Genomic DNA, 114,821 nt, shown 5'->3' with positions numbered 1-114,821 from the left:
CTGCTGGCCGTACAGGTGCTCGACCAGGTTGAAGGCCGCCATCGACTCGAACATCGGCACCTCCACCAGCGCGCCCTTGCCGCCGTTGCGCTCGCGCCCGGCCAGCGCCGCCGCGACCGAGAGCGCCGCCACCAGGCCGCTGGTCTTGTCGGCGGCGATGGTGGGGAAATAGCGCATGGTGCCGCTCTGCGCGGCCATCAGCGCGGCATTGCCGGACAGGCCCTGGATGATGTCGTCGTAGGCCGGCCGGCCGCCGTAGGGGCCGTCCTCGGCGAAGCCGAGCAGGCTCACGTAGACCAGGCGCGGATGGCGCGCCATCACCGCGGCGGGGTCCAGCCCCAGCCCGGCCAGCTTCTGCGGGCGCATGCTGTGGACGAACACGTCGGCGCCGGCCAGCAGCCGCTCCAGCGCGGCCTGCGCGGCGGGCTGCTTGAGGTTGAGCGCCACGCTCTTCTTGCTGCGGTTGACGCCGAGGAAGATGGCCGACATGCCATCCTCGGCAGCCGGTCCCGTGCGCCGCGTGGAATCGCCCTCGGGCGGCTCCACCTTGATCACTTCGGCCCCGAGGTCGGCCAGCCACTGGCTGGCGTAGGGGCCCATCACGACCGTGGAAAGGTCGATCACGCGCATGCCTGAGAGAGGCAACATGCTGGGCGGTCTCCTGATTCGTTCTGTTTTTTGTCCCGCCGCGCGGTGCGTCGCACGACAGCGGATGGCACAGGGTAGATCAGGCGAAGCCTTTGCGTCTAATATTAGATTTTTAGTATTCGATATTCAGGAGATATCAGCATGGATCTGCGCCAGCTCCAGCAGTTCGTCGCGCTCGCCGAGACCGGCAATTTCCACCGCGCGGCCGAACGCCTGCACATGGCGCAACCGCCGCTGTCGATCTCGATCCGCAAGCTGGAGGATTCGCTCGGCACGCCGCTGTTCGTGCGCACCTCGCGCGGCGTGCGCCTCACGCAGGCCGGCGAGGCCGCGCTGCACGACGCGCGCCGCGCGCTGTTCCATGCCGGGCAGGCGCGCGCGGCGGCGGTGGCCGCGGCCCACGGCGAGCGCGGCGCGCTGCGCGTGGGCTTCGTCGGCTCGGCCACTTATGCGCTGCTGCCCAGGCTGATCCCCGCCTTCCGCGCGGCCCATCCCGGCATCGAGCTGATCCTGCACGAGTCCACCTCGGCGTCGATCCTGGACCGGCTCGAGCGCCACCAGCTCGATGCCGGGCTGGTGCGCTTCCCGATCCTGAACGCGGGCGGCTATGCGCTGATGCCGCTGGAGACCGACGAATTCGTCGCCGCCGTGCCGGCCGACAGCAGCTTCGCGCAGCACCAGGCCATCGCCCTCAAGGCGCTGGCCGCGGAGCCCTTCATCATGCATCCGAGCGCGGACGTGCCCAACCTGCAGGCCATCGCCATGCTGCTGTGCCAGCAGGCCGGCTTCGTGCCGCGCGTGACGCAGGAAGCGGTGCAGGTGCAGACCATCATCAGCCTGGTGGAAAGCGGGCTGGGCGTGGCCCTGGTGCCCAGCGTGGCGGCACGCTACGTCAACCGGCGCGTGCGTTTCCTGCGCCTGAGCAGCCCGCGCCCGGCGGCGCGCATCGGCATTGCGCTGGCCACGCCGGCCGACAGCGACGACCGCCAGGTGCAGCGGCTGATGGCGGTGGCGCGGGAGACGGCGACGGCTGGCGCGGCAGCGGGCGCGACGGCGGCGGCCTAGGGCTGCCGCGCCACCCGCTCCAGCGCCACGCCCGGCAGCAGGTGCAGCAGGCGCACCAGTTCGCTCTGGCGATGCGTGCCGGTCTTGCGCAGGATGTCGCGGATGTGCACGCGCACGGTATGGGGGGAGACGAATTCGCGCCCGGCGATCTCGTTGAGGGTGTCGCCGGCGGCCAGCCGGATGGCCACCAGGCTTTCCTTGCGCGACAGGCCGAACAGCGAGCTCAGCACCGCGCTGTCGAGCACCGAGCGCGATTCGGAGTTGCCCATCAGCACCATCGCGAACGGCAGTTGCCACGGGCCTTCCACCGGCTGGCGCGAGACCAGCGGCAGGACGATGATGGGCACCGGCTGGCCGCCCGAGGTGATGTGCATCCACGAGCCTGCCGCCGGCCCGGTGCCGTGGGGCTGCATGGCGCGTTCCAGCAGCCTGTGCAGGGTCGCGTGCAGCGCCGGCTCGCGCGCCCGCAGCACGCCGTGGTCCAGCGCGAGGTGGCTGTCGGCCTGCACCAGCGCTTCCGCCCAGACGTTGGCGTAGCGCACGCGCATGTCGGCCTGCAGCACCATCACGCCGAAGTCGAGCGTGTCGAGCCCGGCCAGGCCCAGCGCCGCCAGGCCGCTGAGTTCCATGTTGCGCTGCTGCATGCGCGCCGCGCGGGCCCAGTGCGGCAGCACGCGGGCGAGCCGGTGGCGGCGGTGCGCGGCGCCGTCGGTGACGTCGGTGATGTCGGTGACGTCGAAGGGGATATCGGGGCGGGTGCCGCGGCCGGTGCCGCCCATCAGCACGCACACCTCGCTGGTGTCGAGCAGCCGCACGCCGCGTTCGAGGTCGGCGCCGTGGGCGGGCGCGTAGCACGAGGCGCCTTCCATGGCGCCGCCGGCATGCGTCCCGGCCAGCTCGCGCGCCGGCTGGCTGGCCAGCGCGCGCAGCGCCTCGGGCACGTAGGCGCCCTGCGCCGCGAAGCAGCCGTGCGGTGTGACGCCCAGCCTTGCACGGCCGGCCAGCTTGTCCCAGACGAGGTAATGCGGGCTCTCGGTGCCGGTGTAGCGCGAGAACAGGCCGAGCGCCTGCGGCATCGCGGTGACGTCGAGCGCGGACTCGTAGATCGAATCGATCAGGCGGTGGAAATCGTCATCCGCCGACGGCTGTTCTCCCATGGTGTTCTCCCCGGTGGCTCTCGCCATGTCTGCCAATGCGCTTGCGCTCTTTATTTTTAGCGCGCCGGTACGGCCGCCTTGTCCTGGCCGGCTCCGGTGCGGGCATGCCGCCCGGACGGTTCAGCCCTGCTCGCCGAGGCGAAGGTCGGGCTGCCCGCGTTACCGCGTTGCGGCATTATGCGCATCGGTGCATGACTTCGCAAACGGCGATGTTGTTTCTCGATGCGCGGCCAGATTTTCAGCGCTGAAATGTATCCCCGGGCGAACACCCGGGGGCGTCCGCGCGGCCGATGCGTGCCCCCGGTTCGTACCCGTTTCTGCGTGCCGGGCCGGCTCGCTTCAGCCCTGTCCGGGCGCGCCCGCGGGCAGCGCCGCGGCGCCCGCGGCGCCGGCCTGCGCGGCCTGCTCGCCGGCCGGAGCGCCGCCTTCGACCTGCACCGTCACGCGCTGGGTCGCCATGCTGATGCCGTTCTTGTCGAACTTGCGCTTGAGGCGCACGTTGAACGCGCGCGTGATCTCGGCCTGCATCAGCGGCCGCGTCTTGAACTGGGCCAGCACCACCGAGCCGTTGGGATCGAAGCGGTCCAGGCCGAGCACGTCGAGCCCGGACAGCAGGTTGCGCGAATAGCGGAAATCGCGCGAGATCTCGTTGCCGGTCTCGCGGATCAGCTCCAGCGCGCGGTCGAGGTCGCTGCCGTAGGCCACGCCGATATTGAAGACCGCAAAGGCGTAGCCGCGCGACAGGTTCTTGATGGCCTTGATCTGGCTGTACGGCAGCGTGTGCAGCGCGCCCTTGCCGTCGCGCAGCTTGACGGTGCGGATGGTCATGGCCTCCACCGTGCCGGCGTGGTCGGGCAGCTCCACCGAGTCGCCGATGGCGATGGAGTCTTCGATCACGATGAACAGGCCGGTGATCAGGTCCTGCACCAGGCTCTGCGCGCCGAAGCCGATCGCCAGGCCGACCACGCCGGCGCCCGCCAGCAGCGGCGTCACGTTGACGCCGAGGTTGGCCAGCACCACGATCAGCGTGATCACCAGCAGCGTCACGAACAGGGCATTGCGCACCAGCGGCAGGATGGTCTTGGCGCGCAGGCTCGGCTCCGCCCCGCGGCCATGCGCGGGCGCCAGCGTCTGCGTGATGGCGGTATCGATGATCAGCCACAGCAGCCATGCCAGCAGCACCGTGGCGGTCACGCTGAAGATCGTCTCGCCGATGCGCCGGCCCAGCGGCGACGACTCCGCGATCGCCAGCAGCGAGGTGCCCCAGATGCGGCTGCCCAGCTCGAAGTAGGCGACCCAGATCAGCACCCGCACCACCGCGGTGGCAAAGCGCGCGAAGCGCGCGATGTAGGCAGAGCGCTGGCGGTCGCGCAGGCGCGGCGGGCGCCGCGTGGCCTTGGGCGAGCGCCCGCTCACCAGCGTCAGCAGCAGCGCGGCCACGAACAGCGCCACCGAGGCCACGGTGCGCCGCAGGAAGACGTCGGCGTGGCCGGTCGCCATCACCGTGCCCGCCACCGAGGCCAGCACCACCGCCAGCACCGGCAGGTGCCAGGTGGCGCCCACCACGCGCAGCATGTCCATCATTGCCGGGTGCGCCTGGCGAAAGGCCAGCGGCCGGTTGGCGATGAGCTGCCCCACCTGGCGCCGGAAGCGCAGCGTGAAGCAGCCGATCAGCAGCGCCGCGGCGATATTGGCCAGGGTGGAGACCAGCGACGACAGGTTGGTGCCGAGCGAGGCGATCACGCGCGCGTCGTTGGCCACGTCGCCCAGCGCGGCGAGCGTGCCGGTGGCGAACAGCAGGCCGCGCGAATGCCGCAGCAGCTCGCGCACCGCGTGGGCGCGGTGGGCCGAGCTGAACAGCGCGAAGATGACCTGGCACACCGCGCCCAGCACCGCGCCGGCCACCACCGAATAGGCGATCGCCATGGCCGCCACGCTGGCCGGCGAGCGCTTGAAGACGCTGATGGAAAGCAGCATGGCCAGGCCGAAGGCGAGCGCCCACGGAATCACCCGGCGCAGCATGTACAGGCCCACGTCGATCCACGACGGCACCGCCGGCAACTCGGCGCGCGGAGTGTGCTGCGCGAGCCGGTGGCGCACGCGCTTGCCGGTCTCCCACAGCAGCCATCCGGCCGCGAACCAGGCGATCAGCACGGTGGCGAATTCCCCGAGCGATTTCGACGCGGGCCGGCTGCCGCCCACGGTCAGCGCCATCTGCCATTCCTCGCCGGCGAAGTCGGCGCGCCAGCGCCAGTAGTGCCAGGGGCCCTTGTCCTTGCGCAGCTTGCCGTCGAGATGGTCGACCACCTCGGCCAGCGCGCCCAGCAGGCCCGGCTGCGGGGCCGAGGCGGCGCTGGCCGGCGCCACGCCCTGGCGCAGCGCCTGCAGCTGGTCGACCAGCGCCTTGCGGTCCTTGTCGTTCTGCAGCGTGGTGATGACCTGGTCGAGCGACTGCGCGAGCGGCTCGCTGGCGGCGGGCTGGGAGGCCGGCGCGGCGGCGGGCGCCACGGCCGCCGCCAGCGCGGTCAGCGCCGGGTTTGGCGCACTGGCCGCCGGCAGCGGCCAGGCGCAGGCCAGCGCCAGCCACAATGCGGCCAGAAGCCGCGCTGCCATGGTTGCCGACAATCCGTTCAGTAGCTTCATCGCCAGAGTGTGGAGAGTTGCCGGCCGGGCCGGACGTGCCTGACACTGTAGCGCATTGCGCAAGCGGCACGCCGCCCGCCGTCCGTCACCGCGCCCTGGCGCCTGCGTGGCAACGGGGGCAGTACCGGTTCTGCCTGAAGCGGCTTGCCGGCTTCCCGGCCGGCGGCCCGCGGGCCGGCCTCCTAGGCTTGTTCGACCGGGCCGTGATCGTCGCAGTGATCGCCATGCGGGTGATGAAGGTGCCCGCCCACGAGATAGTCGACGTGGTCGCCGTGCGGCACCGCTTCGTGCCCGCATCCGGGGCCGTGGACGTGCCCGTCCTCGTGGCCCCCGCAATGATGCTGCGGCGTGCACCGGTCCGGGTTCTTCGCGCTGACTTCGAGGCGGTGCTCGTCCACATGGCCGCCATGCGGGTGGTGCAGGTGGCCGTCGTGCAGGTAATCGACGTGGCCGTCGTGCCTGATCGCGGTATGGCCGCAATTGGCTCCGTGCTGGTGGTCGTGGTCGGCGTGGTGCGGCTGGTTGCAGGTACTCATGCGCAGGCTCCTCATCGAAGGAAAGACAGAAGACAGCCGGGAAGACAGCCGCGGCCAAAGCGCAGCGGACTGCAACCATGATAGGTCAGCCTGCCGGCGGCAGGCACGTTGCATGGGCGCATCCGGCACTTCCGGCCAGGCGGCGGCGCGTCTTTCGGCAGAACAAGGCGCCGGCCGATTATTACCGTTCGTTGTGCGCGGCAAAGCCACCGCCTCCGGCAAGTGCGCAAATAAGAATGCGGTGATTAATGCGTGCCGTATCCGGGTGGCGCGAATCGCGTTATTGCGATAGTCATTTTTAAATCGACGGGAAAGCGAGAGTGGCGCAATGATCTCCGGGCGGTGTCGTGCCCGCCGTGCGGGGGCGTCGGGAAAAGCGGCGAAAATGTACGGGATTGGCGCATTTTTGCGGGGTTTTTGCCGGTGATGTGACCGTTTGTGCCATGTCCGTGCGCCACGGTTTTCCGCCTTGCGCCGCCATGAAATCCGCCGTGGCGGTAATGCGTTCGCGTCCTCGATAAGCAGCTTTACATGGTGTGATGATTCCTTACACTTAAGGCCGGCCCCTCCGGATATTCCGCAAATCCGGCTTGCTCTAACCGGGCAGTTACGGCGACGTTCGAAAGCTGGGCCGCGATGGCCGCACATCTGCCGCTTCCGCCTGCCGGTCATGGGTTAGGGATACATCATGAACAAGAATATCGGCGGTGAGCAGGCGGCGCAGCCGGGCCCGCGCGGCCCGTCCAGGCAGCGCCGCGTCATTGCCTGGGCCGCGCTCGGCGTGGCCGTGCTCGCGGCGCTCGCGTGGTTCGTCCATGTGCGGCAGGCATCGCGCGGCGGCCGTCCTCCGCCCCCGCCGGTCGCGGTGGTGGCCGCCACCGCGCAGACCGGGGACATCAACGTCAACATCGACGCCCTCGGCACGGTGACCTCGCTCGCCACGGTCACGGTGATGTCGCAGATCAACGGGCAACTGCTCCATATCGGCTTCCAGGAAGGCAAGATCGTCAAGAAGGGCGACTTTCTCGCGCAGATCGATCCGCGGCCCTTCGAGGTGGCGCTGAAAAAGGACCTCGGGCAGCTCGCGCACGACGTCGCCGCGCTCGACGGCGGCCGCGTCGACCTGGACCGCTTCGCGCGCCTGGTCAAGCAGGACTCCATCGCGCGCCAGCAATACGACGACCAGCTGTCCACGGTCCGCCAGCTCGAAGGCACGGTGCAGGCCGACCAGGGCCAGGTCGACAGCGACCGGCTGAACCTCGCCTATTGCCACATCGTCTCGCCGGTCACGGGACTGGTCGGGATCCGGCAGGTCGACGAGGGCAACTACATCCAGACCACCAATACCAACGGCATCGTCGTGATCACCGAGCTGCAGCCGATCTCGGTCCTCTTCACCATCGCCGAGGACCAGTTGCCGGAGGTCTGGCGGCGCTTCCACCAGGGCACGCCCCTGCCGGTCGAGGCATACGACCGCGACGGCAGCAAGCTGCTGGCCACCGGCACGCTGGCCAGCACCGACAGCCAGATCAACACCAGCACCGGCACCGTGCAGCTGCGGGCCATGTTCGACAATCCCGACCTGGGGCTGTTTCCCAACCAGTTCGTCAACGTCCGGCTGCGCGTGGACGTACTGCACGACGCGCTCAACGTGCCGACCGCGGCCATCCAGCACGGCACGCCGGGGGCCTATGTCTACGTGGTCTCGCCGGCCGATACCGTGGCGGTGCGCCCGGTCAGGCTCGGGCCGGTCGACGGCGAGCGCGTGGCGGTGCTGGCCGGGCTCAAGGCGGGCGACAAGGTGGTGGTGGACGGCGCCGACAAGCTGCGCGACGGCGCGCGGGTGATCCTGCCGGGCAGCCGGCCCGCCGCAGAGCGCGCGCGATGAACCCGTCGCGCATCTTCATCCTGCGCCCGGTCGCGACCTCGCTGCTGATGGCGGCGGTGCTGCTCAGCGGCATCGTCGCCTACCGCTTCCTGCCGCTGTCGGCGCTGCCGGAAGTCGACTATCCCACCATCCAGGTGCAGACTTTCTATCCGGGCGCCAGCCCGGAGGTGATGACGTCCGCGGTGACCGCGCCGCTGGAGCGCCAGTTCGGCGAGATGCCGAGCCTGAACCAGATGTCCTCGGCGAGCTCGGCCGGCGCCTCCGTCATCACGCTGCAGTTCGGCCTGGACCTGAGCCTCGACGTCGCCGAGCAGGAGGTGCAGGCGGCCATCAACGCCGCGGGCAACCTGCTGCCCCCGGACCTGCCGGCCCCGCCGATCTATGCCAAGGTCAACCCCGCCGACGCGCCCGTGCTGACGCTGGGCGTGACGTCGAAATCGATTCCGCTGACGCAGATCGAAGACCTGGCCGACACCCGCCTGGCGCAGAAGATCTCCCAGTTGCCCGGCGTCGGCCTGGTCAGCATCGCCGGCGGCCAGCGCCCGGCGGTGCGCATCCAGGTGAACATGCGCGCGCTGGCCGCCTACGGCCTCAACATCGACGACCTGCGCACCATCGTCGGCAACCAGAACGTCAACACGCCCAAGGGAAACTTCGACGGTCCCGCGCGCGCCTACACCATCAACGCCAACGACCAGCTGACCAGCGCCGCGCAATACGGCGCCATCGTGGTGGCCTACAAGAACGGCGCGCCGGTGCGCCTGTCCGACGTGGCGCAGGTCGTCGCCGGCGCCGAGAACACCAAGCTGGCGGCGTGGACCAACGCCACGCCGGCGATCGTCCTCAATATCCAGCGCCAGCCGGGCGCCAACGTAATCGAGGTGGTCGACCGCATCAAGGCGCTGCTGCCCACGCTGACCAGCGCCATGCCGGCCGACACCGACGTGGCCGTGCTGACCGACCGCACCGCCACGATCCGCGCGTCGGTGCGCGACGTGGAGTTCGAGCTGATGGTGTCGGTGGCGCTGGTGGTGCTGGTGATCTTCCTGTTCCTGCGCAACCTCCCGGCGACGCTGATTCCGAGCCTGTCGGTGCCGCTGTCGCTGGTGGGCACCTTCGGCGTCATGTACCTGGCCGGCTTCAGCCTGAACAACCTGTCGCTGATGGCGCTCACCATCGCGACCGGCTTCGTGGTGGACGACGCCATCGTGATGATCGAGAACATCGCCCGCTACGTCGAGCAGGGCGAGCCGCCCATGCAGGCCGCGCTCAAGGGCGCCGAGCAGATCGGCTTCACCATCATTTCGCTCACCATCTCGCTGGTCGCGGTGCTGATTCCGCTGCTGTTCATGGGCGGCGTGGTGGGGCGGCTGTTCCGCGAGTTCGCCATCACGCTCGCGGTGACGATCCTGATCTCGGCCGTGGTGTCGCTGACGCTGGTGCCGATGATGTGCTCCAGGATGCTGCGGCTGCGCCCGGAGGCCGAAGAGAGCGCGCTGCTGCGCCGCACGCAGCGCTGGTTCGACGCCGCGATCGGCGGCTACGACCGCATGCTGGGCTGGGTGCTCGATCATTCGGTGCTGACGCTGATCGTCGCCTTCGCCGCGTTCCTGCTGGCGGTCTTTCTCTATGTGGCGATTCCCAAGGGCTTCTTCCCGGTGCAGGACACCGGGCTGATCCAGGGCATTTCGGACGCCCCGCAGTCGATCTCGTATGGCGCCATGAGCGAGCGCCAGCAGGCGCTGGCGGCGGCGGTGCTGCGCGACCCGGACGTGCTGAGCCTGTCGTCCTTCATCGGCGTGGACGGCACCAACGTGACCACCAACAGCGGGCGCCTGATGATCAACCTGAAGCCGCGCGACCAGCGTACCGCCAGCGCGACCGAGGTGATCCGGCGCCTGCAGCGCGAAACCGCCGGCGTGCCGGGCATCTCGCTGTCCATGCAGCCCGTGCAGGACCTGACGATCGACGCCGCGGTCAGCCGCGCCCAGTACCAGTTCGTGCTGGAGGACACCAGCGCCGACGAGCTGGCCGCCTGGACGCCGCGCCTGGTGGCGCGGCTCGCGCAGGAGCCGCAGCTGGCCGACGTGACCAGCAACCTGGCCCAGCAAGGCCTTTCCGTCTACCTCACGGTGGACCGCGACACCGCCGCGCGTTTCGGCATCACCCAGGCGACCGTGGACAATGCGCTCTACGACGCCTTCGGCCAGCGCATCGTCTCCACCATCTTCACGCAGTCGAACCAGTACCGGGTGATTCTCGAGGCGAGCCCGGCCATGCAGCAGTCGTTGCAGTCGCTGCCCTCCATCTACCTGCCGGCGGCCAATGGCGGCGAGGTACCGCTGTCGGCGATCGCCACCTACCATGTGCAGGCCGCGCCGCTGATGATCGATCATCTCGGCCAGTTCCCGTCGGCCGCGATCTCGTTCAACCTGGCCCACGGCGCGGCGCTGAGCGGCGCGGTGAAAGCCATCGGCCAGGCGGAGCGCGACATCGGCCTGCCGCCCAGCGTGATGACCAGCTTCCAGGGCGCGGCGCTGGAGTTCCAGAACGTGCTCGGCAGCGAGGTGCTGCTGATCGTGGCGGCGCTGGTCACCGTCTACATCGTGCTGGGCATCCTGTACGAGAGCTTCATCCACCCCGTCACCATCCTGTCCACGCTGCCCTCGGCCGGCATCGGCGCGCTGCTGGCGCTGATGCTCGCCGGCAACGACCTGGACATCGTCGGCATCATCGGCATCATCCTGCTGATCGGCATCGTCAAGAAGAACGGCATCATGATGGTCGACTTCGCGCTCGAGGCCGAGCGCAACGAAGGCAAGCCGGCGCGCGAGGCCATCCACCAGGCCTGCCTGGTGCGCTTCCGCCCGATCATGATGACGACCATGGCCGCGCTGTTCGCCGGCCTGCCGCTGATGCTCGGCACCGGCACCGGCTCCGAGCTGCGCCATCCGCTCGGCCTGTCCATCGTGGGCGGGCTGATCGTCAGCCAGGCGCTCACGCTGTTCACCACGCCGGTGATCTACCTGGCCTTCGACAAGCTGGTGCGGCGCCTGCGCCGGCAGCCAGGCACCCCGGGTGCCGACGGTGCCGACAACGCCGGCGGCCCGGCCGGGAGCGCGCCGTGAGCCCGGCCCTGTTCATCCGGCGGCCGGTGGCGACCACGCTGCTGACCCTGGGCGTGGCGCTGGCGGGCTGCATCGCCTTCTTCCTGCTGCCGGTCTCGCCGCTGCCGCAGGTGGATTTCCCCACCATCCAGGTGCAGGCCATGATGGCCGGCGCCAGCCCGGAAACCATGGCCACCAGCGTGGCCGGGCCGCTGGAGCATCATCTCGGGCAGATCGCCGACGTGAGCGAGATGACCTCCAGCAGCACGGTCGGGCAGACCCGCATCGTGCTGCAGTTCGGCCTGGACCGCAATATCGACGGCGCCGCGCGCGACGTGCAGGCCGCCATCAACGCCGCGCACGCGGACCTGCCCGCCACGCTGCGCACCAATCCGACCTACCGCAAGGTCAACCCGGCCGACGCGCCCATCATGATCCTGGCGCTGACCTCGCAGACCCTGCCGCAGGGGCAGCTCTACGATGCCGCCTCCACCGTGCTGCAGCAGAAGCTGTCCCAGGTGCAGGGCGTCGGCCAGGTCAACGTGGGCGGCAGCTCGCTGCCCGCGGTGCGCGCGGAGATCAATCCGCAGGCGCTGCTCAAGTACGGCATCGGCCTGGAGGACGTGCGCGCGGCGCTGGCCTCGGCCAACGCCAACAGCCCCAAGGGGGCCATCGAGGAAGGCGACCGGCGCTACCAGGTCTATTCCAACGACCAGGCCCGGACCGCGCGCGACTACCTGCCGCTGCTGATCGCCTACCGCAACAACGCGCCGGTACGGCTGTCCGACGTGGCGCAGGTCAACGATTCGGTCGAGGACCTGCGCAACCTCGGACTCTTCAACGGCCGCCATTCGGTGCTGGTGATCATCTACCGGCAGCCGGGCGCCAACATCATCGACACCGTGGACCGCGTCACGGCCATGCTGCCCGCGCTGCGCGCCTCGATCCCGGGCGCGATCGACCTGTCCGTGGCGCTGGACCGCACCCCCACCATCCGCGCCTCGCTCAAGGAAGTGGAGCACACGCTGCTGATCTCCATGGTGCTGGTGATCGCGGTGGTCTTTCTGTTCCTGCGCACCCTGCGAAGCACGCTGATTCCCGGCGTGGCCGTGCCGGTCTCGCTGATCGGCACCTTCGGCGGCATGTACCTGCTCGGCTACAGCCTCGACAACCTGTCGCTGATGGCGCTCACCGTCGCGACCGGCTTCGTCGTCGACGACGCGATCGTGGTGATGGAGAACATCAGCCGCCATGTCGAGGCCGGCATGCCGCGCGTGCAGGCCGCGCTGCGGGGCGCGCGCGAGGTCGGCTTCACCGTGATGTCGATCAGCGTGTCGCTGATCGCGGTATTCCTGCCGATCCTGCTGATGGGCGGCATCGTCGGCCGCCTGTTCCGCGAGTTCGCGGTCACGCTGACGATCGCCATCCTGGTCTCGCTGGCGGTGTCCCTGTCCGCCACGCCGACCATGTGCGCCTACCTGCTGCGCCCGCCCCCGCAGCAGTCCGGCTCGCGCCTGCTGCGGGCCAGCGAGCGCGCCTTCGACGCCCTGCACGGCTTCTACGCGCGCACGCTGCAGTGGTCGCTGCGCCATGCGGGGATCATGATCGGCGTCCTGCTGGCCACCATCTGCCTGAACGTGCTGCTGTATATCGTGGTTCCCAAGAGCTTCTTCCCGCAGCAGGACACCGGGCGGCTGATCGGCATGATCCAGGCCGACCAGAGCATTTCCTTCCAGCTCATGCAGCAAAAGCTGACCACCTTCGTCTCGCTGGTCAGCAGCGACCCCGACGTGGCGGGCGTGGTCGGCTTCACCGGCGGCGGCCAGACCAACTCCGGCTTCATGTTCGTCGCGCTCAAGCCGCTCTCGGTCCGCGCGCTGACGGCCGACCAGGTGATTGCGCGGCTGCGCCGCAAGCTGGCGCAGGTGCCGGGTGCGACGCTGTACCTGCAGGCGGTGCAGGACATCCGCGTGGGCGGCAGGCAGAGCAACGCGCAGTATCAATACACGCTGCAGTCCGACAACCTGCAAGACCTGCGCACCTGGACGCCGAAGCTGCTGGCCGAGCTGCAGCACACGCCCGGACTGGTCGACGTCAATTCGGACCAGCAGGACAAGGGGCTGGAAGTGCGGCTGGCCATCGACCGCGACACCGCTTCGCGCCTGGGCCTGTCGGCCGGCACGATCGACAACACGCTCTACGATGCCTTCGGCCAGCGCGACGTTTCCACCATCTTCAATCCGCTCAACCAGTACCACGTGGTGATGGAAGTCGCGCCGCAGTACTGGCAGGATCCCGAAACCCTCAATGCGCTGCGCATCAGCACCTCGGGCGCGGCGGTCAGCGGCAGCGCGTCGACCAATGCCGTCGCCGGCACGTTCTCCGCCGCCACCGGGGGGGCCGCCGCGGCGGCCAGCGGCACGCCCAGCGCGAGCGCCATCGCCAACGACGCCGCGCGCAACTTCGCGCTGAACGCGCTGGCCAACACCACCATGGGCGCCACCTCGACCGGGGCCGCCGTCAGCACGGCGGCCGAAACCGTGGTGCCGCTCGGCGCCTTCACCCGCTATGTCACCGGCACCACGCCGCTGGCGGTCAATCACCAGGGCCTGTTCGCGGCCAACACGATCTCCTTCAACCTGCCGCCGGGGCGCTCGCTCGGCGACGCCACCGCCGCCATCACGCAGGCCATGCGCCGGATCGGCGCGCCGGCCTCGATCCAGGGCAGCTTCGCCGGCACCGCCCGCGTGTTCCAGGAGTCGCTGGCCAGCGAGCCGGTCCTGATCCTGGCGGCGCTGCTGTCGGTCTACGCGGTGCTCGGCATCCTGTACGAGAGCTACATCCATCCGGTCACCATCCTGTCGACGCTGCCCTCGGCGGGCGTGGGCGCGCTGCTGGCGCTGCTGGTGTGCCGCACCGATTTCACCCTCATCGCCCTGATCGGCGTGGTGCTGCTGATCGGCATCGTCAAGAAAAACGCCATCATGATGATCGACTTCGCGCTGGTGGCGCAGCGCACGGAAAACAAGACGCCGCTGGAGGCGATCACCCAGGCCTGCCTGCTGCGCTTCCGGCCGATCATGATGACCACCATGGTGGCCATGCTCGGCGCGCTGCCGCTGGCGCTGGGCTCCGGCGACGGCGCCGAATTGCGCCGCCCGCTCGGCATCTCCATCTTCGGCGGCCTGCTGGTGAGCCAGATGCTCACCCTCTACACCACGCCGGCGCTCTACCTGGTGCTCGACCGCCTGAGCCGGTCGCGGCGCCGGCGCGCGGCCGGCCCGCCCGCGGAGGTAAGCCAATGAAACCGGCGCGCATGGCAGGCGCGATGGCGCTGCTGGGATCGGCCTTGCTGAGCGCATGCGCCGCGGTCGGCCCCGACTACGTGCGGCCGGCCACGGAGGTGCCCGTCGCATACAAGGAACAGCAGGGATGGAAGCTGATCGCCCCGCAGGACACGCACGACCGCGGCCCGTGGTGGTCGGTCTACCACGACCCGGTGCTGGACGGCCTGGAGCAGCAGGTGGAGGTCTCCAACCAGAACCTGAAAGCGGCCGAAGCCGCCTTCCGCCAGGCGCGCGCGGCGGTCGAGGCGGCGCGCGCGGCGTTTTTCCCGACCGTGTCCGCCAGCGCCGGCGCCACCCGCAGCGGCATGGCCAACGGCACCTCGCCGGGCCAGCAAGGCAACGTGGCGCCCACCGTGCAGAACAGCTACAACCTGGGGCTCGGCGCGAGCTGGGAGCCGGATATCTGGGGCAAGATCCGCCGCACGGTCGAAAGCTCGGCGGCCAACGCCCAGGTCAGCGCGGCCGACCTGGCCAACGCGCGCCTGTCGGCGCAGGCGGCGCTGGCCACCGATTATTTCGAGCTGCGCGTCGAGGACGAGCTCAAGCGCCTGCTCGACGACACCGCCGCCGCCTTCGCGAAAACGCTGGCGATCACGCAGAACCAGTATGAGGCCGGCTTCGCCGCCCAGGCCGACGTCATCACCGCGCAGACCCAGCTGCAGACCACGCAGGCGCAGGCCATCGGCGTGGGCGTGACGCGCGCGCAGCTCGAGCATGCCATCGCCGTGCTCACCGGGAAGCCGCCCGCGGAATTCTCGCTCGCGCCGGCGCCGCTGACGATGGAGGTGCCCGCCATCCCCGCCGGCCTGCCGTCCACGCTGCTCGAGCGCAACCCCGCCATCGCCGCGGCGGAGCGCGCGGTGGCGGCGTCCAACGCGCAGATCGGCGTGGCCCTTTCCGCCTACTATCCCGACATCACCTTGTCGGCCTCGTTCGGCTTTGCCGCCACCGCCCTCGGCAGCTTGCTGCAGGCTTCCAACAGCTTGTGGTCGCTCGGCCCGTCCGTCACGCAGACGCTGTTCGACGGCGGCGCGCGGCGCGCGCAGGTGGACGAGGCCAGGGCCGCCTACGACCAGAGCGTCGCCAACTACCGGCAAGCCGTGCTGAGCGCCTTCCAGCAGGTCGAGGACCAGCTCGCCGCGCTGCGCATTCTCGAGCAGCAGCTCGATGCGCAGAACCAGGCGGTGCGGCTGGCGCAGCGCGCCGTGCAACTGACGATCAACCAATACCAGGCCGGCACCGTGCCCTATACCAGCGTCGTCACCGCCCAGGCCACCGCGCTGGCCGACGAGCAGGCCGCGCTGACCATCCGCGAGAACCGGCTGGTCGCCAGCGTCGCGCTGATCGAGGCGCTGGGCGGCGGGTGGAACGTTGCGCAATTGCCCGAAGTGACTTCGAAGTGACGCCGCGGCGGCGGCGCGCGCATCTGGCCGGCCCGGCGTCAACGCAAGTGCGGCAAGAGCCGTTGAGTGGGGTATTGCGCATCGGCCGGTGCGAACAGTGCTGCCGGTGCTGCCGGTGCGGCTGGCCGGGTCTTCGCTGCCGGTTGCTTCCTCGTTGCTTGCTTGTCGTTCTGGATGTTCCCAATGGCATTGTCACTGCAGGAGCCTGTCATGTCCGTCACCACAGCCAAGAAGTCCGCAGTTGCCGTCTCCGCCCGCGCAGCGCGGCAAGCCCTGCTGATGCGCCTCGGCCTGCCCATGCTGCTGGCCGCCGCCTTCTGCGTTTCCGTGCCGCTGCTGGCGCGCGCGCAGGCGGCGCCGGCCGGGGCGGCCCCCACCGGCATCTGCAAGGACGGCAGCAACTACTTCGGCGCCACCAGGAAGGGCGCCTGCGCCGGCCACGGCGGCGTGAAGGAATGGCACGGCGCGGCCGCCGCCAGCGCGCCGGCCGCCGCGCCCACGCCCGCCGCCGCCATGGCCAGGCCGGCGGCGCCCGGCGCCGCGGCGCCGGCCACCACCGCGTCGGTCGGCACCGCCGGGCAGGTCTGGGTCAACAAGACATCCAAGATCTACCATTGCGCCGGCTCGCGCTGGTACGGCAAGACCAAGGACGGCGCTTACATGAGCGAGGCGCAGGCCACCGCGCAAGGCTTCCACGCCGACCACGGCAAGGCATGCGGCTGAGGCCGCGCGGAGCCATGGCGATGCATCTGATCTGGGTAGTCCTGATCGGCTTCCTGGCCGGCCTGGTGGCACGCATCCTCACGCCCGGACGCGGGCCCGGCGGCTTCATCCTGACCGCCGTGCTCGGCATCCTCGGCTCGGTGGCGGCGACCTTCCTCGGCCAGGCGCTGGGGTGGTACCGGCCCGGCCAGTCGGCGGGCTTCGTCGGCGCCGTGCTCGGCGCCGTCATCCTGCTCGCGCTGTACCACCTGGCAACCCGGCGCGACTGACGCCGGCACGGTCCCGCCATGCGGGCGGCGCGCCTGCCGCCCGCGCTCGCGCATTCGTCGCTTCCGACGATGCGTGCAACGCCGTCATCCCCGAATCTCCATACCACGCCGGCAGGGCCGCATCGCCGCCCGCCGGGCCGATGCTTGCGCGCCGGCGCGCAAGCCTTTCGCAAGACAGCAGACAACGTGGAGACGAGATGGAACTCGATGCATCGGTAACGGCAGTGATCACGGGCGGCGCTTCGGGCCTGGGCGAGGCGACGGCGCGCGCGCTGGCGGCGCAAGGCGTGCGCGTCGCGCTGTTCGACCTGAACGCCGAAAAGGGCGAGGCGCTCGCGCGCGAGCTCGGCGGCGTGTTCTGCCAGGTCAACGTGACCTCGGAGTCCGAGGTGGAAGCCGGCTTCGCCAGGGCACGCGCGGCGCTCGGGCAGGAGCGCATCCTGGTCAACTGCGCTGGCACCGGCAATGCGATCAAGACCGCGTCGCGCTCCCGGGAGGCGCCGGACCAGATCAAGTTCTTCCCGTCCGACGCGTTCGAACGCATCATCCAGATCAACCTGATCGGCTCGTTCCGCTGCCTGGCGCGCTCGGCCGCCGGCATGCTCACGCTGGACGCGCGCGACGGCGACCGCGGCGTCATCATCAACACCGCTTCGGTGGCGGCGCAGGACGGCCAGATGGGGCAGGCCGCGTATTCCGCGTCGAAGGCCGGCGTGGTCGGCATGACGCTGCCCATCGCGCGCGACCTGTCCGGCGAAGGCATCCGCGTCAACACCATCCTGCCCGGCATCTTCAACACGCCGCTGCTGCAAGGCGCGCAGGAACACGTCAAGGCCGCGCTGGCCGCCTCGGTGCCGTTTCCCAAGCGGCTCGGCCAGCCCGCGGAATTCGCCTCGCTGGCGCTGGAGATGTGCCGCAACAGCTATTTCAACGGCGAGTCGGTCCGGCTCGACGGCGCCATCCGCATGGCGCCGCGCTGAGCGGCCCGCGCCGGACGCGACAAGCACGGGAAAAAAGCGCGCGGCAATGACGCGCGCGTGCGGCAAGACCGAGAGAAGGAGACGCTGATGGACTTCAGTTATCTGACCACCCTGCCGCACGCCGTGCGTCATTTCGCGCAGCGGCGGCCAGACGCGGTGGCCTATGCCTTCGAAGGCAGGCTCACCACCTACGCCGAGTTCGAGCGCCACACCGACAGCGTCGCCCAGGCGCTGGTGGCGGCCGGCATCGGGCCGGGCGACCGCATCGGTTATGTGGGCAAGAATTCCGACCACTACTTCGAGCTGCTGCTCGGCGCGGCCAAGGCCGGCGCGGTGATGGCGCCGGCCAGCTGGCGCCTGGCGCCGCCCGAGGTGGGCTACATCGTCGGCCACGCCGACGTGGCGCTGCTGTTCGTCGGGCCGGAATCGGCGCCGATGATGCGCAAGCTGCTGCCCTCGCTGCCGCTGGTGCGCGGCGTGGTCGCCATGGAAGGCGGCGAGCCGGACTGGCCCGCCTACCCCGCCTGGCGCGACGCGCACGCGCCCGTGCCGGTGGCGCACCGGCCCGCCGCGCACGACGTGGTGCTGCAGCTCTACACCTCCGGCACCACCGGCCGCCCCAAGGGCGCCATGCTGACCCACCGCAACCTCACCTACGGCACCGAGGCCAGCGAGCGCGAAAACACCACGTGGTCGCGCTGGAGCGACGACGACGTCTCGCTGGTGGCGATGCCGGTGGCGCATATCGGCGGCTCCGGCTGGGGCCTGCGCAACCTGCTGGCGGGCGCGCGCGGCGTGGTGGCGCGCGAGTTCGATCCCGCCGCGGTGCTCGATTTCTTCGCGCGCGAGCGCATCAGCAAGCTGTTCCTGGTGCCCGCCGCGATGCAGTTCGTGCTGCGCGACCCGCGCGCGCGCAGCGTGGACTACTCGCGCCTCAAGACACTGCTCTACGGCGCGGCGCCGATCCCCGCCGCGCTGCTGCGCGAAGGCATCGAGGTGTTCGGCTGCGGCTTCGCGCAGCAGTACGGCATGACCGAGACCACCGGCACCGTGGTCGCCCTGCCGCCCGAAGACCACACCACCGACGACGTGCCGCGCATGCGCGCCGCCGGCAAGCCGCTGCCCGGCGTGGAAGTGGCGGTGGTGGACTGGGAAGGCCGCCGCCTGCCGCCCGGCGAGGTCGGCGAGCTGACGATCCGTTCGCCGCAGAACATGGCGGGCTACTGGAAGCAGCCCGACGAGACCGCGCGCACCATCGACGCCGAGGGCTGGCTGCGCACCGGCGACGCGGGTTATCTCGACGCCGAGGGCTATGTCTACATCCACGACCGGGTCAAGGACATGATCATCAGCGGCGGCGAGAACGTCTATCCGGCCGAGGTGGAGAGCGCCATCTACGGCCACCCGCAGGTGGCGGACGTGGCCGTGATCGGCGTGCCCGACGAGAAATGGGGCGAGGCGGTCAAGGCCATCGTGGTGCCGCGCGCGGGGCAGGCGCCGGACCGCGACAGCATCGTGGCGTGGGCGCGCGAGCGGCTGGCCGGCTTCAAGGTGCCCAAGAGCATCGAGTTCGCCGACGCGCTGCCGCGCAACCCGTCCGGCAAGCTGCTGCGCCGCAAGCTGCGCGAGCCGTACTGGGAAGGCTACAGCCGCAGGGTCAACTGAGGCGGGCGGCAAAGGGAGTGTGACGCAACGCTCCCATTCCGGCCGCGCGATCAAGATACCGGCGGAACACGTTACGTAACGCGTAACGCCGCCGGCGGGCCTGCCGGCCCGCGGCGCCATCCCCGGCGCCTGGAAAACCCCCCCACCTCCGCCCGCCATGCCTTGCCCGTGGCCGCCGCGCGGCCAACCGGCGCTGCCGCCGGCCGGCCTGCGCGCGGATGCCGGCGCTTGGCACACCGCTTGCAGAAACAGCTTCCGGCAGCGCCGCCGCAAATACCGGTTCAACCGGACCGGCGCGCTGCTTCCAAGGGGAGCCGATGGACGCGGAAAGCACGATGAGCGGCGGGGACCGAGGCGGCATGAGCGCCCTGCTGATGGAAGACAACCCGTTGCTGCGGCTCGGCCTGCTGCGCACGCTGGGCAACGTCGCGGCACTGGGCCAGGTGATCTGCGCCGAGCCGGCGGAACTCGCGCTGCTGCCCCGGCGGCTCGACGACATCGCGCTGGTGGTGCTGGGCGTGCCGCCGGACCCGCAGCGCGCGCGCGACCTGCTGATGACCGCGCGCGCGGCGGTCTCCGCGCAGCGCCTGCTGCTGCTCGGCGACCGCGCGCTGCCGCGGCAGTCGCCGCCGCTGACGCAGGACTGGGGCATGTGCGGCTGGCTGGCGCGCACGGCGACGCCGGCCACGGTGGAGGCGGCCGTCAGCCAGATGCTGGCCGGCGTGCCCGGGCCGGCGGCGCCGGCGCGCCAGCCGGCCGCGATGCCCGCGCTGCGCGAAGGATTGCGAGGCGAGTCGCTGCGCGAGGCACGCATGCTGCAGCTGACGCCGCGGCAGTACGAGGTGCTGGTGTTGTTGTCACGCGGCTATCCGCTCAAGACGGTGGGGCGGCTGCTCGATATCTCGGTGACCACCGTCAAGAGCCACGTGGCGCTGCTGTACCAGCGCCTGCAGGTCAGCAGCAGGAACGAAGCGATCCACGCCGCGCGCCAGCGCGGCGCCCGCTTCCCGGCCAGCCGCTCCCGGACCCGGCCGGTTCACTGAGGAGAGCCGCATGCGCAATCACATCGTCAGGGACGCGGAAATCGCCGCCGCCATCGACGCCACCCTGCTGCGCCGCCGCCAGCAGTTCGACGGCCAGCCCGCCGCCTGGCACGTGCTGTGCGAAGCGGCCCACGTGGCCACGCTCGACGAGCCCGCGCGCCGCGCCTTCGTGGCGCGCGTGGCGGCCAGCCGCGGCGCCGACATCGCCCTGCGCCTGCTGCTCAAGGCCGAATCGATCCGCGCCACCGTGATCGACGCCCTGCAGGCCGGCACCGACGTGGACGGCGGCCAGTCCGCGGCGCCGTTCGCCGAGTGCGCGGGATGCACCGACTGCACCGATCACGCCGATCACGCCGATCACGCCGATCACGCCGAGCGCGAGGCAGCCGCCGCGCCCGCGCATCTGCCGCCGGGCACCATGCTGCACTGAGCGGCGCCGGATCCAAGGCCCGGCACCTGCCATAGGTCCGGCCCGGCCCTTCCTCGCCGGTGCGGTTCTCCACCGGCTCCCCCGCCCGTTCTCGCAGAACACCTGGCCGGCCTCCTGCCGGCTGGCGGCCGCGCCGTCCAGCGTGGGCGGCGCGGCCACCGCGACGCCGGGCGCGCGTGTCCACCGGCACGAAGGAGATGCCGTCCTGGCGGCGCGCTGTCTTGCGGCACCGCACCACCGCGTGTTCGTCGCTTCCGACGATGCCCGCGCGGGAGGCTGTCCCGACAATGGCGCAAGCCTATACAGCATATATAGGGCGATGCAGCCATACCCATACCCAGGAGGGGCAGCCATGCACCCGTATGTCCACGCGCAGCGCACGCCGGACAAGCCGGCCGTCATCATGACCGGCGGCACCGTGCTCACCTACCGCGAGCTCGACGAACGTTCCAACCAGGCAGCGCGGCTGTTCCGCGACCACGGCCTGCGGCCCGGCGACCGGGTCGCTTTCCTGCTGGAGAACCATGCCCGCCTGTTCGAGCTGTGCTGGGGCGCGCAGCGCTGCGGCCTGATCTACGTCTGCATCAGCACCCGCCTGAACGTGGACGACGCGGCCTACATCGTCAACGACAGCGGCGCCAGGATGCTGGTCACCTCGCGCGCGCAGGCCGAGGTGGCGCAAGGCGTGGCGGCGCGCGCGCCGGCGCTCGGCGCGTGCCTGATGATGGACGGCGCCGCGCCCGGCTTCGCCCCCTACGAGACCACGCTGGCGCAGTACCCCGGCTGGCGCATCGAAGACGAATGCGCCGGCACCGACATGCTGTATTCGTCAGGCACCACGGGCCGCCCCAAGGGCGTGTTCACGCCGCCGGCCAGCCAGCCGATCGACGCGCCGGGCACGCTCGCGCTGATGTGCCAGTCGCTCTACCGCTTCGGCCCCGACACGCGCTACCTCTCGCCCGCGCCGCTCTACCACGCCGCGCCGCTGCGCTACAACCTGGCCGTGCAGCAGCTCGGCGGCACCTCGGTGGTGATGGAGCACTTCGACGCCGAGGCCTTCCTCGCGCTGGTGGCGCGGCACCGCATCACCCACACCCAGGTGGTGCCCACCATGTTCTCGCGCCTGCTCAAGCTGCCCGAGGCGGTGCGCCGCGGCCACGACGTGTCCTCGCTGCGCTTTGCCGTGCACGCCGCCGCGCCGTGCCCGGTGGCGGTCAAGGAGCAGATGATCGACTGGTGGGGGCCCATCATCTGGGAGTACTACGCCGGCACCGAAGGCAACGGCTCCACCGCGGTCGGCTCGTCCGACTGGCTCGCCCACAAGGGCACCGTGGGCCGCGCCTCGGTGGGCGAGCTGCGCATCTGCGACGACAGCGGCGCGCTGCTGCCGCCGGGCGAGCCCGGCACCATCTACTTCGCCGGCGGGCGGCAGTTCGTCTATCACAACGATCCGGACAAGACCGCGCAGTCGCGCCACCCGGTGCACGGCGACTGGACCACGCTGGGCGACGTCGGCTACGTGGACCAGGAAGGCTATCTCTACCTGACCGACCGCAAGGCCAACATGATCATCTCGGGCGGCGTCAACATCTACCCGCAGGAAGCCGAGAACCTGCTGATGACCCATCCCAAGGTGATGGACGTGGCGGTGATCGGCGTGCCCAACGAAGACTTCGGCGAGGAGGTCAAGGCGGTGGTGCAGCCGCTCGACATGCGGCTGGCCGGGCCGGCGCTGGCCGAGGAACTGATCGCCTTCTGCCGGGACCATCTCTCGGGCATCAAGTGCCCGCGCTCGGTGGACTTCGCCCACGAGCTGCCGCGCCTGCCCACCGGCAAGCTGCTCAAGCGCCTGCTGCGCGAGCGCTACTGGGCGGGGCGGGAGAACAAGCTGGTGTAGGACGCCGGCAGCATTGCCCGCGTTTACGCCATAATCGGCCGTTCGATCCCCGGCGCATGCGGCGCCGGCAGCCGGCAACCATAAGCCGGCGTGGATCGCGCGGCATCCGCCTGCACGGGTGCCGCCGCCAACGGGATGACACGGCGAATGGCCACAATCGAGGAGACCAGCGCGGGACGGCAAGGCGCGGCCCGTGCCGCCACACTGGTGGCGAAACTGCGCCCGCCCATGCTGACCCCGTTCCAGGTGGAGCGGCGCGTCATCTGCGACGCGGTGTGCGCGGCCGGCTTCGTCAAGCTGGTGCTGGTGCGCGCGCCGGCCGGCTTCGGCAAGACCACCGCCATGCTGCAGTGCCGGGCGCGGCTCGATGCCGGCGGCACGGCTACCGCGTGGCTGACGCTGGACCGCGCCGACAACGACGCCACGCGCTTTCTCGGCTCGCTCGAGGCGGCCTTCGCGCAGGTGCTGCGCCAGCGCGGCGCGCCGCCGGCCGCGGCGCGCTCGCCGGGCGAGCAGGCGCTGGCGCTGATCGACCGCATGGCCGCGCACGACCGGCCTTTCACGCTGTTCCTGGACGACTTCGAGGCGGTGCAGAACGCCGCCGTGGCGGGGCTGGTGTGGCAGGTGGTGGAACACCTGCCACCCGGCGGCCGCCTGGTGGTCGGCACGCGCTGGGTGCCCGAGTCGGGCCTGGCGCGGCTGCGCGCGCGGGGCGAGCTGCTGGAGATCGAGCCCGCGCAGCTGCGCTTCACCGCCGAGGAAACCGACGCCTTCCTGCGCGGCGCGCGCGGCCTGTCGCTGCGGCCGGCGGCGGTGTCCACGCTGCACCGGCGCACCGAGGGCTGGGCCACCGCGCTGTGGCTGGCCTCGGTGGCGCTCGAGCGGCGCGGCCAGCCGGATGCGTTCATCGCCGGCTTCTCGGGCTCCGACGCGGCCATCGCCGACTACCTGGTCGAAGACGTCTACCTGCACCTGCCCGAGGACGTGCGCGCGTTCCTGCTGCGCACCTCCATCCTCGACCAGCTCAGCGGGCCGCTGTGCGACGCGGTCTGCGGCAGCGCCGACAGCGAAGAGATCCTGGCCTGGCTGGAGCGCGCCAACCTGTTCCTGATGCCGCTCGACGGCGAGCGCCATGGCGGCGCGGACGGGCCGGCCCATGCCGGCACGCGCTGGTATCGCTATCACAGCCTGTTCTCGAGCTTCCTGCGCGCGCAGCTCCAGCAGGCCATGCCGGCCGAGGTGCCGGCGCTGCAGATGGCCGCCTCGCGCTGGTACGAGGCGCAGGGCCGGCAGGTGCCCGCCATCGAGCACGCGCTGGCCGCCGGCGCGGTGGCCCACGCGCTGCCGCTGCTGGCGGCCGGCGTGGACGACCTGCTGGCGCAGGGCCGCATGCGCCTGCTCACGCGCTGGCTGGACGCGGTGCCGCCCGCGGAGATGGCGGCCTGGCCCAAGCTGCAGATCGCGCATGTGTGGGCGCTGTCGTTTACGCGCGGCCCGGCCGACGCCATCGCGCTGCTGCAGACCATCCCGCTGGACGGCGCCGAAGGCGACCTGCGCGCCCACGTGCGCGCGCTGCGCCATATGTTGCTCAACATGATGGACCGCTTCGAGGAGGCGCGCGCGGCCAGCCGCGACGACCCGCTGCCGCTGCCGATGGGCTACCCGTTCCCGGATTCCATCCTCGCCACCTCGATGGCGCGCATGGCCGCGGTCACCGGCGACTACCGCGAGGCGCGCCGCCTGCTGGGGCTGGCCCGCCAGGTAGTGCGCCGCTCCGACAGCAATTTCAACAAGATCTTCTCGGAGTCGGTGGAGGGGCTGATCGACCTGCGCCAGGGGCGCCTGCAGCAGGCGCTGGCGCGCTTTCGCATCGCCGCCAGCACCATGCTGCCCAACCGCTACGGCCCCACCAACGGCAACGCCATGGCCTGCATCCTGCTGGCGGACGCGCTCTACGAGACCGACGAGCGCGAGCGCGCCGAGCGCCTGCTCAACGTCTACGTGCCGCTGGCGCGCGACCTGGGGCTGCCGGACCAGATCATCAGCGGCCATACCGTGCTGGCGCGCATCGCCTGCGAGCGCGGCGACGTCGACGGCGCCCACGAATGGCTGGCCGCGCTGGAACACCTGGGCCACCATCGCGGCCTGCCGCGCCTGGTGCAGGGGGCCATGCTCGAGCGCGCGCGCATCGCCTTGCTGCAGGGCAACGGCCACGCGGCAGGGGAGGCGGTCCAGCATGCCGCCGACCCGGCGCTGTGGCGCAGCCGTCCGGGCGCGAGCGCGGTCAGCTCGTTCGCCAACGACGTCGAGGACGTGGCCATGGGCCGGCTGCGCCTGGCCGCCTTCGCCGAGCCCGCCGCCACGCGCGAAGCCATCGCCGCGGAACTGGCCGCGGCCGGCCAGGCGCAGCTGATGCGGCGCGCGCTCAAGCTGCGCATCCTGCTGGCGCTGGCCTGCCAGCGCGCCGGCGAGGCCGCGCAGGCGCGGCAGGCCATGGAAGAGGCGCTGCGCTTCGGCGCGGCCGAAGGTTTCGTGCGCATCTTCGCCGACGAGGGCGCGGAGGCGCGCCGCCTGGCGGCGGAAACCGCGGCGCGCCCCGGCGGCGCGCTGCCCGCGCCCTACGTGGAGCGGCTGCTGCGCGCCTGCGGCGGCGCGCCCGGGCCGGACATCCAGGCCGCCCGGGGCGCCCGGCCGCGCGGCGAGATCCTCGAGCCGCTCACGCCGAAGGAGCAAAAGGTGCTGCAACTGCTGGCCGAAGGTTTCTCCAACGTGGCCATGGCCGAGCGCCTGTTCGTCTCGGAAACCACGGTGCGCACGCACCTGCGCAACATCAGCGCCAAGCTGCGCGCCAGCAACCGCACGCAGGCGGTGGCCATCGCCCGGCAGCTCGGGCTGCTGTAGCGCGCCGGCCGCACCCGGGCAATACCCTACTTCGCGGCGCGCCACGGCCGCCGCTGCCGCCGGTACACTATGCGGCACCCGCCGGCAGCGCCGCTGCGCCGGCGTCCGGCGGGCCAAGGGACCGGCGCGGGATACCGCGCCAGCCGTGCGGCGCCGGGGAGGGCCCGCGTAGCGCCGGCACGCCGGCATGCGGGCAAGCGGCATCCCCGCAAGAAAAACAAAATAGACAAAGGAGCAAAGAATGTCCCCAGACCTCAGCGCGGACGCGCTCGAAGGGCAGGCGCGCGCGCCGTTCCTGTCCAAGGAGCGGATCGTCGCGGCGCCCGGCTTCAACCGCTGGCTGGTGCCCCCCGCGGCGCTGGCGATCCACCTCTGCATCGGCATGGCCTATGGCTTCGCGGTGTTCTGGCTGCCGCTGTCGCGCGCCATCGGCATCGCCGAGCCGCTGCGCTGCGGCGCGGAAATCGGCTTCCTGCAGGAATTGTTCGTCACCGGCTGCGACTGGAAGGTCTCCACGCTGGGCTGGATGTACACGCTGTTCTTCGTGCTGCTGGGCAGCTCGGCGGCGATCTGGGGCGGCTGGCTGGAGCGCGCCGGTCCGCGCAAGGCCGGCGTGGTGAGCGCACTATGCTGGTGCGGCGGCATGCTGATCTCCGCGCTCGGCATCCAGCTGCACCAGTTCTGGCTGATGCTGCTCGGCTCCGGCGTGATCGGCGGCATCGGCCTCGGGCTCGGCTATATCTCGCCGGTCAGCACGCTGATCAAGTGGTTCCCGGACAAGCGCGGCATGGCCACCGGCATGGCCATCATGGGCTTCGGCGGCGGCGCCATGATCGGCTCCCCGCTGGCGGCCGAGCTGATGGCGAAGTTCGCCTCGCCCACCAGCGTGGGCGTGGCGCAGACTTTCACCGTGATGGCGGTGGTCTACTTCGTGTTCATGATGGGCGGCGCGCTGTCCTACCGCGTGCCGCCCACCGGCTGGACGCCGGCGGGCTGGACCGCGCCCGCCAGCCGCGCCGCCAACGCCATGATCACCCCGCACCACGTGCACGTGAAGCGCGTGTGGGGCATCCCGCAGTTCTGGCTGGTGTGGATGGTGCTGTGCATGAACGTGTCGGCCGGCATCGGCGTGATCGGCATGGCCAGCCCGATGCTGCAGGAAGTCTTCGGCGGCAGCCTGATCGGCGTGGCCGGGCGCTTCGGCGAACTCGACAAGAGCCAGCTGGCCGCCATCGCGGTGGTCGCGGCCGGCTTCACCGCGCTGCTGAGCCTGTTCAACATCGGCGGGCGCTTCGTCTGGGCCAGCCTGTCCGACAAGCTCGGCCGCAAGATGACCTACATGGTGTTCTTCGTGCTGGGCGGGCTGCTGTACGCCAGCATTCCCACGCTGGCGGGCAGCGGCCAGAAGCTGCTGTTCGTGGGCGCGGTCTGCGTCATCGTCAGCATGTACGGCGGCGGCTTCGCCACCGTGCCGGCCTACCTGGCCGACCTGTTCGGCACGCAGATGGTCGGCGCCATCCATGGCCGCCTGCTGACCGCCTGGGCCACCGCGGGCATCCTCGGCCCGGTGGTGGTCAACTACATGCGCGACTACCAGCTCGGCCTGGGCCTGCCGCGCGAGCAGGTCTACAACCAGACCATGTACATCCTGGTCGGCATGCTGTTCATCGGCCTGGTGTGCAACCTGCTGGTGCGCCCGGTCGATCCCAAGTACTTCATGACCGAAGCCGAGCTGGCCGAGGAAAAGCGCCTGGCCCATGACCGCGCCGCGGCCGGCAACGTGAGCGCGGCCGCGCAGGGCAACGGCCAGGGCAATGGCGTCGTGGCCTGGCTGGCCTGGGCCGCGGTGTGCGTGCCGCTGGCCTGGGGCGTCTACCGCACCGCGCTGAGCGTGGCGACGTTCTTCCACTGATCCGCCGGCGCGCCGCCTCCGGCAAAGGGGGCGCCGCGCCGCCGCCGGATATCAGATTCCCAGGAACTGCGCGAACTCCGCCAGCGGCGCGCGCGCGGCGCGCAGCCGGTTGGCCGGCGCCGCGGGATCTTCGTAGCCGATGGCCATGCCGGTAAACAGCATGCGCTCGGCGGGCAGCGAGAGAAATGCCGAGACGGTCTGCGGGTACATCGCCCAGCATTCCTGCGCGCAACTGTGCAGGCCGCGCTCGCGCAACAGCAGCATCACGGTCTGCAGGTACATGCCGAGGTCCGACCACTGCGGCGGGCCCATGCGGCGGTCCACGCTGCAGAACAGCGCCAGCGGCGCGCCGAAGAACGTGAAATTGCTGGCGAACTGGGCGATGCGCGCGCGCTTGTTCTCGCGCGGGATGCCGAGGCAGCGGTACAGGTCCTCGCCCACCTGGAAGCGGCGCTCGCGGTAAGGCGAGGCCAGCTCGCGCGGGTAGATGTCGTACTCGGTGCCTTCGCCGCCGGGGCGGCTGGCGATCAGCTCGCGCATGGTGGCCTTGAGCCGCCCGAGCGGCTCGCCGCCCACCACGTGGATGTGCCATGGCTGCAGGTTGCCGCCCGAGGGCGCCCGCGCGGCCTGCTCCAGCACCTCGCGGATGATCCCCGGCGCCACCGGCGTGGCAAGGAAGCCGCGCACCGATTTGCGGGTCTGGACTGCGGTACTGACGTTCACGCTGGACTCCCGTGGAATGTGGACGGCGCGCGCGGCGGCGCGCGCTTCAGACGAAGGGCGGCTCGTTGCCCCAGTCGTAGAAGTCCGGCATGTCGTGCGAGACGCGCTCCGGGAAGTTGGCCGGGCGCTTTTCCAGGAAGGCATCGACGCCTTCCTTGACGTCGGCCGACTGCCCGCGCGACTGGATCGCGCGGCTGTCGAGCTTGTGCGCCTCCATCGGGTGGCTGGCGCCGGCCATGCGCCAGATCAGCTGGCGCGAGATCGCCACCGAGACCGGCGCGGCGTTGTCGGCAATTTCGCGCGCCAGCGCCTGCGCTGCCGGCAGCAGGTCCCCGGGGGCGTGCAGCGAGCGCACCAGGCCGCGCTCGAGCGCTTCCTGCGCGCCGAACACGCGGCCGGTGTAGCACCATTCCAGCGCGGTGGAGATGCCCACCACGCGCGACAGGAACCACGACGAAGCCGCCTCCGGCGTGATGCCGCGGCGCGCGAACACGAAGCCGAACTTGGCGTCGGTCGACGCCAGCCGGATGTCCATCGGCAACTGCATGGTCACGCCCACGCCTACCGCCGCACCGTTGACGGCGGCGATCACCGGCTTGAGGCTGCGGAAGATGCGCAGCGAGACGCGCCCGCCGCCGTCGCGGTGGGCGCTGCCCTTGCCGGTGGCGCCGTAGCGCTTCTCGAAATCGAAGATCGACCCGCCCGAGGCCAGGTCGGCGCCGGCGCAGAAGGCGCGCCCTGAGCCGGTCACGATGACGGCGCGCACGTCGTCGTCGGCGTCGGTGGCGTCGAAGGCGGCGATCAGTTCCTCCATCATCTTCGGGGTGAAGGCGTTGAGCCGGTCCGGGCGGTGCAGGGTGATGATGGCGACGCCTTGTTCGACGGCATACTGCAGGGTCTCGAAGCTGGGAACGGGAGTGCTCATGGCTGGCCTTGGTTGCGTCTGGTTGCGCGAGCGGGTTGCGCGCAAGGGTGGCTGAAAGGGTTGGCTGCTAAGGTAGTGCAGAATCGTGTGCCTGCAATCGTCGCATCCGACGAGGCAGGCCGCGGCCCGGCGCCGTAGACTGGCGCCAGGTCGCCTGGCGGCGCGCCGGCGCGCCACCGTGCCGGACAGCGGCGAGGGCAGGAAACAACGAGAAGGAAGACACAGACATCATGAAGACGCGCATCACCGAATTGCTGGGCACCCGCTACCCGATCGTCCAGGGCGGCATGCAGTGGGTAGGCTACGCCGAAATGGCCGCCGCCGTATCGAACGCCGGCGGCCTCGGCGTGCTGACCGCGCTGACCCAGCCCACGCCCGAGGCGCTGGCCGCCGAGATCCGCCGCTGCCGCGAGCTGACCGACCAGCCGTTCGGCGTCAACCTGACGCTGCTGCCGTCGATCAACCCGCCGCCCTACGCGCGCTACCTGGACGTGGTGATCGAGAGCGGCATCAAGGTGCTGGAGACCGCCGGCAACAACCCGAAGGAGCACATCGCGCGGGCCAAGGCGGCCGGCATCAAGGTGATCCACAAGTGCGTGGCGATCCGCCATGCGCTGTCGGCCGAGCGGCTGGGCGTGGACGCGGTGTCGATCGACGGCTTCGAGTGCGCGGGCCATCCCGGCGAGGACGACGTGCCCGGCATGGTGCTGATCCCGCTGGCGGCACGCCGGCTCGGCATCCCGGTGATCGCCTCGGGCGGCATCGCCGACGGGCGCGGCATGGCTGCGGCGCTGGTGCTGGGCGCCGAAGGCGTGAACATGGGCACGCGCTTCTGCGCCACGCGCGAGGCGCCGATCCACCACAACATCAAGCAGGCGCTGGTGGACGCCAGCGAGCGCGACACCAACCTGATCTTCCGCACGCTGCACAACACCGCGCGCGTGCTCAAGAACGCCATCTCCGACGAAGTGGTGACCATCGAGCGCCAGCCCGGCGGCGCGCGGTTCGAGGACGTCAAGCACCTCGTGGCCGGCGTGCGCGGCAAGGCGGCCCTGAGCGCCGGCGAGACCGACGGCGGCATCATCAGCGCGGGCCAGTGCGTGGGCCTGATCGACGACATCCCGAGCTGCGCCGAGCTGATCGAGCGCATGGTGGCCGAATGCCGCGAGCAGCTCGGCGTGGCGTCGCGCTATTTCGCGGCCTAAAGCGGCGGGAGCGAGCATGGCCGAAGCCAACGAACCCGCCGGCGACGCGGCGGCAGCGGATGCGGTGCCGCCTGGCTTTGTCGCATTGCGCGGCGCCAGCGGCTATCTCGAACACTTCGGCCAGATCTACGTGGACCGCGCGCGCCGCGTGGTCGCCGTGCGCATCGGGCCGCAGCACCTGAACCCGCTCGGCATCCCGCACGGCGGCATGCTGGCCACGCTGGCGGACACCGCCATCGGCATGATGATGGCGCTCGAGGCCGGGCGCCAGCATCCGGCGGTGACCGCCAGCCTCAGCCTCGACTATTTCGACGCCGCGCGCGTGGGCGACTGGGTGGAGGCGCACGTGGCCTTCGACAAGATGGGCTCGCGGCTGCGCTTCGGCAACTGCCGCCTGCTGGTGGGCGAGCGTTGCCTGCTGCGTGCCACGGCGATCTTCTCGGTACTGCCGCCGCGCGCCTGACGCGCCCCGCCCGCCGCGCAATCGTCGCTTCCGACGACGCCACGCACCCGCCGGCTGCGCCAGAATCCGCTTCAGGATAAACAGGGTTTGCCTGGAACGACGAGAGGAGAGCACATGGCAGAGGCATACATCGTGGCGGCCGCGCGCACCGCGGGCGGGCGCAAGGGCGGCAAGCTGGCGGGCTGGCATCCGGCGGACCTCGCCGCGCAGGTGCTCGACGCGCTGGTCGCGCGCAGCGGCGCCGACCCGGCGCTGATCGACGACGTCATCATGGGCTGCGTGGGCCAGGCCGGCGAGCAGTCCGGCAACGTGGCGCGCAACGCCGTGCTGGCCTCGCGCCTGCCCGAAAGCGTGCCCGGCACCTCGGTGGACCGCCAGTGCGGCTCCTCGCAGCAGGCGCTGCACTTCGCCGCGCAGGCGGTGATGTCCGGCACCATGGACATCGTCATCGCGGCCGGCGTGGAAAGCATGACGCGCGTGCCGATGGGCCTGCCCGGCTCGCTGGCCGCCAAGAACGGCTTCGGCACGTCGATGAGCCCGGCCATGCAGGAACGCTACCCCGGCGTGAAGTTCAGCCAGTTCACCGGCGCCGAGATGATGTCGCGCAAGTACGGCCTCACGCGCGACGACCTCGACCGCTACGCACTGGAAAGCCACCGCCGCGCCATCGCCGCCACCCAGGCCGGCCGCTTCAACCGGGAGATCGTGCCGGTCGCCGTGCGCGCCGCCGACGGCAGCGGCAACGGCGAGCTGCACACGGTGGACGAAGGCATCCGCTTCGAGGCCAGCCTGGAATCGATCGGCAGCGTCAAGCTGATCGAGGAAGGCGGCACCGTCACCGCCGCCAGCGCCAGCCAGATCTGCGACGGTGCCGCCGGCCTGATGGTGGTCAACGAAGCCGGACTGAAAAAGCTCGGCGCCAAGCCGCTCGCGCGCATCCACCACATGTCCGTGCTGGGCCACGACCCCGTCATCATGCTCGAAGCCCCGCTGCCCGCCACGCTGCGCGCGCTGGAGAAGGCCGGCATGAAGATCGGCGACATCGACCTGTTCGAGATCAACGAAGCGTTCGCGCCGGTGCCGCTGGCATGGCTGCAGGCCACCGGCGCCGATCCGGCCCGCATGAACGTGCACGGCGGCGCGATCGCGCTGGGCCACCCGCTGGGCGGCTCGGGCGCGAAGCTGATGACCACGCTGGTGCATGCGCTGCACACGCACGGCAAGCGCTACGGCCTGCAGACCATGTGCGAGGGCGGCGGCATGGCCAATGTGACTATCGTCGAGCGGTTGTAGGCCTGGCATGTCGCGGTGGCGCGCGCGGCGCCGTGCCCCGCCGTGCCCACTACGCGAACGTGATCGCCTGCCGCCGATCCGCGCGCTCCAGGTGCGGCAGGTTGTTGAAGCTCAGCAGCCGCTGCGTGCCGCGCCCGGCGATGATTTCGCAGAAGGCGGTATTGCGGAACTGCAGGTTCAGCTCGATGGCGGTCTGCGCCGGCGCGCCGAGCAGGTCGGCCACGGCGCGTCCGATGGCGCCGCCCGAGCTGACTACCAGCAGCGCGTCTTCGCGCGTGGCGCCTTCGGTGGCGTGCGCGAGGCCGGCGCGGATGCGGCCGCCGAAGTCGCTCCACGACTCGGGCATGCCGGCGAGCCGGTCGAGGGTCCAGGCCTGGTAGGCCGCGCGGAAGGTGCGCCAGTAGTCGTTGTAGTCCTGGTTCTGGTGGGCGCGGTGGTCGCGTCCGCCGGTGTGGCTGCGGTAGAGAGCTTCGCCGTCGTATTCGTTGAGGCCGAGGTGGGTTTCCACGCGTGCCTTGAGCGCGTCTTCCGTGACCGCGGCCAGCGCTTCGGCGGGCGCCTGCGGCGCGGTGTCGAGCGGCACGGCGGGCGCGCCCATGCCGGCCAGGATCTCCAGCGCGGTGTCTTGCTGGCGCGCCAGCGATCCGGCGATCACGCGCGTGAAGGCGACGCCGCGGTCGCGGAAGTATTCGCCGAGCCAGCGGGCCTGCTGGCGGCCGGTGGCGGAGAGGCAGTCGTAGTTGGCGGCGCCGAAGGACGCCTGGCCGTGCCGTACCAGGAAGAGCGTTGCCATGGGATGCGGTGAGTGATGCGGCGGGGCGCAGGTGAGCGGGAACAGGCACGCGGCGCGCCGGGCGCCGCGTGGGCTGCAGCCATTGTATGGGGCCGCCCGGCGGCGGCCAAGGCATGCCGCGCCGGATTCATAACGGTCATTTCCGCGCTGCATTCTGCAGCGCGCCAAGCCGCCCGCGGCGGCCCGCTCAGTCGAGCGTGACGCCGGTGTCGGCGGTCAGCTTGAGCACCACCGGCAGGTAGGCCTTGTAGGCGGCCGCGGCCTGGGCCGGCAGGTTGCCCACCGGCTCGGCGCCCATGTCCTCGATGCGCTGGCTGATCTGCGGCGACTGCACCAGCGCGCTGGTTTCCCTGCCGAGGCGGGCGACGATGTCGTCCGGCGTGCGCGCGGGCGCCATCAGCGTGATGGGGCCGACCTGGCGGTATGGCTCGTCGGGGTAGCCGGCCTCGGCGAAGGTCGGCACGTCCGGCAGCGCCCGCGCGCGCGACGTGCCGGCGACCGCGAGCGGACGCAGCTTGCCGCTGGCGAAGTGCTGCCTGAGCGTGGTCACGGAGCTGATCGTCATGTTGACCTGGCCGGCCAGCAGGTCGCTCACCATCGGGCCTTCGCCGCGGTAGGGCACGTGCAGGATCTCGACGCCGTAGGTCTTGTCCATGTAGGCCTGGATGGTGTGCGGCTGGGTGCCGGGCCCCCACGAGCCCATGCGCAGCTTGCCGGGCTCTTTCTTCGCGTAGGCGATCAGCTCGCCCACGGTCTTGACCGGCAGCGCGCCGTTGACGGTGAGCACGGTGCGCGCGGTCGCGATGTCCGAGATCTGCCGCAGGTCGGTGCGCGGATCGTAGGGCAGCTTCTTGTACAGCGCGAGATTGGCGGTGATCGGCCCGGGAATCGTCAGCAGCAGCGTGTAGCCGTCGGGCGCCGACTTGGCGACATAGTCCGTGCCGATGATGCCGCCGGCGCCGCCTTTGTTCTCCACCACCACGGTCTGCCCGAGGCGCTTGCCCAGGCCGTCGGCCAGCGTGCGCGCGAGCGTGTCGGTCAGGCCGCCGGCCGGATAGGGCACGATCAGGTGCAGGGGCTTGCTCGGATAGATGGCCTGGGCGGCCTGGCCGGCCTGGGCATGCGCCGCGGGCGCGGCCAGGATGGCGCAGGCGAGCAGGGCGGCCGCCGTCCCGCAGAACGGGCTGCGTGGTTTCATGTCTTGTCTCGCGTGATTTTGGTCGGGGCGGCGCGCGCCGTCGCGGCGGCGCCGTTGCGCGGGCCTGCCCGCGCGGCAGGCCGTGCGGGTCAGGCCGGCTGGGCCAGGTAGGCTGCCACCATGCGGGTCATCTCGCCGGGCAGCCGTTCGTCGTCCAGCGGCAGCGGGCCGGAATCGTTGAGGATGGCGTTGACCACGATGCTGAACACCGCCTGCATGGCAAAGCGCACGCGCAGCTCGGCCTGTGCCGGCGGCAGCGGCAGGCGGGGCACCAGCAGCGCCACCATGCGCTCCACCACCGCCTCGCCGCTTTCGCGGTGGGGCAGCCATTCCTCGGGCCGGATCGAGGCGTGCTTGAGCGAGGCCTTGATCACGCCGCGGTTGGCATGGCAGCCCAGCACCACGAAGCGCATGGTCTTTTCCAGCAGCACGTCGGTCGGCACGTCGTCCCAGCGTTCCACGCGCAGGTAGCGCGAGATGGATTCGCCGGTTTCCTGCATCACCAGCGTGCGCAGCGACTCGAAGAACGCCTGCTTGTCGCGGAAGCGGCCATAGAACGCGCCCACCGATACCTCGCATGCCGCGGCGATCTGCGCCACCGAGACGGCGGCGAAGTCGCGTTGCGCGAGCAGTTCGCGGCCGGCGTCGAGCAGGGCCTGCTCGGTTTCGCGGGCGCGGCGCTGGCGGGGCGGCTGGAGGATCGAGGGGGTCGCCACGGTGGGGAAGGCGGAGGTCCCCTTGGTGGGTTTGGCGGCGGGCGCGGCAGAAGATGACGCGGGCATGGAGTCTCCGTTTTCGAATTTGTATTCGGTTTTGTGAACCATATGGGTACCACGGTGTTTCGTCAAGAGTAGAGCTACATTTCCAATATCTGGAAATTGATTCCGTTCTTTGACACGAAAAAAAGCCGCAACCACACTGCGCAGCAAGGAGACAAGATGCATACGCCGGTCGAACAATTCATTGCCGAGCGCAGGCTGGAGGACCCCTCGTTCGGCGGTCTGCTGGCCAAGGGCTTCGCCCTGCTGCGCTGCTTCATCGACGAACCGCGCCCGCTCGGCAACGGCGAGCTGGCCGCGCGGCTGCAATTGCCGCGCGCCACCGTGTCGCGCATCTGCCGCACGCTGTTCGAGCTGGGCTACCTCGACTGGGACCCCAAGCTCGACAAGTATTTCGTCGGCGCCCAGGTGCTGGCGCTGGGCTATCCCTACCTGGCCGGGCTGCAGGTGCGCCATGCGGCGCGCCCGCTGATGCAGGCGCTGGCCGACCGCATGGAGGGCGCGGTGTCGATGGGCGTGGCGCACCGGCTCGACGTGACCTACCTGCTGACCTGCACGCACAACGACAACAACCCCGCGCGCCCCGGCGTGGGCGCGGTGCGCTCGGTGCTGAGCACGGCCATGGGCCGCGCCTTCCTGGCCACGCTGTCGAAGGCCGAGTTCGAGCAGCTGATGCAGGCGGCCCGGCGCGAGCGCGCCGACGAATACGCGGCCTGCTACGACACCGTCTGCCACAACGTGGCCCACTATCCCAAGCGCGGCTTCGCCGTCAACGAGGGCGACGCCGGCCTGGCCATGTTCGGCGTCGGCGAGATCGGCAGCGGCATCCACGGCGTGGGCGTGTATTCGCGCATCGTCTACCTGAACCGGCCGCTGCTGTTCAACTGCGCCATCGTCGCCTCGCAGCTGCGGCGCGGCATGCTGGAAAAGAAGGTCGCGCCGCTGCTGATGGAAATGGTGCGCGCGATCGAATCGTCCGCCGGGCTGCGCCAGTAGCGGCGCGGCGCCCGGGCGCCGCGCCCGCGTAACACCGAGCAACACAGGCAGCGCCGGCACAGGCGCAGGTCCTGAAAACAAGCCATCCAAGGCAATCCGGAGACAGAGCAATGCCAACGCTAGATTTCCTGCTGAAGCCCCGTTCGATCGCGGTGATCGGCGCGTCCACCCAGGCCGAGAAGGTCGGCGGGATGCCGATCCGCCTGCTGCGCGAGCTCGGCTATGGCGGGCGCATCCTTCCCGTGCATCCCGGCGCGGCGCAGATCCAGGGCCTGCCGGCCTATGCCTCGCTCGATGCCGTGGGCGAGCCGGTCGACCTGGCCATCGTCGCGGTGCCGGCGCGCGCCACCGACGCCGTGATGGCGCAACTGGCGGCCAACCGCACGCGCGCCGCGATCTTCTTCACTTCCGGCTACGCCGAGGTGGGCGAGGCGGGCCTGGCCATGCAGCAGGCGCTGGCGCAGCGCGCGCGCAAGCAGGGCATGGCGCTGCTCGGTCCCAACTGCCTGGGCGCGATGAACCTGCGCGAGCGCGTGTTCGCCACCTTCTCGCCGATCCCGCTGACCGGCGTGCCGCCGGTGGGCGACGTGGGCCTGGTCAGCCAGAGCGGGGCGTTCGGCGCCTACGCCTTCGCGCTGGCGCGCGAGGCCAGCCTTGGCCTGAGCCACTGGGTGACCACCGGCAACGAAGCCGGCCTGCAGGTCGCCGACGTGATCGAGTGGATGGCGCAGGACGCCGACACGCGCGTGATCCTGGCCTACATGGAAGGCTGCCGCGACGGCGCGCGCCTGCGCCGGGCGCTGGCCGCCGCGCGCGCCGCCGGCAAGCCGGTGGTGATCGCCAAGGTGGGCACCACCGAGGCCGGCGCGCGCTCGGCGCAGTCGCACACCGCCAGCCTGGCCGGCGAGGACGCGGTCTACCAGGCGGTGTTCGACGAGTACGGCGTGCACCGCGCGCATACGCTCGAGGATTTCTTCCGGCTCGGCTACACGCTGTCGCGCGGGCGCCGCCCGGCGCGCCGGGATTGCGCCGGCGGCCTGGTCTCGGACGCCGCTGCGCCGGTGGCCATCGTCACGGTGTCGGGCGGGGTCGGCATCATGATGGCGGACCGCGCCGAACAGCTTGGCCTGCCGCTGCCGCCCATGCCCGAGGCCGCGGCGCATGCGCTGCGCACCAGCATCCCGTTCGCCAGCACGGCCAACCCGATCGACGTGACCGGGCAGGTGGTGGCGCAGCCCGACGTGCTGCTCGACGCGCTGGCCAATGTGGCGACCTGCGGCGAATACGGCAGCGTGGTGGCCTTCCTGGCCGGCGGCGCCAATGCGCCGCGCCTGTGGACCAGCCTGCAGCGCACCGTCGCCGCGCTGCACGAAGACCCCGACGCCGCGCCGCTGCTGCTCTCCGGCCTGGTCGACAACGACAAGCGCGCCTGGCTCGAAGCCCACGGCTGCCTGGTGTTCCGCGAGCCCGCCCACGCCATCGAGGCGGTGGCGGCGCTGGCGCGCGCGGCCGCGCTCGAAGCCGGCGCCGGCGCGCAGGAGGCGTGCGCGCGGCCCGCGGCGCCGGTGCCCGACGTGCCGCCAGCCGCCACCGCCTTGTCCGAGTTCGCCGCCATGCGCCTGCTGGCGCAGGCCGGCGTGCCGGTGGCCGCGCACGGCCTGGCGCGCGATGCCGACGAAGCCGTGCGCGTGGCGCAGCGCATCGGCTTTCCGGTGGCGGTGAAGCTGTGCTCCGCGCACGTGCTGCACAAGAGCGACGTGGGCGGCGTGGCGCTCAACCTGGCCGACGAGGCCGCGGTGCGCGCGGCGTTTCCCGCCATGCGGGCGGCACTGGCGCGCGCCGGCGCGGACCTGCCTTTCGAAGGCGTGCTGGTGGCGCGCATGGAGCGCGGCTGGGGCGAGCTGATGGTGGGCGTGCGGCGCGACCCGGTGTTCGGGCTGGTGGCGCTGGCCGGCATCGGCGGCACCGCGGTGGAGATCTTCCGGCAGATGGCGTTCGGCCTGGCGCCGCTGTCGCCGCAGCGCGCGCTGGCGATGCTCGAGGACAGCCGCGCCGCCGCGCTGTTCGCCGGGCACCGCGGCCATCCCGCCTTGCCGCTGGCGCAGGCGGCCGAGGTGCTGGCGCGGGTGTCGCAACTGGCCGCCGCGCTCGGCCCGCGGCTCGACACGCTGGAGATCAACCCGTTCATCGTCGGCGCCGCAGGGCTGGTCGCGGCGGATGCGGTCATTACCCTGCACGCGCCCGCGCACGGCGAGTGCGCATCAACCAACAGCCTGGAGCCATCCGCATGAACATGAACGCAAATCCCGTCCTCGCGTCGGTGCCCGCTGCCGCCACCCCGGCCAGCCCGCAGGAAGCGCTGGCCGCCGCCGCGGCGCTGCCGCTGGTGGTGTACGGCTATGCGTTGGTCGAGTCGCTGCGCACCTGCCGCCTGCAGACCTCGGTGGCCGCCGCCACCGGCTACGGCCGCGCCCCGGTCAACACGCTGTCCGCCAGCGAGCGCCAGTGGACGCACGAAGACCGCGACATCGTCACCCCCGCCAACGACCTGCTGTACTTCTGCGGCTGGATCAACCTGGCCGACGGCCCCGTCACGCTGCGCGTGCCGCCGCTGCCGGATGCCGGCCGCTACTACGTGGTGGAGCTGCTCGACGTCCACACCAACAACTTCGAGAACCTCGGCCCGCGCAACGTGCCCGCCGCGGGCGCCGACATCGAACTGGTCGGCCCGGGCCAGCAGGCGGCCGGCGCGCACGCGGTGCGCTGCCCCAGCTCGCTGGTGTGGCTGCTCGGCCGCGTGCTGGTGCAGGGCGAGCAGGACCTGCCCGCCGCGCGCGCCTTCGAGCTGGGTTTCACGCTCGCGCGCACGCCCGGCGCGGCGCGCCCCGCGTGCGTGGAGCAATGGCGCGACAGCGGCCGGCCCGCGCTCGATTTCTTCCAGAACCTGTTCAGCGCGCTGCGCGAGTTCCCGCCCGCGCCCGAGGACCTGGGAGCGTTCACGCTGCTGCGCAAGGCCGGCATCCGGCCCGGGGAGGAGATCGACGTGGACGGCCTGCGTCCGGCCGTGGCGGCGGGGCTGGAGCGCGCCTATGAACAGGGCATGGCGCTGATCGAAGCGCACACCCGCAGCCAGGGCCGCAAGAGCTGGGGCTACAGCCTCAAGCTCGGCATGTACGGCGACGACTGGCTGCAGCGCGCCTGCACCGCGATGAAAGGCTTGGGCGCGCTGCGCGCCGACGAGGCGATCTACGCGATGGCCGACTTCGACGCCGACGGCGAGCCGCTCGACGGCCGCCGCCGCTACGAGCTGCGCTTCGCGCCCGGCATGCTGCCGCCGGCGCAGGCGTTCTGGTCGGTCTCGCTGTACGGCGAGGACCGCTTTTTCTGCGCCAACGAGATCGGCCGCCACGCGGTGGGCGACCGCACCCCGGGCCTGCGCCTGGAAGCCGACGGCAGCCTGGCGATCCCGGTTTCGCACGCGCGCCCGGCGCAGGCCGGGAACTGGCTGCCCGCGCCGGCCGGGCCGTTCTACCTGATCCTGCGTCTCTACCATCCCGCCCCGTCGTTCCTGGACGGCCAATACGCCATTCCGGCACTGCGCCGCATCGACTGAGCCGCCCACGATGGAAGCCATCATGAACGCAACCGCATCCGCCACCGACCTGCGCGACGCCGTGCGCTACACGCTGCCGCTCTACGAGATGGCGCGCATGCGCGCCGCCACCTGCCCGCGCCGCGACAGCGCGGGCAGGTTTGCCGCGGACCATCCCGAAGCCGGCGTGCGCTGGATCAACCATTTCATCCACACGCGCCAGTTGCTCGGGCCCCGGCACCGCCAGGTGGTCACGCCCAACAACGACACGCTCTACAGCAATGCGTGGCTGGACCTGTCGCAGGGCCCGCTGCTGCTCGACGTGCCCGACAGCCTGGGCCGTTACTACGTGCTGGGGCTGCTCGATTTCTATACCAATCCCTTCGGCTACATCGGCACCCGCACCACCGGCGCCGCCGCCGGCCGGTTCCTGCTGCACGGGCCGGGCTGGCGCGGCGAAGCGCCGGCCGGCGCCACCGCCATCGCCTGTCCCACCGATGCGGTTTGGCTGCTCGGCCGCATCCTGGTGGACGGCGAGGCCGACCTGCCGGCCGTGCACGCGCTGCAGGACCGGCTGCGCCTCGCCACGCCCGGCGGCGCGCCGGCCGCGCGGCGCTTCGACACCGGCATGCAGCCTGGCGAGCACCTCGGCGCGGGCAGCGCGCAGGCGCGGCGCTACGCGGCCATCGTCAACCGGGCGCTGCGCGAGAATCCGCCGCCGGCGGCCGAGGCCGCGCTCGTGGCCGGCTTCGCAGGGCATGGCATCGGCCCGGACTGCGACGCGGGCGCGCTCGACGAGGACGCCGCCGCGCGGCTGGGCGCCGCCATCGGCGACGTGCTGGACGAACTGGCCACGCCGCTGCCGTCCGACCTCGGCGGCGGCTGGACCTTGCCGGTGGAGATCCGCGCCTCGTTCGGCACGCGCTTCGCCGAGCGCGCGCTGGTGGCGCGCAACTATATCGGCGCGCTGGGCGTGGAAGAGGCCATGTACGTGATGGCCGACCGCGACAGCACGGGCGCGCCGCTCGACGGCCGCGCCGGCTACGAGCTGGCCTTTGCCGCCGATGCGCTGCCGCAGGTCGGCGCGTTCTGGTCGCTCACCATGTACGACAAGGCCGACTGCATGCTGGTCGACAACGCGCTGGCGCGCTACTCGCTGGGCGACCGCTCGCCAGGCCTGCGCGCCGACGCCGACGGCGGCATCCGCCTGCACCTGTCGGCCGCGCCGCCGGCCGACCCGGCACGCCACGGCAACTGGCTGCCCGCGCCGGCGGGCCCGTTCTACGTGACGCTGCGGCTGTACGTGCCGGGGGCGGCGCACCTCGGCAAGACCTTCGCCTATCCGCCGATCCGGCCCGTGGCCGGGGCGGGCGCAGCCACGGGAGAGGCGAGATGAGTCGCGCTGCTCTGCGCCCCGCCCGCCGCCTGCTGCGCGCGGCACGGCATGCCGCCGCGCTGTGCGCGGCGCTGGCCGTGCTGGCCCCGGCGCACGCCGATTCCTATCCGTCGCGCCCGGTGCGGCTGATCTCGCCCTACGGCCCGGGCGGCTCCAACGACATTTCCGCGCGCCTGCTCGGCGAAGGGCTCAGCCAGAAGTACAAGCAGCAGTTCGTGGTCGAGAACAAGCCCGGCGCCGGCACGCGCGTGGCCAGCGAGCAGCTCGCCCGCGCCGCTCCGGACGGCTACACGCTGCTGTGGACGGCGGCGCCGTTCGCCATCAATACCGCGGCCGGGCTGCCGCAGCGCTACGACATCCACAAGGACTTCGTGGCGGTGGGTCCGCGCGTGCTGGGGCCGGTGTTCCTGATCGTCAAGGCCGATTCGCCGGTGAAGACCGTGGACGACTTCGTGCGCATGGCGCGCGCGAAGGCGCAAGGCGTGACCTTCGCCTCGCCCGGCGCGGGCTCGGGGCCGCACCTGACCGCCGAGCTGTTCGCCGCGCAGGGGCACTTCAAGGGCCTGAGCGTGCATTACCGCGGCGACTCCACCGCCTACACCGAGCTGCTGGCCGGCCGCGTCGACGCCACGCTGACCGCCATCACCAGCGCCTTGCCGTTCATCCAGGCCGGCAAGCTGCGCGTGATCGCGGTCGCCTCCGAGCGGCGCACGCCGGTCTACCCGCAGGCGCCCACCTTCGGCGAGCAGGGCATGCCCGGCGTGGTGGGCTACGGGTGGTTCGGCCTGATGGCGCCCGCGGGCACGCCGCCGGCCATCGTGCAGCAGCTCAACCGCGACGCCAACGCGGTGCTGGCGGACGCACAGACGCGCAGCAAGCTGATCGGACTCGGCCTGCAGCCCGAAGCCGGCGACAGCGCCGCCTTCGCCGGCTTCATCGACGCCGAGGTCGGCAAGTGGGGCGCGGTGATCAGGTCGGCCGGCATCGTGCTGGAGTAGGGCAGGCGTGTTGCCGTTGCGCCGGGCGTGCGGGGCGGAGCCGCCGGTGCGGGATGAGGCCGGCGGGCGGAAGGCGTGGGAAGGCGTGGGAAGGCGCGGGCGGGCGCCGGGGCGGAGCTTCCCGTCGGCCCTTGTTGTATCCGGCATACGTTTGCGGGGCCGGGCCGTCCATGGCGCCGCCGCGCGCTTGCCGCCGGTTGCCCGGCCTTCCCGCGCCGTAGCTCGCGCTACGGGTGGCGAGGCATGCGGCGGGCGCGGGACGGGACCGCCCGCCGGCCATGCATTGGTGCATGTGCTGCTGTTCAAGCCGGGACAATTGCCCTATCGTGGCGTCCTTGCCTTGCCTCGCCACGCCGGCGCGGGCCACGCTGCCGGGCCGCATGCCGCGCGGCCCTGTGCGTCGTTTCGTGCCGTTCTTGTGTGGTTCTTGTCCTGTTCTTGTCCCGCCCCGCCCCGGTTTTTTCCATGTTCCGCTCTCTCTCAAGCGCGGCCCGCCGCCCGTGGCCGCCGGCGCACGGTTTTCCCGCGCTGATGCTGGCATTGGCGATGGCCCTGGCCGCCGCGCCGGGGCCCGCGCCGGCCGCCGCGCCGGCGCCCGGGCCCGCCGCCGCGGCCAAGCGCCCGCGCGTATGCCTGGTGCTGTCCGGCGGCGGCGCGCGCGGCTATGCGCACATCGGGGTGATCCGGGCGCTCGAGCAGATGCATGTCCCGGTCGACTGCCTGGCGGCGACCAGCATGGGCGCCGTGGTGGGCGGGCTGTACGCCAGCGGGTTGTCGGCCGGCGAGCTGGAGGCGCGCCTGTCGCACATCAACCTGAGCGACATCGCCTTCGACCGCAACGAGCGCGCGGAGCTGCCGCAGTCGCAGCGCGAGGACGACCTGCAATACCCGATCGGCATCTCGGCCGGCTACGGCGGCGGCAGGCTCAAGCTGCCCACCGGCCTGGTGCAGGGCAACCGCCTGCTGGCGCTGCTGCAGAACTGGACCGCGCAACTGCCGGCCGATGCGTCGTTCGACAAGCTGCCCACGCCGTTCCGCACCATCGCCACCGACCTCGGCACCGGCAAGCCGGTGATCCTGGACCACGGCTCGCTGCCGCGGGCGATCCGCGCCAGCGTGGCGGTGCCGGGCCTGTTCGCGCCGATCGAGGTGGGCGGGCGCGTGCTGGTCGACGGCGGGCTGGTCAGCAACCTGCCCGTGCAACTGGCGCGCGACATGGGCGCCGACGTGGTCATCGCGGTGAACGTGGGCTCGCCGCTGGACGATCCCGCCGCGCTGGATTCGCCGGCGGCGGTGACGCAGCAGATGGTCACCATCCTGATGAACCAGAACGTCGATGCGCAGAAGGCCCGGCTCGGGCCGGGCGACGTGATCATCGAGCCGCAGCTTGGCGACCTGTCGTTTACCGATTTCTCGCGCGCCAGCGACGGCATCCAGGGCGGCGCCGCGGCGGTGCGCGCCGCCGCGCCGGTCCTGGCGGCGCTGGCCTTGCCGGACGGCGCCTGGCAGGCCTACCTGGCCGCGCGCAAGGGCGGCCGGGCCGTGGCCGGCCCGGCCCGCATCGACGCCATCCAGATCGAGTCGAAGGGCCGCATTCCGGCCAGCTTCGTGCGCGAATACCTGGGCGTGAAGGAAGGCGACACCTACGACGCGGTGGCGCTCAACCGCGAGATGGCGCAGTTGTCCACCTCGGGCGATTTCGAGAGCGTGACGCAGGAGCTGGTCAGCGAGAATGGCGCCAACGTGCTGAAGGTGCAGGCGCAGCAGAAGTCGTGGGGGCCGCAGTTCCTGCTGTTCGGCTTCGGCGTGTCCAATACCTTCAACGGGCAGGGCGGCTTCAACCTGAACCTGGGGCACCGCTACCCGTGGATCACGCCGGGCGGGCTGGAGTGGCGCAACGACATCGTGCTCGGCAGCAACCAGGCCAGGCTGCATACCGAGCTGCGCCAGCCGGTGTTCGACCGGCTCGGCTTCTACGTGGCGCCCTACGCGGAGTACGGGCGCAAGCGCGTGGATCTCTACGGCGACAGCGCGCCCAACCGCAACAGCACGCCGCTTACCGCCGTGCAGATCGATACCGCGGCGGCGGGGCTGGACCTGGGCGTGCCGCTGGGCCGGCTGGGCGAGTTCCGCACCGGCATGAACTACCAGCAGGTCAACTACTCCACGGCCTACAGCCTGCCGGTGGGCACCGGCAGGCTGTTCCCGCACGCGCGCGTGCGCCAGCCCACGGTGCGCACCCAGCTCACCATCGACCAGCTCGACGATCCGCTCTTCCCGCGCACCGGCTACTACCTGCTGGCCACCAACGAGCTGGCCTTCGGCGGCGCCGACAACCGCTTCAACGATGCCCATGCCAAGGCGCTGTGGGCCGCCAGCTACGGGCGCCACACGCTGAACCTGGCCGCCGAGGCCGCCACCACCTACGGCGACCACCGCAGCGACAACAGCGTCAGCGGCGGGCTGGGCTTCACGCTGGGCGGCTTCCAGCATCTTTCCGCCTACGCGCAGGACCAGTTCTCCGGCAACTACCTGCTGTACGGCCGCATGACCTACCTGAACGACCTGCGCGAGTTCATCCTGCCGGGGCTGCGCAGCACGGTGGTGGGCACGAGCCTGGAGGCGGGCGACGTGTGGCTGCGGCGCAAGAACTTCGGCACCGGGCCGTACAAGACCAGCGCCAGCCTGTTCATCGGCGGCAACAGCGCGATCGGGCCCCTGTACTTCGGTTTCGCCGCGGCGCCGCAGGGGGTGTGGAACCTGTACCTGCAGCTGGGCCGGGTGTTCTAGGCCCGGCGCCGGGCCCGGCGGCTCACTGCGCGGCCACGGCCGTGCCGGCGGCGAGCGCTTCGGCGGGGCGGAACGTCACCGCCGCGATGCGGCCGTTGCGCAGGCGCAGGACCTGCGTGCCGCGGCTGTGGCGCGGCACGCCCTCCATCACCGACGAGGCCTCCAGGTCGATCTCCACGCTGGCGCCGTCGATGCGCGGCGGCGCGCTGAGGGCAACGCGCACGGTCTTGCCGGCCAGTGCCTCGAGCCGGGCGAACATGCCGATCACCGCGTCGCGGTCGTCGTAGCTGCCGGCCAGCGGCGGCTCGCCGTGGTGGCGCCAGCGCACGCCGGGCTCCAGCAGCGGGAAGATCGCTTCGAAGTGGCCGCCGGTGAGCGCCTGCAGGTATTCGCCGACCACCGTGGCGACGGCTTCCTCGCTCATCGGCACTTCCACGCCGGCGCGCGCGCGGCGGCGCGCCCGCTCGGGATCGAAGCCGAGGAAGGCCAGCACGCTGGCGACCACCTGCTCGCGGTCGTTGTCCACGCAGATCATGTGGTAGCTGTTCTCCACCACGACCTTGCGCACGTCCGGCACCGTGGCTTCGAGGAAGTCGGCCGAGCGCACGCTGGTCAGCTCGTCCTCGCGCGCGTGCACCACCAGCGTGGGGCAGGCGATGCGGCCGGCGCCGCGCAGCACCCACCCGCGCAGCCGGTCCACCTGGCGGATGCAGGCCAGCGGCACCCAGCGGTAGTGGAAGTTGTCGCCGCGCTCGAACTTGGCCTTGACGATGGCGCGCACCAGGTCGTTCTTGATGCCGAACGGTTCGTCCTCGTCCACGCGCATGCGCGCGGGCAGCATGGGGATGTGATAGACCACGTGGCGCAGCGCGCGGTACCACGGCGTGGACCAGCCGTCGATGTAGACCGGCGCGGCCAGCATCACCAGGCGGCCCTTGCGGTGCTGACGGCGCTCGCAGGCGGCCAGCGCCAGCAGCGCGCCCATGCACATGCCCAGCACGTGGAAGGTCTCGTATCGCGGCGCCAGTTCGTCGTAGGCCTGCGTGACCGCGTCCAGCCATTGCTCGGCGCGCACGGGCACCAGGTCTTCCGGGCTGCCGGCGTGGCCGGGCAGCGTCACGGCGTGGGTTTCCACCCCGGCGCGCCGCAGGGCCTTGTGCATCGGGCCGAGGTCGAACTGGGTGCCGCCCAGGCCGTGGATGAGCAGCGCGCCGGTGCCGCCGCCCGCGGGTGCCGTCATGCTGCGTCGCGCTCCTCGAGCATGTCGGCGGGCTGCAGGCGCCAGGCGCCGGCGATCACCGCGACCGACTCGTCGCCGTCGAGCAGGGGGCCGCTCATGTCCAGCACCATGGTGCTGCTGCCGGCCGGCAGCATCAGCCGGAACAGCATGTCGGTGCGGTTCTCGCCGTCGCTCTCGCGCAGCCAGCGGCTGCGCACCTGCGCGCGGTCGTCGTCGTGCACGTGGGCGAGCACGTCGTCGAGCTTGCGGAAGGCCTCCTCGCGCACGCCCAGCGCGCCTTCCAGGTCGCCGCTCCAGCGCAGCGTGCCGCTGCGCGGGTCCAGGCAGTAGACCAGTTGCTCGCTGGCGGCCAGCGCCAGCTTGACGTCGTTCTGGCTGCGCGCCGATTGCGCCAGCAGTTGTTCGCGGCCGCTGCGCAGCGTGCTGATCAGCAGCGTGAGCAGGGCGGCCACGGCCAGGTAGAGCTGCGCCTCGAGCAGCGAGCGGCCGTGGTTGAGCGAGCGCTCGGCGAACGGTCCGTCGCCCTGGCCGGTGTTGTAGAGCACGAACAGCATCAGGATGGCCACCGCCACCGAGCCGCCCCGGCCGCCCCACAGCAGCGTCACCACGGCGGCCAGGAACAGCGGAATGTAGGTCAGCGCGAAGGCCACGCCGCTTTGCACCGGCAGCAGGATGCGGTGGTCGAAGATGAAGAAGGTGGTCAGCACCAGGGCCGCGAAGGCGCCCAGGCCGAACAGGAAGTCCGCGCGGCTCATGCCGCCCGAGCGCGCGGCGCGAAAGCGCGACCAGCCCGCCAGCACCGGCAGCACGATCAGCACGCCGACCAGGTCGGCCGCGGCCCACACGCGCCAGGTGGGCCAGAAGGGCACGCCCTGCAGCAGCATGAACCAGGCGGCGCCCACCGCCGCGCTGGCCGCGCTGCTGGCCACTCCGGCGAGCAGCAGCGCGCGCACGAACACCAGCCCTTCGAGCGAGAACCGGGCGCGCCGCACCAGCGCCACGCCGAGCGCGGCAAAGCCGATCTCGTCGAGCGAGAACAGGACCAGGCGCAGCGTGTCGCGCCCCTCGACCCAGCCCAGCAGCATCTGCGCGGCGAAGAAGGCCAGGCCGACCGGCAGCCAGCGCGGCACCGGCCTGAGCATGAAGGCGGCCATGGTCACGCCGGCCGGCAGCCAGATATAGCCGGTGGCGTAGAACGGCCCGTTGAGCTTGTGCGAGACATAGCCCGAGCAGAAATAGAGTGCCGCCCACAGGAACAGGATGACGGCGCGGTTGCTTGGTTTCACGTTGGCTTTCCTTGGCTGGGACCCGGGCACCGATGGCGGGGGCGCCGATGGGGCGGGGCCGGCCGGACCGGCGGCGCCGCGCCCTGCACGGCGGCCTGCCGCTATCTGAACGCGCCAGGCGCGCGGATGGCTGACGCGAGCGGTCGCCTGGCCGGATTCGTCATGGGGCCAGCCTCACAGGGTGGCCTGGCATATTGTCATAAAATCGTCACATTAGCGGGCGGGCGCCACCCAGGGAGGCGGTGCCCGCCGCGCTTTTGCGCGCCGCCCTGGCGCAGGCACAGGCTGACAGACCGCGGCCGAAATATAAACGAGGAGAAACGACAAGATGGCAAAGTTCGCAGCAAAACCACGATTCCTGTTCCGCCTGCCGGCGCTGCTGGCCTGCGCCGCGCTGCCGCTGGCCCTGGGCGCGGCGCCCGCCGCGGCCGCCTGGCCCGACAAGCCGATCCGGCTGGTGGTGGGTTTCCCGCCCGGCGGGCCGGTCGACACCCACGCCCGCATCCTGGCCGAAAAGCTCCAGCCCATCCTGGGCCAGTCGGTGGTGCTGGACTACAAGGCCGGCGCGGCCGGCAACATCGGTTCGGACGCCGTGGCCAAGGCGGCGCCGGACGGCTACACGCTGCTGCTGGCCAATACCGGCCAGATGGCCATCAACGGCTCGCTCTATCCCAAGCTGCCCTACGCCATGCCGAGAGACTTCGCGCCGGTGGCGCGCACCGCGCTGATCCCGCTGGTGATGGTGGTCAACAACAACGTGCCGGCGCGCAACCTGAAGGAATTCATCGCCTACGCGCGCGCCAACCCGGGCAAGCTCAACTTCGCCTCGGGCGGCAATGGCGGCATCTCGCACCTGATGCCGGAGATGTTCAAGCAGGCCAGCGGCACGTTCATCGTCCATATCCCGTACAAGGGCAGCGCGCCGGCGCTGACCGACGTGATGGGCGGCCAGGCGCAGATGATGGCCGATTCGGTCCCGCTGTTCACGCCGTACATCAAGTCCGGCAAGGTGCGAGCGCTGGCGGTGACCTCCCGCCAGCGCTCGCCCGCGCTGCCTGACGTGCCGACCATGGACGAGGCCGGCCTGAAGAACTTCGAGGTGGTGGGCTTCTACGGCATGCTGGCGCCGGCCGGCACGCCCAAGGACGTGGTGGCGAAGATCTCCGGCGCGCTGCAGGCCGTGCTGGCCGATGCCGACACCCGCGCCAAGCTGGAACAGCAGGGCGCGGAGCCGGCCTGGCAGGGGCCGGAAGCGTTCGGCCAGACCATTGCCGCCGAGCAGAAGCGCTGGGGGCAGGCGGTCAAGGCCTCGGGCGCGAAGATCGACTGAGCGGCGTCACCATGCGGCCGCCGCGCTGCCGAGCGCGCCGGCCGGGCGCGCCCAGTGCACCGGCGCGCCCGCCACCGTCACCGGTGGCCGCACGCGCCGCGCCGGGCCCCAGGAGGTGGCTTCCGCCGGGCCGGCGAGATCGGCCTCGCTTTCGGGGTCCAGCGGCGCGGTGTCGCGCGCCAGCCCGGCGCCCGACAGCAGCAGGTGGGCGGTGCGCGCCAGCGAAGCGCGCACCTCGCAGCCGGCGCCGCTGGCCAGCCGCCGCGACAGCCCGCGCACGGCCGCGGTGGCCAGCAGGTAGCCGGTGGCATGGTCGATGGCCTGCACCGGCAGCGGCCCCGGGCGGTCCAGTCCGCGCAGGCGCATGCCGGCCTCGGCGATGCCGCTGCTCATCTGCACCAGGCTGTCGAAGCCGCGCCGGCCCTGCCACGGGCCGCTCCAGCCATAGGCGTCCAGCGATACGTCGATCAGCCCCGGATTGATCTCGCGCCGCCGCCGCGCATCCAGCCCCAGGCGGGCCAGCGCGTCGGCGCGGTAGCCGTGCACCATCACGTCGGCCTGGCTCAGCAGGCCTTCCAGGATCCGCAGGTCTTCGCCGCGCTTGAGGTCGAGGCGGGCGCAGCGCTTGCCGAGCACCACTTCGGGCACGGTGTTGGGTTCTTCCCAGCCGGGCGGGTCGATGCGCAGCACGTCGGCGCCGAAGCCGGCCAGGAAGCGCGTGGCGACCGGTCCGGCCAGGATGCGGGTCAGGTCCAGCACGCGGATGCCCTGCAGCGGGCGCTCGCGCGCGAAGGCCCGCTGCGGCGCGGGGCCGGCGTCGAAGGACGTCCAGTGCAGCAGCGGCTCGCGGCTCACGGCCAGCCCTTGCGGGTGCGCGGCCCAGTCCTCGGTGCCGCGCATGGCGGCCGCGCAGCCGCCGTTGCCGACCACGGCCGCTTCCAGCGCGCTGGCATCCCATCCGGCCACGGCCTTCGCCACCGCTGCCTTGTCGGCGGGCACGCCGAGCACGGCCAGCGCCGCGGCGCGGTGATGCGGCGCGTTGGTGTGCAGCCGGATCCAGCCGTCCCTGGCCAGGTAGTCGCCGGCCACGGCATCCCATTGCGGCGGCACCTCCCAGCCCTGCGGGCGCAGCGAGGTGCCGAACCACAGCGAAGCCAGGCGCTGGTCGACGCCGGCGCGCGGCGCGTGTCCGCTGGCCGCGTGGATCAGTTCGGCGACGGCGAGGCTGGCGGCGCCGGCGGTGGCGGCGGCCAGTTCGGTGACGGGGAAAACCGAGGGCAGGCTGCCGCTGCCGGTCCAGTCCAGTTGCTCCAGCCAGGCCGGGTCGCCGTGCACGCTGGCCCAGGTCTCGCGCAGGAAGGCGGCGGCGGCCGGGCCAGGGGGAGTGGAGGAAGAGGCGCGGGAAGAAGCGGAGGAAGAAGCGGGGGACGAAACGGTGGTAGTTGCCGCGGCGGGCGCGGCAGGGGCGTGTGAGGACATGTCGGGGGTCGCTTCTGAGGAGTCGTTGCGGATCGTGGATCGGGCTGGCGGCCAGTGCCTTGCAGGATAGGCCGCTTGTTTTAATAGTCAATATTGATTAACTTAATCAATCTATCGCTAGACGCCGCCCCGCCGCTCCCGCACATGTCCCGCTATCTCTCCTCGGCCGAGGCCGCCGCCCGCCTCGGCGTTTCCCGCCAGACGCTCTACGCCTACGTCAGCCGCGGCCTGCTGCACGCGCACGACGGCGAGACGCCGCGCGAAAGCCGCTACCTGGCGGCGGACGTCGAGCAGCTGGCCGGCCAGCGCACGCGCGGGCGCAAGCCGCGCGAGGTGGCCAAGGCCACGCTGAGCTGGGGTTTGCCGGTGCTGGAGTCGGGCATCACGCTGATCGAGGATGGCTGCCTGTATTACCGCGGCAGCGATGCCGCGGCGCTGTCGGAGTCCATCACGCTGGAGGCGCTGGCCGCGTTGCTGTGGCAGTGCCCGGAGCCGGCGGCCTTCGGCGCGCCGGCGCCGTCCGCGCCGGCTCACCTGGCCGCGCTGCAGGCGGCCTTCGCCGGCCACCGCAGCGAGGAAGCGCTGCTGCCGCTGTTTACCGCCGCCAGCAGCGACGACGATACCGCGCAGTGGCAGAAGTCGCCGGCGCGCCTGGCCGCGGGCTGCGGCGCGCTGGTGCGGCTGCTGGCCGCCTGCCTGCTGGGCACCGCGCCGGCCGGCGCGCTGGTGCACCGGCAATGCGCCGGCGCCTGGGGCGTGGACGAGGCCGGCGCGGACCTGATCCGCATGGCGCTGGTGCTGTGCGCCGACCACGAACTGAATGCGTCGAGCTTTACCGCGCGCTGCGTGGCCTCGACCGGCGCCAGCCTGCGCGCGTCGGTGGTGGGCGGGCTGGCCGCGCTGACCGGCGGGCGGCATGGCGGCGCCACCGCGCGCGTGGAAGCGCTGTGGGACGAACTGGCCGGCGCGCGGCCCGATGCCCGGCTGCGCGAGCGGCTGGCGCGCGGCGAGGACCTGCCGGGCTTCGGCCACCATCTCTATCCCGCCGGCGACGTGCGCGCGTCCGGCCTGCTGGCCCGCGTGCTGGCGCATCACCCCGCATGGCAGGAGATCATCGACGTGGCCCATGGCCTGTCGGGCCAGCGCCCCTCGGTGGACTTCGCGCTGGTGGCCGTGCGCCGGCACCTGCGGCTGCCGCCCGGCGCCGCGTTCGGCATGTTCGCGCTGGGCCGCTCGGTCGGCTGGATCGCGCACGCGCTGGAGCAGCGCGCCGGCGATGCGCTGATCCGCCCGCGCGCGGCCTACGTGGGGCCGCGCCCGGAGGCCGGAAGCTAAGCTAGACGGCGGCGGCGCGCTCCTGCAGCCGCCGCACCGCGTCGCGCGCGGCCGCGCCCAGTGCGGCCATGTCGAGTCCGGGGATCGCATCGTGCTCGGCCACCACGCGGCCGGCCACCAGCAGCGCGCGCAGCGCGGGCCGCCCGCCGCTGGCCACCGGCGCGATGGCGGGATCGTGCAGGCCGAAGCAGCGCGGGTCGTCGAGCCGGTAAATGGCGAGGTCGGCCGCCTTGCCCGGCTGCAGCGTGCCGACGGCGTCCAGGCCCAGCACCGCCGCGCCGCCGGCGGTGCCCCAGCGCACCACGTCCTCCACGCGCGCCGCGCCGGCGCCGCCTTCGAAGCTGCCGCCCTCGGCGCGCGCGCGCGCCTCGTGGCCGCGGCGCGCGCGTTGCAGCAGCCAGGCGGCGTGGGCTTCGGAAATCATGTCGGCGGCCTCGTTGGAGGCGGCACCGTCCACGCCCAGCGAGACCGGCACGCCGGCCGCTTCCAGCGCCGGGATGTCGGCGATGCCGCTGCCGAGCCGGCCATTGCTCTGCGGACAGTGCGCGATGCCGGCGCCGCTGGCGCCGAGCTGGCGGATCTCGCCGGCGCCGAGCTTGACGAGGTGGGCGAACCAGACGTCCGGGCCGAGCCATTCGTGTTCCGCGCAGAAGGCCACCGGCGTGGTGCGGTGTTTCTCGTGCGCGGCGTTCTGGTACTCCACCGTTTCCGACAGGTGGCTGTGCAGCCGGATGCCGAGCCGCCGCGCGGTGCGCGCGCTGGTGCGCAGCTCGTCCGGCGACATCGAATACAGCGGCGTGGTGGGCGCCATCGCCACGCGGCGCATGGCGTCCGGCGCGCGCTGGTGATAGCGCGCGGCGAGGCGCTCGCAGTCGGCGAGGAACTGGTCGAGCGTCTCGGGCCGCAGCGCCTGCGGCAGGCCGGCTTCGAGCTGGCGCGTGCGGGTGGCGCCGCCGCGGCACAGCACGAAGCGCAGGCCCAGCGCCTCGGCTTCCTCGAACAGGATGGCCGAGCTGTCGAACGGCATGCCGGGATAGTAGAGATAGTTGTGGTCCGCCACCGTGCCGCAGCCGCTGCGCAGCAGCTCCACCAGCCCGATGCGCGCGGCCAGGCGGAACGTGGTTGCGTCGAAGGCGGCGCGGAAGCGGTAGGGCGTGGCGCCGAGCCACGGCGTGAGGGTCAGGTCCAGCCCGGGCGGGTCGCCCTTGAGCAGCGACTGGAACAGGTGGTGGTGCGTGTTGACCCAGGCCGGGTAGACCACGCAGTCGGTGGCGTCGATGACGTGCTCGCCCGGGCGCGGCGCAAGCGCGCCGATGGCTTCGATGACGCTGCCGGCGATGCGCACGTCCGGGCCGGCATGGCGCTCGGCCGCGCCGGTCAGGCCGGTCAGGATGGCGGTGGCGTTGCGGATCAGGATCGATGGAGGCGTCATGCGAGCTCGCTTTCGTGCCAGTGGGACAGCGCCAGCCGCGACAGCATCGACATGGCGCCGAACAGCGCCACGCCGGTGAGCGTGATCAGCAGCAGCGCGGCGAACAGGCGCGGAATGTCGAGCGCGAAGCCTGCCTGCAGTATCTGGTAGGCCAGCCCCGCGCCGGTGCCGCCGGTGCCGGCGACGAACTCCGCCACCACCGCGCCGATCAGCGCCAGCCCGCAGGAGATGCGCAGGCCGCCGAAGAAATACGGCAGCGCGCTCGGGATGCGCAGCCGGCGCAGGGTGTCCCAGCGGCTGGCGCGGTTGATGCGGAACAGGTTGAGCAGGCCGGGGTTGACGCTGCGCAGGCCCAGCACGGTGTTGGAGATGATCGGGAACACCGCCACCATGGTGGCGCAGATCACCAGCGCCAGCGTCGGCTGCTTGACCCAGATGATGATGAGCGGCGCGATCGCCACCACCGGCGTGACCTGCAGCAGGATCGCGTACGGGAACAGGCTGGCCTCGATCAGCCGGCTCTGCACGAACAGGAAGGCCGCGGCGGTGCCCACCATCACCGCCAGCGCGAAGGCCAGCAGCGTGATGCGCAGCGTCACCCACAGCGAGCCGGACAGCAGGCTCCAGTCTTCCACCAGCGCATGGCCGATGGCGGTGGGCGCGGGGACCAGGTAGGCCGGCACCGCGAGCGCGGTGCAGATCGCCTGCCAGGCCAGCAACAGCAGCACGCCCACGGCGAGCGGGGCGGCCACGCGCTGCACGGCGGGGCGGGACAGTAGCGGGGGATGCATGGGGAACTCCTTTCTTGTCCTGTGGCAGGGGAGGGCGGCTCAGTGCGCGTCCGGGTCGAAGCCGGTATTGGCCTGCGTCAGCAGCGCCGACAATTGCGCGCAGTACTGCATGAAGGCGGGCGAGACGCGGAAGGCTTCGTCGCGCACGTCCGGTCCGGCGATGGCCACGTCGCCGATCACGCGGCCCGGGCGCGCGGCCATCACCACCACGCGGCTCGACAGGTAGACCGCTTCGTAGATGCTGTGGGTGACGAAGACCACCGTGAGGCCGCGCTCGGCCCACAGCGCGCGCAGGTCGGCGTCGAGCTTGTTGCGGGTGAACTCGTCGAGCGCGCCGAACGGCTCGTCCATCAGCAGCAGGTCCGGGTTGGTGGCCAGCGCCCGCGCGATCGACACGCGCATCTGCATGCCGCCCGACAGCTCGCGCGGATAGGCCGCGGCGAAGCGGCCCAGGCCCACCAGCGCCAGCGCGCGGCGCACGCGCTCGTCGGCCTCGGCGCGCGGCATGCGGGCCAGGTCCAGCGGCAGCCGCGCGTTGTCGGCCACGCGCGCCCACGGCATCAGCGTGGCTTCCTGGAACACCATCGCCAGCGTGCGGCCGGGCGTGCCGATGGCGGCGGGCAGCGCCGGCCCGCCCCACCAGCGCAGGTGCCCGGCCGAGGGCGCCTCGAGGCCGGCGAACAGCTTGAGCAGCGTGCTCTTGCCGCAGCCGGAGGGGCCCAGCAGCGAGACGAACTCGCCGGGGCGGATCGACAGCTTGACGCGTTCCAGCGCGACCGTGCCGTTGGCGTAGGTCTTCTCGACCTGGTTGGCGAACAGCAGCGGCTCGTCCTGGCCGCGCGCGGCGGGGCTGCCGCCCGCGCCCGGGGCCGCCGTGGCGGCGGGGGCTGGCATGGCACTGCGAAAGAGGGCGCTCATGTGGGGTCTCCCGTTTCTTGCCGCTAGCCGCGCACCACGGGGATGCGGAACACTTCCTTCTCGCCGTGCCGGGTGAACAGCTCCATCAGCATCTTGCGCATCAGCAGGCCGGGCTTGTCGGACTCCATGTGGAATTCCACGCGGCGGCGCGTGTCGACGCAGGCGTCGTAGTCGGTGGCTTCCAGGATCTCGCGGTCTTCGCCGACGATGGGCGCGTCCCAGTCGATCAGTTCCTGCGTGGAGCAGTCTTCTTCGCTGTCGTTGCGGTACAGCCATTGCGACAGCATCACGTTCTGGTCGTCGATCGGCGTGGCGCAGTTGTAGATGATGTGGTGGATGCCGCTGGCCGGGTAGGTGCAGCCGAAGCGGCGCGTGAACGGCAGGTCCCAGCGGTTGAACATGTGGCGGTGCGTGATGGGCTCGGTGGTGCCGGTGACGCGGTGCCCGGCCTCGATATTGCGGATCGGCACCAGGGTCTCCGCCTCGAAGCCCCACTCGGTCTGCTCCAGGTGGTACTTCTCCGGCTTGGGCTGCTCGGCCAGGCCGAAGTTGGCGCGGTGCACGAAGCTGAAGTGCGAGTTGTCGAAGGAGTTCTCCATCACCCGCAGCGAGCTGGTGTTCCACTGCTCGTAGAACTGGAAGATGCGGCGGTAGGCGGGGTTGCCGTCCTCGGGGAAATCGGGGATCGGCTGCAGCGGGTCGTCCAGCGCCACCCACACGTAGCCGTATTTTTCCTGCACGTGGTAGGCCTTCACGCGCGCGCCGGAGGGGATGGCGTTGCCGGGCGCCTGCGGGATGCGCACGCAGGCGCCCGAGCAGTCGTACTGCCAGCCGTGGTAGCCGCACACGATCTCGCCGCGCTCGTTGACCCAGCCCTTGGACAGGCGGGCGGTGCGGTGGCAGCAGCGGTCCTGCAGCGCGGCGGGCTTGCCGTCGGCGCCTTTCCACAGCACCAGCTTCTCGCCGAGCAGGGTGAAGGGCCTGGGGCCGTCGTCGAGCATCGAGACCGGCATCAGCGCGTACCAGAAGCGGCGCAGCACGGGTTGTTGGGTGACCAGCATGGTTCGGTTCCTTTCGTGTCGGGTTGTGCTTTGGGGTTCTTCTTCGCCTCGGCCTTGGCGCCGTGCGTCACGGCATGACCTTGAGGTCCTTGACGAACTGCGTGGTGTAGGCCTGCTTCCAGTCCGTGTCGGCCTTGAGCAGGCCGGCCTCCACCATGAAGTCGCGCGTCTTCTGCCAGCGCGCGTCGGTCATTACGCCGATGCCGTAGCGGGCCGCGTCGCCGCCGCCGACCATGCGGTATTCCTTGAGCTTTGCCACGCCCCAGGCGAGCTGGTCGTCCTTCATGTTGGGGTTCTCTTGCTTGATCAGGGCGTTGGCCGGCGCGGGGTCGGCCAGGTAGCTCTTCCAGCCTTCCATGCTGGCCTTGACGAAGCGGGCCACCACGTCGGGCTTGTCCTTGACGGTCTTCTGCATGGCGACGATGGTGGTGCCGTAGGGCGGGTAGCCGTCGTCGGCGAACAGGAAGAAGCGCGTCCTGGCGCCCGCCTTGCCGGCGGCGAACACCTCGGACGAGGCATAGGCCTGCTGGGTCGATTGCGGGTCGGCGAAGAAAGGCTGCAGGTTGAAGGTGTAGACGCGCGACTGGGCATCGTCGAGCTTGTACTTGCCCTTGAGCCACGGCCACCACGTGGTGCGGCCCGAGGTGGACACCAGCACCGTGCGGCTCTTGAGATCGGCCAGGCTCTTGACGTCCTCGTGCGTCATCAGGCCTTGCAGGTCGGTCTGGAACGAGGTGGCGACGGTGGTGACCGGCACGCCCTGCTCCACGCTCTTGAGCACCTGCAGGTCGTAGCCCATCAGGAAGTCGGCCTGGCCGCTGGTGAGGATCTGCGTGCCGTTGACCTGCGGGCCGCCCATGCGCACGGTCACGTCGAGGCCGTATTTCTTGTAGATGCCGGTGGCGACGGCCTGGTAGAAGCCGCCGTGTTCGGCCTGGGCGTACCACGAGGTGAGGAAGGTCACTTTGTCGGCGGCCAGCGCGCGGGCAGGCACGGCGGCAAGCGCGAGCGCGGCGCAGGCGCCGGCGATCAGCAGGCGGCGCATCGGGGATGGCGTCTTCATGGGGGCTCCTTGACGGACTGGGATGGCGGTGGGGGCGAGGTGCTGCGAGGGGGAAAAAAACGGGGCCGGGCGCGCGCCGGCGTTGCCGCGCAGGGCGGCAGCGAACTGGAATACGGGCGTGAGGAGGGAGGACATCGGGGCGCTCTCTTTTCTCTCGTGCCCGGCCCTGGTGGCCGGATCCAAACGCCCGGTGTCTCGCCTGGCGAGACGTTCGGGCGTGCGACCGGATGGTCGCGAGAGCAATGTCCCACGCCGGCGGACGGGGGCCCGCTAAGGGGCCGGTGCCGGCGTTAACCGCTTCTACTCGACGGGGAAATCAGCAAGAGGTGTGCCAGTGCGTGGCGCGCGCCGCGGCCGGCCCGGCGGGCGGCCCGCGCCGGGCCGGTGTGGTGGATAAGCGGCAAATGGGCCCGTGCGGGGCCGCCCGCCGGTCCGAGATGGTGCACGCAGGGTGCATGGAGGGTGCATGGAGGCGGATGCCGGGTGCGCGGCGCGCACCGGTTCGGTGTGCGGGCGTTTCAGGCGCCCGCGGATTTCCTGGCGAGGCCGGCGCAGCGGCCGATGGTGGTGGCGAAGCAGCAGGCGTTGCCGGACCAGTCGCCGCCGATGACCAGGCCGCTCGGGCCGGCGATCAGGCGGCGCTGGCACAGGCCGGGCCGCAGCACCGGCTCCGGCGAGGTCGGCCCGCGCGCATCGCGCGGACCGCCGCCGGGCGGATGCGCCGGCGGCACTTCCGCGGTCCACAGGTAAGCGGTGCCGCCGGGCACCGACTGCACCGCTTGCGGCGGGCCCCACTGTTCCTTGGCTTGTTCGATGGGCGCGGATTGCCAGGAATCCAGCACGTGCCGCATGGCCGATTGCTCGAGGCCGGCGCAGGCGCCCAGCGCAAGCGCGGCAAGAGGCGCTATCAGGCGGCGGGAGGCGGCGGGGGCAAGGGCGCGGCAGACGGCGGGCATGGCGGCTCCACGGGGGCAGGCGCGCCCCCTCTGCGCAGACTAGCGCAGCGCCATGCCCGCCGGCAAGCGGCCCGGCGCCGGTTATGCGGGCTTGCCCACAGTCGGCGCCAGCACGGCCTGGCCGGACTCGGCGGGCGGTTCGTGCTCGCTGTCGCCGCCGCCGGCCTGGCCCAGGTCGATGCCGCTGGTTTCCGGCAGCAGCAGCGCGGCGCCCATCACCATCGCATAGCCCACCCCCGCCACGATGGCGATGGCCAGCGGCAGCGAGGTGCGGCCCGTGCTGAGCCAGCCCACCGACAACGGAAACAGCGAGCCGATCACGCGCCCGACGTTGTACGAGACGCCATAGCCGGTGGCCCGGATGTCGTTGGGATAGGACTCCGAAATGGTGGCGCCGATGCCGGCGAACACGCCCTGCATCAGCACGCCGAGCGGGAAGCCCAGGAACAGCATCGACGTGTTCGAGACCGGGATCACCATATAGACCAGCGCCATGACGAAGGCGCCCGCCGCGAAGGCGACGTAGGTCGTGCGGCGGCCCCAGCGGTCGGTGGCGTAGGCGCCGGCCACGTAGCCCACCAGCGAGCCGAAGATCGTCATGGCGAGGTAAGAGCTGGTGCCGAACACCGACAGGCCGCGCTCGGTCTTGAGGAAGGTCGGCAGCCAGGTGGCGATGGCATAGTAGGCACCGAGCATGCCGCCCGACAGCAGGCTGCACAGGATGGTCTTGCCCAGCAGCGGCCGGCGGCCCAGCCGCGCGAGCTGCTGCCATGCGGTGGGGGCGCCGTGCGCCGCGCGCTCGGCCTGGCTCTTGACGAAGATCTCCGGCTCTTCCAGGTTGCGCCGCAGGTAGACCACCACCAGCGCGGGCAGGATGCCGAGGAAGAAGCAGACGCGCCAGGCGGTCTCGGCCGGGAAGATGCTGAAAGTGATGGCGTAGGCAATGGCCGCCGCGCCCCAGCCGAAGGAATAGCTGCTGGCGGTGAAGCCGGAGTATTTGCCGCGGTGCGCCGGGTTGCGGATCATCTCCGTCACCAGCACCATGCACAGCGAGGATTCGCCGCCGAAGCCGAGGCCCTGGAGCATGCGGAAGAGCATCAGCTGCTCGGGCGAATTGGCCAGCCCGCACAGGAAGCAGGCCAGCGCGAACACCACGATGGTCCAGCGCAGCACGCGCACGCGGCCGTAGCGGTCGGCCAGGATGCCCGCGCCGATGGCGCCCACCAGCGAGGACACCAGCGTCCAGGTGACGATGGCGCCGGCCGTGGACTTGCTCATGCCCCACTGCGCGAGCAGCGTCGAAATGAGGAAGGAATAGATCATGAAGTCGAACACGTCGACTGCATGGCCGAGGAACGCGCCGTAAAAGCCCTTGCGCTCCATTTTGGATAAATCCTTGAACCAGTCCAGCATGCTCGCTCCTCGTCTGTGCTTGTCTGTGGATGGGGACGGTGCCCTGTCAGTGTTGTTGCGCCGGGGCGCGTGGCACCGTGTTGGCGTGAACCGGCGGCGGCCGGAAGGCGAAACCCGCGGCTTCGAGCAACTGGGCGAAACGCAGCGAGGTCAGGTCGGCAAAGCGCCCGGCCACGATCTGCACGCCCACCGGCAGGCCACTGCTGCCCGGGCCGATGGGGGCCACCGTCGAAGGCAGGCCGCACAGGCCGGAATGGCCGGCCCAGAACAGCTGGCTGGTGAGGGGCAGCGCGCGGCCGTTGACCTGGAGCGTGCGCTGCCAGGGCTCGCCGGCCTCGTCCAGCGCAAAGGCGGTGGTGGCGGCGGCCGGGCACAGCAGCACGTCGAAGTCCTCGAAGAAGCGCTGCCAGGCCTGGGCGAAGCCGGCGCGCGCCTGCTGCAGCTGCAGCCAGTGGCGGTGGCGGATGCCGGCACCGGTGAATTGCAGCGTGGCGTAGTCGTGGTCGTCCGGCGCGGCGGCGGTAGCGGCGGCGGCGCGGGCCAGCGCGGCGTCGAAGGCAGCGTCGTCCATGTGGACCGAGGTGGTGGCGCGCAGCATCAGCACATAGGTGTGCCACAAGGCGGCGGCATCGAAATCGGGGCGTACGTTCCAGCGCACCGGGGTGCCCCGCGCCTCCAGCCAGCGGCCCAGCGTCTCGATCTGGCCGCTGACTTCGGCGTCGGCTTCGCACAGGGGATGGCTGGGCAGCACGGCCACGCGGAAATCGGCCAGAGTGCGCTTGTCGCAGGGCGGCAGGCTGAGCCGGTACGCCAGCGCATCGCTGCCGTCGGGGCCGGCCAGCGCGTGCAGCAACAGTTCGAGGTCGCGCGCGCTGCGCGCCAGCGGGCCGGCCACGTTGATGTCCTGCTCGCCGTAGGTGCGGCCGATGCCGTGGCCGCGCAGCGGAATCAGGCCGTGGCTGCTCTTGTGCGAGAACACGCCGCAGTAGTGCGCCGGGTTGCGCAGCGAGGAGCCGATGTCCGAGCCCACGTCGAAGAAGCTCATGCCCGCGCAGACCGCGGCGGCGCTGCCGCCCGAGGAGCCGCCCGGCGTGCGGCCGGGATCGTGCGGATTGCGCGTGGTGCCATAGATGGCGTTATAGCTCTGCCAGTCGCGCAGGCCGAGCGGCACGTTGGTCTTGCCCAGCAGGATGGCGCCGGCGGCGCGCAGGCGCTCGACCACGGCGGCGTCGCCGGCGGCGATGTTGCCGCGCTGGGCGGGACTGCCGCACGTGGTCGGCCAGCCGGCCACGTCGAAGGATTCCTTGACCGAGAAGGGGATGCCGTCGAGCACGCCGAGTGCGCGGCCAGCGCGGCGGCGCTGGTCGCTGGCCCGGGCCGCCGCGCGCGCGGCGGGAAAGTCCGCCAGCACGATGGCGTTGATGCTGGGATGCCAGGCCCGGTAGGCCGCCTCGCACCGGTCGACCAGGTCCTCGGCGCTGGCTTCGCCCCGGGCCAGCAGGTCGGCCGCTTCCCAGGCCGGCAGGAAACAGAGATCCGCCTGGCCGGGATCGATGCTCGCAATGTCTTGCCGCGTCACGCTGTACTCCGTCTCTTGTGAGACCCGCGGCTGGCTGGCGCGGGTTGGGGGCTTCGGGGGAGGTTACTGCGCAAATCGGTATACTATATTCATCAAAACACGAAGCGCAAGACGAATATGGAATGCGGCGGCGGCGGCCGTTTTTTGGTGCGATGCGGGATACCTACGCACAAAATCGGGGTGGGGCACGCGCACGTATGCTATGGCACGCCCTGTAATTGGGCGCGATTTTCGCATATTTGGTATACCGTTTGGTCTGGCGCGGCCTTCAGGGCGGCGAGTTCACGCCGCACCCGGTCGGCCCGGCGAGGTAACGGGTTAACGGGGCCAGGGTGTGTGCGCCGGCGATGCCGTCCGTTGCCGATCTATTGTTCGAAGAACGACAGGGTTTGCTGGTCCGGGCTGGCCAGCCTGCGTCGGCGTGAACCGGCCGGGGGCGCGGCGTCGCGGCCGGCGGCAATCCGTGCCGGCGGCGCCGGGGGCTCCAGCGTGAATTGCCGGGCGGGTTCCAGCGCAATGGCGTTGGCCAGCAGTTGCGCCAGCCTGGGCGCCAGGATCTGGTAGGTATCCAGGTCGAAGCGGGCCGGCCCGGCCAGCAGCGGTGGCGCTTCTTCGAGCGTGGCCACCGAGCCGAGATAACACCAGTTCTCCACGACATGCCACCAGGATCTGGCGCTGTCCTGCTCGCGCCATGCCACCGCGCCGGCAAAAGGCCAGGGCTGAAGTGCCAGGCCGGCGAGCGCGGTGGCGAGCCGTTCGCGGTGGTCCCGCAGCGGTTCGTCTCCCGTGCAGGCGCCCCGGCAGCGGTGGAGCTGGCGGGCAAAGCAGGGCAGGCCGCGCCGGGCCGGCTTTTCCAGCGTCAGCGTCGCCTGGCAGAGTTCGTGAGCCTGCGCCAGTTCGGCCAGGTGCGCTTCGGCACCGGCGCGGCTGGGAAAAGCGCCATACAGGTTGGGGTGGCGGGCGAAATCGGTATCGCGGTCCGAGCGCAGCAGCGGCGCGCTCAGGCCGGGCGGCAGCTCCCAGGCGAACAGCGCGGCGTTCTGGCGCAGCATGCGGTTGTGCAGCGGCTGCATAAGCTTGATGAGCCGGGCTTCCAGCAACAGGGCCCCGGTCTCGTCGCCGGTCTCGCGCCACTCGACCCGCCGCACTGCGCGCGCGAGGCGCATTTCCAGCGCGGCGCTGTGGTCGCCCGAAAAGTGCGCGCCGATGCGCTGGCGCAGGTGGATGCTCTTCCCTATATAGAGAGGCAGGTCCTGGTCGCCGTAGAAGAGGTAGACGCCGGGCGTATCGGGTACCTCGTCCAGCGCCGTTTCCTCGAGGCCGGCGGGCAGGCTTGCGCGCTTGACCAGGGAGCGCACGGCGGACTCGACCAGCTCGACGCTATACAGGCCGTGGATCTTCTGCCAGAACTGCCAGAGCAGTTCGGCGTCGGCCAGCGCCCGGTGGCGGCCCTTGGGTTCCAGCCCGAAGCGGGCGATCAGTGCGTCCAGCCCGTGGCGGGTCATCGAGGGGAACAGCGAGCGGGAAAGGCGCAGCGTGCACAGCACGTCGGCGCGGAAGGTAATGCCGGCGCGGCGGAACTCGTTCTTCAGGAAACCGTAGTCGAAGCGCGCGTTGTGGGCGACGAAGAGCTTGCCTTGCAGCCGCTCCGCCAGATCCTCGGCCAGGTCCTCGAAGCGCGGCTGGCCCTGCACCATGGTGTCGGTGATGCCGGTGAGCTGCTGGATGAAGGGCGGAATGCCGATGCCGGGGGCGACCAGGGTGTCCCACTCGACGATGCCTTCCGGCCCCACCTCGACCACGCCGATCTCGGTGATGCGGTCGCGGGTGGCGTCCGCGCCGGTGGTCTCCAGGTCCACGAAGACGATGGGGCGGGAAAGGGCTGCGGCCAGGGCTTGCGCGTCCGGGTAGCGCGGTACGCCGGCGGGCTGGTCCTGCGGCGCGGGGGAGGAGAGGTCTTGCATCCGGCGATTCTAATGGATGGGGATAGGTAGGGATGCGTGGCAGCGGCACGGGTTGCGCGGTCTTTCCGCGCTTCCCGGCCCGGGGCCGGAAGCCCCTTCATCAGGGCGTCACAAAGATTCTTGAGGAATTTTCAGAAAACGCTTGCCAAGGTGTTTGGGTGGCCTTAATATTCGCTCCCTCGCAACACGAAGCGCGCTGCAAAGCAGACGGGACAAGGGTTGCGGGGTTGATGGGGGAGGTTGGCGGCGCGGAAGGCGCGGCTGGCTGGAGCAAAAAAAGATTGCGAAACCTGTTGACGAAACGTAGAAAGTTCTTCATAATCTCGTTTCTCTGCTGCTGACAACGAAGCAGCGACGCGGTAAGCGAAGCGAACCGCGGTGCGTTCTTTAACAAACAAACAACCGATAAGTGTGGGCGCTTGATAGCGGATGCCCGGTGCGTAACAGCGCCGGAGCTTACAAGTTATAAAGTGCTCGCACAGTAAAACATGTTCGGTTCTTCTTCGGAGGGATCGAGTCAGTTTTCTGAGAGTGAGCGACCGCTCGAAAGAGCGAGACCCTTTTGGGTCACACAGGTATTGAACTGAAGAGTTTGATCCTGGCTCAGATTGAACGCTGGCGGCATGCCTTACACATGCAAGTCGAACGGCAGCACGGGAGCAATCCTGGTGGCGAGTGGCGAACGGGTGAGTAATACATCGGAACGTGCCCTGTCGTGGGGGATAACTAGTCGAAAGATTAGCTAATACCGCATACGACCTGAGGGTGAAAGCGGGGGACCGCAAGGCCTCGCGCGATAGGAGCGGCCGATGTCTGATTAGCTAGTTGGTGAGGTAAAGGCTCACCAAGGCGACGATCAGTAGCTGGTCTGAGAGGACGATCAGCCACACTGGGACTGAGACACGGCCCAGACTCCTACGGGAGGCAGCAGTGGGGAATTTTGGACAATGGGGGCAACCCTGATCCAGCAATGCCGCGTGTGTGAAGAAGGCCTTCGGGTTGTAAAGCACTTTTGTCCGGAAAGAAATCCTCTGGGTTAATACCTCGGGGGGATGACGGTACCGGAAGAATAAGCACCGGCTAACTACGTGCCAGCAGCCGCGGTAATACGTAGGGTGCGAGCGTTAATCGGAATTACTGGGCGTAAAGCGTGCGCAGGCGGTTTTGTAAGACAGGCGTGAAATCCCCGAGCTCAACTTGGGAATGGCGCTTGTGACTGCAAGGCTAGAGTATGTCAGAGGGGGGTAGAATTCCACGTGTAGCAGTGAAATGCGTAGAGATGTGGAGGAATACCGATGGCGAAGGCAGCCCCCTGGGACGTCACTGACGCTCATGCACGAAAGCGTGGGGAGCAAACAGGATTAGATACCCTGGTAGTCCACGCCCTAAACGATGTCAACTAGTTGTTGGGGATTCATTTCTTCAGTAACGTAGCTAACGCGTGAAGTTGACCGCCTGGGGAGTACGGTCGCAAGATTAAAACTCAAAGGAATTGACGGGGACCCGCACAAGCGGTGGATGATGTGGATTAATTCGATGCAACGCGAAAAACCTTACCTACCCTTGACATGCCACTAACGAAGCAGAGATGCATTAGGTGCTCGAAAGAGAAAGTGGACACAGGTGCTGCATGGCTGTCGTCAGCTCGTGTCGTGAGATGTTGGGTTAAGTCCCGCAACGAGCGCAACCCTTGTCTCTAGTTGCTACGAAAGGGCACTCTAGAGAGACTGCCGGTGACAAACCGGAGGAAGGTGGGGATGACGTCAAGTCCTCATGGCCCTTATGGGTAGGGCTTCACACGTCATACAATGGTGCGTACAGAGGGTTGCCAACCCGCGAGGGGGAGCTAATCCCAGAAAACGCATCGTAGTCCGGATCGTAGTCTGCAACTCGACTACGTGAAGCTGGAATCGCTAGTAATCGCGGATCAGCATGCCGCGGTGAATACGTTCCCGGGTCTTGTACACACCGCCCGTCACACCATGGGAGTGGGTTTTGCCAGAAGTAGTTAGCCTAACCGCAAGGAGGGCGATTACCACGGCAGGGTTCATGACTGGGGTGAAGTCGTAACAAGGTAGCCGTATCGGAAGGTGCGGCTGGATCACCTCCTTTCTAGAGCGTGCAGAAGTTGTTGAGCGTTCACACTTATCGGTTTGTTTGGTGTTACAGCCAAGGGTCTGTAGCTCAGGTGGTTAGAGCACCGTCTTGATAAGGCGGGGGTCGTAGGTTCAAGTCCTACCAGACCCACCAAGTTATCGGGGGATTAGCTCAGCTGGGAGAGCACCTGCTTTGCAAGCAGGGGGTCGTCGGTTCGATCCCGTCATCCTCCACCACTACCTTGGGTTGGTCAGTCCAAAGGCAAGCGCTTTGAGAGAAAAGCGTTTGCCTTTGGCTTTGCCAAGACGATGGAAACATCGGCTGTTCTTTAACAATATGGGATGTAGTAAAGGTGTCGTGAGCGTTGATGAGACGCTGCAGTACAACACGATACCGGGTTGTGATTGTATCAACCGAAATGTATTTAAGTGATCGAAAGATGACTTGGAATACGGCACAAATGCGAGAACTCATCCTGTAGCGATGCGTGGCTCGAAGTTTGAGACACACTCGTTATAGGGTCAAGCGAACAAGTGCATGTGGTGGATGCCTTGGCGATCACAGGCGATGAAGGACGCGGTAGCCTGCGAAAAGCTTCGGGGAGCTGGCAAACAAGCTTTGATCCGGAGATGTCCGAATGGGGAAACCCGGCCCGCATGGGTCATCCCTGACTGAATACATAGGTCAGGGAAGCGAACGCGGCGAACTGAAACATCTAAGTAGCTGCAGGAACAGAAATCAACCGAGATTCCCAAAGTAGTGGCGAACGAAATGGGAAGAGCCTTGTACTCTTTAGCAGTGTTGTTAGCAGAACGGTCTGGAAAGGCCGGCCATAGCAGGTGATAGCCCTGTATGCGAAAACAGCGTTGTGGAACTAGGTGTACGACAAGTAGGGCGGGACACGTGAAATCCTGTCTGAAGATGGGGGGACCATCCTCCAAGGCTAAATACTCGTGATCGACCGATAGTGAACCAGTACCGTGAGGGAAAGGCGAAAAGAACCCCGGGAGGGGAGTGAAATAGATCCTGAAACCGCATGCATACAAACAGTCGGAGCCTGGAAACGGGTGACGGCGTACCTTTTGTATAATGGGTCAGCGACTTACATTCAGTGGCAAGCTTAACCGATTAGGGAAGGCGTAGCGAAAGCGAGTCCGAACAGGGCGTTCAGTCGCTGGGTGTAGACCCGAAACCAGACGATCTATCCATGGCCAGGTTGAAGGTGCGGTAACACGTACTGGAGGACCGAACCCACTAACGTTGAAAAGTTAGGGGATGAGCTGTGGATAGGGGTGAAAGGCTAAACAAGTCTGGAAATAGCTGGTTCTCTCCGAAAACTATTTAGGTAGTGCCTCGTGTCTCACCTTCGGGGGTAGAGCACTGTCATGGTTGGGGGGTCTATTGCTGATTACCCCGCCATAGCAAACTCCGAATACCGAAGAGTGCAATCACGGGAGACAGACATCGGGTGCTAACGTCCGGTGTCAAGAGGGAAACAACCCAGACCGCCAGCTAAGGTCCCTAAGATTGGCTAAGTGGGAAACGAAGTGGGAAGGCTAAAACAGTCAGGAGGTTGGCTTAGAAGCAGCCACCCTTTAAAGAAAGCGTAATAGCTCACTGATCGAGTCGTCCTGCGCGGAAGATGTAACGGGGCTAAGCCAGTCACCGAAGCTGCGGACGCACGCAAGTGCGTGGTAGGAGAGCGTTCTGTAAGCCTGTGAAGGTGTCTTGTAAAGGATGCTGGAGGTATCAGAAGTGCGAATGCTGACATGAGTAGCGATAAAGGGGGTGAAAAGCCCCCTCGCCGTAAGCCCAAGGTTTCCTACGCAACGTTCATCGGCGTAGGGTGAGTCGGCCCCTAAGGCGAGGCAGAGATGCGTAGCTGATGGGAAGCAGGTTAATATTCCTGCACCGTCGTATGATGCGATGGGGGGACGGATCGCGGAAGGTTGTCCGGGTGTTGGAAGTCCCGGTCCCTGCATTGGAGAAGGCGCTTAGGCAAATCCGGGCGCGGAATTCAAGGATGCGGGGCGAGCGGCCTAGTGCTGCGAAGCAATTGGAAGTGGTTCCAAGAAAAGCCTCTAAGCTTCAGTCATACGAGACCGTACCGCAAACCGACACAGGTGGGCGAGATGAGTATTCTAAGGCGCTTGAGAGAACTCGGGAGAAGGAACTCGGCAAATTGGTACCGTAACTTCGGGATAAGGTACGCCCTTGTAGCTTGACTGGCCTGCGCCAGGAGGGTGAAGGGGTTGCAATAAAATGGTGGCTGCGACTGTTTAATAAAAACACAGCACTCTGCAAACACGAAAGTGGACGTATAGGGTGTGACGCCTGCCCGGTGCCGGAAGATTAAATGATGGGGTGCAAGCTCTTGATTGAAGTCCCGGTAAACGGCGGCCGTAACTATAACGGTCCTAAGGTAGCGAAATTCCTTGTCGGGTAAGTTCCGACCTGCACGAATGGCGTAACGATGGCCACACTGTCTCCTCCCGAGACTCAGCGAAGTTGAAGTGTTTGTGATGATGCAATCTCCCCGCGGCTAGACGGAAAGACCCCATGAACCTTTACTGTAGCTTTGCATTGGACTTTGAACCGATCTGTGTAGGATAGGTGGGAGGCTTTGAAGCGTGGACGCTAGTCTGCGTGGAGCCGTCCTTGAAATACCACCCTGGTTTGTTTGAGGTTCTAACCTTGGCCCGTGAATCCGGGTCGGGGACAGTGCATGGTAGGCAGTTTGACTGGGGCGGTCTCCTCCCAAAGTGTAACGGAGGAGTTCGAAGGTACGCTTGGTACGGTCGGACATCGTACCTAAAGTGCAATGGCAAAAGCGTGCTTAACTGCGAGACCGACAAGTCGAGCAGGTGCGAAAGCAGGACATAGTGATCCGGTGGTTCTGAATGGAAGGGCCATCGCTCAACGGATAAAAGGTACTCTGGGGATAACAGGCTGATACCGCCCAAGAGTTCATATCGACGGCGGTGTTTGGCACCTCGATGTCGGCTCATCTCATCCTGGGGCTGTAGCCGGTCCCAAGGGTATGGCTGTTCGCCATTTAAAGAGGTACGTGAGCTGGGTTTAAAACGTCGTGAGACAGTTTGGTCCCTATCTGCCGTGGGCGTTGGAATCTTGACGGGGGCTGCTCCTAGTACGAGAGGACCGGAGTGGACGTACCGCTGGTGTACCTGTTGTCTCGCCAGAGGCATCGCAGGGTAGCTATGTACGGAAGAGATAACCGCTGAAAGCATCTAAGCGGGAAACTCGCCTGAAGATGAGGATTCCCTGGAGGCTTGACCTCCTTGAAGGGTCGTTCGAGACCAGGACGTTGATAGGCTGGGTGTGGAAGCGCAGTAATGCGTTAAGCTAACCAGTACTAATTGCCCGTAAGGCTTGATCCTATAACCAGTGTGTTTCTGCCTGGTTGAGTGTATCGCGTGCCGCTGCCCAGCAGCTTGGCCGATACAAGACACAACCTGACTACATCCCTATTTGCTGTGTTGGCCAGTTCGCCAGCACGGCACACCGTTTATGCCTGGTGACCATAGCGAGTTGGAACCACCCCTTCCCATCCCGAACAGGACCGTGAAACGACTCCGCGCCGATGATAGTGCGGATACCCGTGTGAAAGTAGGTAATCGCCAGGCTCTCCCTTGAAACCCCTCAGTACCTCCTACTGGGGGGTTTTGCTTTTTATGGCCCATTTTACGGGCCGCGGATTATCCAACGCACCCGGGCGCGCAGCGACGGAAAATGCACAATGACTTTGCAGCTGTCGTGCGAGGCTGCATAATTGCCGCGTTCCGGTCTCGAAAATATCCCGATGCCAGCCGACGGCACCGTCTCGTGGTTTCTCTATCTGCTCGAATGCGAGGGCAATTCGATCTACACCGGCATCACGACCGATGTGGAACGGCGCTTTGCCCAGCACCAGGCCGGGACGGGCGCGAAATACACCCGCTCCCACAAGCCGATCCGCATCCTGGGGTGGAAGGAATTCGAGAACCGTTCGGAAGCCTCCAAGGCCGAGGCTGCGGCAAAGCGGCTGAATTCGGCGCAGAAGCGCGATTTATGCGCGACGTTGTCGATAATCCAGGATCCCGCGCGGCCACCCCCGGCCGGCTGACCGGACCGGCGCGGAGCGCTCCTCCGGCCGGTGCCACTAAATTCCTGTGCTCTTCCTTTCCTTAAGTCTCGTTTAAGGATCGCCCCTTAGCATGGACCCTGTCGCGTCCCCAACCGTTTTGGACGCCCAAGGTAACCAGTAAAGGAAGACGCCATGATCCGCCAGACACTCGCCCGCTCCGCCATTGGTATCGCTGCCTTGGCCGCGCTTGCCGGGGGCTATGCCTATCTGCAGAAAGAAGTCATCACACCGGGATACGCCGCACAGAGTCCCATCACCGCACCCTCGCAACCCGTTGCCGTAGCCACGCCGACCGATTTCTCGGGCATCGTCGACCGGTATGGTCCCGCCGTGGTCAATATCAGCGTGACCTCGCGCGCGCAGCGCACCTCGGCGCAGGTGCCGCAGGGCATGGACCCGGACGATCCCCTGTTCCAGTTCTTCAAGCGTTTCGGCCCGCAGTTCCAGGCTCCGCAGAACGGCCCGCAGCAACTCGTGCGCGGCCTCGGCTCCGGCTTCATCGTCAGCCCCGATGGCCTGATCCTGACCAACGCCCACGTGGTCGACGGCGCCCAGGAGGTGACCGTGAAGCTGACCGACCGCCGCGAGTTCAAGGCCAAGGTACTCGGCGTCGACAAGCAATCCGACGTGGCGGTGATCCGCATCGACGCCAAGGACCTGCCGACGGTGCGCCTGGGCGACCCCGCGCGCGTGCGCGTCGGCGAGCCGGTCCTGGCCATCGGCTCGCCCTACGGCTTCGAGAATACCGTGACGGCCGGCATCGTCAGCGCCAAGTCGCGCTCGCTGCCCGACGACACCTATGTGCCCTTCATCCAGACCGACGTCGCGGTCAACCCCGGCAATTCGGGCGGCCCGCTGTTCAACCAGCGCGGCGAAGTGATCGGCATCAACTCGCAGATCTACAGCCAGACCGGTGGCTACCAGGGCCTCTCGTTCGCGATCCCGATCGACGTGGCTACCAAGGTGGAGACGCAACTGGTCGCGCACGGCAAGGTCACGCGCGGGCGCCTGGGCATCGGCGTGCAAGAGGTAAACCAGGCGCTGGCGCAATCGTTCGGCTTGCCCAAGCCCACTGGCGCGCTGGTCAACTCGGTGGAACCGGACAGCCCCGCGGCGAAGGCCGGCGTGAAGCCGGGCGACGTGATCGTGCAACTGGGCAATGACGTGATCGACCATTCAGGCGACCTGCCCGAGCACGTGGCCGACCTCGCGCCCGGCACGCAGACTTCGCTCAAGGTCATCCGCAAGGGTGATCCGGTGACGTTGACCGTCAAGATCGGCACTGCCAAGGATACGGTGGTCGCCGACAAGAGCCCGGCCAACGATGCGGGCGGCAAGCTCGGCCTGGCGGTGCGTCCGTTGAGCCCGGCGGAGAAGCGCGACAGCGGCATCGACGGCGGCCTCGTGGTGGAAGACGTGGCAGGCCCGGCGGCCAAGGTCGGCATCCAGCCCGGCGACGTGATCCTGTCGATCAACGGCACGCCGATCAGTTCCGCCGACCAGCTGCGCGCGTTGGTGTCGAAGTCGGGCAAGCAGGTGGCACTGCTGGTGCAACGCGACGATGCCCGTATCTTTATCCCGCTCGACCTCGGTTGAGTATCGCCGCGGGCGCGCTAAAATGCCGCTGAAAATGCGGTGTCCAGCGCGCCGCGAAAATGCGCGTGGGCCGGTAAACGCGTATACGTAAACGTATACGCGGACGTATACGCCAGGTATACGTCCGGCCCGCCAAGCCTTGCTGGAAGCCGAATTCCGGTGCATATGGGGCTGTCAGAACGCGCGGTAACAGGTATTATCTCGACTGCGACGCAGGACACGCCGCGACGGTTTCCGGACCCTTGTTGCGAATTCGTCCTGCAGACTCGAATACAAGGAAGTCTATGCAGTTGGATTTCACCCGCGTCTCCGCGACCACGGGTACCGAAAGAGCGCGGCGCCTGCCGCAATCGACGCCCTCTCCGCGACGCCGCAAGAAAGCAGAAGCCGCTCCGCACTGGGAGCGTGGCTACCGTTCGCACTTCTACCGCAACGAACGCGGCGAGAAGCTGGGCGAAGTGCGCCTGTCCGATCGCGGCGAACTCCCGGTCGTCTATCACTGGGCCGCCGGCAACTATTCCGGCGCGGAAGGCTCGCTCGCCCATGCGCGCATGCGCGTGGAGGAAACCATCGGCTTCGGCATGCGCCAGCTGGCCTTGTTCTGAGCACGTGATCTGATATTGCCGGCCGTCCGGCCGGTCGATGCGTCGTCCGCATCGCGCATGCCACTGCCGGAGCGATCCGCCCGGCCACCAGCAGTACCCGCGATCAGCCGCCACGCGGCAACGCCCTCATCGCCCCCTTCGCGCCCTTCGTCCTCTCCGCGCCCCCCGTTTCCAGCCCCCGCCGCCCGGGTTCAGTCGAGCCGGCGCTGCGCCAGCATGAACACCGCGGCAACCAGCGCCAGCACCGCGATCAGCCGGTACAGATCCTCGCACGCGATCAGCCTGGCCTGGACATCGACCAGGCCGGCCAGTTGCGCCAGCGCGGCCTGATGCGCATGGCCCGCGTCGAATCCGCGCGCGCTCCAGCTTGCCTGCGCCGAGTCCATCCATAGCTGGGTCTGCGCGGTGTGCTGGCCCAGCGCGCCGGTCAGGCTGGTGTGCACGGCGAACTGCCGGTTCTGCAGCAGCACCGCGCCGAGCGCGGAGGCAAACGACGCGGCGATCTGGCGCAGCAGGTTCTTGCTGCGGTAGCCGTGCGCGAAATCTTCCTCGGCCAGCGAGCGGAAGGTCAGGCCCGCGATGGGGATGATCACCAGCACGCCGAACAGTCCCTTGCCGACCAGCCCCAGGGTCAGCGCCCGCGGGCCGGCATCCGGCGGCATCGACGAGAACCACCACGCCGCGCCGGCCATCAGCAGCAGGCCGCTCACCATCAGCGGCTTCTTGTGCGGCAGCCTGGGCGCCACGCGCAGGTAGACCGCGATGCCGGCCAGGCTTACCAGCGCGGCGAAGCTGTTGAGCCAGCCGGTCCTGGCCAGCGGCATGCCGAGCGCCTGTTCGGCGTAGATCGGGAATACATAGCTGCTGAGGTTGCTGATCAGGTAGTAGGCGAAATACATTCCCAGCCCGGTCAGGTAGACCGGATCGCGCAGCGCGCGCACGCGCAGCACCGGTGTGCTGTGGTGCCATTGCTGCCAGAGGAACCAGCCGAGCAGGCCCACCCCCAGCGCGCAGATCGCGGCAAGCCGCAGCGGGTGCGAGAAGATGTCGAAGCGCGCCTCGGTCAGCGCGGCCTGCAAGGACACCACGGCGGCGCCGAACAGCAGCAGCGGCCCCAGCGCGGGGCCGGCGTCGTCGTCGCGCGGCTCCGCGTCGGGCAGCAGCAGCCATGCGCCCAGCGTTGCCAGCGCCGCGAACGGCAGCGCGCCGTAGAACACGTCCTGCCACACGCCGCGCTCGACCAGCTCGGCGGCCAGCGCCGGCGCCAGTGCCGAGGCCGAGAAGATGCCCAGCATGAAGATGCGCGCCGCGCGGGGCCGGTCGGGCGGGGCGAACATCACATTGATGAGGATGCGGCAACTGGTAAACAGCGCGCCGCCACCCACGCCCTGCACGAAGCGCGCGCCCACCAGTTGCGGCAGCGTATGGCTGGTCGCGGCCGCCAGCGTGCCTGCCATGAAGATCATCAGCGCGCCGGTCAGGTAATAGCGGTAGCCGAAGCGCTGGGCCAGCCATTGCTGCTTGAGGATCATCAGCATGCTGCCCACGGCGTAGGCCGCCTGGACCAGCGCGAAGCTGCGCGGGTCCGCGTCCACGCCGCCCACGATGTGGCTCGACGCGAACACGAACATGATGTTCTCGAGGAATTCGACCGCGGTGGCCAGCGCGAGCAGCAGCATGACCAGCGTCTGCCGCTGCCGGTGGCTGAGCAGGCGCAGCCAGCGCAGCCCGAGGCGCAGCGGCCGCAAGGCTGAAGCTGATTTCATGGCTCCAGCGCGAGCAGGTTCTTGTGCAGGCGGTTCAGGGCCCGGGTGGCGGTGCCGAGGCCGCTTTCCCCGAGCGGTTGCCAGGCTTCGGCATAGGCGGCGTGCACCGCCGGCGCCGCGCGTTCGAGCAGGCGATGGCCCGCGGCGGTGAGCACGAGCTCGGTGGCGCGGCGGTCCAGCGCGGAGGCGTTGCGCCGCACCAGCCCGCGCGCTTCCAGCCCGTCCATCAGGCGGGTCATCTGGGTGCGGGTGGCGTCGAGCGTGAGGCCGAGTTCCGACGGCAGCGTCGGCTGCGCCTCGTCGGTGGCGAGCATGCTGATCGCCAGGTATTGCTGGAGATCCAGCTCGAACGGCGCGAGCGCGCGGTCGATATGGGTGCGCAGCAGGCGCGCGGTGCGCAGCAGCAGCCGCGAGGCCAGGATCAGGTCGCGCGGCGCCTCGGGGTGGGTGGCGCAGAAACGGTCAATGCGGTCTTCGAACGACATGGCGCAATGCTCAAGTGATACCCGCGCCGCGAAGCTGCCGCGCCGGTCATTTAATTTCGGATGAAATTATATCACTTGAAATAGGTCATTGCGGCGACAGCGGCTCCGCGCGGGTGCCGCGGCCGGGCGCATGGCGCGGTAGCCGCCGCAGGGCCTCGCGCAGCGCGGCCAGGTCGGCGGCGAGCGCCGCCGGAGCCGGCGGCCCGTAGCGCAGCTTCATATAGCGCAGGTTGAAGTCGAGCACCGCGCCGGCCGCTTCCGGCCAGGCCCGTGCGGCGCGCGCGGCGAAATCCCGGGGGCCTTCGGCCGGCGCGCGCACGCAGCCGTGCCGCGCCAGCTCGCGGCAAAAGCGCGCGTACAGCGCCTGCACGGGATCGGCCTCGCGGCGGCGGCGCACCAGCGGCACCAGCCCCAGCAGGCTGAGCGCGGCGAGTCCGCCCAGCAAGGCCTGCGGCAAGCTGTCGCCGATGCCGAGCTGCTGCATCAGCCGGGTCTGCTGCCCGCGGTCGTATTGCAGCACCCAGCGCTGCCAGGTATAGACCATGCCGTCCATGCCCCAGCGCAGGTCGCGCAGCCAGCCGGGCTCGCGCGCCGCGCTCAGCGCGGCGATCTCGCTGGCCTGCAGCGCCGCGTCGAGGCCGCGCTCCACGCGGCTGGGCGCCACCGCGCTGGTGGGATCGACGCGCACCCAGCCGCGCCCCGCCAGCCAGATCTCCGCCCAAGCATGCGCGTCGGCCTGGCGCACGATGTAGTTGCCGCCGATCGGGTTGTACTCGCCGCCCTGGTAGCCCGTGACCACGCGCGCCGGCACCCCGGCCGCGCGCATCAGGAAGACGAAGCTGCTGGCGTAGTGCTCGCAGAAGCCCCGGCGGGTGTCGAACAGGAAGCTGTCCACCTGCTCGTGGCCGAGCGGCGCGGGCGACAGCGTATAGGCGAACGGCGCCGCGGCGAATAGCCGCAGCGCGGCCTGCGCGCGCTGCGCCGGATCCGCGTAGCGTTGTTCCCATTCGGCCGCGAGCGCGCGGCTGCGCGGGTTGCCGGGCGGCAGCGACAACGCCAGTTGCAGCGTCTGCGGGTCGAGCGGTTCCGCCGCGGCCGGCCCCGAGCGCGCGCGATAACGCAGGCGCCGGTCGACCAGGTCGCGCGTGAAGAACTCGCCGTCGGCATTGATCCTGGCGCCGGCGGGGACGGAAATGGCCTGGCCCCGGTCGAGCAGGAACAGCCACGGGTGCTGGTTGGGCTCGAGCGTGATGTGGTAATCGATCGCGCCGGCGGCGGCGGTGTCCGTCGCCGGCAGTTCCGGCGCGGCCTGTGTGCGGCGCTGGCGTCCGGGTGCGGGGCGCCAGGTCTGCCCGTCGAACCGCCACAGCACCAGCGCCCGCCAGTACAGCGCGCCGGGGGGCAACTGGCCGCCCTCCACGTCGGCGCGCAGCGCTACTTCGGCCGATTGCGTCAGCTCGCTCACGCTGCCCGGGCTCATGGTGTCGCTCAGGCCGGTGGCGGCCACCGGCTCGGCCTGCGGCAGGCGCCACAGCGGGCGGTCCAGGCGCGGGAACAGCACGAACAGCAGCAGCGCCCACGGCAGCCCGACCAGCGCCAGCCGCCCGAGCAGCGGCCACACCGCCAGGTAGCCGCGCGCTTCCGGATGGCCCAGGAACAGCCAGTTGCGCAGCAGCCAGGCCGCGATGGCGAGGCTGTACAGCGCCAGCCAGAACGGCTGGTCGAACAGATACAGGCTCAGCAGGAGATAGAAGCAAAGCTGCGTCACCAGCGTGGCGTCGGCCAGCACGCGGCATTCCAGCAGCTTGAGCACGACAAAGGCGCCCAGCAGCGCCACCGAGAGATCGCGCCCCATATTGCCGCCGGCCTGCCACACCAGCGCCGCGGCCACCAGCAGCACCAGCCCGGCGGTCAGCCCGAGCATCAGGCGCGACGGCAGCGGCGCGCGCTGGCGCCACAGCAGCCAGCGCCAGCCCATCAGCAGCACCAGCAGGACGCTGACGGCCACCGGCAGGCTGCGCGCCTGCGGCGCCAGCACCAGCGCGAGCTGGCCCAGCAGCAGGCCGTGCTCCTCATGGGCAAGCAGGCGGGGCGCGGGCTTCATCCGGCGTGTCTTCATCCTGTGTGCCCCGGCGTGGCTTGTCCGGCCCGGCCCGGCCATAGCGCCAGCGCTTCCAGGCAGGCGCGGCGATGCCCGCTGCCGCGGCCGGGCGCGATCTCCACGCCGGGCAGCCGCAGGCCGATCTCCACCGCGTCGCTTGCCGCCAGCACCCATGCGCACAGGCGCGACAGGCGCGCCTCGTTGCCCAGCGCCAGCGGCAGCGACTGCCACTCGAGCCAGCACGAAGGCTGGCTGCCTGACTGCCCGGTGCGGCTCAGCCAGCGGCCGGTGCGCGCGCTGTGCTTCCAGGCGATGCGGTGCAGCGGGTCGCCGCTGCGGTAGCGCCGCAACTGGTCGGTACCGTCGTCCGAGGGCAGCGCCGCGGCACCGTCTTCATCCGGTTGCGTGGCGAAGGGCAACGGCGGCGCGCCGGCTTCGGGCTGCGGGTAGACCAGCGCGGCCAGCGGCAGGTCGGCATAGCTCCATACCCGGAACAGGTTGAACGGGAAACGGCTGGAGAGCGTGACGCGCGGCAGCGCCAGCCAGCCGCGCCGCGCCGCGGGCAGCCGCAGCGTCAGCATGCCGGTGGCGCCGCGCGCCAGGCTCAGGCTGGCCGGCTGCGCCCCGGCCTGCGCCGGCAGGGTGGCCTCGATGCCGATCCGCACCGGCGCGCGCGCGCCGGCCACCCCGGCCACGCGCAGGCTGAACGCCGCCGTTTCCCCGGCGAACACCGGCGCGGCGCCGGCGCCGGCCACGGTCACGTCGAGCAGGTTGCGATACGCCTGCCACATGCACGCCATGCCGATGCCGCCCAGCAGGAAGGTGAGGGCGAAGCCCAGGCTGATGTTGTAGTTCAGCGAGGTCAGCAGCATGGCCGCCAGCAGCAAGGCAAAGCCGAAGCCGGTGCGGCTGGGCAGGATATAGAGATGCCGGCGGTCGAGCGTCACCACGCCTTGCTGCGGCGGGCGCGGCCGCTGCAGCCAGGGCGCCGTGCCCCACGGCCGGCGCTTGCCGGCCGGAGACCGCTGTGCCGGGCCAGCAGGCGACGCTTGCGGCGGGAATGGCCGGCTGCGCGGCATCGCTCAGGGGATGGCGACTTCGGCGAGCAGGCGGGCGAGCGTGTCCTGTCCCGCGCCGGCGCCGCTGGCGGGCAGCAGCCGGTGGCCCGCCACCGGCTCGAATACGGCCTGCACGTCTTCCGGCAGCACCATCTCGCGCTGGTGGAGCAGCGCCCAGGCGCGCGCGCAGGCCAGCAGCGCCAGGCCCGCGCGCGGCGACAGGCCGGCGGCGAAGCCGGCATGCGCGCGGGTGGCCTGCACCAGCGCCAGTGCGTAGTCCACCAGCGCCGGGCTCGCGTAGACCTGCGCCGCGGCCTGCTGCAGCGCCGTTACATGGTCGGCGTCCATCACGGGGCCGGTGTCGGCGGGCGCGCCGCCGCCGAGATACAGCACGCGCTCGAAGGCGGGGTCGGGATAGCCCAGCGACAGGCGCATGGTGAAACGGTCGAGCTGCGATTCGGGCAGCGCGTGGGTGCCGATCTGGTCGAGCGGGTTCTGCGTGGCGATGACGAAGAACGGCGACGGCAGCGCATGCGTGACGCCGTCATGCGTCACCTGTCCCTCGGCCATGGCTTCCAGCAGCGCGCTCTGCGTCTTGGGCGTGGCGCGGTTGATCTCGTCGGCGAGCACCACCTGCGCGAACACCGGGCCGCGATGGAAGCGGAATTCGGCGCTCTCGCGCACGTAGACGGAGACGCCGATGAGGTCCGCCGGCAGCAGGTCGCTGGTGAACTGCACGCGCTGGAACTGCAGGCCGAGCGTGCGCGCCAGCGCGTGGGCCAGTGTGGTCTTGCCCACGCCGGGCAGGTCTTCGAGCAACAGGTGGCCGCCGGCCAGCATGCAGGCCAGCGCCAGGCGGAGCTGGCGGGGCTTGCCCAGGACGATGCGGCCAAGCTGGGCTTCCGCCTGGGCGAGCGAGGCGACGATGCGGGGGCGAGCGGTCACTGGGGGCCTGCGGGTCGGATCGAGGACCCGGCCATTGTAGCGGCGCGCGCATGCCGCGGAACAGTCTGTTTGCGCACGCAAGGCGGCGCGCCATGCACCCGTGTTGTGCCAGATCACGCCGGATTGCGCGGCTTCTGGCATTATCGAAGCTGTCGGTCCCTGCCACCCCCCACATCCGCTGCAATGAACTCCCCCCTCGCCGCATCTCCGGGCACCGCCGCTGGCGCGGCCCCGGCCTCCGCCATGGTTCCCGCTGCCGCCGAACTGGACGCGCTGAACCGCGCTTTCCATGCCGACGGCTATATCGTGCTGCGCGGTTTCGCGCCGCCCGCAGTCTGCGACCGCATCGAGCAGGTCGCGCGCCGGCAACTGGCAGCGGCGGTGCCGCCCGTGGAATACGAAGCCGAACTCGGATACCCGGGCGCGCCCGCCAGCCGCGACGCGGCCGGCGGCGGCACGGTGCGGCGCCTGCGCCAGGCCTACGCGCGCGACGAGGCGTTCCGCCAGTGGGCGACCGACCCCGCCGTGGAGCGGGTGGTGTCGACGCTGCTGGGCGAGCCGGCCTGCCTGACGCTGGCGCACCACAACTGCGTGATGACCAAGCATCCGCATTACGGCAGCCAGACCGGCTGGCACCGCGACACGCGCTACTGGTCGTTCGCCCGCCCGGAACTGGTGACGGTATGGCTGGCGCTGGGCCGCGAGGACGAAAGCAACGGCGTGCTGCGCGTGATTCCCGGCTCGCACACGGTGGCGCTGGAGCCCGGCCAGCTCGACGCGGCGGAATTCCTGGTGGAGTCGCACCCGGCCAGCCAGGCGCTGCTGCGCGGCGTGCGGCCGCTCGCGCTGGAGCGCGGTGACGTGCTGTTCTTCGACAGCCGGCTGTTCCACAGCGCGGGGCAGAATCTCTCCGAGGCGGTCAAGCTGTCGGCGGCCTTCGCGTATTTCGGCGCCGGCAACCATCCGCTGCCGGGCACGCGCTCGGCCGAATTCGGCAGCGTGGCGCTGGCCGCGCCCGCTGCGCGCTAGCGCGCGGGGCCTGCTGCCCCCAGCTTCCAGGTTCCTGGTCTTCGGGTTTCAGGTACGCAGGCTGATCAGGTTCGAGATCTTCCCGGATGCCGCCAGCAGCGGCGGCAGGAAATTGGCGGCCATCTCGTCGGCGCTGGTGCGGTTGGCCTGCCCGCTGATATTGATGGCGGCGATGACCTGCCCGGCGCGGTTGCGGATCGGCGCGGCCAGCGACACCAGCCCTTCCTCGAGCTCCTGGTCGTTCTGGGCCCAGCCGCGCGCGCGGATGCCGGCCACGATGGCCTTGAGCGCCGCGGGATCGGTGACGGTGCGGTCGGTGCGCGGGCGCAGGTCGCTGGCGGCCAGCACGCGGTCCAGTTCGGCGTCCGGCAGGCCGGCCAGCAGCACGCGTCCCATCGACGAGCAGTAGGCCGGCAGGCGGCTGCCGATGGACAGGTTGATGGTCATGATCTTGCGCGCCGGCACGCGCAGCACATAGACGATCTCGGTACCGTCCAGCACGGAAATCGAGCAACTCTCGTGCACTTCCTGCGAAAGCGCCTCCATGATCGGCTCGGCCAGGTTCCAGAACGGCATCGAGGTCAGGTAGGCAAAGCCGAGGTCCAGGATCTTGGGCGTCAGGCGGAACAGGCGCCCGTCGGCGCGCACATAGCCCAGCCCCACCAGCGTCAGCAGGATGCGGCGCGCGCCCGCGCGCGTGAGGCCGCTGGCGTGCGCGATCTCGCTCAGGGTCTGGGCCGGGTGCTGCGCGTCGAAGGCACGGATGACGGAAAGCCCGCGTGCGAAGGACTGCACATAGGTATCGCTCGGCTTCTCCTGGGCCGGCGCGCTGGCGGCAGGGTTAGCGGGATTGTCTGGAGCGGCAGGGCTGGCCATCGGTCAGTTCGGCCGGACGCCGAATATGCACGGAAAGGCCGAAAGGGTAGAGGAAATGCGCGCCGCGCGCCAGTGCCGCGGGGCGCCGCCGCCGCGCGTGCCGCATAATGGCGCGCGTTGCGGAAACATAGCTTGTAAAGGAAACCTGGCCTGGTGAACGAGACAATCCAGTGGAACGATTGGGAAGCCTTCTGTTGCGTGGTGGAGCAAGGCACCTTCACGGCGGCGGCCGAGCAGCTCGACTGCCCCAAGTCCCGCGTCTCGGCGGCGGTGGCGCGGCTGGAGTCCGCCATCGGCGCCAAGCTGCTCCAGCGCACCACCCGGCGCATGCGCCTGACCGACGCCGGCAGCGCGGTATACCGCGACGTGGCGCCGCTGTTCGCGCGGCTGCGGGAGATCCGCCAGGAAACGCTGGCGCGCGAGGAGCGCGTGCAGGGCGTGCTGCGCATCGCCTCGCCCTACGAGTTCGGCGCCCAGCAACTGGGTGGCGTGATTTGCCGGACACTTGCGGCCCATCCCGCGCTCGACGTGAAGGTGGAGATCAGCCAGGGCATGGTCGATCCGATCCGCGACGGCTTCGACGTCGCCTTCGTCGCGGTCGAGAACGACCTGCCGGACTCCGGCACCGTGGCGCGGCGCATCTACCATGTCGAGCGCGGCCTGTTCGCGGCGCCGGCGCTGGCCGCCGGCCTGCCGCCGCAACTGCAGCCGGAGGACCTTTCCAACCTGCCCACCCTGACCACGCCCGGCGACGGCATATGGGAGTTCATGCGCGGCGAGGAGCGCATGTCGGTGCCGATCCGGCCGCGCATGCAGACTTCCAACGCGGAACTGCGGCTGCAGGGCGCGCTGGCGGGGCTGGGCATCGCGCGGCTGTCGCGGGCCTATTGCGAAGCCGAGGTGGCGCAGGGGCGGCTGGTCCAGGTGATGCCTGACTTTCCGCCGCCGCCGCTCAGGGTCTTTGCCCTGCTGCCGGACCGCCGGCTGCAGCCGCGCAAGGTGCGTGTGTTCATGGAAGCGGTCGAGGCCATGATGGCGACCGATCTTGCCGAGCCGGCGCGCGAGGAAGCCTGAGCAAAAAGGCCCGCCCGGAACGACGCAGCCGCGCCCGGCCCGTGAAGGCTGGCGCGGCTGCGGGGGTCATGCCGTGAGCCGGCTGGCAGGCCGGTCTTTCCTTGGTGCTGCTGTCTCCTCTGCCTCGGGGATTCCGTGGCGCGGCGCTCAGGCGCCGTCGCTGAAGCTGCTGCGCGGCTCGCTCACGCTGCGCGCGCCGTCGGTAAAGGCATCGCGCTGGGTGGTGCGGGCGCCGTCGGTGAAGGCGTCGACCTTGCGGCCGATGCTGCCATCGAGGCGGGCCAGGTCGGAGACCGGCGTGCTGGCGTGCGCGGAGGCGGCGGCCAGCGACAGGCCGATGGCGCAGAGCAGGGTGGTGGCGAGGGTACGGGGTTGTGCGAGAGTTTTCATTGGAGCTTTCTTCCTGGGCTTTGTCGTGGTGCTTCGTGGTTTGTTCCACGTTGCCCGTACTGTAGGCGGCCTGCCGCCCAGGAAAAAGTACCAATCCTCGAAACACTGTTCGCCATCTTGGACAATGGCGGCCCGCCGGCGTCGCGCCGGGCGGGGGCAAATGCGCTCAGAGTGCCCCGCGCGGGATGCTCACAGCCCGAAGCGCGCGCCGAACAGGCCCGCGCCCAGGCGGGCAATGACCATCAGCAGGATCTGCGCGATCACGAACAGCACCAGCGGCGAGATATCGAAGCCGCCCAGGCGCGGCACCACGCGCCGGATCGGGCGCAGCAGCGGCTCGGTCAGGTGATTGATGGCGGGCGTGACCGGCGAATGCGGATTGACCCACGACAGGATCGCCATCAGCAGCGTGACCCACATCACCATGCTGATGCCCCACTTGAGCACGTTGAGCAGCGCGATGAGCAACAGCAGCGGCAGCAGCGTGGACGGATCCGCGCCGGACAGCAGGATCACCAGCAGCAGGAACACGATCGCCGTCAGCCAGGCGCCCACCAGCGTGGCCCAGTCGATGCCGCCCAGGCCCGGGATGATCCGGCGCAGCGGCCGCACCAGCCAGTCGGTGATCTGGAACACGCCTTGCGAGACCGGGTTGCGGGTTGGCAGCCGGGTCCATTGCATCCAGACACGCAGCAGCAGCGCCATGCCGAACAAGGTGAAGACGGTATCGAGCAGGAAGAGGGCGATTTCCGTGAACATCGGTTTCGGTTCCGTGGCAATGAATGACGTTGGCAGTCGGGAGTGTCTGCGAACGCACAGATTCTGCCATACCCGCGCGGGCCCCGGTCGAAATGCGGGTTCACGCGCGCGCCCGGGCCTCGCCGCGGCAGCGGGGCGGGCAGGGGTCAGCCCCTATAATGAGCGTCGAATCCCGATCACAGCGCAACGCCGCTGACCCGCCAATGACCCGTCAGCCAGCCGCCGCCAAAGCCCCGCTCGCCAAGCAGGACTTCGAGGCGCTTTCCGATTTTCGCTACCAGCTGCGCCGTTTCCTGCGGTTTTCCGAGGACGCGGCCCACAACGAAGGCCTGACCGTGCAGCAGTATCTGCTGATGCTGCATATCCGCGGCTGCGCCGGCAAGGACTGGGCTTCGATCGGCGAACTGGCCGAGCGCCTGCAGGCCAAGCAGCATGGCGTGGTGGCGCTGGTCAACCGCTGCGAGGCGGCCGGCCTGGTCAAGCGCAAGGCCAATCCGGACGACCGCCGCATCGTGGAGGTCCACCTGCTGGCCAAGGGCGAGCGCTTCCTGAACCGGCTGGCGATGCTGCACCGGAGCGAACTGGAATCGCTGCGCGGCACCTTCCGCGTGGCGCGCCTGACCGCCTTCAACGATGACGGCGCCGAGCGCGCCTGAGCTTGCGCCACGCCCGCCGCGCCGCGGCCTGCGCGTGGCGTTACAGGCGGTTACCAATCACAAGCCCCGGTGACACCCGCGGCGCCCTGCCGGCCCCAGAATCGCGCGCACCACAACACGCGTTCGACGCAGGAGCCAGCCGATGTCCTTTCCCTTTTCTCCCTTTCGTGCCGCCATGCTGGGTTTGCTTGCCGCGGGTGCGCTGGCCGGCTGCGTGAGCGCGCCCTATGGCGGGTACAGCGCGGGAGGGTATGGCGGCTACGGATCGGGCGGCACGCAGGCCGGCGCGGCCTATCCCGCCGCTTATCCGCAGCAGGGTTATCCGCAAGCGTCCTACCCGCAGCCCGGCTACGCGCAGCCGGCTTATGCGCAACCGGCCTACGCGCAACCGGGCTATGCGCAGGACAGCGAGCCGCAGCCGGCCTATCCCGGACAGGGTTATGCCCAGCAGGGCTATCCCGATCCCCAGGCGGGCTACCCCTTGCAGGGTGGCTATCGGCAGCCGCAGCAAGGCTACCCGCAGCAGCCGTATCCGCAGGCCGGCTACCCGCAGGCCAATCCGGCCGCGGGCGGTCATGACGCCTACGGCGTGCGCTATGGCCAGGTCGAATCGATCGAGATGGTGCAGGGGCAGGCGCCGGGCGGCGGCGTGGCCGGGGCGCTGATCGGCGGCGTGGTCGGTGGCCTGCTGGGCCACCAGGTCGGCGGCGGGCGCGGCAACACGGTGGCGACCATCGGCGGCGCGGTGGCCGGCGCGGTGGCCGGCAACGAAGTCGAGAAGCGCGCCAATGCCGCGCCGCCGGCTTATCGCATCCGCGTGCGCACCACCGACAACGGCTATCTCACGCTGACCCAGTCGACGCCTTACAACCTGCGCAACGGCGACCGGGTCAAGGTGCAGAACGGCGTGGCGATGCCGTACTGACCGCGCGGCGGCTTACAGCGCGCCGGCCAGGAAGGTCAGCGTGCGGCCATGCGCGAGCACCGCGGAGGGCTGGTGGTAGGAGCCGCGCGCCCAGCAGTTGAAGCCGTGGTCGGCCTGCGGATAGACGTGGATTTCCGCACGCGGGTTGCCGGCCACGGCGGCACGCACCTTGTCGACCGCTTCGGCGGGGATGTGCGCGTCGAGCGCGCCGTAGTGGAACTGCACCGGCACCTCGATGCTGGCCGCTTCCGCCAGGTTGTTCTGGATGCCGCCGCCGTAGTACGGCACGGCCGCGTCGACTAGCCCGCGCGCCGCGCTCAGGTAGGCCAGCAGGCCGCCGAAGCAGTAGCCCACCGCGGCGATCTTGCCGCCCGCGCCGATCTGCGCGCGCAGTGCCTTGGCGGTGGCGGCGATATCCTTGACCGCCAGTTCCACGTCGACCTTCTGGCGCAGTTCCAGCGCGCGCTTCATGTCGTCGCCGGCGTAGCCCAGCTCCACGCGCGGCGCATCGCGCCAGAACACGTCGGGGGCCAGCACCACGTAGCCGTCGAGCGCGTACTGGTCGGCCACCGCGCGGATGTGTTCATTGACGCCGAAGATCTCCTGCACCAGCACGATCCCGGGCGCGCCGGCGGTCTTGCCGGCCGGCGGCAGCGCCAGGTAGGCATCGAAGGCGCCGCCTTCGGTTTCGACGCGGATCCATTGGCTATTGTTCGACATGTGGGGCTTGCTCCATCGTTAGTGAGACAAAACACAGGGGTGCGGCCGGGCCAGGCTAGCGTGGCGATGCGGCGCCACCGTGACACGGCAGGCGGCCGCCACGCGCGGCAAACCGGCAGTGTGCCACTTCCGCGGTTTTCCGGTGTGGCGCCGCCTCAGTCCGCCAGCCGCACGCCCGGCAGGAATTCGATGCCGGTACGGCGCACCAGTTCACTGTAGGAAATCGGCTTGCCCGGACGGGCCTCGTCGGTATTCTCGATCCAGTGCGCCCAGGCGCGGTGGGCCGACGGGTCGTAGACGAGCTTGTAGAGATACTTCGGCACCCAGACGTTGTCGTTGCCGATGGTCTGGACCTTGCCCTCGAACACCGGGCCGGAAATCACGTACACCTCGCCGCCGGCGCGCAGCGCATACTTGCGTGTCGCCTTTTCGATCGAAGCCCACGCCTTGCGGTTGTTCTGCGGCGCCTGCGGGACCATGTTGGCGAGCGAGAAGCTCTGCGCCATCGCCTGCGCGGTCGGCTGGTTGGCCGCCGGCGAGAGATGGCCGCGGTCATAGCCGCTGCCCTTGTAGTCGTCGAGCTCGGCGCGTTCGGCGCGCGGCAGGCGCGCGTCGGCGAAGAAGCGGTCGGTCCGCGCCTCGTCGCGGGCGTCGAGCAACTGGCTGCGCGACAGGCGCTCCGCCACGTACAGCGGGGTCTTGCTGCGGCCCGAGTGGAGCACCGCGAAGGCGTCGTAGCAAAGCTCGCGCGCCTTGGCCAGCGGGTCGTCGCGCAGCCGTGGCGCGGCCTGCTGCGCGAAGAACTGCGGGCATTGCGAGAAGCCGGCCGCGCTGGCGCCGGCTACGCGCGGCACGCTCTCCGTGCCGATGCTGCGGGATTTGGCCGAGGCGGGCGGTGCCAGTGCCGCCGCCGTGGCGAGGAACAGGGCCGTCAGTACGATTGCCGCGGCCTTTTTCGTTGCCGGTGATGCTGATGCTGTCTTCATTCTGCGTGTGGAAATACGGGGCAGCCCGCGCAAGGCGGCCGTCCGGGCGCGATGGCAGGCCAGGCGGCACCCGGGCGTGGAGCCCGCCCGGGCCGCGGGCGTCGCGCATTCTGCCAGAGTGCGGCATACCCGGCTCGCCTTTTATAATTGCCGTTTCGTGTCACGTCCGCGTCATCGTCGCGCGCACGCACGCATACAAGGCGCACACACTCATGCTCAACCGGCTGGAAATGCTGAGGATCTTCTGCGCGGCGGCAGAGTCGGCCTCGTTCAAGGCGGCCGCGGCGCGGCTCGGCACGTCGCCGCAGACCGTGACGCGCGCCATCCAGGATCTCGAGGAGGCCGTCGGCGAGCCGCTGTTCCACCGCAACACGCGCCAGATCCGCATCACCGCGGCGGGCGAGCGGCTGGCCGAGCGGGCCCGCGCGGCGCTGCTCGACGTGGACAGCCTGTTCGCGCATCCGGCCAGCCGCTCCGACAGCGAGCTCAAGGGCGTGGTGCGCATTACCGCGCCCAGCACGCTGGGCCGCCAGCACCTGCTGGTGGCGCTGCGGCCGCTGGCGCTGGCCCACCCCGGCATCACGCTGGACATCCGCCTGTCCGACCAGCTGGCGGACGTGGTGGACGACGAGATCGACATCGGCCTGCGCCTGGGCATGTTCCGCGATCAGCGCCTGGTGGCGCGCATGACGGCGCGGGTGGCCTTCCACGTGGTGGGCACGCCGGAACTGGTGGCGCGGGTGGGCAAGCCGTCCAGCCTGGCCGACCTCGCGGCGCTGCCCGCCACCGGCCTGATCGACCGCAGCACCGGCCGCGCGTGGCCCTGGTACTTCGCCCAGGGCGAGCAGTTCACGCCGCGCTCGCCGGCCTTCCTGACCGACGACCCCGAGACCGAGATGGAAGCGATCCTCTGCGGCCTGGCCTACGGGCAACTACCGGACTACCTTGCGCAGCCGCACCTGCGCTCGGGCCGCCTGGTCAGCGTGCTGGAACGCCACGCGCCGGCGCCGTGGGGTTTGTACATCTACCGTTCGCGGCGCAGCCCGGTGCCGATGCGCATCCGGCTGGTATTCGACGCGCTGGTCGCCTACTTCGGCAACATGGCGTCAGCCGAATCCTGAGCGGCGTCGCCGGGTATTCCGGAATCCGGAATACTAAAATCAAAACGTTTCCATTTCTATGGATGGTCGCAACCAACATAATGGCTTCGTCGCAGGCCGAGGGGCCCGCATCCAACGGAGCAGGAAATGAGCAAAGGTATCGAAGGAAAGGTCGTTGTCATCACGGGCGCGAGCAGCGGGCTGGGCGAAGCCACGGCGCACCACCTGGCCGCGGCCGGCGCGTTCCTGGTGCTGGCCGCGCGCCGCGGCGACCGGCTGGAAGCGCTGGCGGCGCAGATCCGCGCCAAGGGCGGCCGCGCCGAGACGGTGGTGGCCGACGTCAGCCGCCGTGCCGACGTCGAGGCGGTGGTCCGGCACGCCGTGGCCAGCTTCGGCCGCGTCGACGTGATGGTCAACAACGCCGGCCTGATGGCGATCGCCCCGCTGAGCGAGGGCAAGGTCGACGAGTGGGAACGCATGATCGACATCAACGTCAAGGGCGTGCTGTACGGCATCGCCGCGGCGCTGCCGGTGTTCCAGAAGCAGGGCGCTGGGCATTTCATCAACATCGCCTCGGTGGCGGGCGTGAAGGTGTTCAGCCCGGGCGGCACCGTGTACAGCGGCACCAAGTTCGCCGTGCGCGCGATTTCCGAAGGCCTGCGCCATGAGGTGGGCGGCGCCATCCGCACCACGGTGATCTCGCCCGGCGCGGTCGACTCCGAACTCAAGCTCGGCAGCAGCCATGCGCAAAGCGCGCAGACCGTGAGCGAGTTCTACAAGCAGGCGATCCCGGCGGACTCGGTGGCGTGTGCGATCGCCTATGCGATCGAGCAGCCGGCGGATGTGGATATCAACGAGATCGTGCTGCGCCCGGCGGTGCAGGAGTTCTGAGGCCGCTGCCGCAGGGTGCCCGTGCCAGGGATGCGGGCGAACGCGGGAGCATGCCGCGTGCCGCCGCGTCAGGCGACGCGCGGCGTCTTGCGGGTCCGCATGCCCGAGGGGCGCACCTGCTGCAGCGTGCGCAGGCTCAGGATGGCGTCTTCGATGGCTTCGATGCCCTGGGTGAGGCGGTCGCGCGCCTGGCCCAGCGCGGTCTGCGTTTCGGCGTCGAAGATGGCCAGGTGATCGAGCGAATCGACTTCCGCCTGCAATTGGCCGACCAGGCGTCTTAACTGCGCGGTACTGTGTGAAGCGGTAGAGCGTATTGCCATTGCGGTCTCCGAAAAGGCAGGGCGCACATTCGTAAGGTAGAACGTATGTGGCGGAAAGGACAAACACTTTCGCCGCCGCTGACGGTTGTTTCACACGTTCGGCAACACTTCCTGGCGCATGGGCGGAGCTCTTCGGCAGCCCGCATCCCGATATGCCGCAAGCGGCGCTCGCCCGGCTCTCCGCCGCGCTTGGGCTTTGCCGGAGGCGCTGCCTATGATGAAGAGGCGCGCCCGGCGCGCCGCGCTGGCCGGCGCGGCGAGCGCGGGCGGCAGCGCCAAGGAGACGGACATGTCAAACCACACCTACAAGCTGGTCGAGATCGTGGGCTCCTCGCCGGACGGCTGCGATGCGGCGATCCGCAGCGCCATCGCAAAAGCCGGCGAGACCATCAAGCACATCGACTGGTTCGAAGTGGTGGAGACGCGCGGCCATATCGAAGATGGCGAGGTTGCGCACTACCAGGTCACGCTGAAGATCGGCTTTCGCGTGACCTGACCTGCTGCGCGGCGTCCTCCGCGGGGCCGAGCAGCCGGTTGAGGGCGGCGTCGGGCGCGTCGCGCAGGAAGGCGAGCATCTTCTCGATAAAGGGCGCGTTGGCGGTCTGCGGTACCTGGCGCACCCAGCGGATCGCCTCGCTGTCCTGGCCGCACAAGGCCAGCGCGCGCGCGTAGTTGAACTGGCCGCGGAAGTCGCCGGCCTCGGCCGAGCGGCGGTAGTAGTCCATCGCCACCGCGGCGTCGCGTTCCACCTCCCAGCCGTCTTCATAGAAGCCACCCACGATATTGAGCGACTTGGCATGACCCATGCCGGCGGCGCGCCGGTACCACGCCAGCGCGTCGGCACGGCTGGCGGCAATGCCGCGGCCGAGCACCAGCGCGGTGGCCAGGTTGTACATGCCCCAGTCCGAGCCGCGCTGCGCGGCCAGCGTGTACCACTGCGCCGCGGCGCGGTCGTCGGGCGCGGTGCCCCAGCCGTTTTCATAGCAGCGCCCCGTCATGTTGGCGGCGCCGGCATGGCCGGCATGGGCGGCATGCTTGAACCACACGAAGGCGCGGCCCTCGTCGCGCGCCATGCCGTGGCCGGCCAGGAACCACTGGCCGAGGATCATCTGGGCATCGAGGTCGCCCTGCACGGCCGCGCCGCCCAGCCAGGGCAGCGCGAGGTGGGCGGGCTCGCGCAGCTTGCCGGCCAGCCCGGCCGCGCCGAGCTGGTCCAGTTCGCCGGGGGAGGCAATGCGAAAAGGCAGTGTGTTCATGCGGAGAAAAAGGAAAAACGGCACACCGCGCCGGGGGCGGGTGTGCCGCGTCGGGTCAGACGCCGGCCCGCTGGCCGGCATCCAGGCCGTGCGTGCGCTCAGTAGCGCAGGTTGAGGCTCACGATGGCCGCGCGGCCCGGGGCGATCGACGCGTAATGGCTGGCGTAGGCCTGGTTGTAGTAGACCTTGTTGGTCAGGTTCAGCAGGTTGAGCTGCAGGCCGACGTTCTTGTTGATGCGGTATGCCGCCATGGCGTCGAAGCGCCAGTACGCGGGCACCCACTTGTTGGTCGCCTCGTTGCCCCAGATCTTCGAGACGTAGTACGCGCCGCCGCCCACCGTGAAGTTGGGCATGGCCTGGTAGGTCGTCCACGCGCTGAAGCTGTCCGCCGGGGTGTTGGGGAAGGACTGGCCGTCGGTGGCGCCGAAGGCAACGCCCGAGCCGCCGTTCTTGCGCAGCTCGCTCTTCAGGTGGGTATAGCCGCCGAACACCGCCCACTTGTCGGTGACGTTGCCGGCGAAGCCCAGCTCGACGCCGTCCACGCGCTTGTCGCCGCCCATGACCGCGGTGCCGTCCTGCTGGACGATGCGGGCATTGGTGGTTTCCACGCGGAAGATGGCCGCGGTCAGCTGCAGGCGCTTGTTCAGCACGTCCCACTTGGTGCCGAGTTCGAAGGCGCGGTTCTTTTCCGGCGCGAGCTGGTCGCCGCGGTTGCCGGCGCGGTCCGGGGCCAGCGCGTTGCCGTCGCTGCCCTGGGACAGGAAGGAGCCGGCCGGCGTGGACGAGGTGCCATAGGAGAAATACACGCTGCCGTTCTCCACCGGCTTGAACACCAGGCCCAGCTGGTAGTTGAACAGGTTGTCGTCGCGCGAGTACTCGGCGCGGCTGCCGTCGGCCGCGCGCGCGGCCTGGAACTCCGCGCTGTAGTGGTCGAAGCGCACGCCGCCGTTGAACAGCCATTGCTTGGTCAGCTCGACGGAGTCGAAGGCGTAGACCGAGGTGGTGTTGGTCTTGGAATTGCTGGGATTGTTGTTGCGCGTGATCGAGCCGGCCCACGGGTCGTTCGGGTTCGGGTTGAACAGCGTGGTGCAGTTGTAGCCGCCGGCGGCGCCCGGGCCGGCGGGGCAGCGGTTGTTGCCGGTGGCTACGGTGTAGCTGTCGTTCTCGCTCTTTTCCTGCGCGAACTCCACGCCGAACGCGTACTTGTGCTTGACCGTGCCGGTGGCGAATTCGCCGGACAGGTCGGTCTGGTTGGCGATGGTGCGCGCCGTGGCGATGCGCGTATTGGTGCGGCGCCAGACCATGTCGTAATAGATGTTGCCCTGGCTGTCGTCAGGCTGGGTCCAGATGTAGTCCTGCGTGGTGCGCGCGAAGCGGGTCTGGTTGCGGAACTTGAACGCGGGGCTGAAATCGTGCTCGAAGCGCACCGTGCCCATGTCGGCCTTGTCCTTGCGGAAATCGCGGTCCAGCAGGCCGTAGAACGAATTGCGCGGCACGTTCAGCGGCGAGCCGTCGCCGGCCGGGCGCGTGCGCGGGCGGCCGTCGGTACGGGGGTTGAAGGTGGGATTGTTGTACGGAATGCCGGTGTCGGGAATGTCGTCCGACTGCATGTGGTAGTACGACAGCGTCAGGCGCGTGTCGGTACCCAGGCCGAACGCCAGCGACGGCGCGAAGCCCCAGCGGTTGGCGTGGGTGGCGTCGCGCCCGGGCACGTCGGCATCGTGGTACATCGCATTCAGGCGGAACGCCGCGTGGTCGGCGAACTGCCAGTTGCCGTCGGCGGTGCCGCGCTTGTAGTCGGCATTGCCGAGGCTGATGTTGCCTTCGGCGAAGTTGCTCAGCTTGGGCGCCTTGCTGACGATATTGATGCTGCCGCCGGCCGAGCCGCGGCCGTCGTAGGCGCCGGCCGGGCCCTTGGTGACTTCCACCGACTCCACGTTGAACAGTTCTCGGCTCTGCGCGCCGATGTCGCGGAAGCCGTCGAGGAAGGTGCTGGCCTGTGCGTCGTAGCCGCGGATGAACGGGCGGTCGCCGACCGGGTTGCCGCCTTCGCCGGCGCCGAAGGAGATGCCGGGCACCGTGCGCAGGACTTCGCTGAGGCTGGTCGAGGCGGTGCTCTGGATCACTTCCTGCGGGATGACGGTGATCGACTTGGGCGTATCGAGCAGCGCCGCCGGCGTCTTGATCGAGGAAGCCGTGTCAGCCTTGAAGCCGCTGTCGGCGCTGCCGACCACGGTGACATGCGGCAGTTCCACATTGCCCGCGGTCTGCGCGGCCACCGGGGCGGCCGCGACGGCCATGCCCACGGCGCCCGACAGGCGCGGAATGTGATGTTTTTTATTCTTCCCTATTACAGCAACAGTCTGCACGATTCCCTCGATTTTCATAAACAATACTGAGAATGAGAGGAATTATCATTTTGTTTTCATATGTACGTCAAGGCGTACAGGTGAACATCGTGTACACAAAGAGTTACATGCAGGGAACAGAAAGTGATTTTTGCGCCGTGCGCGCATGCCTGCCGATTCCAGCCATGGCGAGACCTCCCTGCATGGCCATCGCGGCGGGGAAGGTGGGGAATGGACGTGCAATCAGCGAGATTGCCGAGACTTGATAGGGATTTGGGCGAGGAAGTGCCGCTGCCGCCACGCCCTCGTCCGCGCGATCATTCGAACTGGTAGGAGTAGGTTGCGTTCAGCCGCGGCGAGCGCCGCGCGGCATTGACCGGCTTGTCGCCGACCGGCTGCGCGACCGACAGGTCCAGCGAGTAATAGCGGCGGTCGGAAAAGCGCAGGCCGATGGCGACCGAGGACAGCGTGCGGTGCACCAGCGACAGGCTGTTCGAATACACGCGCGCCATGTCGAACCACACATAGGGCTGGATGGTCTTCAGGTAGGTCAGCCCCGGCGTGAACAGCCGGTTGATCTCCGCCGACGCGCCCCAGCCCTTGTCGCCCGCTACTTCGCCGGGCGGGTAGCCCAGGCCGAAGAAGCGCCCGCCGAAGCTGATCTGCTCGCTCGATGCGAGGCGCTGGGCGCTGTACTGCCCCGCCGCCGACACCGCCACGCCGAAGCCCAGCGGCAGGTCGGTCGCCTGCGACACCACCAGCCGCGTGCGCAGGAAGCTCAGGTCGTTGACGTTGTTCTCGCGCAGCGCCCCGAGCGCGTCGATGCCCTTGTAGACGCCGAGCGTGGCGCTACGCGTCTGGCCCTCCTGCCGCTGCACGTAGGCCAGTTCCGCGCTCAGCACGCGCACGTGGGTGGTCAGCGCGATCTGGCGGTCGGTGCCGGCCTGCGTGTAGCGCTCGAACTGGTCGTTGGCGTAGACCCCGCCGGTGGCCGTGAGCGAATGCGCGTTGTTGAGGATGACCGGATAGCTCAGCGTGCCGCCCAGGCGCTTGGTGTCGTTCACGTAGCGCGTGTCGAAGCCGAGCGGCGCCAGCGTGCCGTTTTCCGGCACGCCGCGGTAGTGCGACGCGCTCAGCCGCGCGATCATGCCTTCGGTGCCGATCGGCTGGCCGTAGCTGGCCACGTAGTATTCCTCGTGGTCAGGTCCCTTCGGCGCCAGCGCGGAGACCGACAACTGCTCGCCCAGCGGCGTGAGGCTGTTGGTGGTGGCCGTGAAGATGCCGCGGATGCCGGGCGAGCGGTAATCCAGCGCGGTGCCGAACGCGAAGGGCTTGCGCTTGACGTCGAGCACCATTTCGCAGGCGCCGTCGGTGGTCTGCGGCGGCTGCACGGTGGCCGCCACCTGCACGCCCGGCTGCAGCGCCAGCACGTTGACGTAATGCTCGAAGGTCTCGCGGCGCAGCGGCGTGTCTTCCTTCAGCTTCTCGGCGATGGCGCGCAGGCGGCCTTCGGCAGGCCCCGCCTCGCCGCGCACGGTGACCGTGGCGACGTGTCCTTCCACCACCGTGACCAGCACATTGCCGTTCTCGAACGTCTGCGCCGGCACGAAGGCGAAGGACAGCGGGTAGCCGCGCTGCTGGTACATGGCGGTGACCGCGTTGGCCGCTTCCAGCAGCTGCGCCACCGTGATTTCCTTGCCCGCGAGCGGCGCGAACTTCGCGGCGATTTCCGCGAACGGGATGGTCTTCCCGCCTTCGATCTGGAAGCGTTGCGGGGTGAGCTTGCTCGACAGCAGATTCTGCAGCGCCGAATCGGGCCGCTCCACCTGGACCGTGACGTTGCTTTCGGGAGGCCGCGCCGGCGCGATGCTCGGCAGGGTCTGCGTGGGATCGCCCTGGACCGGGCTGCGCGGCTCCGCGCAGGCGCCGTGGCAAGCGGCGAGGCCGAGCACGAAGGCGGCGGCGCGCAGGCGTGTGTGCGTCATGGTCTTACCCCTGGATTCCGTTAAACCTGCTTGCGGCTGTCACGCGCCGTGCCAATCGCGCCGGGGGGCCGCTATTCCCGGCGGTACTGCTGGCCATCGCGTTCTCTTGTGTCGGGCGGCTGGCGCCGCGCCAACTCTTGTATTTCGCATGCCGTTGCCTGTCAAGGCACGGCATGCGTGGTTGCCGCGCAGGCGGCGATCAGCGCTTGCCGCCGAGGTTGCCGAGGCCGCCGAGCAGTCCGCCCACCAGGCCGGTCACCGGCGCGAGCGGCTTGTTGCCACCCGCGTTGCCGCCGCTGCCCGCGCCGTTGCCGCCGGTCAGCCCGGCAACGAGGCCGGTCACGGGCGCCAGCGGATTGCCGCCCGCACCGCCCGCACCGCCCGCACCGGCCGCGTTGCCGGCCGCGCCGGAAACCGCGCCCACCAGGCCGCTGACCAGGCCCGTGACCGGCGCGAGCGGATTGCCCGCGCCGCCGCCGGCCGCGCCGCCGAGGCCACTGGTGAGACCGCTGGTGAGGCTGCTGACCAGGCCGGTGACGGGCGCGAGCGGGTTGCCCGCGCCGCCGGCACCGCCACCGAGTCCGCCGAGGCCGCCGGTGAGGCCGCCAACGAGGCCCGTGACCGGCGCGAGCGGGTTGCCTGTGCCGCTGCCGCCGCCAAGGCCGCCCGCGAGGCCGCCCAGCAGCCCGGTGACGGGCGCCAGCGGATTGCCGCCCGCGCTGCCGCTCGGGTTGTAGACGGCGCCGCCAAGCGCCGCCACCGTGCCGCCCGCGTTGGCCACGATGCCGCCGACGCCGGACACCACCGGCGTGTTGGTCTGCTTGACCGTGTTGCCTGCCTGCGCAATGCCGCCGCCCAGCGTCGCCAGCAGGTTGTTCACGGGCGCGCCGAGGCCGGTGGCCGCGCCGAGCGTCTGCGTGGCGTTGGTGAGCTGCGAGGTCAGCGGCACGATCAGCTTGCTCACGCCGCCGGTCACCTGCTCCACCGGACCGGTCGAGAGCGCCTGGCCGAGCTTGCCGCCCGCGCCGTTGACGGCAGTGCCGAGCTGCGACACCAGCGAGCCCACCGGCGTGGTCACCGCGCCCAGCGGTGCCAGCGGGCCGCTGCCCAGCCCGCCGACCAGCTCGCCCGCGTTGGTCACGGCGTTGCCCACCTGGCTCACCACGCTGCCGGTGCTGGCCACCGTGGTGCCGAGCGGGTTGGCGGCATTGGGGATGTTGCCCAGCCCGTCCTGCACGCCCGTGCCCAGCGTGCTCACCGCCGCGCCGAGCGAGCCGACCACGCCGCCCAGGCCATTCTTCGATTCGGTGGAGAGGATCGGCAGGTTGGTGTTCTTGATCTGCGTGCCGAGGTCGCTCACGACATTGCCGGTGGTGGTCACCACGTTGCCGACCTGCTTGACGACTTGGCTGGTCGGCGTCAGCGCGGCGGGCGTGGTACCGCCGCCATTGTCGCCACCGTTATTGCCACCGTTATTGCCTCCGTTGTTGCCGCCATTGTTCCCACCGTTGTTCCCGCCGTTATTGCCGCCGTTATTGCCGCCGTTATTGCCGCCGTTGTTGCCTCCGTTATTCCCGCCGTTGTTTCCGCCGCCCGCGCCGGCGTTGTTGCCCGCGCCGCTGCCGGTGTCCATCGAAGTCGTACCGCTGCCGCTGGCGCAGCCGCCGAGTGCCAGCAGGGTGCCGAGCAGGGCGGTGACGATGACCTGTTGAGTACGCATGACCTTTTTCCTTTTTTCCCGTCGTTTAAATCACGGGGCGCTTTGGCTCGCCGTGTTGGCACTCCATTGCGCAAAGGGTGTGCCAGAGCGTGCCGGCATGCCCGCGCGGTGCCCTCCGGAATCTCTCCAGGCCTTGCCACGCATGGGTTTGGCGAGGATGAGACATGGCCGGAAAAGGACCAGACATGGACGCCGTGCGAGGCCTTCCCGCGTTACGCGTTACGTAACGCGGCGGCCCGCGCGAGGAACAACGCCGGCCTGCGGGCGCCGCGCGGAAAAACGAAGGGATGCCGGCGCGGGAAACATCGCGAGGGAACACGTTACGTAGCACGTAACACGCTGCGGCCGCGCGGCCGCAACGCCCCGGCGCGTGGCGCGCTGCCTGCCGGCGGCGCGCCGAGCCGCATGCCGCAACGGTTTGCGGCGGCCCACGCGGCTGCCCCGCGGCGCCGGCCCGAGGTGTGCCGCGCGGGTGGCACGCAGCTTGCGGTAATGGCATCCGACAAGCACCGCGCATCGCGCAGCAACGACGCCGGGCGCCGTGAGCATCGTCCCCGAGCCAATCAGAAAGCCGTTCGCAGAACAACCGCCAGAACAACCTTCCACGAGGAAGACCAGGAGATTCCCATGAAAGCGCAATACGCCCCGATGTCGGCCGTGACTCTTGCCTGTGCTGCCGCACTCATGCTGCTGGCCGGCTGTTCCTCCGGCGGGTCCGGCAGCGGCGCCAGCCCCGCCGCACCGACCACGCCCACGGTGCCCACCACCCCGACCACGCCCGCCAGCACGGACACCACGCCCACGGCGAAGGTCACCGAAGGCGTGGGCAACACGGTCATCGCCGCGGGCAACGCGGTGAGCGATATCGGCAAGCAGATCCAGAACGCGCCGCTGCCGTTGGTGCCGGAGGCCACGCGCAACAGTCTCGGCGGCGTGGTGGTGAATGCCGGCGACACGGTCGGCGCGCTTGGCGTGGGCGTGCGCGACGGGCTGGGCAAGATGGGCGCGGTTGCGGACCCGCTCGGCGTGACGGTGGCGAGCACCGGCAACGTCGTGCAGAAGGCGGGCGTCACGGTATCGAGCGCGGGCGACCTGGTGAGCAGCCTGGGCACCGGCCCGCTTGCGCCGCTGGGTGCGGTGACCACGCCGGTGGGCGGGCTGGTCAACCAGGTCGGCGGCGTGGTGACGATGGCCGGCGGCACGCTCGGCCAGGCCCTGTCGACCGGTCCCGTCGCGCAGGTGACGGGCAGCGTGAGCAAGGCCATCGTGCCGCTGACCACGCAGCTCACCGACGCCACGCAGATGGCCGGCGGCGCTACCGGCGTCGGCGGCCCGCTCAGCAACCTGCTGGCCACGCTCGGCAACTCGGTGGCCAGCGGTGGCAGCCTGATCACCAATACCCACGCACCGATCGTGTCCAGCCTCGGCGGTGTCGTGACCGAAGCCGGCAAGACCGTTGCCGCGGCCGGCGGCGTCGTCAACGGCCCCGGCTCCGGCGGCGCTGCCAACCCGCTCGGCGGCTTGCTCAACCTGCCGGGCCTCGGCGGGGCTGCCGGTGGCGGCAGCGGCAATCCGCTCGGCGGCCTGCTCGGCAACCTCCCGATCGTCGGCCAGGTGGCCGGCGGCTCCGGCGGCGGCAACGGCGCCGCGGGTGCCCTCGCGCCGGTGACCGGCCTGCTTGCGCCTGTCACCGGATTGCTTGGCGGCCTGCGCAATACGGCAACGGGCGCTACCGGAAATACCGGAACCGGCGGCGCTTTGCCCGGTTTGCCGAATTTGCTCGGCGGCCTGACTTCACACTGATAAAAGTTTTATTTAATTCTGTCTTTACGGTGCGCAGTCGTCCTTACCCCGCGGCTGCGCATCCTTTTACACCATGGCGCCGGAACGGCTCACCCGAACGGGTGTGGCATCCGGCGCAATTAGTGGTTCCGCTCTTTAAAAACCGGCTGTTTTCAAACGGGCGTCAGCCATTAAGCTGAGACAACTATAACTCCAAGGGGGGGTATGGTTGATACATGGCTTTGATCTATAAATTCTCTCACCAGTGTTACTGCTCGATACTAGCCAGGCCACGAGAGCCCGGCGGCGTCGGAGGGGTAAGCGGACGCTGGGTAACGATATAAACAATACGGAGTGACATCATGAAAAAGGCTTTGGCGCGCTTCATCAGGGACGAACGGGGTGCTACCGCAATTGAGTACGGGTTGATTGTGGGGTTGATTTCATTGGCACTCGTCGTCTCAGCAGGCCAACTCGGCACCGATATCGGTCAACTCTTTACTCGTTTGAGTAACAAAGTCACTTCTATTCTTGCCACAGGCGGGAACGGGTAGCTAAGTGATCGGCGTAATTGCCGTGCTGTTCTGCGCGGCGACGATCTGGTCCGACTTAGCTTTCCGGAAAGTACCCAATGCTGTGCTGGCTGCCACCCTTGTGGCCGTCGGCTTGGTGTTGCTGTTCGGGCACGTTCCGGATTCCGGCCTACTGTCACACCTGCTCGGCTTCGTACTCGGATTTCTTGTCATGCTGCCCGTCTACGCACTTGGGATGATGGGCGCAGGTGACGTCAAGTTTTTCGCAGTGACAGGCCTCATCACCGGCCCATTAGGGCTGGTGACGGTGTGGGTGGTTGGTAACGTGCTGGCTTTGGTGCATGCCTTGGCGGTACGTGTCCAAGCCACTGCAGGCTGGGCCATATGGCGAGACCATGTCATGAATCTACTGCAACTGCCAGTCGGTGCGAAGACACTTAGCTCGACTCGGCGGACCGCCGGAGCACGCGGGATTCCCTATGCCGCTTATCTTGCGATCGGCCTGCTGATCTGGATGGTGTCGGGAAGGTAGTCGCCGTGCGGATGGCGGTTACTTGGCCGCCGCCATGCGTTCGCGCCACCGGTCGGCGCAAAAAGTAAAAGACAACCGGGTGAAGTATGTTATTGCGGGGAATCTACGCCGAACCGACGCGGTCTTCCGGTGCGGCAGCGCTCGAATTCGCCATCCTGTTGCCTATACTGTTGGCGATAGTGATGGGTATCGTCTATTTCGGCATGGTGCTGGCCTTGCAGCAGATGCTCACGCTGGCGGCCGAGGAAGGCGCGCGAGCGGCCCTGCGTTATCCAAGCGGTGCCGCCGGCAACAATGCAGCGGCGACGCAGTCATTGAGAGTGGGGGCGGCTTCTGCAACAGCACTTGCCATGTTGCCCACATCGATTCGCAACTCTATTTCCACATCCGACATTGCAAAAGTGATCTCCTGCGCCAATCCAGGGGGATCGGTTTGCGTCAGGGTCACCTTGAATCTGCCTTCCAATTCCATTCTTCCGGTAATGCCGGGGGTGCCCATCCCCGCCACGCTTACCGGCAGTGCGACGGTGCAACTATCGCCTGACACATGAATGCGAATATGAACTCAATACATACATGGCGCCCCCTAACGGCATCGCGTGCCGGTTCGCAGTGGAGTAGCGCTTCATTTACGTCAACCAGAGACCCCACATGACCAGCAAACAGATTCGCGTGCTCGCCATCGCGCTGCTCGTCCTCGCGGCGCTGCTGGCGTTGCTGGCATGGCGCGTGGCGCGCACGCCGGCCAAGCCGGCCGAGCCGGTGGCCGCCACCGCCGAGCTGCATCCCGTGGTGGTCACCGTCAAGCCGATCGAAGCAGGCAAGCCCGTTCCCGCGGACGCGCTCAAGGTGGAGCAGTTGCCGATCAACCCGGCCGGCGCCTACACCGACGTGGCGCGCGTGGCCGGGCAGATTCCGCTGGTCGGCATCGGCGCGAACGTGCCCGTGCTCGAAAGCCAGTTGCTCGCCGGCCTCGCTTCGCAGGTAAAGGAGGGCGAGCGCGCGGTGGCCGTCGCCGTCGATGAGGTGATCGGCGTGGGCAACCAGGTGCAGCCCGGCGACTTCGTCGACGTGTTCGCGGTGTTCCGCCGCGATGGCCAGGAAATCGACGGCAGCCAGGCGCGCATGCTGCTGGCGCGCCTGCGCGTGCTGGCCTACGGCGCGGGCACCGTGGTCGAGGCTGCCAAGCCCGCGCCGGATCAGATGATGACGCGCCGCGAGGGCGCCAAGACCGCCGTGCTGGCGGTGCCCGTGGCCGACGTCGGCAAGCTGGCGCTGGGGCAGCAGACCGGGCGCCTGCTGCTGGCGCTGCGCAATCCGGAAGACGGCAGCGTGCCGACCGAGAACCTGTTCTCCGAGCCGCCGTCCATGCTGCAGGCCAGGCTGCCGTCCGGCGGCGCGCCGGCCGTGCTTACGGCTTCCGACCGTGCCGCGGCCGGCGTGGCGCTGGCAAGCCTCACCGGCGTGGCGTCCGGCGCTGTCCGGCACGAGCAGGCCGCGCTCAGGCCGGCCCCGGTGGCAGCGCCTGCCGTGCCGGCGCAGCGGCCCCGCGTGGCGAGCAGCGTGGCGCAGAACAGTGTCGAGGTGATCCGCGGCGGCAAGCGCGAGATCGAATGAAGCAAGGCGTCGCGGCAGGCCGCGGCGCTTTTCGGGCAGTCATACCATCTGGATAGCCGATTGATGAAATCCCTTCTTGCCGGCGCGGCCACCCTTGCCGTCTGCTGCACCGTTTCCGCTGCCTGGGCGCAGCAGGCGGAGAGCCCGCGCGAGCTGAGGCTCGTGGTCGGCAGCCAGCGCCAGCTGCAGATGGCCCAGCCGCTGGAGCGCGTGGCCATCGGCAATCCGGCGGTGGCCGACGCGCTGCTGCTCAAGAACCGTGCCGGCAGCAACGGCGTCCTGGTGGTCGCCAAGAAGCCCGGCGCGACCGACCTGATGGTGTGGGCGCGCGGCGAGCCCGCGCGGACGATCCATGTGCAGGTGGACGCGGCCACGGCGGAGACCGGCGGCGCCGATGTGGCCGTGTCGGGCGCGGGCGCCACCATCAGCGGCGAATCGCGCGACGCGCAGTCGGCCTGGCGCACCCAGCAACTGGCGCGCGCGGCTACCGCCACGGCGGAAGGCAAGGGTGGCGTGGTGGCCGACCGCTCGACCATTCCCGCCAGCGGCACCGTGCAGGTGGACGTGAAGGTGGTGGAGATCAGCAAGACGGTGCTGAAGGAAGTCGGCTTCAATTTCTATCGCAACAACGGCGGCTTCGCCTTCGGCACGTTCTCGCCGTCGTCGCTCAACAAGTTCACCTTCACGCCGGGCTCGAACGGCACCGGGTCGCTGAGCACGGACGTCAGCTTGCCGATCAGCAGCGCCTTCAACCTGGTCGCGGCTTCGTTCTCGCGCGGCATCTTCGCCAACCTGAGCCTGCTGGAAAGCAACGGCATGGCGCGCGTGCTGGCCGAGCCGAGCCTGGTATCGCTGTCGGGGCAGAGCGCGAGCTTTCTCGCCGGCGGCGAGATTCCCATCCCGGTGCCGCAGGCGCTGGGCACCACCACCATCCAGTTCAAGCCGTTCGGCATCGGCCTGACGGTGACGCCCACGGTGATGTCCAAGGACCGCATCGCGTTGAAGGTGGCGCCGGAAGCCAGCGATCTCGATCCGTCGCGCGGCGTCTCGATCAACGGCACGGTGGTGCCGGCCATCGTCACGCGCCGCGCCGACACCACGGTGGAGCTGGGCGACGGCGAAAGTTTCGTGATCGGCGGGCTGGTCAGCCGCAATACGATCAGCAACGTGAACAAGGTGCCCTTCCTCGGCGATCTGCCGATCATCGGCACCTTCTTCCGCAACCTGAATTTCAACCAGGAGGACCGTGAGCTGATGATCGTGGTCACGCCGCGCCTGGTGCGGCCCCTGGCCAAGGGCGCGGCGGCGGTGGCCGCGGTCGCCGAGGACGGCCGCACCAGCGGCAACCCCAATGTGTGGGGCTGGTATGTGCTGGGCGAATACGTCGATCCGACCTTGCCAGGCTTCTCGAAATGAACCTCGGCGCGGCGGACGAGGGCACGGAGCGGCAGACGCAGATGGGCTATTTCCTCTTCAACGCGGCACAGCCCGAGCCACGGCAATGGCTGGCGGGCGCGCTTGCCAGCCTGGGGCGGCTGGCGGTCGAGCCCGGCCCGCCGGACGTGTTCCTGGAACAGATCGCCACGAACAACCCGGGCATGGTGTTCCTGCACTTTTCGCGTGAGCAGGCGCTGGCCTCGAGCCGGCTGGCCGAGCAGGTGACGCGGCTCTATCCGGGGCTGCCGCTGGTGGCGGTGGGCAATGCCGGCGAGCCGGAGATCATGCTGGCGGCGCTGCGTGGCGGCGCCAGGGACTTCATCGACATGACCGCGCCGCCGGGCGGCGCGGTGGAGATCGTGCGCAGGCTGCTGACCGTGCGCGGGCAGGCCGAGCCGGCCCGGCGCGGCAAGGTGGTGGCGGTGCTCGGCGCGCGCGTGGGCGTGGGCGCGACCACGCTGGCGACCAACCTGGCCGCGGCGGCGCGCAAGCGCTGCCACGGCGAGGTGCTGCTGATGGACCTGGGCCTGCCGGCGCGCGACGGCTCGCTCTACATGAACATCAACCCCGCGTTTCATTTCGTCGAGGGCGTGCGCAACCTGCGGCGCTTCGACCAGGTCTTCGTGCAGACCGCGCTGGCGCGGCATGGCAATGGCGTGGCGGTGCTGCCGCTGCCGGCCACGCTGGCGGAGTTGCGCGACATCTCCTTCATGGAGGCGCTGGGGCTGCTGAACCGCCTGCGCGCCTTCTTCGACCTGCAGGTGGTGGACCTGGGCGGGTTCAGCAATATCGAGTTCATGGCGCATCTGGTCAAGGCCGCCGATACGGTGCTGTTGATGGTGGACCAGAGCGTGGGCGCCATCGTCTCGGCGGCCGAGCTGTTGCAGGAGTTGAAGAAGCGCGAAGTGGAACGGGAGGACCTGCACCTGCTGGTGTCGCGTTTCGACGCGCGCCTGGGCGTGGATGCGCAGCAGATCGCGCAACGGCTCGAGGCCACGTCGGTCGGCACCTTGCCGGACCGGCGCGAGCCGCTGGTGCTGGCGCTCAACCGTGGCGTGGTGCTGGCCGACGACAGCCCCGCCGATCCGTATGTCCGTGCCATTGGCCAGCTGGTGGACAAGCTGGGATACCGTGCCGGCACCGCAAGCGAAGCCGGCTTGCTGGGCCGGGTAAAAGAAAAGCTGCCCGAAGCGCTGCGCGCCATGCGCGCGTTGCGCACTGAGCGGGCTGGGAACTGACATGTCGCAAGCCATTGAATTCTCCGACAACGCCGCCGCCCCGTTTCCTGCCTCGCAGGAATTCCAGAACATCAAGGAGGCGGCCCACGAGCACCTGCTCACCCGGATCGAGGAGCTCGGCGCGGAGTTCGGGCGCTGGTCGCGCACCGCGATCAACCGCTTCGTGGACCTGGAGCTGGAAAGCTTCACGCGGCTGCGCCGGATCCCGATCAACGAGGTCGAGCTGCACCAGATCGCCGAGGCGCTGACCAAGGAGCTGGCCGGCTTCGGCCCGATCGAGGACCTGCTCAACGATCCGGCGGTGGAGGACATTCTCGTCAACGGCCACCTCGACGTGTACGTCTCCCGCCACGGCGTGCTGGAGCGCATCCCGGTGCGCTTCGCCGACAACGGCCACCTGCTGCGCATCGTGCGCCGCATCCTGGCGCCGATCGGGCGCCGGCTGGACGAGTCCAATCCGATGGTCGACGCGCGCCTGCCGGACGGCGGCCGCATCAACGTGGTGATCCCGCCGCTGGCGCTTGCCGGCCCGGTGGTGTCGATCCGCAAGTTCCGCAAGGATCCGCTCACGCCGGCGGACCTGCAGGCGCTGGGCACCATGAGCCCGGAGGTCAACGAGCTGCTCGAGGCCGCGGTCAAGGCGCGCTGCAATATCCTGGTCAGCGGCGGCACCAGTTCCGGCAAGACCTCGCTGCTCAACGCGCTGGCCACCTTCGTGCCCGACAGCGAGCGCGTGATCACGATTGAAGACACCGCCGAGCTGGCGCTGAACCACCCGCACGTGGTGCGCCTGGAGAGCCGGCCCGGCGGCTTCGAGGGCACCGGCGTGGTGTCGATCCGCGACCTGCTGCGCAACAGCCTGCGCATGCGGCCGGACCGCATCATCGTGGGCGAAGTGCGCGGCGGCGAGGTGCTGGAAATGCTGCAGGCCATGAGCACCGGCCACGATGGCTCCATGGGCACGATCCACTCCAGCAGCCCGCGCGAATGCCTGTACCGGCTCGAGATGCTGGCCGGCTTCGCCGGCTTCCAGGGCAGCGAGTCCAGCCTGCGCCGGCAGATCGCCAACGCGGTCGACTTCATCGTGCAGATCGGCCGGCTGTCCAACGGCAAGCGCCGCATCCTCTCGGTCACCGAGGTGACGGGCCTGGGCGACAACATCATCTCCACGCAGGAGCTGTTCCGCCACGAGCCCTACGTCGGGCCCGACGGCACCGAGGTGGACCGCTGGCTGTCGCTGGGCATCCTGCCGCATTCGCCCAAGCTGGCGCGCATGCGCCCGGCGGCCGGCTTCGGTCTCGACGACCGCTTCGATGTCTAGCGCTGCCCTGGCCGTCGCCTCGGCCGCGCTCGTCGTGCTGGGCGCTGGCCTGCTGTTGCTGGCCAGCGCCCGCGCACGCGCGCAGGACGAGAGCGCGCGCGCCTTCCTGCGCGCGCAGACCGAGCAGGTCAAGGCGCGCTACGCGGCCGCGCCCGAGCCGCAGGCCGGCAAGAAGCGCAACGACCTGCGCCGGCGCTGGGAAGAACTGCTGCGCCGGGCCGACGTGGTGCCCACGCGGCGAGGCTACACGCTGTGCGGCGCGCTGGTCGCGTGCGTGGCGCTGTCGGCCGCCACCGTCGGCGGCGTGCTGGCGGCGGTGACGGCGCTGTTCGTCACGCTGCTGCTGCTCTATTTCCTGCTGTGGAACCGCGCGCGCCGCGCCGGCCAGAAGCTGCGCCGGCAACTGCCGGCGTTCCTCGACGCGGTGGTGCGCATGATGAGCATCGGCAGCAGCGTGCCGGCCGCCTTCCAGACCGCCATCGGCAACACCGAGCCGCCGCTGCGGCAGTGCCTGGTGCAGGCCATCCACCTGCAGCGCGCCGGCAAGGAGCTGGACCAGGCAGTCCTGCAGGTGGCGCGTGTCTACCGCGTGGACGAACTGATGCTGCTGTCGTCGGTGCTGCGCCTGGCCACGCGCTACGGCGGCCGCGCCGATATCGTGATGGAGCGCACCGCGGCCTTCATGCGCGACCGCGAGCAGGCCCAGCAGGAACTGCATGCGCTGTCCGCGGAGACGCGCCTGTCGGCCTGGGTGCTGGGGCTGCTGCCGCTGGTGGTGGGCGGCATGATGTTCGTGATGAACGCGGCCTACATCATGATGATGTGGCGCGACCCCAGCGGCAAGACGTTGCTCCTGGTGGCGCTGGCGCTCGAGGTGATGGGGGCGGCCATGCTCTATCGCCTGGCCAGGTCGGTATAGGGGACGGCGCGATCATGAACGGTACCACCCTGATCTCGTTGAGCCTGGGCCTTGCCGCGCTGGGCATCGCGGCCCTTGCCGTGCCGCTGGTGGGCCAGTGGCGCCAGCGCCAGCGCGCCACGCGCACCATCGACGCGGCGCTCTCGCGCCAGGCCGCGGCGGCCAGCGCCGCGGCCGCGCCGCCGGTGCAGGGCACGGCTGCGGCGCCGGTGCCGGCGTCCGGTCCCGCGCCGGCGCAGCGCGGCGGCACCGGCATCGGCGCCCGGCTGGGCGGCCAGCTGAGCGAGCGCTTCGACCAGCGCTGGCTGAATTCCCCGCTGGGCAAGGCCGTGGTCACGGCCGAGGAAGAACGCCTGCTGGAGCAATGCGGCTTCTATGGCGACAAGGCCCGCGCCGTATTCGGCGGCTTGCGCGTATCGGTGCCGGCCGTGCTGGCCGCGGCGGTCTTCGCCTGGCGCCTGCCGTCCCTGACCGGCGCCGCGTTCTGGGCCTTCGCCGTCTTCGCGCTGGCCTTCCTCGCGCCTAAATGGATCTTGCAGCGCCGCGCGTCGAACCGGCTGCGCCGGCTGGAGGACGAGTTGCCGGTGCTGGTCGACATGCTGCGTCTGCTGCAGGGCGTGGGCCTGTCGATCGACCAGAGCCTGCAGGTGATCGTGGCGGAGTTCGGCAGCATGCTGAGCGTGCTGGGGCCGGAACTGATGCGCGCCAACCAGCAGTTCGCCACCGGGCGTTCGCGCGAGCAGACCCTGCAGCGCATCGGCCGGCTGTTCGACAGCGAGGACCTCAAGGGCCTGATCACCATGCTGACCCAGGTGGACCGCTTCGGCGGCGCGGTGCAGGAGCCGCTGCGCCAGTTCGGGCTGCGCCTGCAGGAAACGCGCAAGGCGCGCATGAAGGAGCAGGTCGGCAAGCTCACGGTAAAGATGACGGCGGTGATGGTGGTGACCATGCTGCCGGTATTGCTGATCATCACCGCCGGCCCCGGCTTCCTGGGCGTGGCGCGGATGCTGACGCATTTGTCGGGGGGAACGAGATGAAGGGACGAGACCGCAGGACCGGCGCGGTGCGCCGCTGGGCATGCGCGCTGCTGCCGGCGCTGGCCGCCGCGGCGCTGTCGGGCTGCGGCGCCAGCCTGGCCAGCCGCATGAGCGAACAGGCCGATGCCCAGGTGGAGCTGTCCAGGCTGCGCGACAAGCAGGACCGCGCCGGCTATGACGACAAGGCTGTCTACCTGGGCCTGATCGGCAAGATGCAGGAGGAGGGCCTGTACTTTGCCTCGCTCGCGCATATCGACGTGTACGAGAAACGCTTCGGCGCCAACCCCGAGCTGACGCTGATGCGCGCGGACGCGCTGCGCGAGACCAGCCAGGACGCGCAGGCCGTGCAGGCCTACCGCAGCCTTGCCGGTACCGCGGCGCAGGCGCGCGCGTACCACGGCCTGGGGCTGATCGCCGGGCGCAAGAACGACTTTGCCGGCGCGGCCGCCGAATTCCGGCTCGCGGCGCAGGCCGATCCCACCAACCCGCAGGTGGCCAACGATCTCGGCTACGCGCTGATGCGCACCGGCGCGCTGGCCGAGGCGCGCGTGCCCGTCATGCAGGCGCTGCAGCTCGACGGCAAGAACCCGCGCGTGGTCAGCAACGCGGCGGTATGGCTGGCCGCCGACGGCAAGCGCGAGCAGGCGGCATCGCTGATGCAGCAGGCCGGCCTGCCGGATGCCACGCGCAAGGCCGTGCTGCAGGAGGCCGAGCGCGTCAGGCGCGCCAGCGCGCAATACGCCCGCGCGGCGGCCGCGCAGGGTCCGACGCTGGCGGCCGCCGGGCCGGGCGGCGCCGGCGCGGCCGGCCCCAGCCACCTGCGCCTGACCGACATCGGCCAGGCCACGCCATGAACGCACGGCATGCCGCCGCGCCGGCGGCGTTCCCGAGCCACCAGGCGCTGCCCGCCACGCGGGCGCGCATCCAGGAGATGTCCATGACACGGACCACCACATTGCAGAACCTGCGCGCCGCCGCCTGCCGCCGCGGGCTGGCGCTCGCCGCGGCGGCCTTCGCCGCGGGCCCGCTCTGTGCCCAGACCGAAGCGCCGGCGGCGCGCCAGGCGCGCCCCGCGCGGCAGGAGATCGGCGCCGCCACCCGCAATATCCTCGAGATCCAGCGCAGCGGCGCGCAGGGCGGACAACTGCAGCCGCTGCAGGGCGAGCAGGCCGCCCTGTCCTATCCGCGCTACATGGCGACGTTCAGCTATCCGATCCCCGAGTTCTATACCGGCCAGGCATCGTCGCAGCGCGGCGGCGGCATGACGGCCGGCGGGGCCGGAGCGGCCGGACGATGAACCGCATGGGCTCGTCCTGCATCGGCGCGCGCGGGCGCGCGCAGCGCGGGGCCATCGGCGTGCTGGGCGCCTTGCTGCTGGTGACGGTGGCGGTGGGCGCGCTGGTGTCCATCGACGTGGGCCATGTGTTCTACCGCCAGCGGGAATTGCAGAAGGTCGCCGACATGGCCGCGCTGGCCGGCGCCCAGCAGCTCAAGCAGGCCGGGCCGTCCGCCACGGTCTCGGCCAACGTGCTGGCCGCCACGCAGGCGGCCGGCACGCAGAACGGCTACGGGCGCGCGGCTGCGGCCGGCTGCGCGAGCCCGGCCGCCGGCGCCGCGGATGGCATGAACGTGTGCATGGGCGTGTGGGACCCGGCCTATACGTCCGGCACGGATACGGCGCGGCATTTCAAGGCGGGCTATGACTCGAACGCGCAGTCGGTCTCGGCCAACGCGGTGCAGGTGGTGGTCACGCAGACCGTGCCCATCCTGTTCGTGATTCCGGGGGGGACCTCGCGCCAGTTGCGCGCGGAGGCGATCGCCAATGCGAGTCCTCCGGTGGCGTCGTTTTCGGTTGGCACGGGCTTGTTGGATTTCAATTCTGGCAGCAGTTTGCTGAGTTCCTTGTTAGGAACTTCAGTGAAAGTCTCCGCGTTGGACTGGCCCGGGCTGGTCAACGCCAACGTCACGCTCGACCAGTTGCGGCTGAAGCTGGGCGTGGGCTCCATTGACGAACTGCTCAAGACGTCACTGTCGATCCAGCAGTTCTACGCGCTGGTGTTAGGCGCGGCGGGCCAGGACGGCCTGCTGTCCGTCTTGCTCGGGAGCCCGCCCACGCAGCTCGGCATCGGCGGGGCGAAGGTGGATGTGGGGCTCGGCAAGCTGATCAATCTCGGCGTATTGGCGCCAGCGGCATCGTCGGCTGCGGACGTGGCGCTGAACGTTTCCAATCTGTTGATCCTGGGTGCGCAGGTGGCCAACGGAAAGGCAGCTCTTAGTGTGCCCCTCAGCGTGCCGTCGAGCGCGACGGGCATTGCCGGGCTTGACGCTCAACTGTTCCTTGTGCAGCCACCTGTCATGGCAACCGGGCCGGCCCGCCAACTGAGCGGATCGCCCACAGGCTGGCAAACAGCGGCAAATGCACAACAGGTGGGCCTGCGGCTTGATGTGCTGGTGGATACCGGCCTGGACACCAAGAAGGGAAGTGGCATAACGGGGCTCCTTCTGGGAATCATCAATGGGCTCGCGGGCGTCGTAAATGGCATCATCAGCGTGCAATTGCACGTGCCGCTATATCTCGAGGTGGCCGCTGCGACCGCATCCTTGCAGAACATTCAGTGCGCGGCAGCCAACAGTGATTGTCGAGCGACTCTCGGCGTTACGACCGGGGCGGTGACGGCCTGTCTGGCCAACCCTAGCGGGAGCGGATGTGCCAGCAACGCGACGCTGGTCGATGTGACGTTGCTCGGCGCACTCGGGGTCCCGGTCCTTCAGGTAACGGTGACGGCCGCCGCGAGCCCAAGCAGTCTGCCGGTCAATTCCTCTACGATTACTCTTGCTCCGGGGGGCACCGCGAGGGTCGGGACTCAGCAAGTTCTAGGCGGCGTGATTCAGCAGGTTGTCGGAAAGATCGTACCCACTGCCACGGTAAATGTACTTGGCCTCGGCTTGCTGAAAGTGCCACTGGATTTGACGTCACTACTTCAGCCGCTGGTGGCAGCGCTCAATCCGGATGTCGTGCTGAACACGCTGCTAAGCGCCCTCGGCATCCAGCTAGGCTATGCCGACCTCTGGCTCAACGGCATCGACTGCAACAACGCCGAACTGGTGTTCTGAAGTTCCGAAGAAAAAAGCCATGCAACAGGCGAATCGCGATACGGCGGAAGAAAGATGAAAACAGATCGCTGGGCCTACGAGAGCCTTGAAGTCTATGTGTGGGAAGGCAAGTACGACATTGCCGACCGCGTGGCGCGGTTCCTGTCGCCGCTGGGGGTAGACGTGATCCGCGCCGGCGCGCTGGAAGCCTTGCCGGCGGAGCCGCGCACCAAGCCGTGCGTGGCGGTGATCAGCGTGTCGGTGATCGGCGCGGCCAAGTTCACCGCGCTGGACTGGGAGGCCGCGCACGGCATGCCCGTGATCTGGGTGGCGGCGCCGGGGCGCGAGACCGATCCGGGGCGTTTTCCGGCGGAATACGCGCACATCCTGTCGGACGACTTCACCGGCCCCGACCTGCGCAACCAGATCGGCAAGCTGCTGCCGCAGTTGCTGGCCGCGACCGAGACCGGCAACGCGGGCGCCGAGCTGGTGGCGGAGTCGGCGGCCATGCAGCAGTTCCTGGCGCAGGTCGACACGTTTGCCGATTTCAGCAGCAATGTCATGTTGTACGGCGAGACCGGCGCCGGCAAGGAGCGCATCGCGCAGCTTTTCCACGAGCGCAACAACATCTACGGCAAGGGGCCGTTCGTCGCCGTGAATTGCGGCGCGATTCCCGACGGCCTGTTCGAGTCGCAATTCTTCGGCCACGCCAAGGGCGCGTTTACGGGCGCGATGTTCGCCCACCGCGGCTTCTTCGAGCAGGCCAACGGCGGCACGCTGTTCCTCGACGAGATCGGCGACCTGCCTTTGTTCCAGCAGGTCAAGCTGCTGCGCGTGCTGGAAGAGAACGCGCTCACGCGGCTGGGTTCGACCATGCCGGTGAAGCTGGACTTCCGCCTGGTGGCGGCGACCAACAAGGACCTGCGCGAGGCGGTGTCGCAAGGGCGCTTCCGCGCGGATCTCTATTTCCGCCTGGCGGTGATCGAGTTGCGGCTGCCCAGCCTGGAGGAGCGCGGCGCGGTGGACAAGGTGGCGCTGCTGATCTCGTTCCTCAAGCAGATGCTCGGGCCGTCCGGCTTCGATGCCTTGCCGCCGGTGCCGGACTGGCTCAAGGGCGCGGTGGGCACGGCGTTCTTCACGGGCAACGTGCGCGAGCTGCGCAACCTTGCCGAGCGTGTCGGCATCACCGTGCAGCAGACCGGGCATTGGGACGAGGCGCGCATCCGGCCGCTGTTCCGCAGCCTGCGCCCGGGGGCGTTCGACGGCAACGAGCGCACCGCCGACTGGCGCGGCGAGGCCGAGGAGCGCCGCCGCATCGTGGCGGCGCTGGATGCCAACAGCTGGCGCCGCCAGGACACGGCGGCCAGCCTCGGCATCAGCCGCAAGGTGCTGTGGGAGAAGATGCGCAAGTTCCAGATCGCGGACAACGAGGCCGAGCCGGCCTGAGGCGTTTCCCGCGTCTTCTCCCTCCGGGGCGCGTCAGAACGTCTTCTTGCCGCCCTGGTACGCGCTGACCACGCGGTTCATTTCCGCCAGCAGCGCGGCATCCCCCGCGCGCAGCGCGCCGGCGATGCCCTGCATGTAGCCGAGCAGTTCCTGCTTGGCGGCTTCGGCGAAATCCATGGTGACGGCCTGGTCCTCGTACAGCAGCACGTAAGAGCGCGCGAAGCCGTACAGCAGGAAATAGGCCGCGGCGTGCGCGGGGTCGGTATCGATCAGGTCGCGCGTGGCGTTCTTGACCGCCACGAAGGCGTCGGTGCCGGGGAGCGAATCCTGGAATTGCTGGAGCGTGGTTTCAAGCGTCATGGCGCAATGCGGTGAGTGGTGACTGTGGTGACGGGATCGGTTGAACAACAAGACTACGCAAAGAAAATCGGCCAGGGGCGGCAAGTGGCGGCGGCAGCGGGCCGCGCCTCTCACACGCTGTTGAGCATGCGCCGCAGCAGCGCGGCGCCGTCGCTGCCCTTGTAGGCGCGCTGCCACAGATCGCTGACCATCCCCGTATAAAGCCGCACCGCCTCGGGCGCGGCCGTGACGGTGGCGATGCCGGTGGACACGTTGGGAAACTCGCCGAAGCGGAACGGGCTGGTCGCCACGTATGCCTTGCCGGGCCGCTCGAAGACCTGGAAGGTCACATTGGGCATGCTGCCGTCGACGATGCCGATCTGCAGGCCGATCGGCTGCGCTTCCAGCAGGGCGATCACGCGCTCGATCTCGCGCCGCGCCGCCAGCGAGCGCTCCATGCGCACCGCCGGCGGCAGGTCCAGGCGGCCCACCAGCCCGAAATGCACGAAGCGTTCCAGCGAGCGCAGGTCGATCAGGCTGGTGATGGGCGGCACGCTGCGCGCGAACGACTGCTTGCGCTCCTCGAGCAGCGCCAGCAGGGCGTCGATGGTGGGCTGCGGCGCTGGCTGCGGGCTTTCCGCGAGCATCTGCCGCAGGTGGCCGGCATAGTCCGGCGAAGTCAGCAGGTAGGAGATCGGCTCGAAGTGCGCCAGGATGCGCGTGGCGCCATGTTCGAGCTGGCGCATGCGCTCGATGTACGCGACCGCCGAGTGGTAGTACTCGGATTCCACGCCCAGCATCGATGCCAGCGAGGTACCCAGCAACTGGGCCAGCCGGCCCAGCGTCTCGATCTTGACGATGTCGCCCTTTTCCATGCGGTAGATGGCCGCGCGCGAGACGCCGAGCTGCTCGGCGATGGCTTCGGCCCGCATGCCCGCGCCCAGGCGGTAGGCGCGCAGGCGGTCGCCGATCTCCACGAAATCGACGGGAATGCCGGCAGCGAGCGGAGCGTCCATCGTGTGAAATCTCAAAAAGAAGACAAGAATGATCCTAGCATGGGAAATGGCGCGATGGCGAGCATTCGACACGCTGCGCGCCGCTACAGCCGCCGTGCAGAGGGCTGGCCCGCGCTGCCGCCGGGTTGGGGGCACGTGCGCGGAACGCTGGCAAATCGGGATTCGGCGAGCTGGCGGCGCCCAAACATGGTGCGCGTGGCACTACGGCATGCCCTATTTAGTCTCGTAAACGATACTTGGATAGATTTTTGGATGGCATGTATATTGCGACCCGCACGCCGGGCGGCGATCTGCGCAGTTGCGCGCCGATCTCGCCGCATCCAGGCAGATAGATCCAGCAAGCGCCTTCGCAGGCGCCCCGAAGCACAAAAGGAATCCGATGAAGAAGTCCCTCGCCGCGGCGCTGTCCGCCGCCGTCTCGCTGTCCCTCGCCGTTGCCGCCGCGCCCGCCGCCGCGGCCGGGTATCCGGAGCGGCCCATCACCATCGTCGTGCCCTACGCGGCCGGCGGCAGCAACGACCTGGTGGCGCGCGTGCTGGGCCAGCGCCTGGGGCAGGATCTCGGCGTCTCGGTGGTGGTGGACAACGCGCCCGGCGCCAGCGGCACCATCGGCGCGATCAAGACCATCAACGCGCCGGCCGACGGCTATACGCTGCTGCTGGGCTCCAACAGCGAAATCTCGATCGCCAAGCTCACCAACCCGAAGATCCGCTATGACGGCCAGCGCGACCTCGTGCCGCTGCGCATGGTCGGCTCCCAGCCCATGGTGCTGGTGTCCGGCGCGCAGTCCGGCATCCAGGGCATCGACGGCTTCCTGGCGCTGGCCAGGAGCCAGAAGCCGGTGAACTACGGCACCTCGGGCATCGGCACGCCGCTGCACCTGTCGGGCGAGCTGATCCGCAGCGCCAGCAAGGTGAACATGACCCACGTGCCGTACAAGGGCGGCGCGCCGGCCATCGCCGACCTGATGGCCAACCAGATCGAGCTGGGCGTGCTGGTGCTGTCCACCGCGCTGCCGCAGATCAAGTCCGGCAAGCTGCAGGCCATCGGCGTGACGTCCGCCTCGCGCTCCCACGCCGCGCCCAATATCCCGGCGCTGGCCGAGAACAAGGCTATGGCCGGCATCGACATGCGCCTGTGGTTCGGCCTGTTCGCGCCGGCCAACACGCCCAAGGCCGTGACCGACAAGCTCTCCGAAGCCCTGGCCCGCGCCATCGCCGCGCCCGAAGTGAAGAACAAGCTGTCCGAGGCCGGCGTCGACATCGACGCCAAGGACGCCACCACGTTCCGTGCGTTCATCGGCAAGGAAACCGAGGCGTACCGCAAGATCGTCCACGACGCGGATATTCACGAGTAAATGCTTGCGGCAATGCCCGGGCGAAAAGCCTGCGGCATGTGCTGCCTGCCCGGCAGCGTATCGGAAGACGTTGCGCGGGGCCGGGCGCTCGCAAATCCCCCGCAAGCCAAGCCGGCGCTTGCGGGGGATTTTTCTTCACGAGCGAGGATATTTCGCGCCGGCGGGGTGGGGCAAACCGGCAGGTTTCCCGATTTTTCGGGGCGCGGCCCGGCGGACAGACCCGGCCTTGCTCAGAGCACGCGGACCTGCCTGACCTTGAACTTGGGCTCGCCCACCCAGTCCTTGTCATACTCGCCGGTCAGCTCCACCTTGGTGGTGGCACCGACAGGCTGCCCGGCCGGCCACAGTTTGTGCTTGATCTTGACGCGCATCTGCCCGGTGCCGTCGTCGAAGCTGTAGAGTTCGTCGCCCACTTGGCTGACGATCTGTCCGCGCAGCACCGCCGGCTGGTCGTCCTTGCCTTGCGCCTGCAGGCTCTTGACGGTGGCGGCGGGCACGGTGGACGGCCCGGTGTACTGGGCCTGCGCGGCGACGGCGGCGGCGGCGAGCGCGGTGGCGATCAGAATGCGTTTCATCTCGTTCTCCTGGTTACGGCTGGAATGGCCCGGCGTGCCGGGGCTGGCGCCCTGGCACCAGCATGCGTGCATTGTGCGAGGCGCGCCCTGAACCGAAGCTGAACGCCGCGCCGGCGGCGTTTATCATGTCGCCTGCCGCGGCCGGCCCTCAGGGCGGCTGTGCCCGCACAGGTCACCTAGGGATTCCACATTGCGTTTTCTTCATTCTGCCGACTGGCATCTCGGGCGCGTCTTCCACGCGCGCAGCCTGCTCGAAGACCAGGCCTGGGTGCTCGACCAGTTCGTGGCGCTGGTCCGCGAGCACAAGCCCGACGCGGTGCTGATCGCCGGCGACGTCTATGACCGCGCGGTGCCGCCGCCCGAGGCAGTGGCCTTGCTCGACGATGTGCTGGCGCGCATCGTGGTGGATGCCGGCGTGCCGGTGGTGATGATTGCCGGCAATCACGACAGTGCGCAGCGGCTCGGCTTCGGCGCGCGCCTGCTGACCGCGCAGGGCCTGCACGTGGCGGGCCGCACCGAGCGCGAAGCGGCCTGCGTGACCTTATCGGACGCGCACGGCGAAGTGCGCATCTATGCCTTGCCCTATGCCGAGCCCGCCACGGTGCGCGATGCCTTCGGCGTGGACATGCCCGGCCACGAGGCGGCGCTCTCTGCCCGCCTGGCTGCCATCCGCGCCGCGCACCCGGCGCAGGCGCGCTCGGTGGTGGTGGCGCATGCCTTCGTCATCGGCGGCGAGGCGAGCGAGTCCGAGCGGCCGCTCTCGGTGGGCGGCAGCGGCGCGGTGGCGGCGGGTGTGTTCGACGGCTTCGACCTCGTCGCGCTCGGCCACCTGCACCGGCCGCAGACGCTGGGCGGGCGTATCCGCTATGCGGGCTCGCTGCTGAAATATTCGCTGTCGGAAGCCGCGCATGCCAAGTCGGTCTCGCTGATCGAGCTGGGCGCGGATGGCGCCGTCGCCATCGAGGCGATCCCGCTCGCGCCCCGGCGCGACCTGCGCATCCTCGAAGGCGAGCTGGCCGCGCTGGTGGCGCAGGGCGCCGCCGATCCGTGGCGCGACGACTATATCCACGCCGTGCTGACCGATACCGGCGCCTTGCTGGACCCGATGGCGCGCCTGCGCCAGGCTTATCCCAACGCGCTGGCGATCGAGCGCGCGGTGCTGTCGCGCTCGGGCGAGGCCAGCGCCGCCGGCCAGCGGCTGCGCCAGCTCGATACCGGCGAGCTGTTCGCCAATTTCTTCAAGGAAGTCGCCGACGAGGAGCTGGACGCCGACCAGCGCCGCGCGCTGACGCACGTGCTCGACGGCATCGCCGCGGCGGACAGGGAGTCCGCATGAGGCCGCTGCACCTGACGCTGCAGGCGTTCGGCCCGTTCGCGGCCCGCGAGGACATCGATTTCAGCCAGCTTGGCGAGCGCGCCTTTTTCCTGATCCACGGTCCCACCGGCGCGGGCAAGACCACCTTGCTGGACGCCATCTGCTTCGCGCTCTACGGCGACACCTCGGGCGGCGAGCGCAGCGCGCAGGACATGCGCAGCGCCAATGCCGACCCGGGCCTGCGCACCGAGGTGACGTTCGAGTTCGGCCTCGGCGCGCAGCGCTACCGCGTGACGCGCTCGCCCGCGCAGGAGCGCCCCAAGCTGCGCGGCGACGGCACGGTGAAGGAAACGCCCAAGGCCCAGCTCGACGCGCTGGAAGCGGCCGGCTGGACCAGCAAGGCCAGCCAGCCCAGCCGCGTGGACGAGTTCGTGCGCAACCTGCTGGGCTTCGACAGCAGCCAGTTCCGCCAAGTGATCGTGCTGCCGCAGGGGCGCTTCCGCGAGTTGCTCACGGCCGACTCCAAGAGCCGCCAGGCGATCCTGGAGCGTCTGTTCCGCACGGAGCTGTACCGGCGCGTGGAAGAACTGCTCAAGGGACAGGCGGCGGGCATCCGCCAGCAGGCCGAGCGGCTGCGCATCGAGCAATCCGCCTTGCTGCAGCAATACCAGCTCGAATCGGTCGAGGCGCTGCGCGCCCAAGTGGCGGCGCTGCAGTCCGGGCTCGAGGAACTGGCGCGGCAGGAGGTTGCCGCGCGCGCCGCGCTGGAGCACGCCCGCCTGGCGACCCAGCAGGGCGAGCAGGCCGAAGCGCGCTTGCG

Annotated in this window: 91 protein-coding genes, 2 tRNA genes and 3 rRNA genes (2 of these 96 running past the window's edge); 58 read left to right on the top strand and 38 right to left on the bottom strand. The window is 69.7% G+C overall.

Annotation, left to right across the window (positions count from 1 at the left end; translation table 11 throughout):
* Positions 1–648, bottom strand: the 5' portion of a protein-coding gene (locus tag ACKI2N_RS34195) for a CaiB/BaiF CoA transferase family protein (protein WP_420997850.1). It extends 558 nt beyond the left edge of the window; the window shows 648 of its 1,206 coding nt (coding positions 1–648); the start codon lies at positions 646–648; its stop codon lies off the left edge, out of view.
* Between the two features lie 141 nt (positions 649–789).
* Here ACKI2N_RS34195 and ACKI2N_RS34190 point away from each other — a divergent pair, with 141 nt between their 5' ends.
* Positions 790–1,713, top strand: coding sequence for a LysR family transcriptional regulator (locus tag ACKI2N_RS34190; RefSeq protein WP_420997851.1), 924 nt, complete (start codon positions 790–792; stop codon positions 1,711–1,713).
* On the opposite strand, the gene ACKI2N_RS34185 is transcribed toward ACKI2N_RS34190, so the two are convergent.
* Together ACKI2N_RS34185 and ACKI2N_RS34180 are read right to left on the bottom strand one after the other, a co-directional pair.
* Complete coding sequence (locus ACKI2N_RS34185) at positions 1,710–2,870, bottom strand: helix-turn-helix transcriptional regulator (RefSeq protein WP_420997852.1); 1,161 nt, start codon at positions 2,868–2,870, stop codon at positions 1,710–1,712. The two genes, ACKI2N_RS34190 and ACKI2N_RS34185, sit on opposite strands and share 4 nt — an antisense overlap.
* 339 nt (positions 2,871–3,209) lie before the next feature.
* The gene (locus tag ACKI2N_RS34180) at positions 3,210–5,483 is read right to left on the bottom strand and encodes a mechanosensitive ion channel domain-containing protein (RefSeq protein ID WP_420997853.1); all 2,274 of its coding nucleotides are present in this window, start codon (positions 5,481–5,483) and stop codon (positions 3,210–3,212) included.
* Between the two features lie 233 nt (positions 5,484–5,716).
* Here ACKI2N_RS34180 and ACKI2N_RS34175 point away from each other — a divergent pair, with 233 nt between their 5' ends.
* The 14 genes from ACKI2N_RS34175 (at position 5,717) to ACKI2N_RS34110 (ending at position 27,614) form a co-directional block, all read left to right on the top strand.
* The gene (locus ACKI2N_RS34175) at positions 5,717–6,130 is read left to right on the top strand and encodes a hypothetical protein (RefSeq protein WP_420997854.1); all 414 of its coding nucleotides are present in this window, start codon (positions 5,717–5,719) and stop codon (positions 6,128–6,130) included.
* A 607-nt stretch (positions 6,131–6,737) separates the two neighbouring features.
* Positions 6,738–7,937: an efflux RND transporter periplasmic adaptor subunit gene (locus tag ACKI2N_RS34170; RefSeq protein WP_420997855.1), complete on the top strand. Its 1,200-nt coding sequence runs from the start codon at positions 6,738–6,740 to the stop codon at positions 7,935–7,937.
* Positions 7,934–11,065 carry an MdtB/MuxB family multidrug efflux RND transporter permease subunit gene (locus ACKI2N_RS34165; RefSeq protein ID WP_420997856.1) on the top strand — a complete coding sequence of 1,044 codons (3,132 nt, stop codon included), beginning with the start codon at positions 7,934–7,936 and terminating at the stop codon, positions 11,063–11,065. Before ACKI2N_RS34170 ends, ACKI2N_RS34165 begins: the two co-directional genes overlap by 4 nt.
* Positions 11,062–14,349 (top strand): efflux RND transporter permease subunit, encoded by a 3,288-nt coding sequence (locus ACKI2N_RS34160; protein WP_426990918.1) that lies wholly within the window; start codon positions 11,062–11,064, stop codon positions 14,347–14,349. The genes ACKI2N_RS34165 and ACKI2N_RS34160 overlap by 4 nt, the downstream gene beginning before the upstream one ends.
* Positions 14,346–15,794 carry an efflux transporter outer membrane subunit gene (locus ACKI2N_RS34155; protein WP_420997858.1) on the top strand — a complete coding sequence of 483 codons (1,449 nt, stop codon included), beginning with the start codon at positions 14,346–14,348 and terminating at the stop codon, positions 15,792–15,794. Before ACKI2N_RS34160 ends, ACKI2N_RS34155 begins: the two co-directional genes overlap by 4 nt.
* 279 nt (positions 15,795–16,073) lie before the next feature.
* Positions 16,074–16,517 carry a DUF3761 domain-containing protein gene (locus ACKI2N_RS34150; RefSeq protein WP_420997899.1) on the top strand — a complete coding sequence of 148 codons (444 nt, stop codon included), beginning with the start codon at positions 16,074–16,076 and terminating at the stop codon, positions 16,515–16,517.
* Between the two features lie 20 nt (positions 16,518–16,537).
* A complete protein-coding gene (locus ACKI2N_RS34145; protein ID WP_420997859.1) occupies positions 16,538–16,786 on the top strand; it encodes a GlsB/YeaQ/YmgE family stress response membrane protein in 249 nt (82 codons plus the stop codon).
* A 197-nt stretch (positions 16,787–16,983) separates the two neighbouring features.
* Entirely contained in the window at positions 16,984–17,766 is a 783-nt protein-coding gene (locus tag ACKI2N_RS34140) for an SDR family NAD(P)-dependent oxidoreductase (protein ID WP_420997860.1), read from the top strand.
* An 87-nt stretch (positions 17,767–17,853) separates the two neighbouring features.
* On the top strand, positions 17,854–19,431 hold the full coding sequence (locus ACKI2N_RS34135) for a fatty acid--CoA ligase (RefSeq protein WP_420997861.1): 1,578 nt from the start codon (positions 17,854–17,856) through the stop codon (positions 19,429–19,431).
* A 359-nt stretch (positions 19,432–19,790) separates the two neighbouring features.
* Positions 19,791–20,474 (top strand): response regulator transcription factor, encoded by a 684-nt coding sequence (locus ACKI2N_RS34130; RefSeq protein WP_420997862.1) that lies wholly within the window; start codon positions 19,791–19,793, stop codon positions 20,472–20,474.
* Positions 20,475–20,484: 10 nt separating this feature from the next.
* Entirely contained in the window at positions 20,485–20,904 is a 420-nt protein-coding gene (locus ACKI2N_RS34125; protein ID WP_420997863.1) for a DUF7696 family protein, read from the top strand.
* Positions 20,905–21,256: 352 nt separating this feature from the next.
* The gene (locus tag ACKI2N_RS34120; RefSeq protein ID WP_420997864.1) at positions 21,257–22,801 is read left to right on the top strand and encodes an AMP-binding protein; all 1,545 of its coding nucleotides are present in this window, start codon (positions 21,257–21,259) and stop codon (positions 22,799–22,801) included.
* Between the two features lie 147 nt (positions 22,802–22,948).
* On the top strand, positions 22,949–25,702 hold the full coding sequence (locus ACKI2N_RS34115) for a LuxR C-terminal-related transcriptional regulator (protein ID WP_420997865.1): 2,754 nt from the start codon (positions 22,949–22,951) through the stop codon (positions 25,700–25,702).
* Positions 25,703–25,943: 241 nt separating this feature from the next.
* Complete coding sequence (locus ACKI2N_RS34110; protein WP_420997866.1) at positions 25,944–27,614, top strand: OFA family MFS transporter; 1,671 nt, start codon at positions 25,944–25,946, stop codon at positions 27,612–27,614.
* A 51-nt stretch (positions 27,615–27,665) separates the two neighbouring features.
* Here ACKI2N_RS34110 and ACKI2N_RS34105 read toward each other — a convergent pair whose 3' ends face one another.
* Together ACKI2N_RS34105 and ACKI2N_RS34100 are read right to left on the bottom strand one after the other, a co-directional pair.
* Positions 27,666–28,337: a nitroreductase gene (locus ACKI2N_RS34105; RefSeq protein WP_420997867.1), complete on the bottom strand. Its 672-nt coding sequence runs from the start codon at positions 28,335–28,337 to the stop codon at positions 27,666–27,668.
* 46 nt (positions 28,338–28,383) lie between these two features.
* Positions 28,384–29,262, bottom strand: coding sequence for a crotonase/enoyl-CoA hydratase family protein (locus ACKI2N_RS34100; protein ID WP_420997868.1), 879 nt, complete (start codon positions 29,260–29,262; stop codon positions 28,384–28,386).
* Positions 29,263–29,492: 230 nt separating this feature from the next.
* Between ACKI2N_RS34100 and ACKI2N_RS34095 the strand changes: the two genes are divergently transcribed.
* From ACKI2N_RS34095 to ACKI2N_RS34085, 3 genes are all read left to right on the top strand, one after another.
* Positions 29,493–30,467: an NAD(P)H-dependent flavin oxidoreductase gene (locus ACKI2N_RS34095; RefSeq protein WP_420997869.1), complete on the top strand. Its 975-nt coding sequence runs from the start codon at positions 29,493–29,495 to the stop codon at positions 30,465–30,467.
* A 16-nt stretch (positions 30,468–30,483) separates the two neighbouring features.
* Entirely contained in the window at positions 30,484–30,930 is a 447-nt protein-coding gene (locus ACKI2N_RS34090) for a PaaI family thioesterase (protein ID WP_420997870.1), read from the top strand.
* Between the two features lie 114 nt (positions 30,931–31,044).
* Positions 31,045–32,223, top strand: coding sequence for an acetyl-CoA C-acetyltransferase (locus ACKI2N_RS34085; RefSeq protein WP_420997871.1), 1,179 nt, complete (start codon positions 31,045–31,047; stop codon positions 32,221–32,223).
* Between the two features lie 49 nt (positions 32,224–32,272).
* Here ACKI2N_RS34085 and ACKI2N_RS34080 read toward each other — a convergent pair whose 3' ends face one another.
* From ACKI2N_RS34080 to ACKI2N_RS34070, 3 genes are all read right to left on the bottom strand, one after another.
* Entirely contained in the window at positions 32,273–33,016 is a 744-nt protein-coding gene (locus ACKI2N_RS34080; RefSeq protein WP_420997872.1) for a histidine phosphatase family protein, read from the bottom strand.
* A 187-nt stretch (positions 33,017–33,203) separates the two neighbouring features.
* Positions 33,204–34,214: a Bug family tripartite tricarboxylate transporter substrate binding protein gene (locus tag ACKI2N_RS34075; RefSeq protein ID WP_420997873.1), complete on the bottom strand. Its 1,011-nt coding sequence runs from the start codon at positions 34,212–34,214 to the stop codon at positions 33,204–33,206.
* Positions 34,215–34,303: 89 nt separating this feature from the next.
* The gene (locus ACKI2N_RS34070; RefSeq protein WP_420997874.1) at positions 34,304–34,996 is read right to left on the bottom strand and encodes a TetR/AcrR family transcriptional regulator; all 693 of its coding nucleotides are present in this window, start codon (positions 34,994–34,996) and stop codon (positions 34,304–34,306) included.
* 156 nt (positions 34,997–35,152) lie between these two features.
* Here ACKI2N_RS34070 and ACKI2N_RS34065 point away from each other — a divergent pair, with 156 nt between their 5' ends.
* The 6 genes from ACKI2N_RS34065 (at position 35,153) to ACKI2N_RS34040 (ending at position 44,765) form a co-directional block, all read left to right on the top strand.
* On the top strand, positions 35,153–35,989 hold the full coding sequence (locus ACKI2N_RS34065; RefSeq protein WP_420997876.1) for an IclR family transcriptional regulator: 837 nt from the start codon (positions 35,153–35,155) through the stop codon (positions 35,987–35,989).
* A gap of 110 nt (positions 35,990–36,099) precedes the next feature.
* Positions 36,100–38,280 carry an acetate--CoA ligase family protein gene (locus ACKI2N_RS34060; protein ID WP_420997877.1) on the top strand — a complete coding sequence of 727 codons (2,181 nt, stop codon included), beginning with the start codon at positions 36,100–36,102 and terminating at the stop codon, positions 38,278–38,280.
* The gene (locus ACKI2N_RS34055; protein ID WP_420997878.1) at positions 38,277–39,602 is read left to right on the top strand and encodes a DUF1254 domain-containing protein; all 1,326 of its coding nucleotides are present in this window, start codon (positions 38,277–38,279) and stop codon (positions 39,600–39,602) included. Before ACKI2N_RS34060 ends, ACKI2N_RS34055 begins: the two co-directional genes overlap by 4 nt.
* A 22-nt stretch (positions 39,603–39,624) precedes the next feature.
* On the top strand, positions 39,625–40,977 hold the full coding sequence (locus tag ACKI2N_RS34050; RefSeq protein WP_420997879.1) for a DUF1254 domain-containing protein: 1,353 nt from the start codon (positions 39,625–39,627) through the stop codon (positions 40,975–40,977).
* On the top strand, positions 40,974–41,975 hold the full coding sequence (locus ACKI2N_RS34045) for a Bug family tripartite tricarboxylate transporter substrate binding protein (RefSeq protein WP_420997880.1): 1,002 nt from the start codon (positions 40,974–40,976) through the stop codon (positions 41,973–41,975). The genes ACKI2N_RS34050 and ACKI2N_RS34045 overlap by 4 nt, the downstream gene beginning before the upstream one ends.
* Before the next feature lie 546 nt (positions 41,976–42,521).
* The gene (locus ACKI2N_RS34040; RefSeq protein WP_420997900.1) at positions 42,522–44,765 is read left to right on the top strand and encodes a patatin-like phospholipase family protein; all 2,244 of its coding nucleotides are present in this window, start codon (positions 42,522–42,524) and stop codon (positions 44,763–44,765) included.
* Between the two features lie 22 nt (positions 44,766–44,787).
* Here ACKI2N_RS34040 and ACKI2N_RS34035 read toward each other — a convergent pair whose 3' ends face one another.
* The gene (locus ACKI2N_RS34035; RefSeq protein WP_420997881.1) at positions 44,788–46,005 is read right to left on the bottom strand and encodes an alpha/beta fold hydrolase; all 1,218 of its coding nucleotides are present in this window, start codon (positions 46,003–46,005) and stop codon (positions 44,788–44,790) included.
* Complete coding sequence (locus ACKI2N_RS34030; protein WP_420997882.1) at positions 46,002–47,291, bottom strand: MASE1 domain-containing protein; 1,290 nt, start codon at positions 47,289–47,291, stop codon at positions 46,002–46,004. Before ACKI2N_RS34030 ends, ACKI2N_RS34035 begins: the two co-directional genes overlap by 4 nt.
* A 328-nt stretch (positions 47,292–47,619) precedes the next feature.
* Here ACKI2N_RS34030 and ACKI2N_RS34025 point away from each other — a divergent pair, with 328 nt between their 5' ends.
* Positions 47,620–48,621 (top strand): Bug family tripartite tricarboxylate transporter substrate binding protein, encoded by a 1,002-nt coding sequence (locus ACKI2N_RS34025; RefSeq protein ID WP_420997883.1) that lies wholly within the window; start codon positions 47,620–47,622, stop codon positions 48,619–48,621.
* 6 nt (positions 48,622–48,627) lie between these two features.
* Here the strand turns inward: ACKI2N_RS34025 and ACKI2N_RS34020 are convergent, their stop codons facing one another.
* On the bottom strand, positions 48,628–50,100 hold the full coding sequence (locus tag ACKI2N_RS34020) for a CoA transferase (protein ID WP_420997884.1): 1,473 nt from the start codon (positions 50,098–50,100) through the stop codon (positions 48,628–48,630).
* 144 nt (positions 50,101–50,244) lie between these two features.
* Between ACKI2N_RS34020 and ACKI2N_RS34015 the strand changes: the two genes are divergently transcribed.
* The gene (locus tag ACKI2N_RS34015) at positions 50,245–51,435 is read left to right on the top strand and encodes a citrate/2-methylcitrate synthase (RefSeq protein ID WP_420997885.1); all 1,191 of its coding nucleotides are present in this window, start codon (positions 50,245–50,247) and stop codon (positions 51,433–51,435) included.
* 1 nt (position 51,436) lies between these two features.
* Here ACKI2N_RS34015 and ACKI2N_RS34010 read toward each other — a convergent pair whose 3' ends face one another.
* From ACKI2N_RS34010 to ACKI2N_RS33970, 9 genes are all read right to left on the bottom strand, one after another.
* Positions 51,437–52,867: an amidohydrolase family protein gene (locus ACKI2N_RS34010; RefSeq protein WP_420997886.1), complete on the bottom strand. Its 1,431-nt coding sequence runs from the start codon at positions 52,865–52,867 to the stop codon at positions 51,437–51,439.
* Positions 52,864–53,658, bottom strand: a complete 795-nt coding sequence (locus ACKI2N_RS34005) for an ABC transporter permease (protein ID WP_420997887.1) — start codon at positions 53,656–53,658, stop codon at positions 52,864–52,866. Before ACKI2N_RS34005 ends, ACKI2N_RS34010 begins: the two co-directional genes overlap by 4 nt.
* A gap of 39 nt (positions 53,659–53,697) precedes the next feature.
* Positions 53,698–54,576, bottom strand: coding sequence for an ABC transporter ATP-binding protein (locus ACKI2N_RS34000; protein WP_420997888.1), 879 nt, complete (start codon positions 54,574–54,576; stop codon positions 53,698–53,700).
* 23 nt (positions 54,577–54,599) lie between these two features.
* The gene (locus ACKI2N_RS33995; protein ID WP_420997889.1) at positions 54,600–55,637 is read right to left on the bottom strand and encodes a Rieske 2Fe-2S domain-containing protein; all 1,038 of its coding nucleotides are present in this window, start codon (positions 55,635–55,637) and stop codon (positions 54,600–54,602) included.
* A gap of 67 nt (positions 55,638–55,704) precedes the next feature.
* On the bottom strand, positions 55,705–56,700 hold the full coding sequence (locus ACKI2N_RS33990) for an ABC transporter substrate-binding protein (RefSeq protein WP_420997890.1): 996 nt from the start codon (positions 56,698–56,700) through the stop codon (positions 55,705–55,707).
* A gap of 518 nt (positions 56,701–57,218) precedes the next feature.
* Positions 57,219–57,656 (bottom strand): hypothetical protein, encoded by a 438-nt coding sequence (locus ACKI2N_RS33985; RefSeq protein ID WP_420997891.1) that lies wholly within the window; start codon positions 57,654–57,656, stop codon positions 57,219–57,221.
* An 81-nt stretch (positions 57,657–57,737) separates the two neighbouring features.
* A complete protein-coding gene (locus tag ACKI2N_RS33980; protein WP_420997892.1) occupies positions 57,738–59,069 on the bottom strand; it encodes an MFS transporter in 1,332 nt (443 codons plus the stop codon).
* Positions 59,070–59,115: 46 nt separating this feature from the next.
* Positions 59,116–60,648, bottom strand: a complete 1,533-nt coding sequence (locus tag ACKI2N_RS33975; RefSeq protein WP_426990917.1) for an amidase — start codon at positions 60,646–60,648, stop codon at positions 59,116–59,118.
* Between the two features lie 365 nt (positions 60,649–61,013).
* Entirely contained in the window at positions 61,014–62,612 is a 1,599-nt protein-coding gene (locus ACKI2N_RS33970; protein ID WP_420997894.1) for an exonuclease domain-containing protein, read from the bottom strand.
* A 580-nt stretch (positions 62,613–63,192) separates the two neighbouring features.
* On the opposite strand from ACKI2N_RS33970, the gene ACKI2N_RS33965 reads away from it, so the two are divergent.
* The 8 genes from ACKI2N_RS33965 to ACKI2N_RS33930 all read left to right on the top strand — a co-directional run bounded on the left by ACKI2N_RS33965 (position 63,193) and on the right by ACKI2N_RS33930 (position 71,054).
* A 16S ribosomal RNA gene (locus tag ACKI2N_RS33965) occupies positions 63,193–64,724 on the top strand.
* A 61-nt stretch (positions 64,725–64,785) separates the two neighbouring features.
* A tRNA-Ile gene (locus ACKI2N_RS33960) sits at positions 64,786–64,862 on the top strand.
* Between the two features lie 7 nt (positions 64,863–64,869).
* Positions 64,870–64,945, top strand: a tRNA-Ala gene (locus tag ACKI2N_RS33955).
* Between the two features lie 283 nt (positions 64,946–65,228).
* Positions 65,229–68,107, top strand: a 23S ribosomal RNA gene (locus ACKI2N_RS33950).
* A 133-nt stretch (positions 68,108–68,240) separates the two neighbouring features.
* Positions 68,241–68,353 (top strand): 5S ribosomal RNA (gene rrf / locus ACKI2N_RS33945).
* The 16S, 23S and 5S rRNA genes sit together here with 2 tRNA genes alongside, the layout of an rRNA operon.
* Before the next feature lie 176 nt (positions 68,354–68,529).
* Entirely contained in the window at positions 68,530–68,832 is a 303-nt protein-coding gene (locus tag ACKI2N_RS33940) for a GIY-YIG nuclease family protein (protein WP_420998101.1), read from the top strand.
* Positions 68,833–68,985: 153 nt separating this feature from the next.
* A complete protein-coding gene (locus ACKI2N_RS33935; protein ID WP_420998102.1) occupies positions 68,986–70,449 on the top strand; it encodes a DegQ family serine endoprotease in 1,464 nt (487 codons plus the stop codon).
* A 284-nt stretch (positions 70,450–70,733) separates the two neighbouring features.
* Positions 70,734–71,054: a hypothetical protein gene (locus ACKI2N_RS33930; RefSeq protein WP_420998103.1), complete on the top strand. Its 321-nt coding sequence runs from the start codon at positions 70,734–70,736 to the stop codon at positions 71,052–71,054.
* Between the two features lie 191 nt (positions 71,055–71,245).
* Here ACKI2N_RS33930 and ACKI2N_RS33925 read toward each other — a convergent pair whose 3' ends face one another.
* The 5 genes from ACKI2N_RS33925 to ACKI2N_RS33905 all read right to left on the bottom strand — a co-directional run bounded on the left by ACKI2N_RS33925 (position 71,246) and on the right by ACKI2N_RS33905 (position 77,409).
* Positions 71,246–72,820: an MFS transporter gene (locus tag ACKI2N_RS33925; RefSeq protein WP_420998104.1), complete on the bottom strand. Its 1,575-nt coding sequence runs from the start codon at positions 72,818–72,820 to the stop codon at positions 71,246–71,248.
* Positions 72,817–73,305 carry a MarR family winged helix-turn-helix transcriptional regulator gene (locus tag ACKI2N_RS33920; protein WP_420998105.1) on the bottom strand — a complete coding sequence of 163 codons (489 nt, stop codon included), beginning with the start codon at positions 73,303–73,305 and terminating at the stop codon, positions 72,817–72,819. The genes ACKI2N_RS33925 and ACKI2N_RS33920 overlap by 4 nt, the downstream gene beginning before the upstream one ends.
* Positions 73,306–73,390: 85 nt before the next feature.
* The gene (locus ACKI2N_RS33915) at positions 73,391–75,409 is read right to left on the bottom strand and encodes a transglutaminaseTgpA domain-containing protein (protein ID WP_420998106.1); all 2,019 of its coding nucleotides are present in this window, start codon (positions 75,407–75,409) and stop codon (positions 73,391–73,393) included.
* 11 nt (positions 75,410–75,420) lie between these two features.
* A complete protein-coding gene (locus ACKI2N_RS33910) occupies positions 75,421–76,485 on the bottom strand; it encodes a DUF58 domain-containing protein (RefSeq protein ID WP_420998107.1) in 1,065 nt (354 codons plus the stop codon).
* A gap of 3 nt (positions 76,486–76,488) precedes the next feature.
* On the bottom strand, positions 76,489–77,409 hold the full coding sequence (locus ACKI2N_RS33905; RefSeq protein ID WP_420998108.1) for an AAA family ATPase: 921 nt from the start codon (positions 77,407–77,409) through the stop codon (positions 76,489–76,491).
* Positions 77,410–77,652: 243 nt separating this feature from the next.
* Here ACKI2N_RS33905 and ACKI2N_RS33900 point away from each other — a divergent pair, with 243 nt between their 5' ends.
* Positions 77,653–78,438, top strand: coding sequence for a phytanoyl-CoA dioxygenase family protein (locus tag ACKI2N_RS33900; protein ID WP_420998109.1), 786 nt, complete (start codon positions 77,653–77,655; stop codon positions 78,436–78,438).
* A gap of 48 nt (positions 78,439–78,486) precedes the next feature.
* On the opposite strand, the gene ACKI2N_RS33895 is transcribed toward ACKI2N_RS33900, so the two are convergent.
* Positions 78,487–79,314: an IclR family transcriptional regulator gene (locus ACKI2N_RS33895; protein ID WP_420998110.1), complete on the bottom strand. Its 828-nt coding sequence runs from the start codon at positions 79,312–79,314 to the stop codon at positions 78,487–78,489.
* Positions 79,315–79,467: 153 nt separating this feature from the next.
* On the opposite strand from ACKI2N_RS33895, the gene ACKI2N_RS33890 reads away from it, so the two are divergent.
* Positions 79,468–80,388 carry a LysR family transcriptional regulator gene (locus ACKI2N_RS33890; protein ID WP_420998111.1) on the top strand — a complete coding sequence of 307 codons (921 nt, stop codon included), beginning with the start codon at positions 79,468–79,470 and terminating at the stop codon, positions 80,386–80,388.
* A 147-nt stretch (positions 80,389–80,535) separates the two neighbouring features.
* On the opposite strand, the gene ACKI2N_RS33885 is transcribed toward ACKI2N_RS33890, so the two are convergent.
* Positions 80,536–80,778, bottom strand: a complete 243-nt coding sequence (locus ACKI2N_RS33885; protein ID WP_420998112.1) for a hypothetical protein — start codon at positions 80,776–80,778, stop codon at positions 80,536–80,538.
* Between the two features lie 189 nt (positions 80,779–80,967).
* Entirely contained in the window at positions 80,968–81,537 is a 570-nt protein-coding gene (locus tag ACKI2N_RS33880) for a YggT family protein (RefSeq protein WP_420998113.1), read from the bottom strand.
* Between the two features lie 203 nt (positions 81,538–81,740).
* Here ACKI2N_RS33880 and ACKI2N_RS33875 point away from each other — a divergent pair, with 203 nt between their 5' ends.
* Together ACKI2N_RS33875 and ACKI2N_RS33870 are read left to right on the top strand one after the other, a co-directional pair.
* Positions 81,741–82,193 (top strand): MarR family winged helix-turn-helix transcriptional regulator, encoded by a 453-nt coding sequence (locus ACKI2N_RS33875; RefSeq protein WP_420998114.1) that lies wholly within the window; start codon positions 81,741–81,743, stop codon positions 82,191–82,193.
* A 142-nt stretch (positions 82,194–82,335) separates the two neighbouring features.
* Complete coding sequence (locus ACKI2N_RS33870) at positions 82,336–83,118, top strand: glycine zipper 2TM domain-containing protein (RefSeq protein ID WP_420998115.1); 783 nt, start codon at positions 82,336–82,338, stop codon at positions 83,116–83,118.
* A gap of 12 nt (positions 83,119–83,130) precedes the next feature.
* Here ACKI2N_RS33870 and ACKI2N_RS33865 read toward each other — a convergent pair whose 3' ends face one another.
* Positions 83,131–83,838, bottom strand: a complete 708-nt coding sequence (locus ACKI2N_RS33865) for a dienelactone hydrolase family protein (protein ID WP_420998116.1) — start codon at positions 83,836–83,838, stop codon at positions 83,131–83,133.
* Between the two features lie 155 nt (positions 83,839–83,993).
* Positions 83,994–84,824 carry a DNA/RNA non-specific endonuclease gene (locus ACKI2N_RS33860; protein WP_420998117.1) on the bottom strand — a complete coding sequence of 277 codons (831 nt, stop codon included), beginning with the start codon at positions 84,822–84,824 and terminating at the stop codon, positions 83,994–83,996.
* A gap of 212 nt (positions 84,825–85,036) precedes the next feature.
* Between ACKI2N_RS33860 and ACKI2N_RS33855 the strand changes: the two genes are divergently transcribed.
* Together ACKI2N_RS33855 and ACKI2N_RS33850 are read left to right on the top strand one after the other, a co-directional pair.
* A complete protein-coding gene (locus ACKI2N_RS33855) occupies positions 85,037–85,945 on the top strand; it encodes a LysR family transcriptional regulator (protein WP_420998118.1) in 909 nt (302 codons plus the stop codon).
* Positions 85,946–86,071: 126 nt separating this feature from the next.
* Positions 86,072–86,815, top strand: coding sequence for an SDR family oxidoreductase (locus tag ACKI2N_RS33850; RefSeq protein ID WP_420998119.1), 744 nt, complete (start codon positions 86,072–86,074; stop codon positions 86,813–86,815).
* Positions 86,816–86,883: 68 nt separating this feature from the next.
* Here ACKI2N_RS33850 and ACKI2N_RS33845 read toward each other — a convergent pair whose 3' ends face one another.
* Positions 86,884–87,075, bottom strand: a complete 192-nt coding sequence (locus ACKI2N_RS33845; protein WP_420998120.1) for a hypothetical protein — start codon at positions 87,073–87,075, stop codon at positions 86,884–86,886.
* Between the two features lie 349 nt (positions 87,076–87,424).
* Between ACKI2N_RS33845 and ACKI2N_RS33840 the strand changes: the two genes are divergently transcribed.
* Positions 87,425–87,631, top strand: a complete 207-nt coding sequence (locus tag ACKI2N_RS33840; RefSeq protein WP_020204984.1) for a dodecin — start codon at positions 87,425–87,427, stop codon at positions 87,629–87,631.
* On the opposite strand, the gene ACKI2N_RS33835 is transcribed toward ACKI2N_RS33840, so the two are convergent.
* From ACKI2N_RS33835 to ACKI2N_RS33820, 4 genes are all read right to left on the bottom strand, one after another.
* On the bottom strand, positions 87,600–88,391 hold the full coding sequence (locus ACKI2N_RS33835; protein ID WP_420998121.1) for a tetratricopeptide repeat protein: 792 nt from the start codon (positions 88,389–88,391) through the stop codon (positions 87,600–87,602). The two genes, ACKI2N_RS33840 and ACKI2N_RS33835, sit on opposite strands and share 32 nt — an antisense overlap.
* 98 nt (positions 88,392–88,489) lie before the next feature.
* Entirely contained in the window at positions 88,490–90,691 is a 2,202-nt protein-coding gene (locus ACKI2N_RS33830; protein ID WP_420998122.1) for a TonB-dependent receptor, read from the bottom strand.
* Positions 90,692–91,056: 365 nt separating this feature from the next.
* Positions 91,057–92,724, bottom strand: a complete 1,668-nt coding sequence (locus tag ACKI2N_RS33825; RefSeq protein ID WP_420998123.1) for a ShlB/FhaC/HecB family hemolysin secretion/activation protein — start codon at positions 92,722–92,724, stop codon at positions 91,057–91,059.
* A 199-nt stretch (positions 92,725–92,923) separates the two neighbouring features.
* Positions 92,924–94,444, bottom strand: a complete 1,521-nt coding sequence (locus ACKI2N_RS33820; protein ID WP_420998124.1) for a collagen-like triple helix repeat-containing protein — start codon at positions 94,442–94,444, stop codon at positions 92,924–92,926.
* A gap of 627 nt (positions 94,445–95,071) precedes the next feature.
* On the opposite strand from ACKI2N_RS33820, the gene ACKI2N_RS33815 reads away from it, so the two are divergent.
* From ACKI2N_RS33815 to ACKI2N_RS33750, 14 genes are all read left to right on the top strand, one after another.
* Complete coding sequence (locus tag ACKI2N_RS33815) at positions 95,072–96,247, top strand: collagen-like triple helix repeat-containing protein (RefSeq protein WP_420998125.1); 1,176 nt, start codon at positions 95,072–95,074, stop codon at positions 96,245–96,247.
* A gap of 341 nt (positions 96,248–96,588) precedes the next feature.
* Positions 96,589–96,780, top strand: a complete 192-nt coding sequence (locus tag ACKI2N_RS33810) for a Flp family type IVb pilin (protein ID WP_420998126.1) — start codon at positions 96,589–96,591, stop codon at positions 96,778–96,780.
* A 4-nt stretch (positions 96,781–96,784) separates the two neighbouring features.
* The gene (locus ACKI2N_RS33805; protein WP_420998127.1) at positions 96,785–97,291 is read left to right on the top strand and encodes an A24 family peptidase; all 507 of its coding nucleotides are present in this window, start codon (positions 96,785–96,787) and stop codon (positions 97,289–97,291) included.
* Positions 97,292–97,377: 86 nt separating this feature from the next.
* Positions 97,378–97,842: a TadE/TadG family type IV pilus assembly protein gene (locus tag ACKI2N_RS33800; protein WP_420998128.1), complete on the top strand. Its 465-nt coding sequence runs from the start codon at positions 97,378–97,380 to the stop codon at positions 97,840–97,842.
* A gap of 100 nt (positions 97,843–97,942) precedes the next feature.
* Positions 97,943–98,908 (top strand): Flp pilus assembly protein CpaB, encoded by a 966-nt coding sequence (cpaB, locus tag ACKI2N_RS33795; RefSeq protein ID WP_420998129.1) that lies wholly within the window; start codon positions 97,943–97,945, stop codon positions 98,906–98,908.
* A 63-nt stretch (positions 98,909–98,971) separates the two neighbouring features.
* Positions 98,972–100,324 carry a type II and III secretion system protein family protein gene (locus ACKI2N_RS33790; RefSeq protein ID WP_420998130.1) on the top strand — a complete coding sequence of 451 codons (1,353 nt, stop codon included), beginning with the start codon at positions 98,972–98,974 and terminating at the stop codon, positions 100,322–100,324.
* Between the two features lie 41 nt (positions 100,325–100,365).
* A complete protein-coding gene (locus tag ACKI2N_RS33785; RefSeq protein WP_420998156.1) occupies positions 100,366–101,583 on the top strand; it encodes a pilus assembly protein in 1,218 nt (405 codons plus the stop codon).
* A 1-nt stretch (position 101,584) separates the two neighbouring features.
* Complete coding sequence (locus tag ACKI2N_RS33780; protein ID WP_420998131.1) at positions 101,585–102,904, top strand: CpaF family protein; 1,320 nt, start codon at positions 101,585–101,587, stop codon at positions 102,902–102,904.
* Positions 102,897–103,823 (top strand): type II secretion system F family protein, encoded by a 927-nt coding sequence (locus ACKI2N_RS33775; protein ID WP_420998132.1) that lies wholly within the window; start codon positions 102,897–102,899, stop codon positions 103,821–103,823. The genes ACKI2N_RS33780 and ACKI2N_RS33775 overlap by 8 nt, the downstream gene beginning before the upstream one ends.
* A 14-nt stretch (positions 103,824–103,837) precedes the next feature.
* Entirely contained in the window at positions 103,838–104,860 is a 1,023-nt protein-coding gene (locus ACKI2N_RS33770; protein ID WP_420998133.1) for a type II secretion system F family protein, read from the top strand.
* On the top strand, positions 104,857–105,714 hold the full coding sequence (locus tag ACKI2N_RS33765) for a pilus assembly protein TadD (RefSeq protein WP_426990916.1): 858 nt from the start codon (positions 104,857–104,859) through the stop codon (positions 105,712–105,714). Before ACKI2N_RS33770 ends, ACKI2N_RS33765 begins: the two co-directional genes overlap by 4 nt.
* Positions 105,711–106,157 carry a DUF3613 domain-containing protein gene (locus ACKI2N_RS33760; RefSeq protein WP_420998135.1) on the top strand — a complete coding sequence of 149 codons (447 nt, stop codon included), beginning with the start codon at positions 105,711–105,713 and terminating at the stop codon, positions 106,155–106,157. Before ACKI2N_RS33765 ends, ACKI2N_RS33760 begins: the two co-directional genes overlap by 4 nt.
* The gene (locus tag ACKI2N_RS33755; protein ID WP_420998136.1) at positions 106,154–107,974 is read left to right on the top strand and encodes a TadG family pilus assembly protein; all 1,821 of its coding nucleotides are present in this window, start codon (positions 106,154–106,156) and stop codon (positions 107,972–107,974) included. The genes ACKI2N_RS33760 and ACKI2N_RS33755 overlap by 4 nt, the downstream gene beginning before the upstream one ends.
* Positions 107,975–108,028: 54 nt before the next feature.
* The gene (locus ACKI2N_RS33750; RefSeq protein ID WP_420998137.1) at positions 108,029–109,399 is read left to right on the top strand and encodes a sigma 54-interacting transcriptional regulator; all 1,371 of its coding nucleotides are present in this window, start codon (positions 108,029–108,031) and stop codon (positions 109,397–109,399) included.
* 33 nt (positions 109,400–109,432) lie between these two features.
* On the opposite strand, the gene ACKI2N_RS33745 is transcribed toward ACKI2N_RS33750, so the two are convergent.
* Together ACKI2N_RS33745 and ACKI2N_RS33740 are read right to left on the bottom strand one after the other, a co-directional pair.
* A complete protein-coding gene (locus ACKI2N_RS33745) occupies positions 109,433–109,759 on the bottom strand; it encodes a hypothetical protein (protein ID WP_420998138.1) in 327 nt (108 codons plus the stop codon).
* Positions 109,760–109,869: 110 nt separating this feature from the next.
* Positions 109,870–110,754, bottom strand: coding sequence for a helix-turn-helix domain-containing protein (locus ACKI2N_RS33740; RefSeq protein ID WP_420998139.1), 885 nt, complete (start codon positions 110,752–110,754; stop codon positions 109,870–109,872).
* A gap of 379 nt (positions 110,755–111,133) precedes the next feature.
* Between ACKI2N_RS33740 and ACKI2N_RS33735 the strand changes: the two genes are divergently transcribed.
* Positions 111,134–112,111, top strand: a complete 978-nt coding sequence (locus tag ACKI2N_RS33735; protein WP_420998140.1) for a Bug family tripartite tricarboxylate transporter substrate binding protein — start codon at positions 111,134–111,136, stop codon at positions 112,109–112,111.
* A 230-nt stretch (positions 112,112–112,341) separates the two neighbouring features.
* Here ACKI2N_RS33735 and ACKI2N_RS33730 read toward each other — a convergent pair whose 3' ends face one another.
* The gene (locus ACKI2N_RS33730; protein WP_420998141.1) at positions 112,342–112,686 is read right to left on the bottom strand and encodes a YgiW/YdeI family stress tolerance OB fold protein; all 345 of its coding nucleotides are present in this window, start codon (positions 112,684–112,686) and stop codon (positions 112,342–112,344) included.
* Positions 112,687–112,876: 190 nt separating this feature from the next.
* Between ACKI2N_RS33730 and ACKI2N_RS33725 the strand changes: the two genes are divergently transcribed.
* Together ACKI2N_RS33725 and ACKI2N_RS33720 are read left to right on the top strand one after the other, a co-directional pair.
* Entirely contained in the window at positions 112,877–114,022 is a 1,146-nt protein-coding gene (locus ACKI2N_RS33725) for an exonuclease SbcCD subunit D (RefSeq protein WP_420998142.1), read from the top strand.
* On the top strand, positions 114,019–114,821 hold the 5' end (the start) of the coding sequence (locus tag ACKI2N_RS33720) for an AAA family ATPase (RefSeq protein ID WP_420998143.1). It continues 2,299 nt past the right edge of the window; 803 of the gene's 3,102 nt are visible here — the first part of the coding sequence; it begins with the start codon at positions 114,019–114,021; the stop codon falls past the right edge of the window. The genes ACKI2N_RS33725 and ACKI2N_RS33720 overlap by 4 nt, the downstream gene beginning before the upstream one ends.

Origin of the sequence: Cupriavidus sp. 30B13, from assembly GCF_049059565.2 — a bacterium.
GTDB lineage: Bacteria > Pseudomonadota > Gammaproteobacteria > Burkholderiales > Burkholderiaceae > Cupriavidus.
The sequence above is the reverse complement of the archived record's forward strand: the minus strand, read 5'-3'. Positions and strand labels throughout refer to the sequence as shown.

Coding starts and splice junctions, on each gene's coding strand:
- ACKI2N_RS34185 (WP_420997852.1), bottom strand. CDS start 2,870: ATGGGAGAACAGCCGTCGGCGGATGACGATTTCCACCGCCTGATCGAT.
- ACKI2N_RS33895 (WP_420998110.1), bottom strand. CDS start 79,314: ATGGCCAGCCCTGCCGCTCCAGACAATCCCGCTAACCCTGCCGCCAGC.
- ACKI2N_RS33875 (WP_420998114.1), top strand. CDS start 81,741: ATGACCCGTCAGCCAGCCGCCGCCAAAGCCCCGCTCGCCAAGCAGGAC.
- ACKI2N_RS33820 (WP_420998124.1), bottom strand. CDS start 94,444: ATGCGTACTCAACAGGTCATCGTCACCGCCCTGCTCGGCACCCTGCTG.
- ACKI2N_RS34080 (WP_420997872.1), bottom strand. CDS start 33,016: ATGGCAACGCTCTTCCTGGTACGGCACGGCCAGGCGTCCTTCGGCGCC.
- ACKI2N_RS34150 (WP_420997899.1), top strand. CDS start 16,074: ATGCGCCTCGGCCTGCCCATGCTGCTGGCCGCCGCCTTCTGCGTTTCC.
- ACKI2N_RS33755 (WP_420998136.1), top strand. CDS start 106,154: ATGAACCGCATGGGCTCGTCCTGCATCGGCGCGCGCGGGCGCGCGCAG.
- ACKI2N_RS34065 (WP_420997876.1), top strand. CDS start 35,153: ATGCATACGCCGGTCGAACAATTCATTGCCGAGCGCAGGCTGGAGGAC.
- ACKI2N_RS34125 (WP_420997863.1), top strand. CDS start 20,485: ATGCGCAATCACATCGTCAGGGACGCGGAAATCGCCGCCGCCATCGAC.
- ACKI2N_RS34040 (WP_420997900.1), top strand. CDS start 42,522: ATGGCCCTGGCCGCCGCGCCGGGGCCCGCGCCGGCCGCCGCGCCGGCG.
- ACKI2N_RS34070 (WP_420997874.1), bottom strand. CDS start 34,996: ATGCCCGCGTCATCTTCTGCCGCGCCCGCCGCCAAACCCACCAAGGGG.
- ACKI2N_RS34005 (WP_420997887.1), bottom strand. CDS start 53,658: ATGCATCCCCCGCTACTGTCCCGCCCCGCCGTGCAGCGCGTGGCCGCC.
- ACKI2N_RS33810 (WP_420998126.1), top strand. CDS start 96,589: ATGAAAAAGGCTTTGGCGCGCTTCATCAGGGACGAACGGGGTGCTACC.
- ACKI2N_RS33745 (WP_420998138.1), bottom strand. CDS start 109,759: ATGACGCTTGAAACCACGCTCCAGCAATTCCAGGATTCGCTCCCCGGC.
- ACKI2N_RS33880 (WP_420998113.1), bottom strand. CDS start 81,537: ATGTTCACGGAAATCGCCCTCTTCCTGCTCGATACCGTCTTCACCTTG.
- ACKI2N_RS33785 (WP_420998156.1), top strand. CDS start 100,366: ATGGGCTATTTCCTCTTCAACGCGGCACAGCCCGAGCCACGGCAATGG.
- ACKI2N_RS34025 (WP_420997883.1), top strand. CDS start 47,620: ATGGCAAAGTTCGCAGCAAAACCACGATTCCTGTTCCGCCTGCCGGCG.
- ACKI2N_RS33935 (WP_420998102.1), top strand. CDS start 68,986: ATGATCCGCCAGACACTCGCCCGCTCCGCCATTGGTATCGCTGCCTTG.
- ACKI2N_RS33860 (WP_420998117.1), bottom strand. CDS start 84,824: ATGAAGACAGCATCAGCATCACCGGCAACGAAAAAGGCCGCGGCAATC.
- ACKI2N_RS33900 (WP_420998109.1), top strand. CDS start 77,653: ATGGTTCCCGCTGCCGCCGAACTGGACGCGCTGAACCGCGCTTTCCAT.
- ACKI2N_RS33855 (WP_420998118.1), top strand. CDS start 85,037: ATGCTCAACCGGCTGGAAATGCTGAGGATCTTCTGCGCGGCGGCAGAG.
- ACKI2N_RS34100 (WP_420997868.1), bottom strand. CDS start 29,262: ATGAGCACTCCCGTTCCCAGCTTCGAGACCCTGCAGTATGCCGTCGAA.
- ACKI2N_RS33985 (WP_420997891.1), bottom strand. CDS start 57,656: ATGCCCGCCGTCTGCCGCGCCCTTGCCCCCGCCGCCTCCCGCCGCCTG.
- ACKI2N_RS33930 (WP_420998103.1), top strand. CDS start 70,734: ATGCAGTTGGATTTCACCCGCGTCTCCGCGACCACGGGTACCGAAAGA.
- ACKI2N_RS34035 (WP_420997881.1), bottom strand. CDS start 46,005: ATGACGGCACCCGCGGGCGGCGGCACCGGCGCGCTGCTCATCCACGGC.
- ACKI2N_RS34045 (WP_420997880.1), top strand. CDS start 40,974: ATGAGTCGCGCTGCTCTGCGCCCCGCCCGCCGCCTGCTGCGCGCGGCA.
- ACKI2N_RS33760 (WP_420998135.1), top strand. CDS start 105,711: ATGAACGCACGGCATGCCGCCGCGCCGGCGGCGTTCCCGAGCCACCAG.
- ACKI2N_RS34000 (WP_420997888.1), bottom strand. CDS start 54,576: ATGAGCGCCCTCTTTCGCAGTGCCATGCCAGCCCCCGCCGCCACGGCG.
- ACKI2N_RS33775 (WP_420998132.1), top strand. CDS start 102,897: ATGTCTAGCGCTGCCCTGGCCGTCGCCTCGGCCGCGCTCGTCGTGCTG.
- ACKI2N_RS33865 (WP_420998116.1), bottom strand. CDS start 83,838: ATGTCGAACAATAGCCAATGGATCCGCGTCGAAACCGAAGGCGGCGCC.
- ACKI2N_RS33910 (WP_420998107.1), bottom strand. CDS start 76,485: ATGCCGCGCAGCCGGCCATTCCCGCCGCAAGCGTCGCCTGCTGGCCCG.
- ACKI2N_RS33735 (WP_420998140.1), top strand. CDS start 111,134: ATGAAGAAGTCCCTCGCCGCGGCGCTGTCCGCCGCCGTCTCGCTGTCC.
- ACKI2N_RS34135 (WP_420997861.1), top strand. CDS start 17,854: ATGGACTTCAGTTATCTGACCACCCTGCCGCACGCCGTGCGTCATTTC.
- ACKI2N_RS33850 (WP_420998119.1), top strand. CDS start 86,072: ATGAGCAAAGGTATCGAAGGAAAGGTCGTTGTCATCACGGGCGCGAGC.
- ACKI2N_RS33815 (WP_420998125.1), top strand. CDS start 95,072: ATGAAAGCGCAATACGCCCCGATGTCGGCCGTGACTCTTGCCTGTGCT.
- ACKI2N_RS33825 (WP_420998123.1), bottom strand. CDS start 92,724: ATGACGCACACACGCCTGCGCGCCGCCGCCTTCGTGCTCGGCCTCGCC.
- ACKI2N_RS34095 (WP_420997869.1), top strand. CDS start 29,493: ATGAAGACGCGCATCACCGAATTGCTGGGCACCCGCTACCCGATCGTC.
- ACKI2N_RS33770 (WP_420998133.1), top strand. CDS start 103,838: ATGAACGGTACCACCCTGATCTCGTTGAGCCTGGGCCTTGCCGCGCTG.
- ACKI2N_RS34170 (WP_420997855.1), top strand. CDS start 6,738: ATGAACAAGAATATCGGCGGTGAGCAGGCGGCGCAGCCGGGCCCGCGC.
- ACKI2N_RS33970 (WP_420997894.1), bottom strand. CDS start 62,612: ATGCAAGACCTCTCCTCCCCCGCGCCGCAGGACCAGCCCGCCGGCGTA.
- ACKI2N_RS34015 (WP_420997885.1), top strand. CDS start 50,245: ATGTCCCGCTATCTCTCCTCGGCCGAGGCCGCCGCCCGCCTCGGCGTT.
- ACKI2N_RS33730 (WP_420998141.1), bottom strand. CDS start 112,686: ATGAAACGCATTCTGATCGCCACCGCGCTCGCCGCCGCCGCCGTCGCC.
- ACKI2N_RS34130 (WP_420997862.1), top strand. CDS start 19,791: ATGAGCGCCCTGCTGATGGAAGACAACCCGTTGCTGCGGCTCGGCCTG.
- ACKI2N_RS34190 (WP_420997851.1), top strand. CDS start 790: ATGGATCTGCGCCAGCTCCAGCAGTTCGTCGCGCTCGCCGAGACCGGC.
- ACKI2N_RS34165 (WP_420997856.1), top strand. CDS start 7,934: ATGAACCCGTCGCGCATCTTCATCCTGCGCCCGGTCGCGACCTCGCTG.
- ACKI2N_RS34110 (WP_420997866.1), top strand. CDS start 25,944: ATGTCCCCAGACCTCAGCGCGGACGCGCTCGAAGGGCAGGCGCGCGCG.
- ACKI2N_RS33740 (WP_420998139.1), bottom strand. CDS start 110,754: ATGGACGCTCCGCTCGCTGCCGGCATTCCCGTCGATTTCGTGGAGATC.
- ACKI2N_RS33980 (WP_420997892.1), bottom strand. CDS start 59,069: ATGCTGGACTGGTTCAAGGATTTATCCAAAATGGAGCGCAAGGGCTTT.
- ACKI2N_RS34075 (WP_420997873.1), bottom strand. CDS start 34,214: ATGAAACCACGCAGCCCGTTCTGCGGGACGGCGGCCGCCCTGCTCGCC.
- ACKI2N_RS33830 (WP_420998122.1), bottom strand. CDS start 90,691: ATGGCCGTCGCGGCCGCCCCGGTGGCCGCGCAGACCGCGGGCAATGTG.
- ACKI2N_RS33765 (WP_426990916.1), top strand. CDS start 104,857: ATGAAGGGACGAGACCGCAGGACCGGCGCGGTGCGCCGCTGGGCATGC.
- ACKI2N_RS34155 (WP_420997858.1), top strand. CDS start 14,346: ATGAAACCGGCGCGCATGGCAGGCGCGATGGCGCTGCTGGGATCGGCC.
- ACKI2N_RS33835 (WP_420998121.1), bottom strand. CDS start 88,391: ATGAACACACTGCCTTTTCGCATTGCCTCCCCCGGCGAACTGGACCAG.
- ACKI2N_RS33780 (WP_420998131.1), top strand. CDS start 101,585: ATGTCGCAAGCCATTGAATTCTCCGACAACGCCGCCGCCCCGTTTCCT.
- ACKI2N_RS34145 (WP_420997859.1), top strand. CDS start 16,538: ATGCATCTGATCTGGGTAGTCCTGATCGGCTTCCTGGCCGGCCTGGTG.
- ACKI2N_RS34115 (WP_420997865.1), top strand. CDS start 22,949: ATGGCCACAATCGAGGAGACCAGCGCGGGACGGCAAGGCGCGGCCCGT.
- ACKI2N_RS34055 (WP_420997878.1), top strand. CDS start 38,277: ATGAACATGAACGCAAATCCCGTCCTCGCGTCGGTGCCCGCTGCCGCC.
- ACKI2N_RS34020 (WP_420997884.1), bottom strand. CDS start 50,100: ATGTCCTCACACGCCCCTGCCGCGCCCGCCGCGGCAACTACCACCGTT.
- ACKI2N_RS33800 (WP_420998128.1), top strand. CDS start 97,378: ATGTTATTGCGGGGAATCTACGCCGAACCGACGCGGTCTTCCGGTGCG.
- ACKI2N_RS34060 (WP_420997877.1), top strand. CDS start 36,100: ATGCCAACGCTAGATTTCCTGCTGAAGCCCCGTTCGATCGCGGTGATC.
- ACKI2N_RS34085 (WP_420997871.1), top strand. CDS start 31,045: ATGGCAGAGGCATACATCGTGGCGGCCGCGCGCACCGCGGGCGGGCGC.
- ACKI2N_RS34120 (WP_420997864.1), top strand. CDS start 21,257: ATGCACCCGTATGTCCACGCGCAGCGCACGCCGGACAAGCCGGCCGTC.
- ACKI2N_RS34180 (WP_420997853.1), bottom strand. CDS start 5,483: ATGGCAGCGCGGCTTCTGGCCGCATTGTGGCTGGCGCTGGCCTGCGCC.
- ACKI2N_RS33995 (WP_420997889.1), bottom strand. CDS start 55,637: ATGCTGGTCACCCAACAACCCGTGCTGCGCCGCTTCTGGTACGCGCTG.
- ACKI2N_RS33885 (WP_420998112.1), bottom strand. CDS start 80,778: ATGAAAACTCTCGCACAACCCCGTACCCTCGCCACCACCCTGCTCTGC.
- ACKI2N_RS34010 (WP_420997886.1), bottom strand. CDS start 52,867: ATGACGCCTCCATCGATCCTGATCCGCAACGCCACCGCCATCCTGACC.
- ACKI2N_RS33940 (WP_420998101.1), top strand. CDS start 68,530: ATGCCAGCCGACGGCACCGTCTCGTGGTTTCTCTATCTGCTCGAATGC.
- cpaB (WP_420998129.1), top strand. CDS start 97,943: ATGACCAGCAAACAGATTCGCGTGCTCGCCATCGCGCTGCTCGTCCTC.
- ACKI2N_RS34050 (WP_420997879.1), top strand. CDS start 39,625: ATGAACGCAACCGCATCCGCCACCGACCTGCGCGACGCCGTGCGCTAC.
- ACKI2N_RS33750 (WP_420998137.1), top strand. CDS start 108,029: ATGAAAACAGATCGCTGGGCCTACGAGAGCCTTGAAGTCTATGTGTGG.
- ACKI2N_RS33870 (WP_420998115.1), top strand. CDS start 82,336: ATGTCCTTTCCCTTTTCTCCCTTTCGTGCCGCCATGCTGGGTTTGCTT.
- ACKI2N_RS33840 (WP_020204984.1), top strand. CDS start 87,425: ATGTCAAACCACACCTACAAGCTGGTCGAGATCGTGGGCTCCTCGCCG.
- ACKI2N_RS33990 (WP_420997890.1), bottom strand. CDS start 56,700: ATGAAGACGCCATCCCCGATGCGCCGCCTGCTGATCGCCGGCGCCTGC.
- ACKI2N_RS33790 (WP_420998130.1), top strand. CDS start 98,972: ATGAAATCCCTTCTTGCCGGCGCGGCCACCCTTGCCGTCTGCTGCACC.
- ACKI2N_RS33915 (WP_420998106.1), bottom strand. CDS start 75,409: ATGAAGCCCGCGCCCCGCCTGCTTGCCCATGAGGAGCACGGCCTGCTG.
- ACKI2N_RS33925 (WP_420998104.1), bottom strand. CDS start 72,820: ATGAAATCAGCTTCAGCCTTGCGGCCGCTGCGCCTCGGGCTGCGCTGG.
- ACKI2N_RS34140 (WP_420997860.1), top strand. CDS start 16,984: ATGGAACTCGATGCATCGGTAACGGCAGTGATCACGGGCGGCGCTTCG.
- ACKI2N_RS34090 (WP_420997870.1), top strand. CDS start 30,484: ATGGCCGAAGCCAACGAACCCGCCGGCGACGCGGCGGCAGCGGATGCG.
- ACKI2N_RS33920 (WP_420998105.1), bottom strand. CDS start 73,305: ATGTCGTTCGAAGACCGCATTGACCGTTTCTGCGCCACCCACCCCGAG.